Genomic DNA, 106,736 nt, shown 5'->3' with positions numbered 1-106,736 from the left:
GTCACCATCGTGCGGATCTCGACCGCCGAGCAACTCGCCGACGAGATGACCAAGCGCGCCGCCGACGCCGATGTCGTGATCATGGCCGCCGCGGTCGCCGACTTCCGACCGGTTGCGGTCGCCGAGTCGAAGATCAAGAAGGGCGACGAGGGGCCGGCGCCGATCCACCTCACCACCAATCCCGACATCCTGCGCGGACTCGTCACCGCACGCGACGAGGGCCGCATTCCCACTGCCACCGTGATCGTCGGGTTCGCCGCCGAGACCGGCGACGAGACCGGCGGTGTCCTCGACCACGGCCGCGCCAAGCTCGCCCGCAAGGGCTGCGACCTCCTCGTCGTCAACGCCGTCGGCGACGGCAAGGCCTTCGGGACCGAGGACAACACCGGCTGGTTGCTCGCCGCCAACGGCGACGAGACCGCCTTGCCCTTCGGGTCGAAAACACTCATGTCGAGTCGGATACTTGACGAAGTGCGGCAACTGGTGCCTGATGGTCGAGGAGCTCGACCGACCGATTAGGTTGGAAACATCCCCGGCCAGTCGGACTGGCCGACACCGCCAGCGGCGCGGCGACCATCGACGCGCGTAGATCTCGAGAGGATCTGATGACCACCTCGTCACGCCTGTTCACGAGCGAATCCGTCACCGAGGGACACCCCGACAAGATCTGTGACGCGATCAGCGACTCGATTCTCGACGCCATCCTCACCGACGATCCGAAGGCGCGTGTCGCAGTCGAGACCCTCGTGACCACCGGACAGGTGCACGTCGCCGGCGAGGTCACGACCACCGCCTACGCCGACATCCCCAAGATCGTTCGCGACAAGGTCCTGGAGATCGGGTACGACTCGTCGACGAAGGGCTTCGACGGCGCATCGTGCGGCGTGAACGTCGCCATCGGTGCGCAGTCCCCGGACATCGCGGGTGGCGTCTTCAACTCGCACGAGAGCCGCAGCGGCATCTCGGAGGACGAGATCGACAGCCAGGGTGCCGGCGATCAGGGCCTCATGTTCGGCTACGCCACAAACGAGACCCCGGAACTCATGCCGGTTCCCATCGCGCTGGCCCACCGCCTGTCGCGGCGCCTCACCGAGGTGCGCAAGAACGGCACGCTCCCGTACCTGCGCCCCGACGGCAAGACGCAGGTCACCATCGAATACGACGGTGACACCCCGGTCCGCCTCGACACCGTGGTCCTGTCGACGCAGCATGCCGCCGACATCGACCTCGACAATCTCCTCGCGCCGGACATCAAGAAGCAGGTCGTCGACGCGGTGCTCGCCGAGATCGATCTGCCGACCCTCGACACCACCGACTACCGTCTGCTGGTCAACCCGACCGGCAAGTTCGTCCTCGGCGGCCCGATGGGTGACGCCGGCCTGACCGGCCGCAAGATCATCGTCGACACCTACGGCGGCATGGCCCGTCACGGCGGCGGCGCGTTCTCCGGCAAGGACCCGTCGAAGGTCGACCGCAGCGCGGCCTACGCGATGCGCTGGGTGGCCAAGAACGCCGTGGCCGCGGGACTGGCGAACCGCATCGAGGTCCAGGTCGCCTACGCGATCGGCAAGGCCGCACCGGTCGGCCTGTTCGTCGAGACGTTCGGCACCGAGAACGTCGATCCGACTGTCATCGAGCGGGTCATCACCGAGAACTTCGACCTGCGTCCGCTCGCGATCATCCGCGACCTCGACCTGCTGCGCCCGATCTACGCACCGACCGCCGCGTACGGCCACTTCGGTCGCACCGACGTCGACCTGCCGTGGGAGCGGACCGACCGCGCGGAGAAGCTGCGGGCCGCCGCGGGTCTGTAGACCCTCTGCGGAAGTACTCTCACTGACACCCAAAGGAGCACGGGTCCCGGCCGCCGAGCTGCCGGTGGCCCGTGTTCTTCCTGTTCTGGGGCTCGCTCACCTCGACCGTCCCTTCGATTACCTGATCGACGTCGACCAGGACGAGGACGCGCAGCCCGGTGTTCGTGTCCGCGTGCGATTCTCGGGTCGGCTCGTCGACGGCTACCTCCTCGAGCGCATCGAGAAGAGCGATCATCCCGGCAAGCTGGGCTGGCTCGACCGGGTCGTGTCCGCCGAGCCGGTACTGACCCGGCAGCTGGCGACGCTGTGCCGTGCGGTGGCCGATCGGTACGCGGGCACGATGGGCGACGTCGTGCGCCTGGCCATACCGCCGCGGCATGCGCGCACCGAGAAGGAGACGACGCCCGACCCGGCCGCTGTCGTCGAATCGCCCGGCCTCGCCGACTGGCATCGGTATGCCCTGGCCGACTCCTACGTGGAGAACCTGGCCGACAGTCATCCGCGGGCCGTCTGGCAGGCCCTACCGGGGGAGGACTGGCCGCGCCGTCTCGCCGAACTCGCCGCGGCGACCCTCGCAGGGGGACGCGGGTGCATCCTCGTCGTTCCCGATCAGCGTGATCTCGATCGGGTGTGGGCCGAGTGTGAGCCGTTGATCGGCGACCGTGGGGTCGCGCTGTCCGCCGGACTCGGACCCACCGCGCGCTACCGCCGATGGCTGGCCGTGCGCCGCGGTGCCGCGCAGCTGGTGATCGGTACCCGAAGCGCGGTGTTCGCGCCGGTCAAGGACCTGGGCCTGGTCGTCGTGTGGGATGACGGCGACGACAGCATGGCCGACCCACGGGCGCCCTACCCGCATCCCCGCGAGGTGGCGGTGCTGCGGTCGCACCACGAGCGGTGCGGCCTGCTGCTCGGCGGGTTCGCCCGGACCGCCGAGGCGCAGGCGCTGGTGGTCTCGGGCTGGGCGCACGACCTCGTCGCCGACCGCACGACGGTCCGCACCCGCAGCCCCCGTGTCCAGGCGATCTCCGACGACGACCGGCAGATCGCACGCGACCCCATGGCCCGGTCGGCGCGCATCCCCGAAGTCGCGTTCGACGCGGCGCGGTCGGCGTTCGCCGCCGATCGTCCGGTGATCTTCAGCGTCCCGCGCCGGGGTTACGTGCCGTCGCTCGCATGCACCCGCTGCCGCGAACACGCGCGGTGCCGGGCCTGTCACGGACCGTTGCAGCTCGATGCCGACCTAAGACTGAGCTGCCGCTGGTGCGGACGGCCCGAACGGTCCTTCCGGTGCCCGGAGTGCGGCAACACCTCGGTGCGCGCGACGGTGACCGGTGCACGCCGGACCGCCGAGGAGCTGGGACGAGCCTTCGCCGGCGTGCCGGTGCTGACCAGCGGCGGCAATACGATCCTCGACGAGATCGAACCCGGCGCACGGCTCGTCGTCGCGACGCCCGGCGCGGAACCGGTGGCCCCGGGCGGATACGGCGCCGCGATCGTCGTCGACACTTGGGCACAGCTCGACCGGGCCGACCTGCGTGCCGAAGAGCACGCGGTCCGGCGGTGGATGGCGCTCGCCGCGATGGTGACCCCGCACGGTGACGGTGGGCGAGTGGTGATCGTCGCCGATTCGGCGCTCGCACCCGTGCAAGCCCTGATCCGTTGGGACCCGGTGGGTTTCGCCTCGATCCAGTTGCAACAGCGCGTGGAACTCGGATTCCCCCCGGCGGTGACGATGGCCTCGGTCGACGGGCCGACCGGGGTGATCACCGACTTCGTCGAGCACCTCGAGTTACCCTCCGACGCCGATGTTCTCGGCCCGGTGCCGTTGCCGCCCGGCGTCCGCCCACCGGCCGGCAGTGCCGAGTGGGAGGCCGCCGCGGACGACGAGATGGATCGCATCCTGGTGCGGTTGCCGCGCAAGCACGGACGGCTCCTCGCCGAGGCGCTCGTCGCGGGCCAGGTGCGCCGCAACACACATCGACAGACCGGGCCGATCCGGGTGCAGATCGACCCGCCTACGATCGGATGAATGCGCATCGTTTTCGCCGGGACCCCCGAGGTCGCCGTGCCGTCGTTGCAGGCCCTCATCGACTCGCCATCGCATGAGGTGGTCGGGGTCATCACCCGGCCCGACGCCGTGTCCGGCCGCGGCCGCAAGGTGATGCGGTCACCGGTCGGACAACTCGCCGACGAGCGTGCGCTCGAGGTGATCACCCCGCGCCGGTTGTCGGAGCCGGAGGTCGACGACGTGCTCCGGCGCTGGGCTCCCGACTGCGGTGCCGTCGTGGCCTACGGCGGGCTCGTACCGCCCGGACTGCTGGACCTGCCATCCCACGGTTGGATCAATCTGCACTTCTCGGTGCTGCCCGCCTGGCGGGGTGCCGCTCCGGTCCAGGCCGCCATCGCCGCCGGCGACGAGGTGACCGGGGCCAGCACGTTCCGGCTCGAGAAGGGTCTCGACACCGGTCCGGTCTTCGGGGTGCTCACCGAGACCATCCGACCCACCGACACCAGCGGTGATCTACTCGGGCGTCTTGCCGATGCCGGGTCGGGACTGTTGCTGTCCACGCTCGACGGCCTCGAGGCCGGTGAACTCGCCCCCGAACCGCAGCCGACCACGGGGGTGAGCCACGCGCCCAAGGTCGAGGTCGAGGACGCGCGGATCCGCTGGGAACTGCCGGCACACATCATCGATCGCCTGGTTCGCGCGTACACACCAGCACCCGGACCGTGGACCAGCCTCGACGACGCGCGGATCAAGGTCGGGCCGGTGTCGGTCGCGTCGGCCGACGATCCCGGTCTGCCCGATGCGGCGCGGGACGGCGGCCTGGCGCCCGGTGCACTCGCCGTCACGAAGAAGGCGGTGTTCGTCGGAACCGGTTCGCAGCCGGTCAAACTCGGCACCGTACAGCCGCCGGGGAAGAAGCCCATGCCCGCCGCCGACTGGGCTCGTGGCGCGCGCCTGACCGACGGGACGGTCCTGGGATGAGCGGCAAGTTCCGGCAGAAGGACCTCGATCCCGCGCGCGTGGCCGCCCGCGACACCCTCCGCGCAGTGCGCGAACGCGACGCGTATGCCAACCTCGTCCTGCCGAAGATGCTGCGCGACAGAAAGATCGAGGGACGAGACGCTGCCTTCGCCACCGAGCTGGCCTACGGGGCCGCGCGGGCCCAGGGTCTACTCGACGCGGTGATCTCCTCCGCCGCGAAACGGCCGGTCGCCGACATCGACGGCACGGTGCTCGACGTCCTGCGGCTCGGCACCTATCAGCTGTTGCGGACGAGGGTCGGCGCACATGCGGCGGTCTCCACGTCGGTTGACCTGGTGCGCGCCGAGAACGGGATGGGGCCTTCGGGTTTCGTGAACGCGGTGCTGCGCAAGGTCTCCCAGAAGGACGAGGACATGTGGGTGGAGGAGCTCGCACCGTCGCCCGCGGACGATCTCGTCGGCTATCTCGCCTTCCAGTACGCACATCCGCGCTGGATCGCGGAGGTGTTCCGCGACGCTCTCGGTGGTTCGGCGGGACAGCTGCAGGCGGCACTCGCCGCCGACGACGAGCGGCCGCCTGTGCATGTCGTCGCTCGTCCGGGGTTCATGACCGCCGAGGAACTCGCCCTCACCAGCGAGGGGGAGGTCGGCGACTACTCCCCGTACTGCGTGTACCTGCCTGGTGGCGATCCCGGCGACGTCGCCGCAATCCGTGAGGGGTACGCGGGTGTCCAGGACGAGGGCAGTCAGCTGATCGCCCGTGCGGTGACCGTGGCCGAGGTCGCCGACGACGGTGGGCGGTGGCTCGACATGTGCGCCGGCCCCGGCGGGAAGGCCGCCCTCATCGGTTCGCTCGCCGAGATCGACGGTGCCCGACTCGATGCGATCGAGGTGTCCGAGCATCGCGCCGGCCTGATCCGCAAGGTCGTGTCCGACCTCCCGGTCACCATCCATGTCGCCGACGCCCGGTCGAGTGGGCTCGACGCCGGTTATGACCGCATCCTGCTCGACGCCCCGTGCTCGGGGCTGGGCTCGCTGCGCCGACGTCCCGAATCCCGCTGGCGCCGGACCACTGCCGACGTCGACGAACTCGTCGTCCTGCAGAAGGAGCTCCTCGCCGAAGCGCTGCGCCTGGTGAAACCCGGTGGCATCGTGGTCTATTCGACGTGTTCACCGCACCCGGCGGAGACGACGGCGGTGGTGGCCGACGTCCTGGCGTCGACGGACGGTGTGCGCCAACTCGATGCCCGCCCCTTGGTGACGGTGGGCAAGCTCGGCCCGGACCTGTTGGGCGACGGACCCCACGTTCAACTCTGGCCGCATGTCCACGGCACCGACGCCATGTTCCTGGCGGCGTTGACGCGGGACTAGTTCCGGGTCAGGACGTTCTGCTTTCCACGAGGGTGGCGAGCGCAGCGGTGACCGAACCCCAGCCGTCGTAGAACCCGAGCTCCTCATGGCGGTCACGATCGGACGGACTCCGATGGCGCACGACGACGCTGTACTCGGTTCCGTCTGCGTGCTCGGCCAGAGAGATCTCGGCGGTCATGGGGACCGGAGCCGGTTCGGCAGGGCGCCACGAACTGTCGACGGCATTCGTGAACACCAGGCGCTCGTGGAGATCGACGACGAGGAAGACGGCATCCATGTGTGGTACGAAAGTGGTTCCGTCGTCGCTCATCCGGGTCACGAGCCCACCGCCCGGTTCGGGCTCGAGGCGGTCGACGCGGGTGACCGTCGGAGCCGGCGTCCACCATTTGGCGAATTTCTCCGGCTGGGTCCACGCCTCCCAGATGCGTTGTCGCGGAGCACCGATCACCCGGTGCAGGGTCAGGTCGAGTTCTGGGTCGATCATGGTGTCTCCTCGGTGTCGGTCACGAAGTCTTCGAGACGGTCGGTGCGTTCGGTCCACACGGTGCGCTGATGTTCGAGCCACGTCGACAGACGGCGCATACGGCGCCTGTCGAGGGTGCACATCCGTGTGCGTCCGACCTTTCTGGTCAAGACGAGCCCGCTGTCCTCGAGCACGCGCAGGTGCTTCATGAACGACGGCAGGGTGATGGGGAAGGGTTCGGCGAGCTCGCCGACGCTGGCCGGCCCACGCCCCAGGCGTTCGACGACGGCGCGACGCGTGGGATCGGCGAGCGCGCCGAAGATCTCGTCGAGTGCGACCGAACTGTATGCCATGTGGCTAAGTGTTGCAGGTCCCATCGCTTAACTCAATGGCTAAGTGCAAATCTGGCGTCCGCCTTGTGGAAAGTGCACCATCATGTGCTGCTTTTCCGGTACCATCGAATGTATGTACGACGTCGCTTCAGACGCAACTGGCCTCTTGGCTACCGAGCATCTACGGTCCATCGTGGGTGGGCTGTCGGCAATGCCCGTGGGTCTCGAGGAGGCGGAGTCGGTGGATCGGCTCACTCTGCTCGAGGAGATCAAGTCGGCATGCACGGCGGCCCAGGTGCGTGAGACCGCGAATCTCGACGCGCTGCGCGCAGCCGACGAAGCAGCACGGAACGTACCGGAGCGCCGGCGCGGTCGCGGACTCGCCGCCGAGATCGGTCTGGCGCGCAAGGTCTCGCCCCGAAAGGGAAGCCAGTGCCTCGGATTCGCCCGCGCCCTGGCGCACGAGATGCCCCATACGATGGCGGCACTGACTTCCGGTGTGCTCACCGAGTGGCGGGCCACGATCCTGGTACGCGAAACCGCTTATCTGACACGTGAAGCGCGTGAGGAGATCGACCGCCGGATCTGCGCCGATCCCGCAGCTCTGGTGGGGGTGTCCGACCGCGAGATCGAAGCATCGGCCAAGCGCCATGCGTACGAACTCGATTCCGAAGCGGTGGTGGCACGTAAATCGAAGGCCGAGAAGGACCGCCGCGTCAGTGTGCGACCCGCGCCGGATCTGATGACGAAACTGTCGGTGCTGCTGCCGATGGCGGACGGGATCGCGGTGTACGCCGCGTTGAAGAAGCACGCCGACTCAGTTGTCGGACAGGACGACCGAAATCATGCACAGGTCATGACCGACACCCTGGTCGAACGTGTCACCGGACGCGCTGTCGCAGAGCCGACACCGATCGCGCTCAATGTCGTTCTGTCCGACCGGTCCTTGTTCGGCCTAGACGATTCGGCCGCCGACGTCCACGGATACGGACCGATCCCGGCGACGATCGCGCGGCTGCTGGTGGCCGATTCGGTGTCGCCCGAGGGGGAGACCGCCTCGACGATGCGGAAGTTGTACGCGAGACCGTCCGATGGCGCGCTGGTGGCGATGGAGTCACGGGCACGAGCTTTCCCAACCGCTCTCGCCCACTTCATCCGGATGCGTGACCAACGGTGTCGGACTCCCTACTGCGGTGCACCGATCGTCGAGATCGACCACGCCACACCGCATCGGCGCCACGGCCCGACGAGCGCGGTAAACGCTGATGGAACCTGCGTCCTGCACAACCGCGCCAAGGAGGCCCCCGGTTGGTTCTACGACGTGAAGATGGTCGACGGCGTCCGCGTCATCGACGTGATCACCCCGACCGCGCTACGACACCGCAGTGTCGCTCCACCCGCGATGGGGCATCAACCGCCAGGACGCAGCGGCGTCGAAACCAGCCTGATCCAGATACTCGCAGCGTCGTGATTGTGGATGGCGAACGCATAGTCCGGTGATGCTGTACTAGGTTGTTCGTCGTGGCGGTCCGCCACGTCGTTGTCGGTGCAAACTCGGGGGTTTGTATGGCTGAGCGGTTCGGTGTCGAGGAGCTGGGTGTCATCACCGGCGTGGGCGATGCGCTGGCTCGATGCTCATCGGAGACACGAGCTCTGTGGACCGGGAAGTCCGCCTTCGACGATGCGTCGGCCGCGATGCCGGCGTCGGCGATCGGCGCTGCGTGCGCCGGCAAAGACGGCACCGTCCGTTCACTGCTGGGCCGCGCGGCGGCGAGGATGGACCAGGTGTCGCAGACCTGCTACCAGGCCGCCGGTGACGTCGCTGATACCGAGGAGTCCCTGGCCAGCGGCTTCCGTGCCATCAGCGAGTTCTGATGTCGCGACCATCGCGGTCTGTCGTCAACGGCTGGGACCTGATGTCTCTGGATGCGGCCGCGTCTGCGCTCGACGCGGCCGTGGATGACCTGAGGGATCTCACCCAGAGGATGGCCGAAGCGCCGATGAAAGCGGGTGACTCCAAAGGGTGGGTGGGGGACTCCCAGCGGGGTTGTGAGACGCGCACCGACTCCGATCGAACCGAGATCAACAAACTCGGGGCCGACATCACCCGCGCCGCCACTGCGCTCCGGGATACGTCGTCTGCGATCAGTCCGAATCGCACCACCGCACTGGTTCGAGCGCTCGGGCTGGAACGGGACGAGTTCAGCGTTGCCGACGACTGGACGGTACGAGACACCCGAGACTATGCGGCCGAGCTCAAGGGCGTGGAGGCGGGAAGTGCGACCGAGCGCTCGATTCTCGACGCTCAGGCCGCCCGAGCGGAGGAGGCGAAGACGGCGACCCTCTCGTTGCATTCCCTGGCCGATCAGATGGGCGAGGACGATCGCAACGGGGCGAGAGTTCTCGCGGCAGCCTTTGGCGATGCCGAAGGTAATGCGCCACTCGCGTCGAGCTACTCGCCCGGCCAGGCGAGCATCGATGTCCAGGCCATCATGAGTGGTAGTGCCACGAAGGAGCAGAAAGATCGGTTCTTCCGTGCGACCAGCCTGACCGCGGAACAGCGGGCCGCGTTGGCCCGCGGGGACTTCGCGGAGATTTCGAAGGAGCAGTTCGATTACCTGAAAGCGATCTACACACCGAGTTGGGGTGGCGGACCCGAGGGGCAGCCGCTGTCTCTTGATGCGCTGAAGTCGTTCGGCGACAGATACATCGGCGCAGAGCGAGAGAACCTGAAACGAGGTCTCGGCGACGGCGTCTATCTGCTGGGGAACCCGAACTTGCGGACCAGACAGACCGATTCGAATTCGATCGCCGAGGTCTTGGGGACAAATACGCCACTCGTGGCAGGAGGATTGAACCAACTCCCAGCGCCGATACGGGACCTTCTGAGTGGTCCGGCAGCGTCGAAGGCGAGCATCTCCAACGATCCGTCTGGCGTAGACGGTAGCCGGATGATCGAGGTCACCCGGCTCGGCTCTGTTGACGACTTCAACGACCTCATGGATGTCCTGGAGCACCGGTCAGAGGACTCGGGTCTCGCCTCGTACGGGTCGCAATCTGTCCAGCTCGGGAGCGACGTCGACAGGGCGATCATTGCTCGTGCGAGCGAGATTGCCGGCGGGGACGTAAACGAGCGTTACATCACCGACCGGAACGAAACCATCTCGCACCCGTCCGTCGAGAGGCTGCTCGACAGAATGCTGGGAGTCGCTGGGTCCGACCACATTGCCGTCCACGATGCGGTGGTGGGGGCCACAGGCGGCTCGCACTCGTCGATGCCGGCAGTTCACAGTCTTGATGGGGGCGAGAAGCCCTACGACCCATCGCTGGCAATGAAAGAGCTATTCCAGTTCGACTGGGCAGACAAGGCAGGACGTGAACACGACGGGATCAACCGGTTGTTCAATTGGATGCCCGAGGTCGCCAGCACCCCAGATGGTGTGTCTGCCGAGCGCATGGCCGACGGCGTCAGATCCGGTCAGATCGCGAGCGAGCTGGCAAGGATCATCGCCGAGAACAAGAGTGACTTCGAAGACATGAACGGCGGGTCCGCTTCATTGGGTGAGGTCAACCCCGAACTGACGAGAACGCTTGCGCGAGCAGTCAGTCCGTTTCTGGCCGAACTGGCCGAGGTGGACCCGACGCTGTTCGACACTCGCGGTGTAACCGCCCTCGGCGAGGCGAATCAGTTCAAGTCGTTGTTCCAAATCCTCACCTCGGACCCGGAAGCCGGGCGCGTGATGAACACAAGCGCGCTCTGGCAAGCCAATGTGCTTGAACAGGTGTTCGGTAGCGACCCAGAGCGCACTGATCTCGGGGAAAAGGTGGCTCGACTACACGGTGGAATGACCGCCGGTATGAACGCGATGCTAGACGAAGATACTGCCGACCGGCGTTATGACGCGGCGCGCGACTACGCCCTGCACGGCGCCGCGTTCGATTCCGTGAAGTCGCTCGCAACAGGTATTCCCGGGTTGAGCCCGGCTATCAAGGGTGCGATTGACATAGCGGCTCCCTCGCTTAAGCTCGATGTCACCGGCTTACCGCCGAATCCTGAGGATGTTGGTTCAGCGACTGAATTCGCTTCTTTGCGCGCTAGCTTGTACAAGAACACAGACCTGGACCTGGTGTACCGAGAGATGCTCGAGGGCTACATATCCAGTCATCCGGAGTTTCTCGAGACGGATTCGTTCCGGTCCATCTATGGATCTCAAGCCTATGATCAGGATTTTCTGGACTCAGTTGCAAAGGACGGCCTACCGCCAGGCTGGGACGGAATCGCTCTCAAATCGGTTGTTCAGGAGCTTGTCGGAGCCCGCGGCAGCTATTTCTTCACCGACTACAACAACCAACTGGCAAGGATGAACGATAAAAACTTCGCGGACGGCGCGGGCTGGTGAGGCGATCCGCGCCACCCGCTGCAGTTGGCATGGCCGTGATGATGGCCCTCGCAATCTCGTCTTGCGGTTCGAGCGACAGTCCGGATGTGGGCGTGACCACGCCCGCGCATAGCGCTGTTCGGCCACCCGGATTCGATGTCACCTTCCGCTGGGTGGGGAACGACGAGTTCGATCCACTCTCTGCTGAAGGAACCTTCGTGCGCGCGTACGTGGAGTCGTTCTACCTTGCGCGAGAGGGGCAGTCCACGAAGTGGGCGTATCCGGGGTTCGTGAACGCATCGGCACCGGGGATTGAGCAACGAGTTCGCGCGATCCCGAGCGAAAGCGCTGAGGGCGGTCTCGTGGGGACGTCCGTATTCGTCGCGTCCAGGCGGGAGCGACTGGGTCCGCAAGACGAGATCGTTCTGTGCGAGTACGGTTACGCCTCTAGTGACAACTCAGGCGGGGCGGGAGCCTGGACCACTTACCCAAAAAGTGCAGTCCCATCCGTGATCACCTTCACTCGGTCGGGACAGGCGCCGCCCGCTCGGCAACGTGGCGCCGCTCGTGAGGCACGACTGGACGTATTCGGGGGGTGGCGAGCCGACCACTTCGAATTCGCAGCCGTCGGGCGCGACAACTCTGCGGAACTGGAGATCTGTCGAACGCACCCGGTCCCCGAAGGTGTGCTGCCTGAAGACGCGGTTAGGGGAACCGGCCCAACCCCGCGCCCGCCTGAGCCCCCGTCCCCCGGCTGGCCGGCGAACGGCGTCTGAGACGCCGGCACGCTTTCGTCCGTAGCGAAACCCGCGTCCTACACTTGTCGACCATGTGCACCGCCGGTACCGCGCCCATGATCGCCCCGTCCATCCTGTCCGCGGACTTCGCGAATCTCGCGGCCGAGGCCGCTGCGGTGGCGCAGCCGGGGGAGACCCGCGCCGACTGGCTGCACGTCGACGTGATGGACGCGCACTTCGTGCCGAACCTGACCCTCGGACTCCCGATTGTCGAGAGCCTGTTGAAGGCCACCGACATCCCGCTCGACTGCCACCTGATGATCGAGAACCCGGAGCGGTGGGCGCCGCCGTACGCCGAGGCCGGAGCGCACAACGTCACCTTCCACGCCGAGGCCACCGAGAACCCGATCGGTGTCGCCCGTGACATCCGCGCCGCCGGGGCCAAGGCGGGCCTGTCGATCAAGCCCGGTACCGCGCTCGAGCCCTACCTCGAGATCCTGCGCGACTTCGACACCTTGCTGATCATGAGCGTCGAGCCGGGCTTCGGCGGTCAGAAGTTCATCCCCGAGGTCCTCGACAAGGCCCGCGCCATCCGGAAGTTCATCGACGCCGAAGACCTGCGGCTCCTCGTCGAGATCGACGGCGGCATCAACGCCGACACCATCGAGGAGGCCGCCGAGGCCGGCATCGACTGCTTCGTCGCCGGTTCGGCCGTCTACGGCGCGGACGATCCCGGACAGGCCGTCGCCGCACTCCGCGAGTCGGCCGCCGCCGCGCGGGCACAGACCCAGGCCTGAGCCGATGGACATCGCCGTCGCCATGGGACGCGCCATCAGCGCGTCCCGGGAGGCGATGGGGATCAGTTCGCCCAACCCGCCCGTCGGCGCGGTCATCCTCGCGGCCGACGGCACCGTCGCCGGCGTCGGGGCGACCCAACCACCCGGCGGGCCGCACGCCGAAGTCATGGCGCTCCGAGCCGCAGGCGAGGCCGCGCGAGGCGGCACCGCGATCGTCACCCTCGAACCGTGCAACCACATCGGCCGGACCGGCCCGTGCGCGCAGGCACTCATCGAGGCCGGGATCGCCGAAGTCCAGTACGCGGTGAGTGACCCGAACCCGGTCGCCGCCGGTGGTGCCGAGACGCTACAGGCCGCCGGGGTGCGCGTCACCGGGGGAGTTGCCGCAGAAGACGTCGAGAACGGACCACTCCGTCCGTGGCTCACCCGGCAGGATCTGGGCCGTCCGCACGTCACCGCGAAGATCGCGTCTGGTGTCGACGGCCGGATCGCAGCGCCCGACGGCACCAGCCAGTGGATCACCGGCCCGCAGGCTCGCGACCACGCGCACACACAGCGCGCCCGGATCGACGCCATCGTGATCGGTACCGGCACCGCGCTGGCCGACAACCCCACGCTCACCGCGCGCACCGCCGACGGCGCACTGCACCCGCACCAGCCCGCGCGCGTGGTCCTCGGCCACCGCGACATCCCGGCCGACGCCCGGCTCCGGGATCCGGCCGGCGGACCGCTGGTCCGCATCGACTCCCACGACCCCGCCGACGTCCTCGCCGCGCTGCCCGACGCGCTGTGGGTGCTGGTCGAAGGCGGGCCACACATCCTCGGCGCGTTCTTCGCGGCGGGCCTCGTCGACGAGGTGCACGCCTACGTCGCCCCGCTGGTGCTGGGTGCCGGTCGCAGTTCGGTCGAGATCCCGGGCGTGACCACCCTCGACGACGGCCATCGGTTCAGCACGAGATCGGTGACCCGACTCGGAGAGGACGTCCTCGTCACACTGTCGCGGCCGTCGACCACCCCGCGCGACAGCTGAGCGAGACGACATGCCCGAGACGCATTTCGCTCACCGGAATCGCAATGCGACTGACATCGCCGACCGTGCTAGCGTCGATGTCACCAGTTCTCGGGGCGGGGTGGAAATCCCCACCGGCGGTGATGAGGGTGCGGTGGATCCGCATCGTCCAGCCCGCGAGCGCCTGCCACCAGGCAGGGACAGCAGATTCGGTGCGAATCCGAAGCCGACGGTCATAGTCCGGATGCGAGAGAACAGGCGACACGAGGCCGCCCTGTCTGCTCCGAGCGAGCAGGAGGAGTGCGTGTTCACCGGAATCGTGGAAGAACTCGGCGTCATCGCCGACCGCGAGGATCTCTCCGACGCCGCCCGATTCACCGTCCGCGGGCCCGTGGTCACCGCCGACGCCGGTCACGGCGACTCCATCGCCGTCAACGGTGTGTGTCTGACGGTCGTCGACCTCCGTCCCGGTGAGTTCACCGTCGACGTGATGGGCGAGACCCTGCGCCGGAGTTCGCTGTCCGACCTCGCCGCCGGAAGCACCGTCAACCTCGAACGCGCTATGCCCGCGAACGGCCGCTTCGGCGGCCACATCGTGCAGGGGCACGTCGACGGCACCGGCACGATCGCCGCGGTCAACCCGTCGGAGAACTGGACGGTCGTACGGATCGCCGTGCCCGCGGCGCTCACCCGGTATCTCGTCGAGAAGGGTTCCATCACCGTGGACGGGGTGTCCCTCACCGTGTCCGCGGTCGGCGGGTCCGGCGACGACTCCTGGTTCGAGATCTCCCTGATCCCGACGACCCTCAACGAGACCAACCTCGGCGCCGCCCGACCCGGCACCGTGGTCAACCTCGAAGTCGACGTCATCGCCAAATACGTCGAGCGCCTTCACCTGGGTTCGGACACGACTGGTACTCCTGATGTAGCGGGGGCGAAATGAGGACAACGAGTGAGGTTCTGATGAGCGAGTCACCGCGCGAGGGGAACGACGCGACGGCAACCGAGGGTGGCGGCGCCGTCGCCTTCGACACGATCGAGCGCGCCATCGCCGACATCGCCGCCGGCAAGGCGGTCGTCGTGGTCGACGACGAGGATCGTGAGAACGAGGGTGACCTGATCTTCGCGGCGGAGAAGGCGACCCCCGAACTGGTGGCGTTCATGGTGCGCTACACCTCCGGCTACCTGTGTGTCCCGCTCGACGGCGACGCCTGCGACCGGCTCGGCCTGCCGCCGATGTACTCGATGAACCAGGACAAGCACGGCACCGCCTACACCGTGACCGTCGATGCCCGGGAGGGCATCGGTACCGGTATCAGCGCCGCCGACCGCGCCACCACCATGCGTCTGCTGGCCGACCCCGACGCCGCGGCCGCCGACTTCACCCGGCCCGGCCACGTCGTCCCGCTGCGAGCCAAGGAGGGCGGCGTGCTGCGTCGTCCCGGGCACACCGAGGCCGCGGTCGACCTCGCCCGCCTGGCCGGCCTCGCCCCGGCCGGCGTGATCTGCGAGATCGTCAGCCAGAAGGACGTCGGCTCGATGGCGCAGACCGACGAGTTGCGTGTGTTCGCCGACGAGCACGATCTCGCACTGATCTCGATCGCCGACCTCATCGCGTGGCGACGCCGTCACGAGAAGCACGTGGTCCGCGTCGCCGACGCCCGGATCCCCACCCGGCACGGCGACTTCCGTGCCGTCGGCTACTCCAGCGTCTACGACGACGTCGAACACGTCGCGCTCGTCAAGGGAGACGTCACCGGCGAGGACGGCGAGGGTCACGACGTCCTGGTCCGGGTGCACTCGGAGTGCCTGACGGGCGACGTCTTCGGGTCGCTGCGCTGCGACTGCGGCCCGCAGTTGGACGCCGCGATGGAGATGGTGGCCGACGAGGGCCGCGGGATCATCCTGTACATGCGCGGGCACGAGGGTCGCGGGATCGGGCTGTTGCACAAACTGCAGGCCTACCAGCTGCAGGACGCGGGGTCCGACACCGTCGACGCCAACCTGGAACTGGGCCTGCCCGCCGATTCGCGGGACTACGGACTCGGTGCCCAGATCCTCGTCGACCTCGGCGTACGGTCGATGCGTCTGCTGACCAACAACCCCGCCAAGCGTGTGGGGCTCGACGGATACGGTCTGCACATCGTCGACCGGGTCCCGATGCCGGTGCGCGCCAACGCCGAGAACCTGCGGTACCTGCGTACCAAGCGCGACCGGATGGGCCACGATCTGATCGGGCTCGACGATCACGTCCAGCCCACCGACGGCGCGTCCGAAGGAGCACCTGCATGAGCGGCCACGGAGAGCCGACCCTCGAACTGGCCGACGCCGGCTCGCTGCGCCTGGCGATCGTCTCGTCGCAGTGGCACGAGGTCGTCTGCGGCGCGCTCCTCGACGGCGCCATCCGGGCCGCGCGGGACAACGGCGTCGTCGACCCGACCATCGTGCAGGTGGCCGGCGCCATCGAGCTGCCCGTCATCGTGCAGGCACTGGCGCGCACGCACGACGCCGTCGTGGCGCTGGGCGTCGTGATCAAGGGTGAGACACCGCATTTCGAGTATGTGTGTGACGCGGTGACCGCCGGCCTGACACGGGTGTCGCTCGACGAGTCGACCCCGGTCGGCAACGGAGTCCTGACCGTGCTCACCGAGGACCAGGCGATCGCACGGGCCGGACTCCCGGGCTCGACGGAGGACAAGGGCGCACAGGCGACGGTCGCCGCGCTGGCGTCGGCGCTGACCCTGCGCGCGCTCGCGCGTGGCGAAACCCTCCCGGTGGCGGTCGGAGGAGCATCGGCGTGAGTCCCGCGGACACCCCGCCGACCGACTCCGCCGGCTGGGACCTGGTCTACCGGCCCCGCAACCTACCGCGGTGGGCCATCGCCGCCGCGGTCGTGGTGATGGCCATCCACATCACGTTCGGTCTACTGCTCACGATCGACGACGTCGGAGTCCGCAATCTCGGCGGTTCCGACCAGATCGCGATCATCCTCATCGGCGTGCTCATCTCGGCAGCCATCCTGCTGTTCACCCGCCCGCGACTGCGCGTTGGAGCCGCCGGCGTCGAGGTGCGCAACCTGGTGTCGGCGCGGCTCTTCGAATGGGACCGTGTTCTCGGTCTCACCTACCCGGAGCAGGGTTTCGGGGCGTGGCTGCTCTTCCCGGCCGACGAACACATCACCGTCCTGGCGGTTCAGGCCGGTGACGGTCAGCGCGCCATCGACGCGATGGGTCGATTCCGCGAGCTCGAGGAGCGCTACCGCGGGACTGTCCGGCCCGGACACTAGCCTGGAACACGTGGCCGACCCGACTACCTACCGACCCGCCCCGGGGTCCATCCCGACCGATCCCGGGGTGTACAAGTTCCGCGACGAGCATCGTCGTGTCATCTACGTGGGCAAGGCCAAGAACCTCCGGTCGAGGCTGACGTCGTACTTCGCCGACATCGCCTCGCTGCACCCCCGCACCCGTCAGATGGTGACGACGGCCGCCTCCGTCGAGTGGACGGTGGTCGGCACCGAGGTCGAGGCGCTGCAGCTCGAATACAACTGGATCAAGGAATTCGACCCGCGCTTCAACGTCCGCTACCGCGACGACAAGAGCTACCCGATGCTCGCGGTCACCCTGAACGAGGAGTACCCGCGCCTGTTCGTGTACCGGGGTCCGCGGCGGCGCGGCGTGCGCTACTTCGGTCCGTACGCGCATGCGTGGGCGATCCGCGAGACGGTCGACCTGCTGACCCGGGTCTTCCCGGCCCGGACCTGCTCGGCCGGTGTGTTCAAACGGCATCGGCAGATCGACCGCCCGTGTCTGCTCGGCTACATCGACAAGTGCTCCGCCCCCTGCGTGGGGCGGGTGGACGCCGAGGAACACCGGGAGATCGTCGAGGACTTCTGCGATTTCCTCGCCGGCCGCACCGACCTGATGATCCGCAAGATGGAACGGGACATGAACGTCGCGGCCGAGGAGCTCGACTTCGAGCGTGCCGCGCGGTTGCGTGACGACATCGGTGCGATGCGACGCGCCATGGAGAAGCAGGCGGTCGTGCTCGGCGACGGCACCACCGCCGACGTGATCGCGCTCGCCGGCGATCAGCTCGAGGTGTCGGTCCAGGTCTTCCACGTCCGCGACGGACGGGTGCGCGGCCAGCGCGGATGGGTGGTCGAACGCAGCGACAACGGCACCGACGGCGATGTGGTGGGGGAGTTCATCACCCAGTTCTACGGCGCCCAGGTCGATTTCGACGCCACCGTCGACGTCGGGACCGATCGGGCACACGGGGAGTCGATCCCTCGTGAGGTGCTGGTGCCGGAGTTGCCGTCCGACGCCGAGGAGCTCGAGGAGTGGCTGTCCGGTCTCCGCGGCAGCCGGGTGCGGTTGCGGGTGCCGCAGCGCGGCGACAAGAAGGCGCTGTTCGAGACCGTCGCCCGCAACGCCGGCGAAGCTCTTGCGCAGCACAAACTCCGTCGCGCGGGCGATCTCACGACCCGATCGGCGGCGCTCACCGAGCTGCAGGAGTCGCTACTGCTCGATCAGGCGCCCCTGCGCATCGAGTGCGTCGACATCTCGCACGTGCAGGGCACCGATGTGGTCGCCTCCCTCGTGGTCTTCGAAGACGGTCTGCCGCGCAAGTCCGACTATCGGCACTACTCGATCCGGCACGCCGCCGGCGAGGGCCGATCCGACGACGTCGCGTCCATCGCCGAGGTCACCCGACGCCGGTTCCTGCGCCACCGCACCGACCGCGATGCGCCGCCACCGGTGTCCGGCGAGATCAGCGCGGCGGCCGACACAGCGGCGCAACCGCGGAAGTTCGCCTACCCGCCGAACCTCTTCGTCGTCGACGGCGGTGCGCCCCAGGTGCACGCCGCCGCGGCGGTCCTCGACGAACTCGGCATCACCGACGTCTCGGTGATCGGGCTCGCCAAACGCCTCGAGGAGGTGTGGGTGCCCGGTGACGACGACCCGATGATCCTGCCGCGCAACAGCCAGGCACTGTTCCTGCTGCAACGGGTGCGCGACGAGGCCCATCGGTTCGCCATCACGTTCCACCGCAGCAAGCGCAGCAAGCGCATGACCGAGTCGGTGCTCGACGGGGTCCCCGGCCTCGGCCGAACCCGCCGCACCGCGCTGGTGACCCACTTCGGTTCGGTTGCGCGCATGCGCGAGGCATCGTTGGATGAGATATCCCAGGTGCCCGGGATCGGCCTCACCACGGCGCGTGCGGTCCAGACCGCGCTCTCCGGCGAGGTGGCGGCGCCCGACCAGACCCCGAACCCGGCCCCGATCCCGGAGCGGGCCGAGAAGGAGATGACGGTGGCGACCGGTGACGCGGGACGAGGTGCCGATGAGTGACCACACCGAAGTGCAGAGCGCGGCGATCGCCGAGGCGAACGACACCGACTTCACCGTCCTGTTCGTGACGGGGATGTCCGGCGCGGGACGCTCCACCGCGGCGAACGTGCTCGAGGACGACGGCTGGTACGTCGCCGACAACGTGCCTCCCTCGCTGATCTCGACGATGGTCGGGATGGTCCGCGAAGACGATCCGGCGATCACCCGGCTCGCCATGGTCTTGCGCGCGTCCGACGCCAACCTGGCCCATCAGCTCGAACAGCTGCGGGACCGTCTCGAAGAGTCCGGGATCCGGACCCGGCTCCTCTACCTCGACGCCAGCGACCAGGTGCTGGTTCGCCGTTTCGAGCAGGTTCGTCGCCGACATCCGTTGCAGGGCAAGGAAACCCTCGTCGAGGGGATCGCCCGCGAACGGGCGATCCTCGCCCCGATCAAGAACGTGGCCGATCTGGTGGTGGAGACGTCGGCGCTGACCGCGGCCAAACTGCGCGCGATCGTCGAGGGCGTCGCGCCGGGCGACACCGAACCGCGGCTGTCGATCGCGGTGCAGTCGTTCGGCTTCAAGTACGGTCTGCCCATCGATTCCGATCTCGTCGCCGACGTCCGCTTCCTGCCCAATCCGCACTGGATCGACGAACTGCGCGATCACAACGGCCGGGAGGCACCGGTCCGCGACTACGTCCTCGGCCAACCGGACGCCGACGGATTCCTCGACCTCTACACCGGCCTGGTCTCGATCGTCGGCCGCGGTTACCTGCGAGAAGGCAAGCGCTACATGACCATCAGCGTCGGCTGCACCGGCGGCAAGCACCGCAGTGTCGCCATCGCCGAGGAACTGTCGGCGCGGTTGCGCCGCGCCGTCGACGACGCCGGGCACGCGTCCTATGACGTCCGGGTCATGCATCGTGATCTGGGGCGCGAATGAGTTCCCGGGAACCCCGGATCGTCGCCCTCGGCGGCGGTCATGGCTTGTACGCGACGCTGACCGCGATGCGCTATCTGAGCGCCGACATCACCGCGGTGGTCACCGTCGCCGACGACGGGGGGTCGTCGGGACGGTTGCGCGCCGAACTCGGACTCATCCCGCCCGGTGACCTGCGAATGGCGCTCGCCGCCTTGATGAGTACGCCCGACGGGTTGCCGGACGCACAGGCCGTCGACGGCCCGGCGGCCCGCCGCCGGCACGAACTGTGGGCCGAGGTGCTCCAGCACCGCTTCGGCGGCCGTGGGGCGCTCGCCGGGCATCCGATCGGCAATCTGCTCCTCGCCGGACTCACCGAGGTGCTCGGCGACACCGTGGGGGCCCTCGCCGAGTTGCGGGAGATCTTCGGCATCACGGGGCACGTGCTGCCGATGTCGACCGTGCCCCTCGACATCGAGGCCGACGTCTCGGGACTCGAGGCCGATCCACGCATCAGTCGCGAGATCCGGGGACAGGTCGCGGTGGCCACCACGCCCGGCAAGGTGCGCCGCGTCCGGCTGTTGCCCGGCGACCCACCGGCCTGCGAATCGGCGCTGACCGCAATAGAATCGGCCGACCTGCTGATGCTGGGGCCGGGCTCCTGGTTCTCGAGCGTGATCCCGCACGTGCTCGTCCCCGAACAGTTGAAGGCCTTGCAGCGCAGCAGCGCTCGCAAGGTCCTCGTGGTCAATCTGGCCCCCGAGCCGGGGGAGACCCCGGGGTTCTCGGTCGAGCGCCACCTCCACGTCCTGCACGCCCATGCGAACACCTTCCGCGTCGACCACGTCCTCGTGGACGCGTCGTCGGTGCCCGCGGGACGGGAACGCGATCACCTCGTGCGTGCGGCCGGATTGTTCGGCGCGGAGCTGAATGTCGGAGACGTCGCGGTGCCGGGCCGGCAGGTCCATGACCCGGCGAAAGTCGCCGCCGTGGTGAACGAACTGTGCGAAGGTGAACTGACCCGTTACTCTGACCGAGCGGACGCCTGATTCGGGCGATGTCTCCGCGATTTTCACTCGAGGGACGTGTGGTCTGTTGACAGGAGGACAGGTACCGGTGGCGATGACGGCGGCGGTGAAGGACGAACTCAGTCGCCTGCCGGTGACTCAGGTGAGTTGCCGGAGAGCCGAGGTGTCCGCGCTGCTGCGTTTCGCCGGCGGTCTGCACATCGTCGCGGGTCGCGTGGTGGTCGAGGCCGAGGTGGACATGGGCAACGTGGCGCGCCGATTGCGCCGCGAGATCCACGACCTCTACGGCTACGCCTCGGACGTCCACGTCCTGCGCGGTGGCGGGCTGCGGAAGTCGGCGCGCTACATCGTGCGGATCACCAAGGACGGCGAAGGCCTGGCACGACAGACCGGGCTGCTCGACCTGCGCGGCCGCCCGGTGCGCGGCCTGCCCGCCCAGGTCGTCGGCGGTAGTGTCGCCGACGCCGAGGCCGCCTGGCGCGGAGCATTTCTCGCGCACGGCTCGCTCACCGAACCAGGCCGGTCGTCGGCCCTGGAGGTCAGCTGTCCCGGGCCGGAGGCGGCGCTCGCCCTCGTCGGCGCGGCCCGACGCCTCGGTGTCACGGCGAAGGCCCGCGAGGTCCGCGGAGCCGACCGCGTCGTCATCCGCGACGGCGAGGCCATCGGGGCGTTGCTGACCCGGATGGGGGCCCACGACACGAGGCTCGTGTGGGAGGAACGCCGGATGCGGCGCGAGGTGCGCGCCACCGCCAACCGCCTGGCCAACTTCGACGACGCCAATCTGCGTCGATCGGCGCGTGCGGCGGTCGCCGCCGCGGCCCGCGTGGAACGCGCGCTGGACATCCTCGGCGACGAGGTGCCCGACCATCTGATCGCGGCCGGACAGCTCCGGATCACCCACCGGCAGGCGTCGCTGGAGGAGCTCGGTCAGCTCGCCGACCCGCCGATGACCAAGGACGCCGTCGCCGGGCGCATCCGCCGCCTGCTGTCGATGGCCGACAAGAAGGCCCGCCAAGACGGCATCCCCGACACCGAATCCGCGGTGACCTCCGAGCTGCTCGACGAGGCCTGACACGGACCTGCGGTGTGCCGAGCAGAGGGTCGCCTACTAGGCTGGTGGCGACGTGGGCGGAGGCGTGACCACTCAGGTGTGCTTCGCTGACCGCTCACGCGCGGCCAGACCGGGCTTGACCACCAGGCCCGACCATGAATACCGCTAAGGAGCACAACTGTGACTGTTCGGGTAGGCGTCAACGGATTCGGCCGGATCGGCCGCAACTTCTTCCGTGCCGTCGAAGCGCAAAAAGCTTTGGGCACCACCGACATCGAGATCGTCGCGGTCAACGACCTGACCGACAACGCGACCCTCGCGCACCTGCTGAAGTTCGACTCCATCCTCGGTCGCCTGTCCGACGACGTCACCCTCGAGGGCGACGACACCATCGTCGTCGGTGAGCAGAAGATCAAGGCCCTCGAGGTCAAGGAAGGTCCGGCCGCCATCCCGTGGGGCGACCTGGGCGTCGACGTGGTCGTCGAGTCGACCGGCATCTTCACCGCCCGCGCCAAGGCTCAGGGACACCTCGATGCCGGCGCCAAGAAGGTCATCATCTCCGCCCCCGCCTCGGACGAGGACATCACCATCGTGATGGGCGTCAACGACGACAAGTACGACGGCAGCCAGAACATCATCTCGAACGCCTCGTGCACCACCAACTGCCTCGGCCCGCTGGCCAAGGTCCTCAACGACGAGTTCGGCATCGTCAAGGGCCTCATGACCACGATCCACGCCTACACCCAGGACCAGAACCTGCAGGACGGCCCGCACAAGGACCTGCGTCGCGCCCGCGCCGCCGCCATCAACATCGTGCCGACCTCGACCGGTGCCGCCAAGGCCATCGGCCTGGTGCTCCCGGAGCTGAAGGGCAAGCTCGACGGCTACGCGCTGCGTGTCCCGATCCCCACCGGTTCGGTCACCGACCTCACCGCCCAGCTGTCGAAGACCGCCACCGCCGAGCAGATCAACGCCGCGCTCGAGGCCGCTGCCGACGGTCCGCTCAAGGGCATCCTGAAGTACTACGACGCACCGATCGTCTCGTCCGACATCGTCACCGACCCGCACAGCTCGCTGTTCGACGCCGGCCTGACCAAGGTGATCGACGACCAGGCCAAGGTCGTGTCCTGGTACGACAACGAGTGGGGCTACTCCAACCGCCTCGTCGACCTCATCGGTCTCGTCGGCAAGTCGCTCTGACCCACCCCCAACGACCTTAGGAGTAAACGCCTCATGGGTGTTCCCACTCTGAAAGACCTTCTGGACGAAGGTGTTTCGGGCAGGGGTGTGCTGGTCCGGTCGGATTTCAACGTCCCGCTCGACGGGTCGACGATCACCGATCCGGGTCGCATCCTCGCGTCCCTGCCGACGCTCAACGCGCTCATCGACGCCGGTGCCAAGGTGATCATCACCGCGCACCTGGGTCGTCCGAAGGGCGAGCCGGATCCGAAGTTCTCGCTGGCACCGGTGGCCGCCCGCCTCGGTGAGGAACTCGGCCGCAACGTGCAGCTCGCCGGTGACGTTGTCGGCACCGACGCGCTGGCCCGCGCGGAAGGACTCACCGACGGCGACGTCCTGCTGCTGGAGAACATCCGCTTCGATCCGCGGGAGACCGCCAAGGACGACGCCGAGCGCGAGGCGCTCGCCAAGGCGCTGGTCGAGCTCGTCGGCGACGACGGCGCGTTCGTCTCCGACGGCTTCGGAGTGGTGCATCGCAAGCAGGCCTCGGTCTACGACGTCGCCAAGCTGCTCCCGCACTACGCGGGCGAGCTGGTGGCGGCCGAGGTCGACGTGCTGTCCAAGCTCACCGAAGAGGTGACGCGACCCTACGCCGTCGTCCTCGGCGGATCGAAGGTGTCGGACAAGCTCGGTGTCATCGAGGCGTTGGCCCCCAAGGTCGACACGCTGGTCATCGGCGGCGGTATGGCGTTCACCTTCCTTGCCGCACAAGGGCATTCGGTGGGGTCCTCGCTGCTGCAGGAAGATCAGATCGACGTCTGCAAGAGCCTGCTCGAGCGGTTCGGTGACGTCATCCACCTGCCGGTCGACGTCGTGGTGGCCGACAAGTTCGCCGCCGACGCCGAATCGGACACGGTGGCCTCGGACGCCATTCCCGACGGCTGGATGGGTCTGGACATCGGGCCGGAATCGGTGAAGCGGTTTGCCGCGGTCCTCTCCGGCGCCAAGACCATCTTCTGGAACGGCCCGTCGGGTGTGTTCGAGTTCGAGAAGTTCTCGGCGGGCACCCGCGGTGTCGCCGAGGCGATCGCCGGTGCGACGGGCAACGGTGCGTTCACCGTGGTCGGTGGCGGCGACTCGGCGGCCGCGGTCCGCACTCTGGGTCTGCCCGACTCCGATTTCTCGCACATCTCCACCGGAGGTGGCGCATCGCTGGAGTACCTCGAGGGCAAGGAACTCCCCGGACTGAAGGTTCTGGAGAGCTGATCCATGGCGACTCGTAAACCGCTCATCGCGGGCAACTGGAAGATGAATCTGAACCATCTCGAGGCCATCGCGCTGGTTCAGAAGATCGCCTTCGCCCTCCCGGCGAAGTACTTCGACAAGGTCGACGTGACGGTCATCCCGCCGTTCACCGACATCCGCAGCGTGCAGACGGTCGTCGACGGCGACAAGCTCCTGCTCACCTACGGTGCGCAAGACCTGTCGGCGCACGACTCGGGCGCCTACACCGGCGAGATCAGCGGTGCGTTCCTCGCGAAGCTCGGCTGCATCTTCGTGGTGGTCGGGCACTCCGAGCGGCGCACCCTGCACAACGAGACCGATGAGGTCGTGCTGGCCAAGACCAAGGCCGCGCTCAAGCACGAACTCACCCCGATCGTGTGCATCGGTGAGGGGCTCGACGTCCGCGAGGCCGACGACCACGTGGCCTACAACGTGGCGCAGCTCAAGGGATCGCTCGCCGGTCTGTCCGCGGCCGAGATCGCTCAGACCGTCATCGCGTACGAGCCGGTCTGGGCGATCGGCACCGGCCGGGTGGCGAGTGCGGACGACGCCCAGGAGGTGTGCAAGGCGATCCGTGAGGCGCTGGTCGAGATCGCCGACGCCGAGACCGCGGCATCGGTGCGGATCCTCTACGGCGGATCGGTCAACGCCAAGAACGTCGGCGACATCGTCGGACGTCCCGACGTCGACGGCGCCCTGGTCGGCGGCGCATCGCTGAAGTCCGACGAGTTCGCGACGCTGTCGGCGATCGCCGCGGGTGGCCCCTTGCCCTGACGGGTCGCACCCACGCGTACACTGTGGCAGGTTGGCCTCTTTTCGGGGGTTGACCTGCCACAGCTGTATGTAGGGGCTTTACGGAAGGGCGTTGCGACTCGTGACTGTGCAAGGTGCACTCGACATCGGATTGATCGTGACCAGCGTGTTGCTGATCGTGCTCATCCTGCTGCACCGCGGCAAGGGTGGCGGTCTGTCGTCGCTGTTCGGCGGCGGTGTCCAGTCCAGCCTCTCGGGCTCGAGCGTCGTCGAACGCAACCTGGACCGGTTGACGATCTTCGTCGGGCTCATCTGGGTGATCTTCATCGTCGGCGTGGGCGTCGACATCAAACTGTCCGGCTAGCCACCGTACGCGCCTCGGGATGCCGCGCCCGTGAGTTGCCGGGATACTTGACGGCATGAGTGAAACCGTCCCCGCGCGGGGAGTCCCGGACTGGCGCCCATCGATCTCCATCGTCGACCACATCGTCGTCGACGACGAGGGCCGAGCACTCACCGAACCCCTACGGGAGGACATCCGCCTTCTCGGCGGGATCCTGGGTGACGTCGTCCGCGAGCACTCCGGCAGCGACGTCTTCGATCTCGTCGAAGCCGCCCGCGTGGCCGCATTCCGGGTGCGCCGCAACGAGATCGACCGCACCGAGCTCGCCGACATGTTCGTCGATCTGGACATCTCCACCGCGGTCCCGGTCATCCGCGCGTTCAGCCACTTCGCCCTGCTGGCGAACCTGGCCGAGGACATCCACCGTGAGCGGCGCCGCGCCATCCACGTCCGGGCCGGAGACCCGCCCCAGGACAGCAGCCTCGCCGCCACCTACCGCAAGCTCGCCGAGGCGGGACTCGGCGACGACGAGGTCGGCCGGGCGCTGGCCGATGCCGCCGTGGTGCCGGTCATCACCGCTCACCCCACCGAGACCCGCCGACGCACCGTCTTCGAGGCCCAGAACCGCATCACCGAGCTGATGCGGTTCCGCGGCCGGACCGAGCTGATGCCGGACGAGGACGCGGCGGTCACCGAGTCGATCCGGCGGCAGATCCTGACGCTCTGGCAGACCGCCCTCATCCGGCTCGAACGTCTCACGATCCAGGACGAGATCCGTTCCGGGCTCCGCTATTACGACGCCTCGTTCTTCGAGGTCGTGCCCGCCATCAACACCGCGGTACGCACCGCGCTGCGCTCGGCGTACCCCGACGCCGGACTCGCCGACGAACCGATGATCCGGATGGGGTCCTGGATCGGCGGCGACCGCGACGGCAATCCGTTCGTGAACTCCGAGGTGGTGACCCTAGCCACCACGCTCGCCGCGCAGACCGCAGTCGGACATCACCTGGCCGAACTCGAGAGTCTCGCACAGGAACTCAGCATGTCGGCCCGGCTCATCGACGCCAGCGACACCCTGTTCGACCTCGCCGGGGCCGACGCCGACGACCCGGGGGCCGACGAACCCTTCCGGCTCGCCCTGCGCGCCATCCGGTCCCGTCTGGTGGCGACCGCCCGGGAGATGTTCGACGACGACTTCCTCACCTCGAGCGACCTCTTCCTCATCGACGGGAAACAGCCGTACGGCGACGCCGCCGAACTCCTCGCCGACCTCGATGTGATCGACGGCGCGCTGCGCGCGAACAACGACGACACGATCGCCGACGACCGGTTGCTCGCCCTGCGAGAAGCCGTGCGCACCTTCGGGTTCCACCTGTCCGGACTGGACATGCGGCAGAACTCCGACATGCACGAGGAAGTGGTCGCCGAGCTGCTCGCGTGGGCGGGTGTGCATCCGGACTATGCGTCGCTCGACGAGTCCGAGCGCGTCGAGATCCTCTCCGCGGAACTGCGTGCGCGTCGACCGTTGACCAGTCCCGACGCCGAGCTGAGCGAGCTGGCCACCAAGGAACTCGGAATCGTCCGGGCCGCCGCCAGGGCGGTCGCGACCTTCGGTCCCGCGGCCGTGCCCAACTATGTGATCAGCATGTGCACGTCGGTCAGTGACATGCTCGAGGCGCTGATCCTGCTCAAGGAGGCAGGCCTCTACGACGCGAATGACGGTTCTCCACGCTGTACGGTCCGCGTGGTTCCGCTGTTCGAGACGATCGAGGATCTCCAGCAGGGCGCAGCGACCCTCCTCGCCGTTCTCGACGTCCCGTTCTATCGGGCGATGGTCGAGTCCCAGAACGGGATTCAGGAGATCATGCTCGGCTACTCGGACTCGAACAAGGACGGCGGCTACATGGCCGCGAACTGGGCGCTCTACCGCGCCGAGCTCGATCTGGTCGACGTGGCGTCGCGGTCGGGCATCAGGTTGCGTCTGTTCCATGGGCGCGGCGGGACCGTCGGGCGCGGCGGTGGTCCCAGTTACGACGCCATCCTGGCCCAGCCGCCCGGCGCGGTTCAGGGCTCGCTGCGCATCACCGAGCAGGGCGAGATCATCGCCGCGAAGTACGCCGAACCGGTCACGGCGCGGCGCAACCTGGAGACGCTGCTCGCCGCGACCATCGAGTCCTCACTCCTGGACACCGAAGGCCTCGGCGACGAATCCGACTCGGCCTACGAAATCATGGACGACATCGCGGCGAAAGCGCGAGCCGCATACAGCCGGCTGGTTCACGAGACACCGGGATTCGTCGAGTACTTCACCACCTCGACGCCCCTGTCGGAGATCGGTGCCCTCAACATCGGCAGCCGGCCGGCGTCGCGCAAGCAGACCGAGAAGATCTCCGATCTGCGGGCGATCCCGTGGGTGCTCTCGTGGACGCAGTCGCGCGTGATGCTGCCCGGCTGGTACGGCACGGGCTCGGCGTTCGAGGAATGGGTCGGGGACGATCCGGAGCGGCTGGAGACGTTGCGGCGGTACTACGCCAAGTGGCCGTTCTTCCGCACCGTGATGTCGAACATGGCTCAGGTACTGGCGAAGTCGGACATGGGCCTGGCCCACCGGTACGCGCAGCTGGTGCCCGACGAGGAGCTGCGCGAGCGGGTGTTCGGCATGATCGTCGACGAACACGAGCGGACGATCGCGATGTGCGCGAAGATCACCGGCACCGACGACCTGCTCCACGACAACGCCGCGCTGAAGCGGTCGGTCTACAACCGCTTCCCGTATCTCGAGCCGCTCAACCTGCTGCAGGTCGAGCTGCTGCGGCGCTTCCGCGCGGGGGAGGACACCCCGATCGTGCGGCGCGGGATCCAGCTCACCATGAACGGCCTCGCCACCGCGCTGCGGAACTCGGGCTAGCGGACGGTCACCGGATGTCGGCGGCGGCCGCGTCGTCGAGGAACCAGATGGTCTCCTCGGTGCCGCGCGCCCCGGCGGCGGGCCAGTCGGCCGGGTCCGCGCCACCGTGTGCGGCACCGACCGCCTCGGCCTTGTCGGCGCCGGCGACCAGGAACCACACCTGCCGGGAACGGTTGACGACGGGCAGGGTCAGGGTGATCCGGCGCGGCGGCGGCTTCGGCGAATCCTCGACGGCGACCACCGACTTCGTGGTCTCCGCGGTGGCCGCAGTGTGCGGGAACAACGAGTTGATGTGTCCCTCACCGCCCATGCCGAGCAGATGGAGATCGAACTCCGGCGCCACGCCGTCGCTCGACCGGCCGGCGAGAATCGCGGCGTAATCCGCGGCGGCGGCCTCGATGTCGTCGCCGAGCGGTCCGTCCGACGGCGCCATCGGGAACACCCGCGACGGGTCGACGGGCACGGTGTCGAGCAGCGCCTCGCGCGCCTGACCCGAATTGCGTTCCGGATCGTCGGCGGGGACGAAACGGTCGTCGCCCCAGTAGATGTCGACCTTGGACCAGTCGATGGTGCCGCTGTCGGCGGCGAGCGCCGACAGCAGGCCGATCCCGTTGCTGCCGCCGGTCAGCACCACACTCGCGACGCCGCGTTCGGCTTGGGCTCGGGTCACGAGATCCACGAACCGGGTCGCGGCGGTCTCGACGAGTTCCTGCTTGGAGTCGAAGACGAGGGTCTCGGTGGTCATCGGGCGGCAACTCCTTCGGTGTCATCTGTGAACTCGACCTCGGGGACACCCTTGAGTGCTTCGAAGTACACCTCGTCGGTGTCGAGTCGTCGTAGCTCCTCCGCGATACACGCGGGAAGTTCACGCCGGCCCATGGCGACGCGTCCATCGGGTTTGCCGGGCATCGTCAGCACGGCGTTGTTCTCCTCGTCGACGGCGAGGATGGTCGGACCCTCGTCGCGGTGGAGTCGGATCTCGAAACTGCCGCGGCGGCGTCGCGTCGGGACGTTCAGGGTGGACCGCAGCCAACCGGCGATCAGGTCCACCGAGGGCGAGTTCTGCGACCCGGTGACCACGACCTCGGTGATCGGGGTGTGCGGCGGTCGGTCGACCGCGGACGCGAGGATCGCGCGCCAGTGGGTGATGTGGGTCCAGGCGAGGTCGGTGTCGCCGGGGGAGTAGGTCTCGAGGCGCTGCGCCAGCACCGTGAGCGAGTCGCCCGCCTTGCTCGCGTCGACGATGCGCCGGTGCCCGAGTTTGCCGAGCGGATCGTCGGCGGGGCGTCGTGGTCCCTTGCCCGGCCACCAGGTGACGACCGGGGTGTCGGGGAGGAGGAAGGGGGTCACCACGCTGTCCGGATGGTCGGCGAGTTCGCCCTGCAGCGACAGCACGACCACCTCGGAGGCGCCGGCATCGCCGCCCACGCGGATCTGCGCATCGAGCCGTGAGTCGCCTTCACGCACACCGCGATACACGACGATGACGCGGCTGGGGTGCTCGCGGCTCGCGCCGACCGCCGCCTCGATGGCCCCTTCCATCGGCTCACCGAGTTCGACGCACACGACCAGGGTGAGCACGCGACCCAGACTCAGCGCGCCGCCTGCGGCGCGCACCTCGATGATCTTCTTGGCGACCTTTCCGGTCGACGTGTCGGGCAGTTCGACGATCATCGGGAGGCCTCCTGAACGGATCGGACGGTGCGGGCGTACGGACGTCTCGTCACGGCCGGCGCCACGCGCGACCGGTGCGGGCCATCATCTCCTCGGCCGAACGCGGCCCCCACGTCCCGGACTCGTAGGTGTCGGGCGACCCCGACTCGGCCCAATGGTCGAGCACCGGATCGAGGATGCGCCACGACAATTCGACTTCCTCGTTGACGGGGAACAGCGAGGGTTCACCCAGCAGGACGTCGAGGATGAGACGCTCGTACGCCTCCGGCGAGGCCTCGGTGAAGGCGGTGCCGTAGCTGAAGTCCATGTTGACGTCCCGGACCTCCATGCTCGACCCGGGGACCTTCGACCCGAATCGGAGGGTGATGCCCTCGTCCGGCTGGACCCGGATCACGAGCGCGTTCTGGCTCAGTTCCTCGGTCATGGTCTGGTCGAACGGCAGGTGCGGAGCGCGCTTGAAGACGAGTGCGATCTCGGTGACGCGACGGCCCAGGCGCTTTCCGGTGCGCAGATAGAACGGGACCCCTGCCCAGCGGCGGGAGTCGACCTCGAGGGCGATGGCGGCGAAGGTCTCGGTCTTCGAGTCCTTCGCGAAACCCTCCTCCTCCTTGAGGCCCGGCACCTTCTCGCTGCCCTGCCAACCCGGTCCGTACTGACCGCGGGCGGTGTTCTCGTCGATCGGCAGGACGTTGCGCGTCGCGGCGAGGACCTTGATCTTCTCGGCCTGTAACTGCTTGGGCTCGAAGGAGATCGGCTCCTCCATCGCGACCAGGGCCATGAGCTGCAGCAGGTGGTTCTGGATGACGTCGCGCGCCGCGCCGATCCCGTCGTAGTAACCCGCCCGGCCGCCGAGTCCGATGTCCTCGGCCATGGTGATCTGGACGTGGTCGACGTAATGCGAGCTCCACAGCGGGTCGAAGAGCTGATTGGCGAACCGCAGGGCCAGGATGTTCTGGACGGTCTCCTTGCCCAGATAGTGGTCGATCCGGAACACCGACGACTCGGGGAAGACGTTGTTGACGATCGCGTTGAGTTCACGCGCGGACTCGAGATCGTGGCCGAACGGCTTCTCGATCACCACCCGTCGCCAGCTGTCGCCCGTCGGCGTGGCGAGACCGCTGCGCTCGAGCTGCTCGCAGACCGTCGGGAAGGCCCCCGGCGGAATCGACAGGTAGAACGCGTGATTGCCGTCGGTCCCGCGTTCGACGTCGAGTGACTTGAGCGTGTCGCGCAGCCTGTCGAAGGCGGCGTCGTCGTCGAATGCGCCCTGCACGAACCGGAATCCCTCGGCGAGGCGTTCCCACACCTCTTCGCGGAATCCGGTCCGTGCGTGTTCGCGGACGGCGTCGTGGACGATGGCGCCGAAGTCCTCGTCGGTCCAGTCGCGCCGAGCGAAGCCGACGAGGGCGAACGACGGTGGCAGGAGGCCGCGGTTGGCGAGGTCGTAGACCGCCGGCATCAACTTCTTGCGGGCGAGGTCGCCGGTGACCCCGAAGATGACCAGGCTGCACGGTCCCGCGATGCGCGGCAGCCGTTTGTCCTGCGGGTCACGGAGCGGATTGGTCCACGAACCGGTCCCGGTTGACTCCTCGCCTCCCGCCACCTGCGGTCAGCCCTTGTTCGCCGCGGACAGTTGCTCGGCGGTCGCGCTGAGCAAATCGTTCCACGCGTCCTCGAACTTGCTGACGCCCTCGTTCTCCAGGACCAGGAAGACGTCGGTCAGGTCGACGCCCACCGCGACGAGCTTGTCGAAGATCTCCTGCGACTCGGCCGCGAGACCGATGATCGACTCGGTGTTGACCCAGCCGTGGTCGGCGAAGGCGTCCATCGTCTTGCCCGGCATCGTGTTGACCGTGTTGGGCGCGACGAGCTCGCTCACATACAGGGTGTCCGGGTAGTCGGGGTTCTTGACGCCCGTCGACGCCCAGAGTGCGCGTTGCGGGCGGGCGCCCTTGGCGAGCAGCTCGGGGAACCGCGACTCGACCTCGAAGACCTGCTGGTAGGCCGAGTAGGCGAGACGTGCATTGGCCAGTGCGGCCTTGCCCTTGAGCTCGGTGGCCTCCGGGGTGCCGATGGCGTCGAGTCGCTTGTCGATCTCGGTGTCCACCCGCGACACGAAGAACGAGGCGACGGAGTGGATGCGGGAGAGGTCGTGGCCGGCCTGGGCGGCGGCGTCGAGGCCGTCGAGGTAGGCGGCGATGACCTTCTCGTAGCGCTCGACCGAGAAGATCAGCGTCACGTTCACGCTGATGCCCTCGGCGATGACCTTGCTGATCGCGGGGAGCCCGGCCTCGGTGGCCGGGATCTTGATGAGCAGGTTCGGCCGGTCGACGATCTTCCACAGCTCGACGGCCTGTGCCACCGTGGCGTCGGTGTCGTGGGCGAGGCGCGGATCGACCTCGATCGACACGCGTCCGTCGACGCCGTCGGTCGACTCGTAGGTCGCGGCGAGGACGTCACAGGCGTTGCGCACGTCGTCGGTGGTGACCGTCCGGATGGTGGCGTCGACGTCGGCGCCCCGTGCGGCCAGTTCGTTGACCTGGTCGTCGTAGGCATGGCCCGACGACAGCGCGGCCTGGAAGATCGACGGGTTGGTGGTCACCCCGACGACCGACTTGGTGCTGATGAGTTCGGCAAGGTCACCTGAGCTGATCAGGTCCCGGGACAGGTCGTCCAGCCACACCGAAACTCCGGCGGCGGACAGTTCGGCGAGCTTCTCGTTCTGGGTCACGATTCTCTCCTTGTGGGTTGTTGGCGCTCAGCCCGCGACGACGCGCTCGGCGGCCGCGGTCACGGCCTCGGCGGTGATGCCGAACTTGGTGAACAGCACCTTGTAGTCGGCGGAGGCCCCGAAGTGTTCGATCGACACGATCTCGCCACCGGCGCCGACGATGCGGTACCACGGCATGGCGATACCGGCTTCGACGGCGACGCGCGGAACCGACGGCGGCAGCACGTGGTCGCGGTACCCCTGCGGTTGCTCATCGAACCACTCGACACAGGGCATCGAAACGACTCGCGCCTTGATTCCCTTCTCCGCCAGCGCCTTCTGTGCATCGACGGCGAGGTACACCTCGGAGCCGGTGCCGATGAGCACGACGTGGGGATCACCCTCGGAGTCGCTCAGGACGTATCCGCCGTTGGCGACGCCCTGCGCCGAGGTGCCCTCCAGGATCGGGATGTTCTGGCGGGTGAGCGCCAGGCCGACCGGATGGTTCCGGCGGGTGAGCAGGTGCTGCCAGGCGTACGCGGTCTCGTTGGCGTCGGCCGGCCGGACGACGTCGAGGTTCGGGATCGCGCGCAGCGCGGCCAGGTGCTCGATCGGCTGATGGGTCGGGCCGTCCTCACCCAGACCGATCGAGTCGTGGGTCCAGACGTAGATCGGATCGATCTCCATCAGCGCCGCGAGGCGGACCGCGGGACGCATGTAGTCGGCGAACTGCAGGAACGTACCGCCGTAGGCGCGGGTCGGCCCGTGCAGCGCGATGCCCGACAGGATCGATCCCATGGCGTGCTCACGGACACCGAAGTGCAGGGTGCGGCCGTAGGGGTTGGCCGACCACTTCTTGGTGCTGATCGAGGTCGGTCCGAACGACGGCTCGCCGTCCATGGTGGTGTTGTTGGAGCCGGCCAGGTCGGCCGAACCGCCCCACAGCTCGGGCAGCACGGGCGCGAGCGCGCCGAGCACCTTGCCCGATGCGCTGCGGGTCGCGACATCCTTGTCGCCGACGTTCCAGCTGGGCAGCACGTCGGTCCAGCCCTCGGGCAGTTCGTGGGCGGTGAGCCGGTCGAACAGCTTCTTGGCGTCGGGGTTCTTCTCCGCCCAGGCATCGAACGACGACGTCCACGCCGTGCGTTCCTCGGCGCCGCGGTCGATGAGCTTGCGGGTGTGGCCGATCACCTCGTCGGTGACCTCGAAGTTCTTCTCCGGGTCGAAACCGAGGACCTTCTTCGTCGCCGCGACCTCGTCTTCGCCGAGCGCCGCGCCGTGGGCCATGCCGGTGTTCATCATGTTGGGGGCGGGGTAGCCGATGATGGTGCGCAGGCAGATGATCGACGGCCGGTCGATGACCTGCTGGGCCGCCTCGATCGCCGCCTCGATGGCGACGATGTCCTCGCCGCCCTCCACGGTCTGCACGTGCCAGCCGTAGGCCTCGTAGCGCTTCGCGACATCCTCCGACAGCGCGATGTCGGTGTCGTCCTCGATCGAGATCTGGTTCTGGTCGTAGAACACGATCAGGTTGCCGAGCTGCTGGGTGCCTGCCAGCGAGCTGGCCTCCGACGTCACGCCCTCTTCGATGTCGCCGTCGGAGGCGACGACGTAGATGTAGTGGTCGAACGGGCTCTGTCCGGGCGCCGCATCGGGGTCGAACAGGCCGCGTTCGCGTCGGGCGGCCATCGCCATGCCGACCGACGAGGCGAGACCCTGACCCAGCGGGCCGGTGGTGATCTCGACGCCGCGGGTGTGGCGGAACTCGGGGTGGCCCGGCGTGAGAGAGTCCCAGGTCCGCAGCGCCTCGATGTCGGACAGCTCGAGACCGAACCCGCCGAGGTAGAGCTGGATGTAGAGCGTCAGGCTCGAGTGTCCGCACGAGAGGACGAAGCGGTCGCGCCCGGCCCAGTCGGTGTCGGTCGGGTCGTGACGCATGACTCGCTGGAACAAGGTGTAGGCGAGCGGAGCGAGGCTCATCGCGGTACCGGGGTGCCCGCTTCCGCACTTCTGCACTGCGTCGGCCGCCAGGATCCGGGCCGTGTCGACGGCGCGGGTGTCGAGGTCGGTCCAGTCGTCCGGGTGGCGGTGGGTGGTCAAAGCGCGGATCTCGTCTGTGTCGGCCACGATGCTGAAGGTCTCCTGTGCCTGCTCGGTGCGATTCGTACTCGGTCGGAGGTCGTAGAAGGGGCGATGGGTACCAGGGCGACCGGTACCAGCGTGATCGGTGTAGGCGTTGATCGGTATCGGCGCTGACCGGTGTCGGCCACCGACGATCGTCGGCGCGTACGCGTCCAGAGTAATCGGCGCCGGCCGCGCGTTGCGCGCCGACCGATGGTTACCGGCGAGTTCTGGCGTCATCGCCGGTCGAGAGCTCGCGCATGGCGGTGCCATGCCTCGATTCACGGTTCGCAGAGGCAAACGTCTACCATGCTCCGTAGTAGCCCGCGGGCGTCTGTGCGGGCGGACGAGGAGTGTTCGTGAGGATAGGGGAGCGTGTGAGCGGGAACAGTTCCGCCGCATCTCACTCGACCGACACCGCATCGAATCCGCAGGTATCGACCGAAACGGTCGCACCGGCCGATCAATCGTGGGCCGGGCGTGTGCGTGCGACGGTGCTCGCCTACATCGCGCTGACCAAGCCGCGTGTCATCGAGTTGCTTCTCGTCGCGACGATCCCGGTGATGCTGCAGGCCGACCGCGGCCACGTCGACATCGCGGTCATCGCCTTCACCCTGATCGGTGGCTGGCTCGGCGCAGGCAGCGCCAACACCCTTAACATGGTGGCCGACGCCGACATCGACAAGAAGATGAAGCGCACGGCCCGGCGTCCGCTGGCCCGCCGCGCGGTCGCGCCGCGGAGCGCGCTCATCTTCGGTCTCGCGTTGTGGGCGGCGTCCTTCGCGGTCCTGTACTTCGCCGCCAACCTCCTCTCGGCGCTGCTCGTCTCGGCGACGATCCTCTTCTACGTCGGCGTCTACACGCTGATCCTCAAGCGTCGGACCTGGCAGAACGTGGTCTGGGGCGGCGCCGCGGGTTGTATGCCGACCCTGGTGGGTTGGGCCGCGGTCACCGGGTCGCTGAGCTGGCAGCCGATCGTCCTCTTCGCGGTCATCTTCTTCTGGACGCCGCCGCACACCTGGGCGCTGGCGATGCGCTACAAGGAGGACTACAAGGCGGCCGGTGTGCCGATGCTCCCGGTCATCGCGACCGAAGAACGCGTCACCCGCCAGATGCTGATCTACACGGTCCTCACCGTGGTGACCTCACTGCTGCTGATCCCGGCGACGAGCTGGATCTACACCGTGATCGCGCTGACCGCCGGTGGCTGGTTCCTGGAGCGGGTGACCAAGCTGTACCGCGACACCAAGCGCGGTGCCGAGGTGGCACCGCTGAAGGTGTTCCTGCAGTCCAACGAGTACCTCGCCATCGTGTTCTGCGGACTCGCGATCGACGCGGTCGTCGGACTGCAGACCATCTCGTCCTACTTCTGAGCGCGGCTCACGTCCCGGCCGGCAACAGCACCGTCGAACCCGTGGTGACACGTGCCTCCAGGTCGGTGTGTGCGGCAGCCGCATCGGCCAATCGGTAACGCTGGCCGACGCGCACCTCGACACTGCCGTCGACGATCGCCTCGAAGTACTCGCCGGCCCGGCGGTTCAGTTCCTCGGCCGTGTCGGTGAAGTGCGCCAGTGTCGGCCGCGTCACCGACAGCGATCCCGCCGCGTTCAAACGTTGGAGGTCGAACGGCGGAACCGGCCCGCTCGCCGCCCCGAAGAGCACGATGATCCCCCGGACCGCGGTCGAGGCCAGTGACTGCTCGAACGTGTCGGCGCCGACGCCGTCGTAGACCACCGGCACGCCGCGTCCGTCGGTGAGGTCACGGACGCGGGAACTCAGGTCCTCCCCGTAGCGCAGGACGTGATCCGCCCCCGCGGCGCGCGAGAGTTCCGCCTTCTCGTCGGACGAGACCGTCGTGATGACCGTCAGTCCGCGGCGCTTGGCGAGCTGGGTGAGGATCAGGCCGACACCACCGCCACCGGCGTGCACCAGGATCGTGTTGCCGGCTTGGGGATGAGCACTCCCGTCGAGGAGGTAGTGCGCGGTGAGACCGCGGAGAAGCGACGACCCGGCCACCGCGTCGTCGACCGCGTCGGGTACCGGGACCGCTTTCGAGGCCGGGACCGCGACAAGCTCCGCATACGAACCGGGGGCCGCACACCACGCCACCCGCTGACCTTCCTGCAGCGACGTCACATCCGAGCCGGTCGCGACGACGATGCCCGCGCCCTCGGTGCCGGGGATGTAGGGCGGTGTGGAGGGATAGAGGCCCCGGCGCAGATAGGTGTCGATGAAGTTCACACCCACCGCTGCGGTCCGGACGATCACCTCGTCGGAGGCGGGGATGGGATCGTCGACGCTGCCGAAGGTCAGGACGTCGGGTCCGCCGTGGCGGGTCACCTGGATAGCTCGCACGACACCGTTCTACACGCCGGAATCGCCCCGGTATGCTGACCCCCATGACGAACACCACCGACGGCGAGAACTCGGGCACGCAGCAGAAGGTCGAGGCACCCACCGAGGTCGTCGCCTCGGTACGCAAGTTCGTCGAGCGCGAAGGTGGCAGCGCGAAGGTCGTCCTCCAGGCGATCGGGGACGCCGGTGTGCGGATCACGCTCGTCGGCGACGCCAACGGCATCCTCGGGGACCGGGTTGTGCCCGATCTCGCGACCGCGCAGGCCGTGGTCGACGCCGTCGACGGTCTCGAGATCGCCGAATGGGACCGTGACCTCACCTCGGAGACCACGGTGTCGACGTCGCACTACCGCAAGATGGCGGGTTGGGTCGCGCGGCAGAAGCGCTTCCCGCGTGCGCGCAACCGCGCCATCCTCTGAGGCCGGAGTTCGATCAGGCAGACTCGCGCAGCGGGTCTGCCTTTTTCGTCGCCGGATCCTTGACGATCGGGTTCCGCGCGATCAGGAGCTGCCAGGTGGCGCCGATGAGCAGGACCGCACTGCCGAACATGTGCGCGATGACGAGGGCGATGGGCAGATCGGTGGCGAACTGCACGAACCCGATCAGGCCCTGGAGCAGCAGGAGCAGCATGAACACCACTGCCGAGCGCTGTTGCGGCCGCGCGAACACCCGTGCGTAGACGAGGGCCGCGATCGCGAGCCCGACGAGGGTGAAGACGGCGTCGGCGTGCAGCTGTGTCGCGTTGCCGGGGTCGAGACCGTTCCGCGGGGCGTCCACATCGCCGGCGTGCGGGCCGGAGCCGGTCACGACCGTGCCGAGGTAGATCGTGCCCCAGGTGACGAGATAGACCAGCCAGGCGAGGTAGATGCCGAGTCGGCGTGTGGCGGTCGAGGGAGCGTCGGCGTCGTGCGATCCGGGCGCGGTCGGCGTCGGATACGGACGCATCCGGTAGACGAGCACGGTGGATGCGGAGACCAATGCCATGGACAGCAGGAAATGCAGCGCGACGACCCACGGGTTGAGCTGGGTCAGGACCGTGATCCCGCCGATCACCCCCTGGAACGGGATGCCGAGCGCGATGAGGGTGACCAGCCACTTGTCCCGGCGCGCCGCTCCGGCCAACCGCAGGACGGCGACCCAGGTCGCGATGGCGATGACGATCAGCACGAAGGTGAGCAGACGGTTGCCGAACTCGATCGCGCCGTGCATGCCCAGTTCGCCGTGCGGCACGAACGACTCGTCGGTGCACCGCGGCCAGGTCGGGCAACCGAGGCCCGAGGCGGTCACGCGCACGGCGCCGCCGGTGGCCACGATGCCCACGTTCGAGACGAGCAGGGCGATGGCCCAGCGATGCACGAATCGTGCCGTCGGCCGGCCGAAGCCGGGGACGAACCGCCACGGACCGGTCAGCGGCCGGCGCGCGTCGCCGGCGGCCGCGGCATGATCGCCCGACCGGGCCGTGGCCGGGGCGTTCGAAGTATCGGATGTCATCGGAATCGGAACCACCTCACCGCCAAGGTGCCGGCCACCGCGGCCCACACCAGCAAGACACCCACCCCGAAGGCGTCGAACGAACCCTCCGAGGCCATCTCGAGCGCCTCGCTCAGTGCCCCCGACGGGATGCACCGCGCGATCCAGTGCATGGCGTCGGGGATGTTGGAGTCGACGACGACGAGACTGCCGAGGCCGATGAACGCGAACCACAGCAGGTTCGCCAGTGCCAGCACGACCTCGGCCTTCAAGGTGCCGCCGAGCAGCAGCCCGAGAGCCGCGAAGCACGCGGTGCCGACCGCGAGGACCACCGCACCGATGAGCAGACCGACGGGGCTCGGTCGCCAGCCGAACGCGGCGCCGATCCCACCGAGGATCACCGACTGCAGCGCGACCACCACGAGGACCGCGATCGACTTGCCGGCGATGATGCCCCAGCGCGGTATCGGCGTCGCGCCGAGGCGTTTCAGCGCGCCGTAGCGACGGTCGAACCCGACGGCGATCGCCTGTCCGGTGAACGCCGTCGACATCACCGCGACGGTCAGGATCGCCGGGACGAACAGCGCCGCCCGCTCGGCGGGGCCGTCGCCGAACCCGGTGTCGATCGGCAGCAGGCACAGACCGACGAGCAGCGTGATCGGGATGAACATCGTGAGGAGCAACTGCTCGCCGTTGCGGAGCAGGAGCTTGAGTTCCAGGCCGCTCTGCGCGGCGATCATCGCCGGCAGCGACGCCGCCCGGGGAGCGGGGCGGAACAGACCGTCGGGGAATGTTCCGGCAGCACGGTCGGCGGGGCGGGGGAGCCCGGTGGGTGCGGATGAGGTCACGGTCGAAGGGTCCGTCCGGTGAGATCGAGGAAGACGTCTTCGAGGCTGCGGGTCTCCACGCGCAGATCGGTCGCGAGGACGTTGATCTTGGCGCACCAGGCGGTCACCGTGGCCAGCACCTGCGGCGTCATCGGACCGATGACCAGATACGAGCCGGGGGTGGCCTCCGTGCAGTGGTAGTCCTCGGGCAGGGCCAGCACCAGCATCGACAGGTCGAGTCCACGTGGTGCGGTGAAGCGCAGTTCGTTCTCGGCGCCGGTGCTGGTGAGGTCGGCGGGTGTCCCGTCGGCGACGACGTGGCCGTGATCGATGATCGCGACGTGGTCGGCGAGTTCCTCGGCCTCGTCCATCAGATGCGTCGTGAGCAGGACGGATGCTCCGTCGGCCCGGAGCCGGTCGATGAGTTCCCACACGACGAGGCGGGCGTGGGCATCGAGTCCGGCGGTCGGTTCGTCGAGGAAGACCAGTTCGGGGCGGCTGACGACCGCGCAGGCGAGGGCGAGGCGCTGCTGCTGGCCACCGGACAGACGTCGGTAGGACGTTCGACGCACGTCGGTCAGGCCGAGTGCGTCGAGCAGGAACTCGGGATCGATGGGATCGGCCGAATACGCGGCCACCAGGCGCAGCATCTCCTCGGCCCGGGCTCCCGGGTAGGCGCCACCGCCTTGCAGCATGACGCCGATGCGGCGCCGGAGCGCGTCGTTGTCGGCGATGGGATCGAGACCCAGGACGCGGACGCTGCCGGCGTCGGGTGCGGTGAAGCCCTCGCAGATCTCGACAGTCGTGGTCTTGCCCGCGCCGTTGGGACCGAGCAGGGCGAGGATCTCGCCGCGTTCGAGGGTGAGATCGAGCCGATCGACCGCGGTGCGATCCCCGAAGCGCTTGACCAGACCACGAACCTCGACGGCCGCCGCAGTGGCGGCCGGGGTGCCGGCGGAGGCGGCTGACCCGGGATCGCGGAGCCGACGATCGTTCACCCGATCGTCGTCGTTGATCTGCCGAGAGGTCGTGCTGCGCACACTGGTCAGACTAGGCGCTCGGAGCCCAGGGACGAAAAGCGGTGACCGGGCACACGGCGCATGCGCTCATCGTCGTGCCGACGCCGACCCGGCCGTGGCCTCGTCGTCGTCCGACACGGGCCCGCGGCGGCGTCGACGACGGGGCGCGCGGTCCTCGAAGAACAGGGCGGTGAGAACCGCGACCATGATCATGCCGGCCAGAAGTCCTTGTGCCAGAACCACTCCGCTCGTGTTGGAACTCGTGGGCATCACCACGATGGCGATGATCGCCGACGCCGCGATCGTGGAGATCCGGAACCAGGCGCCGGTGGCCCACGCGGCCAGCGGGATCACGGCCCACAGGAGGTACCAGGCCTGCACGAACGGGAAGAACAGCACGACTGTGGCCATCGACACACCGAGTGCACCGAGTGGGTGGAGCCGGCCGCCGAGCGTGGCGAGCATCCACCGGACGATGAACAGGGCGGCGACGAGCTGGCCGATGGGCCGGGCCACCTCGAGGATCGCCTGCGTGTGCTCGCCGAGGCCGAGGGTGACGCCGATCCGGCCGGTGGTCACCGACAACAGGGTCGGCATCGACATCCACGAGCGGACGATCTCGCCCGTCGACAACGTGCCCGTCCAGCCGAAGCCGAGCCCGGTGCCGAGGGAGATCCCCATCATCACGATGCCCAGGACCACCACGTAGAAGGCCGCCGACGCGCTCAGCATGTACACCGACCACCGGGAGCGACCCCACCATTCCCGAATCGGCGTGTGGCGGAGCACGGGCAGGGTGGCGCCCCACCGCATGGCCAAGGCGATGCCGACGAAGCCCAGGGCGAGCATCGAGGTGACCTTGATCATCGCCGACGCCGCGAGCACCGCACCGCCGCCGATGAGCAACCAGCCCGCTCGGGTGGGGACGAGGGTCCCGGGTCGGCGGAGTCGTTCGGCGCCGTAGATGGCGCGGAAACTCAACTCGAGACCGACCAGCATCAGGCCGAGCATGAGGGCCTCGTTGTGGATGCCCCCGACGAGATGCAGGATGACCAGCGGGTTCATCGCGCCCAGCCAGAGTGCGGCCACCGACGAGACCCCGCAGCGGCGGGCCAGGCGGGGGAGTGCCCAGACGATGAGCGCGACGCCGATCAGTGCGACGACGCGGTGCAGGAAGATCGCGGCGGTGATGTTGTCGCCGGTGACCTTGGTGATGCCCTCGCCGATCCACAGGAAGAAGGGGCCGTAGGGCGCGGGGGTGTCGCGCCAGAGGTTGGGCACCGACCTGGTCAAAATGTGGTCCACGCCGAGTCCGCGGACCGGACTGACCGAGTACGGATCCATGCCCCGGAAGGCGATGGCGCTCTGCGCGAGATACGAGTAGATGTCCTTGCTCAGCAGCGGCGGCGCCACGATGATCGGGGCGATCCACAGCATGAGGGTCCGGTCGGCCTGGCGGCGGCTCATGCGGCGCTCCGGGCTCCGGCCGTGGCGGACCTCGACGCTGAACCGGCCGACTGCGAACCGGCCGAGCAACAACCACGCGACGACCAGGGTGATCGCGCCGCCGATGGACAGCGCGAGGGCGGTGCCGAACATGCGTGACGGCAACGACAGGACGCGCATCCCGGCAACGGGGTTCTGCAGTACGGGTACCGCACCGGTCCCGAGGGCGCCGATGAGGATCAGTACCGAGCCGGTGGCGCCGAAGAGCTTGATCCGGCGGAGCCGGCGGGTCTCCTCGGCGTTGAGCGGGCCGACCTCGCGCTCGTCGTCGTGTAGGCGGGCCACGGTCTTGCCGTAGTCGCCGGGTTCGGCGCCGGCAGCGGCAGGGCGCTGTTTGCGCAGTCCGAGATAGTCGAGCAGGGCGACCAACCGGGTCCAGACGAGTCCGAAGTAGTCCGGCACGCGGCGCGGAGCTGTGGTTTCGGGCACACGACGACTGTAATCGCCGGGCGTGGTGGCCTCTCGACCCCCTGCGATAAGGGCACCCTTGCTGGCAGCAGGGAAGTAATTACGTCACACTCGTGTTGTGAAAACCATGCGGAACGATGTTGTGCTGCCTTCTGGCAGTGCCGGCGCCGTGCCCTCCGCTGGTACGGGTGCCGGAGTGACCGGCGGTGTCGACGCGCACCATGACGGTCAGACCCGGGAGGCCGTGGTCACCCTGCTCGTCGAAGACGGCCCGCTCACCGCCGGCGATATCGGCGAGCGCCTCGGCATCTCGGCGGCCGGCGTGCGTCGCCATCTCGACGCCCTGACCGGCGCCGGGGACATCGAGGTCGCCTCGCCGGGGTTCGGTCAGCGAGGCCGGGGCCGACCCGCCAAGTACTTCCAGCTCACCGCTTCCGGACGCGGCAAGATGCGCCACGCCTACGACGACCTGGCCGGTGCGGCGATGCGTAAGCTTCGTGATCTCGGCGGCACCGACGCGGTCGCCGAGTTCGCCCGCGAGCGCGTCGAACGCATCGTGGCCGGCGTCCGTCCCAGCACCGGCCCGGTGACCGTCGCCGACACGGTCGACGAGATCGCCGACGCGCTCACCAGCGCGGGGTACTCGACCAACACGCGTCAGGTCGGCACCGGCATGCAGATCTGCCAGCACCATTGCCCGGTGGCGCACGTCGCGACCGAGTTCCCGGAGCTGTGTGAGGCGGAGACCGCGGTCTTCACCGAACTCCTCGGCACGCACGTGCAGCGACTGGCGACCATCGCCAACGGTGACTGCGCCTGCACCACCCATGTGCCGATCCACCCACCGCCGGGTGGGACCACCGAAGACCGACCCGGGGCCGTCGCGGACCCCGATACGCAGCCCGTATCGCCCCGCGCCACCCCGAACCAGACACCGACCGCCACGACAACCCGAAAGGCCACGCGATGACTGTCACCGATCCGGCCACCCCGACCCCAGCGACGCCCCTCACCCAGGAGGAGACGATCGCCGCCCTCGGCAAGTACGGCTACGGCTGGGCCGATTCCGACGTCGCGGGCGCGAGCGCCAAGCGCGGACTGTCCCCGGCGGTCGTCGCCGACATCTCGGCGAAGAAGAGCGAGCCCGAGTGGATGCTCGAGCAGCGCCTCAAGGCCCTCAAGATCTTCGACAAGAAGCCCATGCCCGGCTGGGGTGCGGGGCTCGAGGGCATCGACTTCGACAACATCAAGTACTTCGTGCGCTCCAGCGAGAAGCAGGCCGCCACGTGGGACGACCTGCCCGAGGACATCAAGAACACCTACGACAAGCTCGGCATCCCCGAGGCGGAGAAGCAGCGTCTCGTCTCCGGTGTAGCGGCGCAGTACGAGTCCGAGGTCGTCTACCACTCGATCCGCGAGGACCTCGAGAAGCAGGGCGTGATCTTCCTCGACACCGACACCGCGCTCAAGGAGCACCCGGAGATCTTCCAGCAGTACTTCGGGACCGTCATCCCGGCGGGCGACAACAAGTTCTCCGCGCTCAACACCGCGGTGTGGTCGGGTGGGTCCTTCATCTACGTGCCGCCGGGTGTCCACGTCGACATCCCGCTGCAGGCCTACTTCCGGATCAACACCGAGAACATGGGCCAGTTCGAGCGCACGCTGATCATCGTCGACGAGGGTGCCTATGTGCACTACGTCGAGGGCTGTACCGCGCCGATCTACAAGACGGACTCGCTGCATTCAGCGGTCGTCGAGATCATCGTGAAGAAGGGCGGCCGCTGCCGCTACACGACCATCCAGAACTGGTCGAACAACGTCTACAACCTGGTGACCAAGCGCGCGAAGGCCGAGGCCGGCGCGACCATGGAGTGGATCGACGGCAACATCGGTTCCAAGGTCACCATGAAGTACCCGGCGGTCTGGCTGACCGGCGAGCACGCCAAGGGCGAGGTCCTCTCGGTCGCGTTCGCGGGTGAGGGCCAGCACCAGGACACCGGTTCCAAGATGGTCCACCTCGCGCCGAACACCTCGAGCAACATCGTCTCCAAGTCGGTGGCCCGAGGCGGTGGCCGGGCGTCGTACCGCGGTCTGATCAAGATCAACAACGGTGCGCACGGCAGCCGGTCGACGGTGAAATGCGATGCGCTGCTGGTGGACACCATCTCGCGCAGCGACACCTACCCGTACGTCGACATCCGCGAGGACGACGTGACGATGGGTCACGAGGCGACCGTCTCGAAGGTCAGCGACGACCAGCTTTTCTACCTGATGAGTCGCGGTCTGACCGAGGACGAGGCGATGGCCATGGTGGTCCGCGGCTTCGTCGAGCCGATCGCCAAAGAACTGCCGATGGAATACGCGCTCGAGCTCAACCGCCTGATCGAGCTCCAGATGGAAGGAGCTGTCGGCTGATGGCCGATCCCACATTGCCCGTGACCACTCCCGGCTCGGCGGCGCCCGTCGTCAACAAGGGTGAGATGTTCACCTCGTTCGACGTCGACGCCTTCGAGGTGCCGAGTCCCCGCGAGGAGGCGTGGCGGTTCACCCCGTTCCGTCGTCTCCGCGGGTTGCACGACGGGTCCGCGCAGCGGTCCGGCGAGGCGACCGTGGAAGTGACCGGAGCGTCCGAGGGCGTCAAGGTCGAGACCATCGGTCGCGACGACAAGCGCCTCGGCGAGGGCGGCGTGCCGTTCGACCGTGTTGCCGCGCAGGCGTATTCATCGTTCACGCAGGCGACCGTGGTGACCGTCGGCCGCGAGGTCGAGCTCGCCGAGCCGGTCACCGTCACGGTCACCGGCCCCGGCGAGGGCGAGACCGCCTTCGGCCACACCCAGATCCGGCTCGAGGCGTTCGCGCGCGCCGTCGTCGTCCTCGATCAGAAGGGCAGCGGCACGTTCGCGGAGAACGTCGAATTCGTCGTCGGCGACAGTGCCGCACTGACCGTCGTGAACATCCACGACTGGGAGGACGACGCCGTCCACGTCGCGACGCATCACGTGCGCGCCGGCCGTGACTCCGTGGTCCGCCACTTCGCGATCAGCTTCGGCGGCAACCTGGTTCGACTGTCGCCGATCGTTCACTACGACGCGCCCGGTGGCGACGTCGAGATGTGGGGTCTGTACTTCGCCGACGCCGGTCAGCATCTCGAGCAGCGCCTCCTCGTCGACCACAGCCAGCCGCACTGCCGCTCGAACGTCGTCTACAAGGGCGCGCTGCAGGGCGACGTCTCCGGCGATCGCAGCCGTGAGGCCCACACCGTGTGGGTCGGCGACGTGCTGATCCGCGCCGAGGCCGAGGGCACCGACACCTTCGAGCTCAACCGCAACCTGGTGCTGACCGACAACGCACGTGCCGACTCGGTGCCGAACCTCGAGATCGAGACCGGCGAGATCGTCGGTGCCGGACATGCCAGCGCCACCGGTCGTTTCGACGACGAGCAACTGTTCTACCTGCAGGCCCGCGGCATCCCCGAGGACCAGGCCCGACGCCTCGTCATCCGCGGCTTCTTCGGCGAGGTGATCGCCAAGATCGGTGTGCCCGAGCTGCGCGAGCGTCTCTCGGCGGCGGTCGAGCAAGAACTCGAACTCGCCGGCGCCTGACCGCCGATCACCCTCGCCATCCGAACTTCCCAGCCCGGAGAAAGAAATTCTGAGACTATGACCACACTGGAAATCCGTGACCTGCACGTCGATGTCGCGCAGACCGACGCCGACGCCGAGCCCATCCACATCCTCAAGGGCGTCGACCTGACCGTGAAGTCGGGGGAGACGCACGCGATCATGGGCCCCAACGGTTCCGGCAAGTCGACGCTGTCCTACGCCATCGCCGGCCACCCCAAGTACGAGGTGACCTCGGGGTCGATCACCCTCGACGGTGAGGACGTCCTGGAGATGAGCGTCGACGAGCGCGCCCGCGCCGGGCTGTTCCTCGCCATGCAGTACCCCGTCGAGGTGCCCGGCGTCTCGATGTCGAACTTCCTGCGGACCGCCGCCACCGCCGTGCGCGGTGAGGCGCCGAAGCTGCGCCACTGGGTCAAGGAGACCAAGGAGGCGATGACCTCGCTCGACATCGATCCGTCGTTCTCCGAGCGCAGCGTCAACGAGGGTTTCTCCGGCGGTGAGAAGAAGCGTCACGAGATCCTCCAGCTCGACCTGCTCAAGCCGCGGATCGCGATCCTCGACGAGACCGACTCGGGACTCGACGTCGACGCCCTGCGGGTGGTCAGCGAGGGCGTGAACCGCTACAAGGAGCGCGACAACGGCGGGATCCTGCTGATCACGCACTACACGCGCATCCTCCGCTACATCAAGCCGGAGTTCGTGCACGTGTTCGTCAACGGTCGCGTCGTCGAATCCGCCGGTCCCGAACTCGCCGATGAGCTCGAGGAGAAGGGTTACGAGCGTTTCACCTCGGCTGCCAAGGCCGGCTGAGACCGCCCGACCGATCCGAGCCGACCAGCACAGGAGGTGTACCAGGTGACACTCTCGACAGAGGTTTCCACCGCCCTGGACGTCGATTCGCTGCGCGCCGACTTCCCGATCCTCTCGCGCACCGTGCGCGACGGAAAGCCGCTGGTGTACCTGGATTCCGGGGCGACCTCGCAGCGTCCGGTCCAGGTGCTCGACGCCGAACGGTACTTCCTCACGCACCACAACGCGGCGGTGCATCGCGGCGCGCATCAGCTCGCCGAAGAGGCGACCGATGCGTATGAGGACGCCCGGGAGGTCATCGCGGCGTTCGTGGGGGCGTCCGCCGACGAGCTCGTGTTCACCAAGAACGCGACCGAGGCACTCAACCTCGTGACCTACACCCTCGGCGACCCGCGGTCCGCGGACGTCCTCGGGGGTTCGGCGCTCGGGCCCGGCGACACCGTCGTCATCACCGAGCTGGAGCATCACGCCAATCTCGTTCCGTGGCAGGAGCTCTGCGGCCGCACGGGCGCGACGCTCCGCTGGTTCGGGGTCACCGACGAGGGCCGGATCGACCTGGATTCGCTGACCCTCGACGAGTCGGTGAAGGTAGTCTCGTTCACGCACCAGTCGAATGTGACCGGAGCGGTCGCCGATGTGGCCGAGTTGGTCTCGCGCGCACGGGCGGTCGGCGCACTCGTCGTGCTCGACGCCTGCCAGTCGGTGCCGCACATGCCGGTCGACTTCCGTGCACTCGACGTCGATTTCGCCGCCTTCTCCGGGCACAAGATGTTCGGGCCCAGCGGTGTCGGTGCCCTGTACGGCCGCGCTGAACTGCTGAATGCGTTGCCGCCGTTCGTCACCGGCGGATCGATGATCGAGACCGTGACGATGGAGGGGTCGACCTACGCCCCGCCGCCCCAACGTTTCGAGGCCGGCGTGCCGATGACCTCGCAGGTCGTCGGACTCGGTGCCGCGGTGCGTTACCTGACCGTTCTCGGCATGGACGCCGTCGCCGCGCATGAGCATGCGCTGACCGCGCGGGCGCTGGAGCAGCTCGGCGACATCGAGGGTGTGCGGATCATCGGGCCGTCGACCCCGGAGAACCGCGGCGGCGCCGTGGCCTTCCTCGTCGACGGCATCCACGCCCACGATCTCGGGCAGATCCTCGACGACGAGGGCGTGGCCATCCGGGTGGGTCACCACTGCACGTGGCCGCTGCACCGGCGCTTCGGCGTCGCCGCCACCGCACGTGCGTCGTTCGCCGCGTACAACACGTTCGCCGAGGTCGATGCGCTCGCCGCCGCGATCGTCACGGCGCAGAAGTTCTTCGGGACGGTCTGAGCCATGCGGATGGAACAGATGTACCAGGAAGTGATCCTGGACCACTACAAACACCCACACGGGCGCGGACTCCGTGAACCGTTCGGTGCCGAGGTCCACCACGTCAACCCGACCTGTGGTGACGAGGTCACCCTGCGCGTGGCGGTCTCCGACGACGGTTCGAGCATCGACGACGTGTCCTACGACGGGCAGGGATGCTCGATCTCGCAGGCGTCGACGTCGGTGTTGCACGACCTCATAGTCGGGCGGCCGGTCGGGGAAGCACTGGCCACCGTCGAGTCGTTCAACGCGATGATGACCTCCCGCGGCAAGGACGCCGGCGACGAGGACGTCATCGGCGACGGGATCGCCTTCGCCGGGGTGAGCAAATACCCGGCACGCGTCAAATGCGCGCTCCTGGGCTGGATGGCCTTCAAGGACGCACTCGCGCAGACGATGGACAGCCACGAGACACGAGCGGAGACAGCATGAGTGACGACACAGCCACCACGGACACACCGACGACCGCGGCCACCGACACCGGCGTGAGGGGGACACCCCCCGCGCCCGCGACGTCGCTGCCGGCCATCGAGGACGTCGAGGAGGCGATGCGCGACGTGGTCGACCCCGAACTGGGGATCAATGTCGTCGACCTCGGTCTGGTCTACGGCATCGAGGTGACCGACGACGCGGTCGCGAAGATCGACATGACCCTCACCTCGGCGGCCTGTCCGCTGACCGACGTGATCGAGGACCAGTCGCGCGGTGCGCTGGTCTCCAGCGGTCTGTGCACCGACATGGAGATCAACTGGGTCTGGCTGCCGCCGTGGGGCCCCGACAAGATCACCGACGACGGTCGCGAGCAGCTCCGCGCCCTCGGCTTCACGGTCTGACCGCCGGTCGGACACACCACTGCGCCGGCCCCGGTCATGATCGATGACCGGGTCCGGCGCTTGTTCGTGTAGGGCCCTTCCGTGCGAGGAGTTGATCGCATGAGGCGTTTCGAGTCGCGAGTCGAGCGGATGATCCGCGAGGCCACCGAACGCGGCGAATTCGACAACCTGCCGGGTGCGGGGAAGCCGTTGGATCTGACCGACAGCGACGATCCCGACTGGTGGGTCAAGCGCAAGATCCGCGAGGAGAACCTCGACTCGTCGGCGTTGCTCCCCGCGCCGCTGCTGTTGCGCCGGGAGGCACAGGATTTCCCGGAGTCGCTGCGCCACATCGCCGACGAGGGCGCGGTCCGCGACATCCTCGTCGAGTTCAATCGCCGTGTGCGAGAGGCACATCTCGCCTCCCGCCAGTTGGCGTTGCCGCACAGCGTCGTCGCGCACACCGTCGATGTCGACGACATGATCCGACGCTGGCGGGCTCTGCGGCGGTGATCAGCCGGCGTCGCCGGCCCACGCCGGGGTCGACATCGCACCCCGCGCCACCACGACGCGAGTACGCATGTCGACCGCGGCGATGACCCTGGTCATCGCGCTCATCGTGCCGGTGAGATCGTCCCGCTTGCTCAGGTAACTGCGTTGTGCGGCAAGGGGCATCGTGAAGAACGCCTCGAAGAACGCGACCGTTTGCGACGGACTGAGCCCCAGCAGGGCGCTGAGCCCACGGAGACGCAGGTTGTGTACCGCACGGGTGGACGGCGGCCACAGATCCGCGGCGGGGTCTCGACCCGCGGCGAGAGCGGCCACCACGGCGTCGGTGCACATCAACGATGTCGCGACGCTGTAGCCGGTCGTCGGGTTCTTGAAACCGCCCGCGGCGCCGAACCGGAAAACCGGATCGCGCCAGGGGTGTGGTGACGAGCCGGTCAGCGGGAAGTCGACGTGCTCGACCCGCCGGATCCCCGACGGCATCCCACCGAGCCGCGCGGCCAGGCGGCGTTCGAGTTCGTCGAGACCGAGGGCGGGATGCCCGGCGAGACAGGTCTCCTCGAGGAGGTACTCGCCCCCGCCGAGCGGCACGACATACAGAAAGGACGGCAGCGCCCGGCGGTCTGTCGCGCCACCCCGCCAGTCCATGAGCAGTGCCTCGTGTCCGTCCAGCACGGGTGCGGCCACCTCTGCGTCGACGACGATCCCGTACGCGGTCTGTCGAGGTGCGTCGTGGGGGAGCGCACCGCGACAGTCGACCACGGCATCGCCGGTCAGGACCGAACCGTCATCGAGATGCACACGCGCGCCGTCGATCTCGACCACCCGGGCGGAACGGGTCGGAACCCCGTCGAGGGTCAGTGACCGTTGCAGGCCGGGGGTGTCGAAGACGGTGTAGCCGCGGGCCACCTCCTCGAGTTCGCGGCCCGCGATCCCGATGCGCTCGGTCCGGGCGGCGACGGCGGACGGGTCGACCCACTCGGGCAACTCGTCGGACCAGCAGGCGAACGTGGACCGCCAGACCCGGTCGGGGGACGGATCGACCAGGGTGACCGGTACGCCGGCACGGGCCAGGCGGTGGACGAGGGCGCGGCCGGCCGGCCCGGCCCCCGCGACGATGACTCCGGAACTCACATCCTGTCCTTCGGCGCGGGCGGCGATCCGGACGGTGACGTGTCGTCGGGCAGGGACGTCACGAACCGCCGGTGGCGAGCATGCCACCGTCGACGGCCAGGGTCTCGCCGGTGATCCACGCCGACTCGTCGCTCGCGAGGAAGGCGACCGCCCGGGCGACGTCCTCGGGTTCCCCGATTCGCTTCATCGGGTACGAGTTCGCCGCGCGGGCCTCGTTGTCGCCCTCGGTGAACACGGATGCGAACTTGGTCCGGACGATCGAGGGGGCGATCGCGTTGACCCGGATGTTCGGTCCGAGTTCCCAGGCGAGTTCGGCGGTGAGACGGATCAGCGCCGCCTTCGACGTGCCGTACGCCGCGATCACGCCCGTCGACCGCAGGCCCGCGACCGAGGAGATGTTGACGACCGACCCGCCGGTGTCCTTCATGCCCGCCCGGTAGGCCTCCTGGACGAACCCGAGCGCGGCGACGACGTTGGTGTCGAACGTCTTGCGGTACGCGGCGAGGTCGGCCCCCATCAGTGGGCCGGCCAGCGGCGCGATCCCGGTGTTGTTGACCAGGATGTGGATGCCGCCGCCCTGTGCGACGGCCGCGGCCACGGCGGCCGCCCGGTCGTCGGCGTCGCCGGTGTTGCCCGCACACGCCGAGACCGTCGCTCCGGGCACCGCGTCCCGGATCCGGCCTGCGGCCTCCTCGAGTGGCTCGGCCTTCCGGCTCGTGATGACGACCGAAGCGCCGCGTCGGGCCAGTTCCGTCGCGATCGCCTCACCGATGCCGCGACTGGCACCGGTGACGAGCGCGGACCGGCCGGTCAGGTCGGAGGACTGCGGGAAGTTCTGCGGAATCGTTGTGGAGTGCGTCACGTCCCACACCGTATCGGTCCACCGTGACGGGGGTGGTCGACTCGGCCGCACGGCGCCGGGGTCCGCACGTGGAAAAAGCAGTGGCGCGGCACCGGTAGAATCGACCGTCGTGATCACCGCGACCGACCTGGAGGTACGAGCGGGCGCTCGGACCCTGTTGGCGGCGCCCGGCGACGCCTTACGCATCCAGCCCGGCGACCGGATCGGCCTTGTGGGCCGCAACGGTGCCGGCAAGACCACCACGCTGCGCATCCTGGCCGGCGAGACCGAACCCTACGCGGGATCGATCCGCCGGTCCGGTGAACTCGGTTACCTCCCGCAGGACCCCAAAGAGGGCGACCTCGACGTCCTGGCCAAGGACCGGGTGCTCTCCGCGCGCGGTCTCGACGAGATCCTGCGCGACATGGAGAAGCAGCAGGCGCAGATGGCCGAGGCCGCCGACGACAAGCTGCGGGACAAGGCCGTGGCGCGGTACGGACGCCTCGAAGAGCGCTTCGCCGCCCTCGGCGGATACGTCGCCGAATCCGAGGCCGCGCGGATCTGCAACAGCCTGGGTCTGCCCGATCGGGTTCTCGAGCAGCCGCTGCGGACACTCTCCGGCGGTCAGCGCCGACGGATCGAACTCGCACGCATCCTGTTCGCGGCGTCCGACGGCTCGGGGAAATCCGACACCACCCTCCTGCTCGACGAACCGACCAACCACCTCGACGCCGACTCGATCGCCTGGCTCCGTAGCTTCCTGCAGAACCACGAGGGGGGTCTCGTCGTGATCAGTCACGATGTCGACCTGCTGGCCGACGTGGTGAACCGGGTGTGGTTCCTCGACGCGGTGCGCGGTGAGGCCGACATCTACAACATGAGCTGGAAGCGGTACCTCGATGCCCGGGCGACCGACGAGCAGCGCCGTCGTCGCGAACGGGCCAATGCCGAGAAGAAGGCGTCCGCCCTGCGCGCGCAGGCCGCGAAGCTCGGTGCCAAGGCCACCAAGGCGACCGCCGCGCAGAACATGCTCAAGCGCGCGGAGCGGATGATCGACGCCCTCGACGAGGAGCGGGTGGCCGACCGCACCGCGCGGATCCGGTTCCCCGAACCGGCCGCATGCGGCAAGACACCGTTGATGACGTCCGGACTCTCGAAGAGCTACGGCTCGCTGGAGATCTTCACCGGGGTGGACCTCGCGATCGACAAGGGCAGTCGCGTAGTCGTCCTCGGCCTCAACGGCGCGGGCAAGACGACGCTGCTGAGAATGCTTGCCGGAGTGGAGAAGCCGGACACAGGGTCGATCGAGCCGGGATTCGGTCTGAAGATCGGCTACTTCGCGCAGGAACACGACACCCTCGACGACCGGGCGTCGGTGTGGGAGAACATCCGGCACGCGGCACCCGACGCGGGCGAGCAGGACCTCCGAGGCCTGTTGGGCGCGTTCATGTTCAGCGGCGCCCAGCTCGATCAGCCGGCCGGCACGCTGTCCGGCGGTGAGAAGACCCGGCTCACGCTGGCCGGGCTGGTGTCCTCGGCGGCGAACGTCTTGCTCCTCGACGAGCCGACCAACAACCTCGACCCGATCTCGCGCGAACAGGTCCTCGACGCCCTGCGCAGCTACACCGGGGCCGTCGTCTTGGTGACGCACGATCCGGGCGCCGCCGCCGCGCTCGATCCGCAGCGTGTGATCCTGTTGCCCGACGGCACCGAGGACCACTGGAGCGAGGAGTATCAGGAGCTCATCGAGCTCGCCTGATCGCCTCGATGACCCGATCGGTCCCGGCGCGGTCGGGCACCGTCAGTCGGTGACCGTGTCCGGCGAACTCCCGGCCGACGACCCCCGCGTCCCGCAGTCGCCGCCCGAACTCGATGCCGTCGGGGCCCGGCACGAACACGAAATTCGCCTCGCTCGGCAGCGCCGGGTGGCCCGAGTCGCGCAGCGCGTCGGCGATTCGATCGCGTTCGCGGCGCATCGCCGTGACCCGTCCGGCCAGCTCGTCGGACGCGGCAAGTGCCACTGGCGCAGCGTGTTCGGCGGCCGCGGTGATCGAGAAGGGGACCTCGTGACGGCGGGCACCGCCGACGGACGTCGCCGACCCGATCGCATATCCGACCCGCAGTCCCGCGAGACCGTGGGCCTTGGAGAGGCTTCGCACCGCGATCAGGTTGGGGTACTCGTCGACCAGCGTCCGGACATCGGGTGCGATCCGGCAGTACTCGACGTACGCCTGGTCGAGGATCACCGGGATCGCCGGGTCGACAGCCATGAGCAGATCACGGATCTCCGTGTCGGAGAGGACCGATCCGGTCGGGTTGTGCGGGCTGCAGACGATGACGGCCGCGGTGTCCGGACGCGCGGCCGCGGCGAGCGCACCGATATCGGGACGCCCGTCGTCGAACAGCGGGGTCGTGTCGATCCCGAGCCCGATCATCTCGGCGAGCAGCGCGAAACCCTCGAATGTCGGTGCGGGGGTGACAATCCGAGGTTCGGAGCGACCCCTGGCCCGGGCCCGTGCAGCCGAGTCCTGCAGGATCGCGGAGAGTACGGCCGTCGCCCCGGCGCCGACGCTGATGTGCGCTGCCTCGACACCGGTGTGCTCGGCGATCGTCGCGCGCAGACCGTCGGGACGAAACGACGGGTAGCGGTGGGCCGATGCCGCCGTGTCGCGCAGCGCGGACACGACCGCGGGCAACGGGGGATAGGCGGACTCGTTCCGGTCGCATCGCACGACGACGTCGGTGCGCACGCCGGCGAGGTCCGTGGCGCGCTCGGAGACCGGAGCCGGCAGCAGAACCGTCACGAACGCCCACTCCACCGGATCGCTCCGGCAGCGGCGAAGTCGCCGGCATGGGCAAAGGCCGACATCATCACGATGTCACCGGGACGCACGCGTCCGTCGTCGATCGCCGCGTCCAGAGTCATCGGAATCCCGACCGCGAACAGGTTCCCGCAGTCGTCGAACGTGTCCGGGTGTCGCGACTCGGGCAGTTCGAGGGCCTCGCGCCAGTTGCGCAGGAAGATCCGGTTGGGCTGGTTGGTGACGAGCAGGTCCAGGTCGGACGGACGTACCCCGATTCGATGTGCAAGCGCCGCAGCCACTTCCGGGACCATCCGGTTCCCGCGGGCGAGTACTTTCGCGATCTTGGCCTCGGTGAAGCCGACATGGATCTGACCCGGGCCCGCCTCCCAGTACTTGCGTTCCGGCTGTGCGACGGCGGTCATGTCCGCCGAGAACTGGCCGAAGGACCGGCATTCGGTCCCCAGCACCGGGTTACCCGCGTCGCCGAGGGTCAGGATCGCCACGGCCGCGCCGTCACCGGGTATCGCGGCCTGCGCCTTCACCCGTACCTGCTCCTGGGTGAAGATCTGTCCGGCGCTGTTCTGCGCCAGCGCGATCAGGGCCTTGCGGCCTCCGTTCGCGCGCAGGAGCGCACCGGCGATCTCGATGAGGTGGAAGAAGGCCGCACAGCCGCCGTTGTGCACGTCGAGCACGGTTCGCGGGGCGAGGCCGAGGCGGTATGCGACCTCGCCGACACACCCGCGGACCGGGACCTCCGGCAGCTGGCTGTGGGTGAGCACGACGTCGACATCGTCGAGATATCCGTCGCCGTGACGCTCGACGAGACGCCGTGCGGCGGCGGCGATCATGTCCGCCGACGTCTCACCGTCGGTCGCGTGGTGGCGGAAGGACGGTGCCCGGAACATGACGTTGCCGGCGAGTTCGTCGTCCTCGGCGTACTGCGCGAAGAACTCCGCCGGCACCCGGGCGGTAGGTGGCGAGGTCGGCGAGCGAGACGGCGGGGGCGTCGGCGGTCATGAGCGCATCCATTCGGGGGTCAGCGGAAGTCCATGGCGATGGCGGTGTTCGGCGATGGCGGCGAGGTTGTCGAGTTCGATCTGATGTCCGGCATCGAACATGTCCCACAGGTCGCCGACCCACTCCTCCCGGCCGGCCGGAGCGGTCTCGGGAAAGGGGTTCTCGTCGTAGAACGGGTGGTGGCAGTTGTTCCACAGGACCACCGAACCCGGACGGTCGAGAACGAGTTGCGCGTCGACGACGCGCATCAGGTAGATCATCCAGAGGTGCTTTCCCTGATCCCAGGCACAGTGGTAGTCGACGGTCATCGCGTCGGCGTTCGCCACGGTCCGGACGTACATCTTGGTGTCCTCGTTCAGGCGGTCGTATCCGACCCACAGGTCCGGCTCCCCGGTCGGCTCGAAACCTCGTGTGCTGTAGGTCCATTCCTCGAGCGAGCGCGTGTCGGCCAGCCATTCGTACAGTTCGCGCGGCGGTGCGTCGACGTAGCCCTGCACGGGGCAGAAGTCGCCGAACACCTGGTGATGGGGATACACCGAGCGGACCTTGTCGACGACGAGTGCCGTGTTGGCGGAACGGGGGTGGGTCTCCACCCGGACCACGCCGTCGAGCGTGGCCGCGGTGTCCCCGAGATCGGACAGCGCGGAGGAGTGCGTGGTCATGGGGTACCTCTCGAGATCAGTGGGGCGAACGGGGGTTCTTCGTCGGGATCCACATCCACGACGAGGCAATTCGGTCCGGTGTGCGAGAACAGTTCGTCGCATGCCGAGCGCAGGGTGAGGAGATCGCCGGCGGTGCGCACCGGGAGGCCGGCGAACATGGCGGCCAGCCCACCCGCGATGTCGGTGTGGCGGAACCGGTTGACGCTCGGCGCGCCGGGGAAGAATCGTGCCTCCCGCGTGACGCACATGCCGTGTGCGTCGTTGTTGAGCACGATGAGGGTGATCGGCGCATCGTGTTCGATCGCGGTGTGGATCTCCATGCCGTGCATGAGGAACGAGCCGTCACCGGCGATGACGACGACCCGACCGTCCGGACGGATGTCCCGCGCGGCGATCGCGGACCCGATCCCCGCCGCGATGCCCCATCCCATCCCGCCCATGCCCAATGCGGCGACGAACCGCCCGTCGCCGAACGGGAGATGGTGGATCGCCGCCGCGCCGGTGTTCCCGGCGTCGGCCAACACCGCGCACCCCGCGGGCAGGGCGGCGCCGATGGTGCCGAGCACGTCGCGCATCCCGAGGGCGTGAGCCGAGGGTGCGACGGACAGGTGGTCGAGCGGGTGGACCCGGGGTGGGCGGCGTCCGGGGAGCCGGTCGGCGAGCGACCGCTGGAGCGCACCGATGGTCTCGGTGAGACGTGCCGTCCCGATGTGCTCGACGTCGGCCGGGGTGCGCGGCGGCGCGCTGCCGAGATGCACGACCGGGATCGCCGCGAGGGCGTCGTCGAGGCCGGCGCGATCGGTCATCGACATGCGGCAGCCGATCACCAGGATCAGCTGTGATTCCCGCACGGCCCGATGGGCCGACGGGTGCCCCATCACCCCGGTGACGCCGGAGCAGGACCCGCGCCCGATGTCGCGACCGCCCGGTGAGACCACGACGCCGGCGCCGAGGAGTTCCGCGAGATCCTCGACGGCACTGTGCAATCCGAGCCGCGATGCCTCCTCGCCCGCCCAGATGCACACCGACCCGCCGTCGCGCGCCACCCCGACGAGTCGGTCGGCGAGTTCGTCGACGACCGACGGGGGCATCGACCGGAGTTCGGTCGGTGCGCCCGAACGCGACGGTGTGGCGTACCCGGGTGAGGACTGCACGTCTTTGGGCAGGATCACCGCGGCCGGCAGACCTCGTGCGAGGGTGGCGAACGCCTCGTCGAGGACCTGATCGAGACGAGCCGACTCGTCGACGAAGCCGCAGAATCCGACGACGCCGGACACCACGGCACGCAGGTCCACGGTGTCCGGCGGGTCGAGCATGTCTTGAAAGCCACCGCGCCCCACCGCGGCGGTCGACGCCGAACCGATCACGGCGAGCAGGGGTACGCGGCTGTCATAGGCCTCGCCCAGCGCCGGGATGACGTTCAGCGCACCGCCACCCGACGTCGTCAGGACCGCGGTCGGCTCGGCGGTGAGCCGTGCGTGCCCATCGGCCATCGCGCCGGCACCGAACTCGTGTTTCGCGACGACCGGGGTGAGCAGCGGGTGCCGCACCGCCGCATCGAAGACGTCTTCGATGTTGGCGCCGTGAACGCCGAAGACGGTCCGCACCCCGGCGTCGACGAGTCGCGCGACGAGGAGGTCGGCCACCGGCACGGCCGCCCGTCCCGGATCGTCATCGGGCACAAGCCCGCCTACCGCGTCCAAACCCTGCATTCCCCAGCTCCGAACAGCGTTGCGGCACCGGCCGATTCGCCGGTGTCCGTAACCGGACCAACTCAGTGTGAGTTAGCTTAGCGTAAGCTAACGTTCGGCGGCAGGGGGTGGTGGTCTGGGCAAGCGGTCGGGTCACCAGGTGGCTTCGACTCGGCTCCTCGCTCCGCTCGGTGCCGGCTCAACCAGCGGTGGGGCGGCTCGACCAGCGGTGGGGCGGCTCAACCAGCTGACGGGCTCGGTGTCTCCGGCCAATACCGCTTGCGCAGATCGCCTTTCACGAGCTTCCCGGTGGGCGTGCGCGGCAGGTCGTCGACGAAGTCGACCGACCGGGGCGCCTTGTAGGCCGCGATGTTCTCGGTGGTGAACGCGATCAGCTGCTCGGCGAGCCGGTCGGTGGGTTCGTGGCCGTCGGCGAGCTGTACGCAGGCCTTCGCGACCTCGCCGAGGTCGGGGTCGGGGACACCGATCACCGCGACGTCGAACACCGCCGGGTGATTGATGAGGACGTTCTCGGCCTCCTGCGGGTAGATGTTGACGCCGCCGGAGATGATCATGAACGCCTTGCGGTCGGTCAGATACAGATATCCCTCGTCGTCGACGTACCCGACATCCCCTGTGGTGGACCAGTTCTCGTGTTCGGGGTGCTGGGCCTTGCGGGTCTTGTCCGGGTCGTTGTGGTACTGGAACGCCACGTCCTCGCGTTCGAAGAAGACCTGGCCGACCTCACCGATCGGGAGTTCCTTGCCGTCCTCGTCGCAGATGTGGACCACGCCGAGCAGCGGCTTGCCCACCGAGCCGGGATGATCGAGCGCCTCCTGCGGGCCGATGAACGTCGCGCCGGCGGCCTCGGTCGATGCGTAGTACTCGTGGATGACCGGGCCCCACCACTCGATCATCGCCCGCTTCACCTCGACGGGGCAGGGCGCGGCCGCGTGGACGGCGATCTTCATGCTGCCGACGTCGTACTTCGAGCGGACGTCGGCGGGCAGCTTGAGCATCCGGATGAACATGGTGGGCACCCACTGGCTGTGGGTCACGCGGTACTTCTCGATGGCGGCGAGGGCCGCTTCGGGATCGAACCGGTCCATCATGACCACGGTCCCGCCGACCGAGTTGGTCATCCCGCAATAGCGCAGCGGCGCTGCGTGATACAGCGGTGCGGGGGACAGGTAGACCGCGGAGTCGTCGTAGCCGTACATGGGCGCGAAGATCGCGGTGTAGGCGTCGGGCACCTCGTCGACCTGCCCTTCGGGCATCGGTGTCTTGATGCCCTTCGGACGGCCGGTGGTCCCGGAGGAGTAGAGCATGTCGGTGCCGCGCGGCTGGTCGGTGCGGGGCTCTGCCGACGCATTGGCCAGGACCTTGTCGTAACTCTCGAAGCCGTCGAGATCGCCACCCCACACGATGCGGCGACCCGGGCCGTCAAGGGCCTCGATCTCGCCGGCGGCCGACACGGCCTCGACGACCGAGGCGCCGGCGAACAGGACCTGCGCGTTGCAGTCGGAGAGGATGTAGTTGGTCTCCGCCGCGGTGAGGTGGTGGTTGACCGCGGTCACGTACAGACCGCTGCGCAGGGCCGCCCAGTACACCTCGAAGACGTGGAAGTCGTTGGCGGAGACCACGGCGATGTTGTCGCCGCGTCGGAGTCCGAGGGAGTCGAGGTAGTTGGCGAGCCGGGTCGAGTTCTCGTCCAGTTGTCGGTAGGTCAGTACCTCGCCGGTAGCGGCCCGGATGACGGCCGGCTTGTCGGGGGTGGATTTCGCGAAGACTCCAGGAAACAAGAGTGACGCTCCTCGTGACGAAGGGGATGGCCACCCCGAACGACCGTATCTAACGCTCGTTCGGGGTGTTGCGAGTCACAGTACCCCAGCGTCGTGTCCGATTTCGCAGTTCCTCAGTGCGTCGCGAGAAACCTGTCCATGGTTCGCTCCGCGAGCGCGGTGATGGTCAGCGCGGGATTCACCAGGCCGACTGCACCGGGGACGAAGGAACCGTCGACGACCCACAGGTTGTCGTAGCCCCGGATTCCGCCGTCAGCGTCGGCCGCGGCACCCATGACGACGCCGCCGAGCCCGTGATAGGTACTTGCGGAACCGAATCCGAGCGCGCGAGACGACACGTGGGTTCCGTTAAGGGCGAAGCCGAAACGGCCCTCGGTGCGTTCGTGGAAACGCTTGATGAAGGCGTTGCTCCGGCGGTCGAGATCGTTGCGGTCGGCGGGGTGGGGGTAGTTCAGCTGCGCCCGCCGGGTGCGATGGTCGTAGTCGATCGTGCCGCGTTCGTCGGTGTGGGCCTGCACGAGGTGGGTGGTCGCGGCCTTGCCGAGCGGTGTCGGCAGCGGGGTGGCCTGATAGACCATCGAGACCGGTCCGCCGGGCAGGTTGTCCTCGTAGATCCGTGCGTAACCCGGTCCGCCCTGGACGGCGCCGAAATCCTCGCGGGGGTTCGCCCGGATGGTGAGGAAGTCGCCGTTCACGCCGAAGCCGTCACCGATGCGCGGTGACAGTCGTGGCAGGCGCCCCTGCGCGCGCGCTTCGACGAGCAGGCGGGTGGTGTGGAAGGAGCCCGCGGCCATGAAGAGATGATCGGCCTCGGTGGTCACGGTGCGTACCGTGCGGCCCTGCTCGTCGAGAACCCGTGCAGTGACGACGAATCCGGCGCGGCGCGAGCGAGGCCGGATGTCGAAGACCTCGTGCATCGGCTTGACGGTGACGTTGCCGGTCCGTTCGGCGGCGAGGAGGTAGCTGCGGTCGAGAGACTTCTTGGCGCCGCTGTTGACGCCGTAGCTCAGTTCGCCCGCGGTCACCGACGGGGTGGCCCGGCCGGCCAGTTCGTCGCGGACGATGTCCCAGTCGATGGCGAAGTCGAAGAAGTGCGGTGACGCGCCGTAGCGCTCGATCACCTTCAGCCAGGACCGGGCCCCGACGTATTTGGGGTGCGCGAGGATGTCCGCGGGCAGCGGCGAGACGCCGAGCCCGGCCTTCGCGCGCGGGAAGTAGGTCTGGGCGAGCTGCGCGTAGTCGGCGGCCGCCGGGAAGATGTGCTCGAAGTCCTGTCGGCGGGGGACGGGCGTGAAGGAGCCGAACACGAGCGACCCACCGCCGACGCCCGCGCCGTACACGGCCTCGACGCCGTTGCCCATCACATGGTCGAGGACGCCGGGGTACGGCTCGACCGGGAGGCCGCTCGCTGCACTCGCCCCGGCGGGGCTGCCGAACCACGCGGCGCGCTTGTCCGGGGTGGTCGTCGTGGCGAAGGTGTTGCCGTCCGGCGCGGTGCGCGATCGGCGAGTCGGCCGGGGCCGCGGGACGTTAGGCTCCGGGGTGTGACGGCTGCGCTGCAGATCGAGGTGGACCGCGACAGCGTGGCGATGGGGGATGACGTCGCTTCCCACGCACACTCACTCCTTGTGGAGCCGGGTACGGCGCTGAGTGTCGTCCTCGCCGCGGCGGCGCCCGAGATCCGTTCTCGGGGCTGGTCCTGGGTGGCCGACGTCGACGGCCGGGTCGCCGCCGTCTGGTCGGCCGACCACGGTGTGCAGATGCTCGTCGGGGACGGACCGGTGACCGCGGACGACGTGCCGTGCCGGATTCATTACCGGTATTTCCTGCAGATCGACCCGGCGTGGCTGCATCGGCGCCTCGCCGAGGGGGCCGCGGCGGACCGGGGCGCCCTCGAACGCGAGTACCGCCCGATCGGTGATCGGCGACGCGAGGAGGACGAGCGTCGCCGCGAACGCGATTCGGCGACAAGGTATCTGACCGTCCAGTGCACCGCGGCGCTGCGCGGCTTCGGTGCGGAGTTCGATCTGCACAACGACCGGATGGCACGGTTCGACCTGGCCGGCTCGATGTGGCGGGTACAGCGTCCCGACACCATGACCATGACCTTCGACGGGGCGAATCAGGTCCTGTCGTCGATCCGACCCGTCGGCGTCGCCGAGTGCTGGCTGGTCGCGGCCGTCGGACTGCGGATGCGACAGGTCCGAGGGCTCACTCCGGTCCCGGACGACCCCCGTCTGCCGGTGCCGGAGCTGCGGCCGATGGGATCCGGGGTGGCCGGATCGCAACGCTGGACGACGAGAGGCACGAGAGGCGATCCCGTCGTCCAGCTGACCGGCGATGAGGCGGTGCGGGCCTACCGGTTGTCGGCGAATCGTTCGATCGACGAGGTCGTGTCCCTGCTGGCCCCGGACTGAGGTCAGTCGTGTGCGCGCACGGACTCCTCGACGAGGTCGAGCACCGCATGCAGATCGTCGGTGGGCTGGCCGGTGGCCAACCGCGTGATCAGGCCGTCGAGCACGAGGTCGAGGTAGTTGAGCAGAACGTCGGTCGGGACGTCGTCGCGCAGGCGCCCCGCTTGCCGACCCCGCTCCAGCCGGCTGAGGGTCGCCTGCTCGACCTCGGCCGCGTAGGACACCCATTCCGCACGGAATCCGTTGTCCGTCCGTAGTTTCCGCGCGATCTCCAGGCGCGTGCCGAGCCAGTCGAAATCCTGGGGCCGCGTGAGCATGTCACGCATGACCTGCACCAGGCCCTGCTCGGCGGCGACATCGGCCATCCGCTCGGCGTCCTCGCGCGCGAGGGCCAGGAACAGCGCCTCCTTGTCCCGGTAATGGTGGAAGATCGCACCCCGGGACAAGCCGGTGGACTCCTCGATCCGTTTGACGGTCGCGCCGTCGTATCCGTACTCCGCGAAGCAATGCCGCGCGCCGTCGAGAATCTCCCGACGACGCGCGGCAAGCCGGTCATCGCTGACCTTGGGCACGTCGAGTGCCTCCTGTCAGCTCTTGATCATGTTGCGCAGCACGTACTGCAGGATGCCTCCGTTGCGGTAGTAGTCGGCCTCACCCGGGGTGTCGATGCGGACCTTGGCATCGAACTCCACCGTCGAGCCGTCTTCCTTGGTGGCGGTGACGTGCACGGTCGACGGCGTCGTCCCGTTGTTGAGCTCCTCGATGCCCGCGATGTCGTAGGTCTCGGTGCCGTCGAGGCCCAGCGACTTGTGCGACTCGCCCTCGGGGAACTGCAGCGGGATGACGCCCATGCCGATGAGGTTCGAGCGGTGGATGCGCTCGAAGCTCTCGGTGATGACGGCCTTCACGCCGAGGAGGCTGGTGCCCTTGGCCGCCCAGTCACGCGACGATCCGGTGCCGTACTCCTTGCCGCCGAGCACGACGAGCGGGATGTTCTGCTCGGCGTAGTTCTGCGCGGCGTCGTAGATGAACGACTGCGGTGCACCCTCCTGGGTGAAGTCGCGGGTGTAACCGCCGGTCACACCGTCCAGCAGCTGGTTCTGCAGGCGGATGTTGCCGAAGGTCGACCGGATCATCACCTCGTGGTTGCCGCGGCGGGCGCCCAGCGAGTTGTAGTCCTTGCGGGCCACCCCGTTGGCGTCGAGGTACTGGGCCGCGGGAGTGCCCGGCTTGATCGTCGACGCGGGGGAGATGTGGTCGGTGGTCACCGAGTCGCCGAGCTTCGCGAGCACGCGTGCGCCCTTGATGTCGGACACGGGCGACGGCTCACGCTGCATGCCCTCGAAGTACGGAGGCTTGCGGACGTAGGTGGACTCGTCGTCCCACTCGAAGGTCTTGCCCGACGGGGTCGGCAGGTTCTGCCAGCGCTCGTCACCCTTGAAGACGTCGGCGTAGTCCGAGGCGTACTGCTCCGGCGAGATCGACGAGGCGATGGTCGCCTCGATCTCCTCGTTGGTCGGCCAGATGTCCTTGAGGAACACGTCGTTGCCGTCGGTGTCCTTGCCCAGCGCGTCGGTCTCGAAGTCGAAGTCCATCGTTCCGGCCAGGGCATAGGCGATGACCAGCGGCGGCGACGCGAGGTAGTTCATCTTCACGTCGGGGTTGATGCGACCCTCGAAGTTGCGGTTGCCCGAGAGCACCGCGGTGGCGGTCAGATCGTTGTCGTTGATCGCCTTGGAGATCTCCTCCGGCAGCGGGCCGGAGTTGCCGATGCAGGTGGTGCAGCCGTAGCCGACGAGGTAGAAGCCGAGCTTCTCCAGGTACGGCCACAGGCCGGACTTGTCGTAGTAGCCGGTGACGACCTGCGAACCGGGTGCCATCGAGGTCTTGACCCACGGCTTGGACGTCAGGCCCTTCTCGACGGCCTTCTTGGCGAGCAGCGCCGCACCGAGCATGACCGACGGGTTGGACGTGTTGGTGCAGCTGGTGATCGACGCGATGGTCACGATGCCGTGGTCGAGGATCATCGAGCCGCGCTCCTCGGAGTCGACCCGGACCGGCTTGGTCGGGCGGCCCTCGGCGTTGTTCGCGGCGGAGTGCAGCGGCTCGGCGCCATCGTCGGCGAAGGAGAGGGTCGCGGGATCGGAGGCCGGGAAGGTCTCCTCGACGGCCTCGTCGAGCTTCGTCTGCGGGGCCGAGTTGCCGTTCTCGACGTAGTTGTGGATGTCCTTGCGGAACGCGTTCTTGGCGTCCCACAGCTCGATGCGGTCCTGCGGACGCTTCGGGCCGGCGATCGAGGGCACCACGTCGGCGAGATCGAGTTCGAGGTACTCGGAGTAGACGGCCTCCTCGGCGTCCTTCTCCAGCCACATGCCCTGTTCCTTGGCATAGGCCTCGACGAGCGCGAGCGTCTCCTCGCTGCGGCCGGTGAGCCGCAGGTACTTCACGGTCTCCTCGTCGATGGGGAACATCGCACAGGTGGAACCGAACTCGGGGCTCATGTTGCCGATGGTGGCGCGGTTGGCCAGGGGGACCTCGCCGACGCCGTTGCCGTAGAACTCGACGAACTTGCCCACGACGCCGTGCTTGCGCAGCATCTCGGTGATGGTGAGGACCACGTCGGTGGCGGTCACGCCGGGCTTGGCCGCGCCGGTCAGCTTGAAGCCGACGACACGCGGGATGAGCATCGAGACCGGCTGACCGAGCATCGCGGCCTCGGCCTCGATACCGCCGACGCCCCAGCCCAGGACGCCGAGACCGTTCTCCATGGTGGTGTGCGAATCGGTGCCGATGCAGGTGTCGGGGTAGGCCACGCCGTCGCGGACCATGATCGAGCGCGCGAGGTGCTCGATGTTGACCTGGTGGACGATGCCGGTACCGGGCGGCACGACGCGGAAGTCGTCGAAGGCGCCCTGGCCCCAGCGGAGGAACTTGTAGCGCTCTTCGTTGCGCTGGTACTCGATCTCGACGTTGCGCTCGAAGGCCTGTGCGTTGCCGAAGGCCTCGATGATGACCGAGTGGTCGATGACCATCTCAGCGGGCGCGAGGGGGTTCACCTTGTCCGGGTCGCCGCCGAGTTCCTTGACCGCGTCACGCATCGTGGTGAGGTCGACGATGCAGGGCACGCCGGTGAAGTCCTGCATGATCACGCGGGCGGGGGTGAACTGGATCTCGATGCTCGGGTCCGCGTTCGGATCCCAGTTCGCGATCGCCTGGATGTGTTCCTTGGTGATGTTGGCGCCGTCTTCGGTGCGCAGCAGGTTCTCCGCCAGGACCTTCAACGAGTAGGGGAGTTTGCCGGTGCCCTCGACCGCGTTCAGACGGTAGATCTCGTAGCTGTTGTCGCCGACGTCCAGCGTGCCGCGGGCGTCGAAGGAATTGATACTCACGTCTAAATCCACTCTCCTCAGGTGCCGGCGGGCTGCGCCGGCGATTACTCGGTGATCCACTTGCGGTCGGGCGGGCTGGTCGATCGGAGCGGTCGGGCCGCGCCGTCTGACGTTCTGCGCCGGCGGGCTGCACCGGCACCATCGGATGTCCGCTAGGGCCACCCGCGACAACGTCGTCCAGTCTAACAGTACGGACGTACTGTTACCAAGCTCAGGCCGGGACACGCCGGATCGGACCTGCCGACACCGGAATACCCAGACGAGTCCATTGTGTCGTACGGTGCAGGGCGGGGTTCGGCGAGGAGACACTCGACGCCGGCGCGATACCGCCCGTCAACGTGCACGCAACCCCGGGTGATCTCGAGAGGCAGGGGTGGCGGATGGGTCCGCAGGCGACGACGCTGGTGCTGGCAGCTCCCGCGGAGAACAACGAACTCACCGGACTCGTCGGGGTCGACATGGGTGAGCTGTCGCGGGACATCGCCGACGACGGCGTGGCGGGGGCGACGCCCGAACAGTTGCCCGGCATGCTCGAGGTCGTCGAATACGCCCAGTCGAAGGGCCATGACGTCAGCTTCGTGGTCATCGACCAGGTCCAGCCCCGGTTCACTCTCTACCGCGACGTCGCGAACCAGTTGCAGGAACAGGTCGGCGGCACCGTCATCGTGCTCGGCCCCAACTCGGTCGGCAGTTCGTCGCCGGAGTTCAGCCGGGTGGTGCAGGAACAGGCCACCGACGGCCTGACCCTCACCGACCCCGCGGGTGCGGCGCGACAGATGATCGACACGATGACCGGTCCCAACGTGGACTGGACGATCGTGGGCCTCCTGCTGATCCTGGTCGTCGCGGGCGGAGCCGTGCTCGCCCGGCTGCGGCAGGTCCGCACCCGCAAGAACCTGACCGCCGGTCCGCTGGGACCCGTGCAGGCCACCGCCGCGGAGTCGGACGACTCGTCGGCGTCACGCCACGAGCCGACCGCTTCCGGCCGGTAGCAGACAGGCCAGGGCCGCCTCGGCCGGCCGGCGACGCGGCGGGTGGACCCGGCTCCTGGCACCTTGTTCTCGCGCGGCGGGGACCCTTCTCGGCGTGTCTTCCGGTCTGTTGCCAATTCGAGACCTTGACGACCGTTCGATCTTTCGCCAGTTCACGGCATTTTCGCAGGTAATCACGCCTTTGTAATTCACGAACACGGTTTTCTCGTGTGGTTGATGTGACGTACGGTTCTGATGTCGCGTGTGATGCCTGTGTTCTCTACAGGGTCCGATGTGGCGGAAGTGCAGTGCGTGATCGCCGCGGGTTCAGACACCCCGACGGTCGCCGGACCGGGGATCGGAAGATCCCCGCGAATCGCGAGGAGTTCCAGGTGAGGCGAGGAAGAACTGGTGCGTCATGGCCGGCGCGCGTCTCGGCGGCCCTTGCTGTCGCACTCGTCTGCGCGGTCGGCGCGGGTCATGCCGACGCGGCACCCAAGAAGACGCCCGAGTCGCCCATCTCCGGTCTGATCAATCGGATCGCGACGGTCAACCAGGACATCGCCGACCTCGACCAGGCGCTCGCGTCCCGCCAGGAGAACGTGAACCGATCGATCGTCGACTTCCAGAACTCGCTCGCGCAGCAGCGCCTCGCCACGGTGGCCGCGCGTGGAGCACGCACCGAACTCGACCGATCGAGCAAGGCCGTCGTCGACGCGCAGAAGGAGTTCGACCGGTTCGCCCGCCTGGCGTACCAGCAGGGGCCCGAGCAGGGTTCGATGTCGAACTACGTTGCCTCCAAGGACCCGCAGGGCGTCCTCGACCGCATGAAACTGCTCGATCAGGTCGGCAAGAAGCAGCAGGAGATGATCCGGCGGCTGCAGGTGGCCCGCAACCAGAAGGCCAACCGACTCGCCGCCGTCGAGGCCACCCGCCGGCAGGCGTCCTTCGCGGCCAAGAGTGCCGAACAGCGCAAGACCGACGCCATGGCGGCGGTCACCGAGGCGAAGGCCGCCATCGCCTCGCAGCAGAAGCGGAAGGCCACCCTGATCGGGGAACGCGACCGGGTTCAGAAGCGCCTCAACACGGTTCGCGGATACGTGCCGAAGAAGACGGTCGAGGGACCGTCGGCGAGCGATCTGCTGTCGAACCTGTTCCCGACGGATCCGTCGGCCGAGGGGGCGCTCAAGGCGCTGCCGGCCACGCCCGCCACCGACAACCAGGCACTGGCCGTTGCGGCGGAGGCCGCTGCGCGCCTCGCCATCGACGTCGGTTCGTCGATCCTCGCCGGTCTGGTCGGGCAGCAGCAGTTGCCCCAGTCCGAGTTGCTGAACGAACTCGGCATCGGCGGTGCGGACATCACCGGCAGCAGCGGTGGCGACACCCTCAGTGCCCGGCTCGGTTCGGGGAGCCTCGGCTCATTGTTCGGCAGTTCCTCCGGCGGCGGCGGGGGCGGGGGCGGCGTCGTCCGACCCGGGCTGCGCGGTCCGCAAGCCGTCGAGATCGCCGTCAATCGCGCGCTCTCGCAGCTGAACGTGCCCTACGCATGGGGCGGTGGCGACGCGAACGGCCCGACGCAGGGAATCCGCGACGGCGGTGTGGCCGACAGCTACGGCGACTACAACAAGATCGGTTTCGACTGCTCCGGCCTGATGATCTACGCGTTCGCCGGCGTCGGGATCGAACTGCCGCACTACACCGGTTACCAGTACACCTCGGGGCCGCAGTTCCCGCTGTCACAGATGCGACGCGGCGACATGATCTTCTACGGCCCCAACGCGAGTGCGCACGTCGCGCTGTACCTCGGCGACAACAAGATGGTCGAGGCACCGCAGTCGGGTGACGTGGTCAAGGTGTCCCCGCTGCGCACCAACGGTGCGATGCCGAACGTGGTCCGTCTGCTCTGAGGCGTGGTGGTTCCGGCGGCGCTGTGAACGACCGACACCCGCCGAGTCTTCTTGGCACCTTTTCAGCCGGCACGGCTAGGCTGGCACAGACACGCGGGGTCGACGCCTGCGCGCTGCGCGTTCGCGCCGCCCGTGGGCCCTCGCGGTTCGACGGAACAGCAGTTCAGAGGAACAGGAGCACGGGTTGACCGAATCGCACTCCCTCGGCAAGGCGGCCACGGGGGATCCCGCGGCGGCAGGAGCGGACGGCTCGGTGCTGAGCGACGCCGACGTCGCCCTGCTCGAGCGGGCCATCTACGAGGTCAAGCGCGTCATCGTCGGCCAGGATCAGCTCGTCGAGCGCATTCTCGTCGGTCTCCTCGCGCGCGGACACATCTTGCTCGAGGGCGTGCCGGGTGTCGCGAAGACGCTCGCTGTCGAGACGTTCGCCCGCGTCGTCGGCGGGTCGTTCTCGCGAGTGCAGTTCACCCCTGACCTCGTGCCCACCGACCTGATCGGTACGCGTATCTACCGTCAGGGCCGCGAGGAGTTCGACACCGAGCTCGGCCCGGTGGTCGCGAACTTCCTGCTCGCCGACGAGATCAACCGCGCACCCGCGAAGGTGCAGTCGGCACTGCTCGAGGTGATGGCCGAGCGGCACGTCTCGCTCGGCGGCAAGACGTACTCGATGCCGGATCCGTTCCTGGTCATGGCGACGCAGAACCCGATCGAGAACGAGGGTGTCTACCCGCTGCCCGAGGCGCAGCGGGACCGCTTCCTGTTCAAGGTCCTCGTCGACTACCCGTCGGTGGAGGAGGAGCGCGAGATCGTCTATCGGATGGGCAACGTCCCGCCGACCGCCTCCCAGGTCCTCGACCCCGCCGCGATGCTGCGCCTGCAGCGGACCGCGGCGAACGTCTTCGTCCACCACGCGCTCGTCGACTACGTCGTCCGGGTCATCAACGCCACCCGCCGGCCGGCCGAGCTGGGCCTGAACGACGTCGCGTCGTGGCTGTCCTACGGCGCGTCGCCTCGTGCGACGCTGGGCATCGTGGCCGCGGCCCGCGCCCTGGCGCTGGTCCGCGGACGCGACTACGTGATCCCGCAGGACGTCGTCGAGATCATGCCCGACGTGCTGCGGCACCGCCTCGTGCTGTCCTACGACGCACTGGCCGACGAGATCGATGCCGACCAGGTCATCGCCCGCGTCCTGCAGACCGTCGGACTGCCGCAGGTCGGCGCGCAGCCGGTGCCGCAGGGGCAGTACCCGGCCGGACAGCAGCAGGCGCCCAATCCCGGACACGGGCCGAATGGGTATGCGGGACAGCAGGTCCCGCAGTCCGCCGGTCCGATGGACCCGAATTCGGCCCCGGCGAACCGGAATTCACCTCAGTATGGCGGCTAATCGGGACCTACCGCGTCTCGGCGCCGGGCTGCTCGACGAGGCGCAGCTGACGGCGGCGCTGAAGATGCTCGAGCTCACCGTGCGGCGCAAACTCGACGGCGTGCTCCAGGGCGAGCACTTGGGTCTGATCCCCGGGCCGGGTTCGGAACCAGGGGAGGCGCGGGCCTATCAGCCGGGCGACGACGTCCGGCGGATGGAGTGGTCGGTCACCGCACGCACGACCCAGCCGCATGTCCGGCAGATGATCGCCGACCGGGAACTCGAGACCTGGCTCGTCGTCGACGCCTCGGCCAGCCTCGACTTCGGCACCGTCGACTGCACCAAGCGCGACCTGGCCGTCGCCGCGGCCGCGGCTCTGGTCCACCTCACGACCGGCGGTGGCAACCGGCACGGCGCGCTGGTGGTGACCGGTGACGACGTGGTGCGGGTACCGGCCCGTGCCGGGCGCGCGCACGCCCAGAACCTCCTCAAGACCATCGCCACCACGCGACGCAGCTCGCCCGGCGTCCGGGGTGACCTGAAGGCGGGGATCGAGGCGCTCCGACGGCCCCAGCGCCGTCGCGGCCTCGCCGTCGTCATCAGCGACTTCCTCGGCCCCATCGACTGGGAGCGCTCGCTGCGCGCCATCGGCGCACACCACGAACTCCTCGCGGTCGAGGTCCTCGACCCCCGCGATCTCGACCTCCCGGCGATCGGGGAGGTCACCCTGGCCGACGCGGAGTCCGGGGAGATCCACGACGTGACGATCACCGACGACCTCCGGCGCGACTTCGCGGCCGCGGCGCGCGCACACCAGCAGCGGGTCCACCGCACCCTGCGCAGCTGTGGCGGCGCGATCCTGACGTTGCGCACGGATCGGGAGTGGATCGCCGACACCGTCAAGTTCGTCGCGCAACGCCGCCGCGGCCTCGCGGCGGGGGTGGGGTAGGTCGATGCTGTCCAGTCCCTGGTGGTTGCTCCTGCTCCTGGTCGTGGCGCTGCTCGGCGCCGCGTACGTCTACATGCTGCGCCGGCGGCGGCAGCGTGCGCTGACCTTCGCGAACCTGGACCTGCTGAAGTCGGTCGCGCCCGCGGACCGTAGTCGTCTGCGGCACCTGCCGATCGCACTGCTGATCGTCTCGCTGATCCTGTTGACGGTCGCGCTGTCCGGGCCGCAGGCCGATCGCAAGGTGCCGCGCAACAAGGCGACCGTCGTCCTGGTGATGGACGTGTCGCGGTCGATGAACGCCACCGACGTGTCGCCGTCGCGGATCCGCGCGGCGCAGGAGGCGGCGAAGAAGTTCGCCGACGAGCTGACCGAGGGCATCAACCTCGGACTGATCTCCTTCGCCGGTACCGCCGCCAGCCTCGTGTCGCCGACGCCGGATCACAACGCCACCAAGGTCGCGGTGGACAAACTGCGGCTCGACGACAAGACGGCAACCGGGGAGGGCATCTTCGCGGCCCTGCAGCAGATCAGCACGTTGAACGCGGTGCTCGGCGGGACCGAGGGCGCACCACCTGCGCGGATCGTACTGCTCTCCGATGGTAAGGAGACCGTCCCGGACGACCCCGACGACCCGCGGGGTGCCTTCACCGCGGCCCGGAAGGCCAAGGAGGAGAAGATCCCGGTCTCCACGATCTCCTTCGGTACCCGGACCGGCACCGTCGAACTCGAGGGCGACCGGGTGCCGGTGCCGGTCGACGACGACTCGCTGCGCAAGATCGCCAACCTGTCCGGTGGCGACTTCTTCACCGCGGCCAGCCTCGACGAGTTGAACAAGGTCTACGAGCAGCTCCAGGACGAGATCGGTTACGAGACCCGTCGAGGGGACAATTCGAAGCCGTGGCTGATCGCCGGTACGTTGTTCGCGCTGGTGTCGGCGTTCGCCGCGCTGGCCATCAACCGCCGGCTGCCCTGACGCGGACGTGTCCGGGGTGTGCCGCCGTGCGCCCCGCCCACCGACCGCGTGTCACCCCCGCAACGAGAACGGATAAGTTGAACACCCATGACGGCAGCTAGCAACGAAGCGCAGAATCCCTCCCGCTCGGTCCTGGTGACCGGCGGCAACCGCGGAATCGGCCTGGCCGTGGCCCAGCGACTGGCAGCCGACGGTCACCGGGTGGCGGTGACGCACCGCGGTTCCGGAGCCCCGGACGGACTGTTCGGCGTCAAGTGCGATGTCACCGACTCGGAGTCGGTCGACCGCGCCTTCGCCGAGGTCGAGGCGCATCAGGGTCCCGTCGAGATCCTCGTCGCCAACGCGGGGATCACCGAGAACATGCTCCTTATGCGACTGTCCGAGGAATCCTTCGAGAAGGTCCTCGACGCGAACCTCACCGGCGCGTTCCGATGCGCCAAACGCGCCACCAAGGGGATGCAGCGCGCCAAGTGGGGCCGGATGATCTTCCTCGGCTCGGTGGTCGCGATGTCCGGCATCCCCGGCCAGGTGAACTACGCGGCCTCGAAGGCGGGCCTGATCGGGATGGCGCGCTCGATCGCGCGTGAGATCGGCTCGCGCAACATCACCGCGAACGTCGTGGCGCCCGGGTTCATCGAGACGGACATGACCGCGTCGATGGAGGACCGCTACATCGACATGGCCAAGCAGGCGATCCCGCTCGGCCGAACCGGCAAGCCCGAGGACGTCGCGGCGGCCATCAGCTTCCTCGCCTCCGACGAGGGCGGTTACATCTCCGGTGCGGTCCTGCCCGTCGACGGCGGAATGGGCATGGGGCACTGAAACTGCCGAGCGCGGTCGCACGGCTACTGACCCGCACAGCGCGGTCGTAAGGCACGTCAATCAACGTCGAACTCAGGAGCACATCTTCGTGAGCGGAATCCTGGACGGGAAGACCGTCCTCATCACGGGCATCATCACCGATGCGTCGATCGCCTTCCACGCCGCCGCCATGGCGCAGGAGCAGGGCGCCACGGTCCTCATCACCGGCATCCCGGAACGGCTCCGGTTGATCGACCGGATCGCCAAGCGGTTGCCGAAGGAGGTGCCGCATGCCATCGGGCTCGACGTCACCAACGAGGACGATCTCGGCGCGCTCGCCGGGAAGCTCGCCGAGCTGGCGCCGCAGGGCATCGACGGCGTGATGCACTCGATCGCTTTCGCACCGCGCACCCTGATGGGTCCGGAAGCCAAGCCGTTCCTGGAGGGGCCGGGCCCCGACGCCGCCAAGGCCTTCGAGATCTCGGCGTGGAGCTACGCCTCGCTCGCCCGCGCCGTGCTCCCCGCCATGAACGAGGGCGGCTCCATCGTGGGCATGGACTTCGATCCCCGCACCGCGATGCCGTACTACAACTGGATGGGTGTGGCGAAGGCCGCGCTCGAGTCGGTGAACCGGTACGTGGCGCGCGAAGTGGGCAACGCGAAGAACATCCGGTCGAACCTGGTGGCCGCCGGCCCGATCAAGACCCTGGCCGCGAAGGCGATCGCGGGTACCGCGACCGATGACGCCAAGCAGCTCAACATGCTCAACGAGTACTGGGACGGCGCGTCCCCGATCGGCTGGGACGTCGACGATCCCACCGTCGTCGCGAAGTCGGTGTGTGCCCTCCTCAGTGACTGGCTGCCGGCGACCACCGGTTCCATCGTCTACGTCGACGGTGGCGCCAGCCACAACACCTGGTTCCCGGAGGGCATGACCACCGGCTCATGAGTTCGCCAGCACCGGGGGACACCGCGCCCGTGGATCCCGCTCCGTTCGATCCCGCTCCGTTCGATGCCGTCCTGTTCCTGTCGTTCGGCGGACCGGACGGGCCCGAGGACGTGATGCCGTTCCTGGAGAACGTCACTCGCGGCCGGGGGATCCCGCGCGAACGGCTCGAGTCGGTGGCCGAGCACTACCTGCACTACGGCGGCGTCTCACCGATCAACCGGCTCAACCTCGAGATGATCGATGCCCTGCGTGCCGAGCTCGACCGACGTGGTGTCGACCTCCCGGTGTATTTCGGCAACCGCAACTGGCACCCGATGGTCGAGGACACCCTGGCCGAGATGTACCGCGCCGGTCATCGCCGGATCCTCGTGTTCCCGACCTCGGCGTGGGGCGGCTACTCGGGGTGCCGGCAGTATCACGAGGACATCGACCGGGCGGTGACGGCGCTTGCCGACCGTGAACCGACGAGCCGCGAACCCGACGGTGCGGTGGTGCTCCGCAAGCTCCCGCAGTACTGGTCGCATCCGGCGTTCGTCGCGGCCGGGGCCGACGCGGTGAGCCGCGCTCTGGACGCACTCGGGCCCGGCGAGGAGCCGCCACGGCTGGTGTTCACCGCCCATTCGGTCCCGACCTCGGCCGATGAGGCGTCGGGTCCGGCGGCCGACGGCGGGAAGCTGTACTCGCGCCAGGTGCTGGCGGCGTCGCAGGCGGTCGCCGACGAGCTCGGCGTCGCCGACTTCGATCAGGTCTGGCAGTCACGGTCGGGTCCACCGCAGATCCCGTGGCTGGAGCCGGACATCTGTGACCATCTGGAGATCCTTGCCGCGGAGGGTGTTCGACGGGTGGTCGTCTACCCGGTCGGATTCATCTCCGACCATCTCGAGGTGATCTGGGATCTCGACAACGAGGCCGCGGAGGTCGCCGAGCGCCTCGGCATGGACTATGTCCGCGCCGACACCGTGGGTCCCGATCCGCGGTTCATCTCGATGATCGGCGAATTCGTGGAGGCCTACGCCGGGGGCTTCGGCGACCTGTCGGCGATGGGATGCGGAGACAACGGCAGCACTTGTCGAGACCGGTGCTGTGTGCCCGCGGCGCGGCCTAGATCTGCGGCGAGGCCATCTGACCGTGCGTAGACCTTCGCTGGCTTTGTGTGCCTTCATAAGGATTTGATATAGGAACGATCCATAATGTGATCTACGCCTCAATCGAAATGAAACTCTCGTGGTACGCGCATCTGAATCGGGGTGCGAACGTGAGAGAGGAATTCCCATGGCAGAAGGACCACTGAGGCTCGAGATCGATTTCCTCGGACCGATTCTGGAGACACTTTCGACCGGCTCCGCGGACGGTAGCAGCGAGCCCGTCAACTGACATCCGTTTCCGCTGTGGGCTGCGTTGACGACGTAGCCCACAGCGGCGTGATCTCTCCTTTTGCGCATGTATCAACAGTGTTGACCGCAGAACGACTACTCATCCCAGTTGATCTCCGACCTGCCACGCAGCTACTCGCACGCGCGGTCGAGGACATTCCGTTGTATCGATGGGTGTTGGGTGACCACCTCCCGGATCTCACGCTGCGGGAATGGTTGGCCGAGATCTTGGTGCGGCCTTATCTCAAAGCCGGCTGCGTATTGGGTTCCTTCCAGAACGAGCATCTCGTCGGAATTCTGCTCTGGCATCCCCACGATGTCGAATTGTCGCCCGACGGCGAACCGCCGCTCGGCCCGGCTGATTTCGTCCGGGTCGCGGCCATTCCCGGACTCCGCGAACGGCTGATCGAGTTCCTCACCAGCCCACAATTGCCCTCCCCGGCATCGGATGCCGTCGATGTGCGGATCGCGGCGATTGTTCCCGAAGCTCGTGGTGGCGACGCTCTCGTTCGCATGATGCGCGAAGTGGAACGGTTCTGTGTCTCTGCGGCCCGGCCGTACTACGCCTGGACCGGCTCCGCTCGGCTGCGGGACTGGTTCGTCCACGAATGGGGGGCGACGGTGTTCGCCACCGAACAGCGGAACGGACTCGATCTGTACGGCGTCGTGTCCGACCGTCCGCCGCGGCTCCGGGAGTGACCTTCCGGCGGTGGCGGCCCGGGTCCTAGCGTCGCAGCAGCTCGAGGATCGTGTGATTGACCGCCGCCGCCCGTGCGGTCCGCGTCAGCGCCTGGAGTCCCCGGAGCGTCGCGTCGCCGGAATCCCATTGTCCGGCACTGTCTCCGATCTCCACGTTGCGCGCTCCGGCGAGGTCGACGATCGCCTCGACCTGTGCCGCCGTGTCGATCAGGCGGGTGGAGCGCGCGTCGAGGAGATGTGGGGGCAGGGCGACCCGATGCCTCGAGGTGAGCGCCGCGAGTTGCGCACGGAGGTCGCTCGCGTCGGCCGACCGGCGTCCGCCGAGCCCGCCGATGATCGTGGTCGCCTCTCGAACTGCTTGCCGCAGCTCGTATTCCAGATCACCGGCGCTGGGTCCCGCGGTTACGAGATGACCGAGGTCGAGGGTCGCGTCGTAGCGGTAGGCCGACCACGTGCACGTGACGAACGGTGGATCGGCGGTGTCGGCGGCGAACTCCGGTACGAGCGCGAGCGTGCCGGCGCCCGCCGCGTCGTCGACGAGCAGCACCTCGCCCGCGCCGAGTGCGGCCGACGTCGCGACATGCGGTGGGAGTCCCTGCGGATCACCCGTGGAGGGCAGGCGGACGACGAGGCGTCGAGCGGGTCGCAGGAGCGCGAGTAGATCGAGCACACCGTTCGCCGAACCCGTTTCGGGCGAAGCCTGTTCGACACCGCCGCCGGGCCAGTGCGGGAGGTGCCGGTCGGCGGATTCCGCCAGGGCTTCGATCACGTCGTCGGGGGAGCACCGGCCGGTGAGCCAGGCGGCCGACCACGCGCCGAGGGCGCACGTCGGCCACGCGACGGTGGCGGAGAGCAGGCGGCTGCGTTTCATCAAGAAGCCAGGATACCGGCGAGGCCGGTGAGAGCCGGGCGTGGCAACCCCGCGGGCGGGCCCGCGGGGCATACGGTGTGTGCGCCGCCCGACCTGTCCATCGCGGCGGCGTGATCACGAGATGACCGATCGAGAGATGGTGGTGTGCGATGGATGACCGCTACGGACGCGATGTGCTCTCCCAGCCCCGTCGGGCGAAGCCGCGTCCCGCGGAGGTCGCCGCGGAGCGCGATCTGGTCGTCGAGGACGCCGCCACCGGCTTCTGCGGTGCGGTCGTCGGGCTCGAGAAGAGCTACGCCGGCGATATCGTCCGGCTGGAGGACCGGCGAGGTCAGACGCGGGTGTTCCTGATGCACCCCGGCGCGTTCCTCATCGACGGTCGGCCGGTGACGCTCGTTCGGCCGCGCACCAGAGGTCCGCAGCAGCCGGCCATGACGGCGTCGGGATCGCGAGCCGCCCCTCGCGCCCGCGCGCGGACCGCGCGCGCCAGCCGGCTCTTCGTCGAGGGCGTGCACGACGCGACACTCCTCGAGCGCGTGTGGGGTGACGACCTCCGCGCGGAGGGCGTGGTCGTCGTCAGCCTCGACGGCCTCGACAACCTCGAGGCGGCACTCGACGAATTCCAGCCGGCACCGCATCGCCGGGCCGGTGTCCTCGTCGACCATCTGGTGGCCGGATCCAAGGAGGCACACCTCACGGCCGAGGTCGGGGAGCACGTCCTCGTGTGCGGGCATCCCTACATCGACGTCTGGGAGGCGGTGAAGCCGGCGTCGGTGAAGATCGCGGCGTGGCCGCACATCCCGCGGGGCACCGACTGGAAGACCGGGGTGTGTGCCGAGCTCGGCTGGGGGGACCCTCGTGACGGCTGGCGCCGGGTGCTGGGCGGGGTGAGCAGTTTCCGGGATCTCGAGGTCGATCTGCTGCGGTCGGTGGAAGAACTCATCGACTTCGTGACCGCGGCCGAAGAGCCCAGGTGACGCACACGGCCTGAGCCCACCGGGGCCCACCCGCGTCGTGAGCGCCGAAGGCGGTTCGGACATCTCTGGCAGACTGGACCCATGAGCGCCCTGCTGTGGTTGGCGGCCGCGATCGTCCTGGTGGTCGCGGAGATGTTCGGTGGCGAACTCGTCCTGCTCATGCTCGCCGGGGGCGCATTCGCGGCCGCCGGTGTCGATTTCGCGTTCGAGACGCCGCTGTGGGTCGAGGGTCTGGTCTTCGCGCTCGTCTCGGTGCTGCTGCTGGTTGCGGTCCGTCCGATCGCCCGTAAGCACATGCTGAACCGTCCGGCGGTCCTGATGAACACCGAGGCGCTCGAGGGCCGGCCGGCGGTGGTGACCGAACAGGTCGACGCCCATGACGGACGCGTCAAGATCGGCGGCGACGTGTGGTCGGCCCGCACGATGGACCCGACCCAGGTGCTCGAACCCGGAACCCACGTGACCGTCGTGGAGATCGACGGCGCGACCGCGGTGGTGTGGCGCGCCTGAGCGGCCGCCGCGACACCGCCGAACGACAACGCTGGAAGGTGACCATGGAGTACGAGATCTTCGGCCTGACCGTCATCGTTTTGCTCGTGTTGCTCGTGGTGGTGATGCTGGTCAAGTCCGTCGCGCTCATCCCGCAGGCGGAGGCCGCGGTCATCGAGCGACTGGGCCGCTACACCCGCACCGTCTCCGGCCAGCTCACCCTGCTGTTGCCGTTCATCGACCGCATCCGCGCCCGCGTCGACGTCCGTGAACGAGTGGTGTCGTTCCCGCCCCAGCCGGTCATCACCGAGGACAACCTGACGCTGTCCATCGACACCGTCGTCTACTTCCAGGTCACCAATCCCCGGGCCGCCGTGTACGAGATCGACGACTACATCGCCGGCGTCGAGCAGCTGACGATCACGACGCTGCGCAACGTGGTCGGCGGGATGACGCTCGAGGAGACCCTGACCTCCCGCGATTCCATCAACGGCCAGCTGCGCGGAGTCCTCGACGAGGCGACCGGCCGCTGGGGCCTCCGGGTCGCGCGCGTCGAGCTGAAGTCGATCATGCCGCCGCCGTCGATCCAGGAGTCGATGGAGAAGCAGATGAAGGCCGACCGTGAGAAGCGGGCGACGATCCTCTCGGCCGAGGGCCAGCGCGAGTCGGCGATCAAGACCGCCGAGGGAAACAAGCAGTCGCAGATCCTCGCCGCCGAGGGTGCCAAGCAGGCCGCGATCCTCGCGGCCGAGGCGGAGCGGCAGTCGCGCATCCTGCGGGCGCAGGGCGACCGCGCCGCGTCATACCTCAACGCCCAGGGTGAGGCGAAGGCGATCGAGAAGACCTTCGCGGCCATCAAGGCGGCCAAGCCGACCCCGGAACTCCTGGCCTACCAGTATCTGCAGCAGTTGCCCGAGATGGCCAAGGGCGAGGGCAGCAAGGTGTGGGTGGTGCCGTCCGACTTCGGTTCGGCCCTCCAGGGTTTCGCGAAATCCTTCGGTGTGCAGGGAGACGATGGCGTGTTCCGGTACGAGCCGGCCGACTCGCCGCCCTCGCCGATCGACGACTCGGAGACCGAGGACTGGTTCTCGATGGCCTCCGATCCCAAGGTCGCCCAGGCCGTCGCCGAGGCGGAGGCGGTGGCCCGCACCCCGGTCGCGCCCGAGATCACCGCTCGTGCGGCGCGCGCGTCGCGCCATGCGTCGCCGGTGGGGTCCGAGCCGCCCGAGCTCACCGATGGCGCGTGGTCCCAGCCCGTACAGCCCGAGGAGCCGGGGCCGGCCGAGCCCACGACCTGAGTACGGCTCAGCGGATGAGGTGCTCGACGCCCGCCATGCCGACCGCCCACAGCACCGAGGCGAAGGTGCCCATGATGAACTGCTCGGCCGCATGCGGGGCGCGCAACTCGGGGTAGCGGGCGAGGCTCTTCACGGCCAGGATGATCGCGAGGCCTTCGGGCCACCCCGCCATCAACGTGGTGACGACCGCGAGGCGTTCGAGATAACCGATCACCCGGCCGCCGCGCAACGGCCCGGCTTCGGCCGGGTCGGTCGGGGCGGGCGCCGGGGAGTCGGGCGTGTCGGTGTCGTCCCCGGTTCCGTCATCCGGCGACCCCTCCGGATCGGGCCCGGGCCCCGTGCGCTGGCCGACCCCGCCGGCGACGAGGACCGTCCGGACCACGGGTCCGCCGCCGGTGACCGCCGCGAGCGCGGCGACGACCGGGACGGCCGAGGCGAGGAAGCCGCTGGCGGGCGCGGCCACGGCGGCGAGGACGGCGGTCACCCCGGCCAGGACCAGCAGGACGACGGCTCCGATGACGTCGAGTCTGCGTACGACGGACACCGGCGCGTGGTTGCGCTTCTTCCGCGTCGCGAGCACCCAGGTCGGCGTCGCCAGTGCGGTCAGGAGAAGAAGGGTGATCGCTGCGGTGGTCATTCCGATCCTCCGGACGGGCTGTGTCGGTCGGCCTCGGCGAGCGCGTCGGCGACGAGGCCGAGGGAATCGGATTCCAGATCCCACGCCGCGGTCCGCAGCCGTTGACTCATGGCCTGTGGCGTGATGTCGAGTGCGGCGGCGGCCTCGACCTGGGTGAGGCCGCGGCGCATCAGCTCCACCGCCTCCCGGCCGGCGGCACTGCGCGCGGTGATCACGTCGGCGATGAGACGGCCGGCCGTCTGGGCGTGACGGGACCAGCGAGTCTCCGGGCCGCGGACACAGAGGGGGACGCGCTGCCGCTTGGCGGCCTCGACGGCGTCGCGAGCGTGGACGAAGGCGGGCCCGCGCCCGGCCCGGGTGGACCGGGGGAGAGGTTCGTCGACCGGTCCGGCGCCGATGCCGACACTCCAGTGACCCTCGGCGGTGAGTTCGACGGCCAGTCGGGCGGCCGTCACCGGATCGGCGAGGACTCCCTGGATCTCGTCGCCCGCGGTACGTTCGAAGGCCCGTACGGTCTGGACCGTTGCGAGAGCGGTGAGGATGGCGTCCACCCGGTCGATGTCGCGGCGACTTCCGCGTTGGTCGACGGTGAGTACGAACATCACTCAAGGCTATGCACTTGATCGCGGTGAATCAAGCCCCCTGGCTGGATGGGATCGCGCTGGGTGACTTGATCCTCGGGGATCAAGTCGCTGCGCTTGTCGCGTTCGACGACGAGACAGGCAGGCGGGAGTCGAGCACCAGACCGGCGATGCCGATCGCAAAGAGGCCACCGGTGACCGCGAGCTGGAGGGGATGCGTGTCACCGGTCAGGGAATCGCCCAGCATGACCACCGCCGCGGTGCCGGGGGCCATACCGAGGATGCTGGCAATCGCGTACGGCACGAGACGCACCGAGGACAATGCCGAGCAGTAGTTCGCCACCGAGAACGGGCATGCCGCGATGAACCGCAGCGACCCGACCGCCAACCAGCCACGACGCTCGAGCCGGTACTCGACGGCACGGACCACCGGTGCCTTCAGGTACGGCTGCACGCGGTCGCGTCCGACCCTGCGGACCAGGACGAAGGCTGCCACCGCCGCCACCGACGAGGCGATCATCGCCCCCGCGAAACCGACCAGCGGTCCGAAGAAGATCCCGGACATGACCGTGAACGTCGACCGCGGGATCGGGGCGATGGTGACGACCGCGTAGGCGAGGAAGAACAACCACACGAAGGCCGGTCCCAGATCCGCGCCCCAGTCGCGGACGCTCGAGATCGAGGGCAGCGGGACGAAGTAGGACGCGGCCAGGACGGCGGCGAGGAGCACGGCGGCGACGAGAGCCCGGCGCAGGATCCGTCGATCGGCCCGACAACGGCCCGACGTCGGCGGGTGACCGTCTCCGGCGCTCGCCGCGTCCGCGATCTCCGCGTCGGCCGCGGTCGGGCCGGCGACATCCTCGCTGACAGTGGATCGATCGGGCACCCGGACACTCTACGCTGGGCCCAGCGGTGTACCGGGTCCCCGAGTGCGCCACGTCACGCCAACCTCGACGCCGAGCCGAGCGAGCGATCGGCTAGTGTCGTGTACGCGCTCATCACAGTGCATTCACGGAGGTGTGCTTCCCCACATGCCACAGCAAACTGACCAGCCCAAACCCGAGTCAGAACTCGACGACGCCTACCAGGCGTGGTCGACGGCCGCCGCGGCCGTTCTGGCGAAGTCGCGACGCGTCGACGTCGACGAGCTGCCTGACACACCCGAGGCGCTGCTCTCGACCGACACCGCCGACGGGCTGACCATCCGGCCGCTCTACACACGTCGCGACGAACTCGCCGAGCCCGGTGTCCCCGGTCGCTTCCCGTTCGTCCGCGGCGCCGACCCCGCGCGTGACGTCACCACCGGCTGGCGCGTCACGGAACGGTTCGGCGACGACGCGACGCCGGCGGCGGACCTCAATGAGCTCATCCTGGAGGCGATGGCCAACGGGACGAGCGGTCTCTGGCTCTCGGTGAGCAGGCCCGGTGACGGGCTGGGGGTCGCCGACCTCGCGACGGCGCTGCGCGGCGTCTACCTCGATCTGGTGCCGGTGACGCTCGATGCGGGCACCGAGGGCATCGCGGCGGCTCGCGAACTGCTCGGCCTGAAGGAAAAGGCCCAGGCCGCTCCGGTCGCCGCCGCTCCGACGGCGGCCACCGTCCACTCCTTCGGCCTGTCGCCGCTGACGGCCGCGTTCTCGGGCCGGGCGACCGTCGATCCCGATGAGGCCACGGCCCTCGCCGCATCCGGGCTGCCCGACGGGGTCCGTACCTTCCGGGTGGACGGCAGCGACTTCGCCACCGCCGGTGCCGACAACGGCCTCGAACTCGCACTCACGGTGGCGGCCGCGGTCGCCCACCTCCGTGATCTCACCGCGGCCGGCCTCTCACCCGAGGCCGCGCTGCGTCAGATCACCTTCGGCGTCTCCGCCGACGACGACCAATTCGCCACGATCGCGAAATTCCGTGCGCTGCGCAAGATCTGGGCTCGGGTGGCCGAAGTCGTCGGCGCACCCGAGGTCGGCGGAGCGCTGACCCACGGCGTGACCGATCTGTCGATGTACTCCCAGCGGGACCCGTGGGTCAACATGCTGCGCAGCACCATCGCGGCATTCGGCGCCGGGGTCGGCGGCGCCGATCAGCTGACCGTCCTGGGCTACGACGCGACCATCCCGGCGGACAAGCGCACCTCGAGCGCGTCCTTCTCGCGACGCATCGCCCGTAACACCCAGCTGCTGCTGCTCGAGGAGTCCAACATCGGACGCGTCCTCGATCCGGCCGGCGGCTCGTGGTTCGTCGAATCCCTGACCGACGATCTCGCCACGAACGCCTGGACGGTGTTCACCGAGGTCGAGGCCGCCGGCGGTTACCGTGTCGCGCTCGACACGGGCTGGATCGCCGAGAAGGTCGACGCCTCCCTCGCTCGCCGCGACACCGAGGTCGCGCATCGCCGCATCTCGGTCACCGGCGTCAACGAGTTCCCCAACATCGACGAGCGCGCACTGTCGGAGACGACGGGGGCCCCGGCTTCCGCGGTCACCGACGTCGTCACCGGTACGCCGCGCCTCGCGCGGATCGGACGCGCCTTCGAGGAACTGCGGGACCGGTCCGACGTCGTGCTCGCCGAGCACGGTGCACGGCCGTCGATCCTGCTCATCCCGCTCGGCAGCGTCGCCGAACACAACGGCCGCACCACGTTCGTCGCGAACTTCCTGGGTGCCGGCGGCATCACCGTCGTCAACCCCGGTCCGCTGACCGCGGACAAGGTCGGCGACGCGGTGGCCGGGGCGAACACCCCGATCGCGGTCCTCTGCGGAACCAAGGCGCGCTATGCCGAAGAGGGGCCCGCCGCACTCGCGGCCGCTCGCGCGGCCGGTCTGTCGACAGTGCTCCTCGCCGGACCGGACAAGGAATGGCCCGAGGGCGACGATCGTCCCGACGGTTCGCTGCGCGTCGGCATCGATGCGGTGAGCACCCTCGGCGACCTTCTCGACCAGCTGGTCTCGACATCCCTGAAGACGGCGGGAGCAACGGCATGACCCAGACCGAACCCGATCTGACACAGACGATTCCGAACTTCGCCGGAATCGGTCTGACATCGGACGACACCGGTGCGACGACCGCCGATGGTGCCGCGGCCGCGGTCGCCGAGGAACTCGCCTCGGCGCACGGCTACTCGGTGGACCAGGTCACCTGGAGCACCCCGGAGCAGATCGACGTCACGCCGGTGTACACGCGCGCCGAGCGCGACGCCGTCCTCGACGATGCCGAACATCCGTACCCGCTCGACTCCGTTCCCGGTGCCGCACCGTTCATCCGGGGCCCGTACCCGACGATGTACGTCAACCAGCCGTGGACCATCCGCCAGTACGCCGGCTTCTCGACCGCGGCCGAATCCAACGCCTTCTACCGTCGCAACCTCGCGGCCGGCCAGAAGGGACTGTCGGTCGCATTCGACCTCGCGACCCACCGCGGCTACGACTCCGACCATCCGCGCGTCGCCGGTGACGTCGGCATGGCCGGTGTGGCGATCGACTCGATCCTCGACATGCGTCAGCTCTTCGACGGGATCGACCTCGGCAGCGTGTCGGTGTCGATGACGATGAACGGTGCGGTGCTGCCGATCCTCGCGCTCTACGTCGTGGCCGCCGAGGAGCAGGGTGTGCCGCCGGAGAAGCTGGCCGGGACCATCCAGAACGACATCCTCAAAGAGTTCATGGTCCGCAACACCTACATCTATCCGCCGAAGCCGTCGATGCGGATCATCTCCAACATCTTCGAGTACACCAGCCAGAAGATGCCGAAGTTCAACTCGATCTCGATCTCCGGCTATCACATCCAGGAGGCCGGAGCGACGGCCGATCTGGAGCTGGCCTACACGCTCGCCGACGGCGTCGAGTACATCCGCGCCGGACTCGAGGCCGGCCTGGACATCGACAAGTTCGCCCCGCGACTGTCGTTCTTCTGGGGCATCGGCATGAACTTCTTCATGGAGGTCGCGAAGCTGCGTGCGGCGCGTCTGCTGTGGAGTGAGCTCGTCGCCGAGTTCGATCCGAAGAACGCGAAATCGCTGTCGCTGCGCACACATTCGCAGACCTCGGGCTGGTCGCTGACCGCCCAGGACGTGTTCAACAACGTGGCCCGCACCTGCGTCGAGGCGATGGCCGCCACGCAGGGTCACACCCAGTCGCTGCACACCAACGCCCTCGACGAGGCCATCGCGCTGCCGACCGACTTCTCGGCCCGCATCGCGCGAAACACCCAGCTGCTCCTGCAGCAGGAGTCGGGCACCACTCGTCCGATCGATCCGTGGGCCGGTTCGAACTACGTCGAGTGGCTCACGCATCAGCTGGCGCAGAAGGCGCGCAAGCACATCCGCGAGGTCGAAGAGGCCGGCGGCATGACGCAGGCCATCAACGAGGGCCTGCCGAAGCTGCGCATCGAGGAGGCCGCGGCGCGCACCCAGGCGCGTATCGACTCCGGCCAGCAGCCGTTGGTGGGCGTGAACAAGTACCAGGTCGCCGACGACGAGGAGATCGAGGTCCTCAAGGTCGAGAACTCGAAGGTGCGCGCCGAGCAGCTCGAGAAGCTGGACCGACTTCGCGGACAACGCGATTCGGCCGCGGTCGAGGCGGCCCTGGCCGACCTCACCCGTGCGGCCGCGTCGTCGGAGGGCGGCCTGGAGAACAACCTGATGGCCCTGGCCATCGAGGCAGCACGGCACCAGGCGACGGTCGGTGAGATCTCCGAGGCACTCGAGAAGGTCTATGGTCGCCATCAGGCGGAGATCAAGACGATCAGCGGGGTGTACCGACATGAGGCGGGCGAGGTGAGCAACATCGACGCGGCCATCGAGGCCGTGCGCCAGTTCGCCGAGGCGGAGGGCCGCCAGCCGCGCGTCCTGGTCGCGAAGATGGGCCAGGACGGTCACGACCGCGGCCAGAAGGTGATCGCGACCGCGTTCGCGGACCTCGGCTTCGACGTCGACGTGGGCCCGCTGTTCGCCACCCCGGAGGAGGTGGCCGCCCAGGCCGCCGACAACGACGTGCACGTGGTGGGTGTGTCGTCGCTGGCGGCCGGGCACCTGACGCTGGTCCCGGCCCTGCGGGAGGCGCTGCGCGAGGTCGGCCGCGAGGACATCATGGTGGTCGTCGGCGGCGTGATCCCGCCCGGCGACTTCGCCGAACTGTACGAGGCCGGCGCCGCCGCGATCTTCCCGCCCGGATCGGTCATCGCCGACTCGGCCGTGGAACTCATCGGCAAGCTCGCCGACACCCTCGGCCTGGAACTGCCCGGGGCGACCGCGAACTGATGGCGGTCCAACCGCGACGTCCCATCGACGTCGACGCGATGGCCGACGCTGTCCTGGCCGATCGCCGTGCCGATCTGGCGCGCGCGATCACACTCGTCGAGTCCAAGCGCGCCGATCACCGGGCCGCCGCCCAGGAGCTGTTGCTGAAGCTGACGCCGCACGCGGGCAAGTCGTTCCGCGTCGGCATCACCGGCGTCCCCGGGGTGGGCAAGTCGACGACGATCGAGGCGCTCGGCATGCACCTGCTGGAGCTGGGCCACAAGGTGGCGGTGCTCGCCGTCGACCCCAGTTCGACGCGCACGCGGGGCTCGATACTGGGCGACAAGACCCGAATGGGCCGGCTGTCGACGGCCGAGAACGCCTACATCCGGCCGTCGCCGACGTCGGGCACGCTCGGCGGCGTGGCCAAGGCCACCCGCGAGAGCATCGTGCTCGTCGAGGCGGCCGGGTTCGACGTCGTGCTGGTCGAGACGGTGGGAGTCGGGCAGTCCGAGGTGACGGTCGCGAACATGGTCGACACGTTCACGTTCCTCACCCTGGCCCGCACCGGGGATTCGTTGCAGGGCATCAAGAAGGGTGTCCTCGAACTCGCCGACGTGGTCGTGGTGAACAAGGCCGACGGCAAACACCTCAACGAGGCGAAGAGCGCGGCACGCGAGTTGAAGAACGCGCTGAAGCTGATCTATCCGCACGACGCGCTGTGGATGCCGCCGGTGCTGACCATGAGCGCGATCGAGAACACCGGCGTCGACGAGTTCTGGAAGACCGTGGTACGCCACAACGAGACCCTCACCGCGGCAGGAGAGTTCACCGCCCGCCGCAACCAGCAACAGATCGACTGGACCTGGGCGATGGTCAACGACATCGTGTTGTCCCGGCTCGGTGACTCACCCGCCGTGCGCGGGATCCGCGGCGACGTGGAGCAGCAGCTCCGGGACGGGTCGCTGACCCCGGCCCTCGCCGCGCAACGGATCGTGGACGCGTTCGACGAGCGCTGAGTGCACCGATCGAGGTCGCATGCGATCTCGATCCGTCCGTGCGACCTCGATCGAGGTCGCGTCAACGGACTGAGGTCGCATGCGACGTCAATCCCGGCGGCGGCGCGGACATCTGGTGCGGCCCGGCGCCCCGGGGTTAGAGCATCAGGCCTACAGCGGTGCCAGCGTCTCGCCGAGTAGCGAGACCCGCCCCGGCACATGGCCGTTGGCGGGAGCGTTCACCGTGACACCGTCGACACCGGTCGCGAGCAGCTCGGCGTAGCGGGCGGCCACCTCGTCGGGATCCCCGACGATCGTCGATCCGCGGCGTGACTCGGCCGCCGGTGTGCGCTCCAGGTAGGCCTCCAGCTCCGCGGTCGCCTCGGCGGCGGTCGGCGCCACGCAGGCCGACGTCTGGACGGTCACGGTGATCTCCGAGCGGTCCCGGCCGAGTCGTTCGCAGTGTTCGGCGAGGGCGTCGAGTTTGCGGGGGATGTCGGCGGGTGTGCACAGCAGGTTCGATTCGTCGGCGTACTGCGCGACCATCCGCAACGTCTTGCGCTCGCCGCCGCCGCCGATCATCACCGGGATCTTCGACAGCGGCGCAGGCACATTGAGAGCGTTGGTGACCCGATAGCGGTCACCGTCGAGGCTGGGTGCCTCCCCGGCGAGCATGCCGAGGATGATCTGCAGCGCCTCCTCGAGGCGCTCGAACCGGTCGGTGAACGTCCCGAACTCATACCCGAGCGAATCATGTTCCAGCTCATACCATCCCGCCCCGATGCCGAGCTGGGACCGACCACCCGACACCACGTCGAGCGCCGTGACCGTCTTCGCGAGCAGCGTCGGGTTGCGGTAGGTGTTGCCGGTGACGAGCGACGACAGACGGACCTTCGAGGTGTGCTGGGCGAGTGCCGCGAGCAGGGTGTAGCACTCGATCATCGGGTCGTCGGGCTCACCGAGCATCGGCAACTGATAGAAGTGATCCATCACGAAGACGGTGTCGAAACCGGAGTTCTCGGCCTCTTGCGCCTGCGCGACCACGGTGGGGAACAACTGGTCGGCGGCGACGCCGGGGTAGGTGAAGTTCGGGATCTGGTAACCGAGTCGAGTCACCCGTTCAGAGTAGTCCGGTGGACTCCTCCGGCGCGGTGCCGACGATTTCGGGTGCGCGACTGCGCGCGAACGCGCCGATCGTCTCGATCAATTCGTCGAACACGGCGTCGATGTCGGTGGAGGTCGCGATGCGGGCGTTGGGTCCGGGCGCGGTCATCGCGCGTTCGTCGGCCACGGTCATGCCCCGCGTCAGCGTCCCGGCGAGTTCGACGTCGACGCGCGCCGGGCGGGTCTCGACCGTGTCGGGGGCCAGCGCGACCAGTGCGGCGAACGGGTCGTGCAGGTGGGCGATGTAACCCTCGTCGTGATCGTCGTGGAACTCGAAATAGAACCGCAGGGCGTCGACGAGATGCCGGATGATCTCGTTGTCGGCGACCGAACGGAGTCCGCGTTCGTCGGTCGGGTCCGGGCACTCGACGGGCGTGCTGCCGGCCGCGGCGGCGAGTCGGACCACGTGATCGGGTGTCAGGACGACCGACTCGGTGAGGTCGAGCGCGCAGACGATCGGTTCCGGGGCGCCCGCGGTGCCGAAGGCGGTGAACACCTCGGCCGCTGCTTCCGGGTCGACGGCCACATTCCACTCCGAGGTGGGCGTCGTGTTGCCGTGGGTGTGGAAGGCGCCGCCCATGATGACCAGGCGCCGCAGGCGCGCCGGCAGGTCCGGGTCGCGTCGGATCGCGGTCGCCAGGGACGTGAGGGGGCCGGTCACCAGGCCGACGAGTTCGCCGGAGTGCGCCTGCGACGCCTCGATCCAGGCGTCGGCGGCGTCGAGATGGCTCGGCGTCGTGGTCGGGGCCGGCAGTTCGGCGTGTCCGACGCCCAGCGGACCGTGGGTGTCCTCGGTGGTCATCAGCGCGGCGACGAGGGGAGTGGCCGGGCCGGTGTGGACGGGCACCTCGGGGCGTCCGCACAACTCCAGCCACGAAAGATTGTTGGCCGTGACGACATCGACGGGCACATTGCCGGCCGTGGAGGCCACTCCGACGAGGTCGACGTCGGTGCGCGCGAGCAGATAGATCAGCGCGAGTGAGTCGTCGATGCCGGTGTCGCAGTCGAAGAACAGGCGCTGGGTCACCGCACAATTGTGCCGGGTCCGCTGCGAACGCGGGTCCACCACCCCGTCGGGACCCTAGGCTCACGGCAGCCGGGGCGGACCGTCGTCGGCCCGATGAGCCCCGGAGGAACCGATGGCCCCGACACGACACACGCTGGCCGCCCTGGGTGCCGGTGCGGTCCTCCTGGTGAGCGCGTGCGGCGCGAACAGCGCCGAGCCCGAGGCTTCCTCGACGAGTGGTTCGGCCGGCGCTAGCGGTACGCCGTCGGCTCCCGTCGTCACACCGGTGGTCGGGTCGGTGATGTTCGCGCCGACACCGTTCGCCGGTTCCGACGGCGACAACCACCTCGTCTATGAGATCTCGCTGACCAACTACATGCGCACACCGGTGACGGTCGCCGGAGTCGAGGTGCTCGACGCCACCACCGACCGCGAACCGCTGCTCACACTCGACGACAACGGGGTCCGCGGTCGGCTCAAGCCCACCGGCGCCCCGTCGGTGCCGCCCGGTCCGGGCGCACCCGAGGGGTACTCCGACGTGCTGGCGCCGGGACAGAACGGCGTCCTCTTCCTCCACGTGACCTTCTCCGGGAATGCGCCGAAGCAGCTGATCCACGAGATCTCCGTGCGTGCCGACGCGGCGCCACCGGGTATGCGGGATGTCGACGAACGCCTCGCGCCCGTCACGGTGGGCGATTCGACCGTCCCGGTCCTGGGACCACCACTGCTCGGTGAGCACTACATCGCCGCCGACGCGTGCTGCGACGCCGTCCGGCACACACGCGCGCTTCTCCCACTGAACGGATCACCGGTCCTCGCCCAGCGGTACGCGGTGGACTGGGAGCAGGCCGGTGCCGATGGTCGGATCTTCGTCGGCGACGCGAAGAATCCGGCGAGCTACCGGATCTTCGGCGATGACGTGCTCGCCGTCGCCGACGGCACGGTGGTCGCCAGCCGCAACGACCTGCCGGAGCAGACACCGGGGACGTTCCCGCCGGATCTGGCCATTGGCGACGCCGACGGCAACAACCTCGTCCTCGACATCGGCGACGGCTTCTACGTGAACTATGCGCACATGCAACCCGGGTCGGTCCGCTTCGCCCCTGGCGACCGGGTGCGCCGGGGTGAGGTCATCGGCAAGGTCGGCAACACCGGGAACTCGGTGGCGCCGCACCTGCACGTCCACGTCATGAACGGGCCGGAGTTCCTCGGCTCGCAGGGTGTGCCCAGCGTGACCGAGGAGTTCACGATCACCGGCCGGGTGGTCGACACCGCGGCGTTCGACGCCTCGGAGGCCACCGGGGTGCCGTTGCGGCTCGCCCCCGGCGTGACGGAGAGCACACACGAGAAGCAGATGATCCTCGATCAGAACATCGTCACGTTCACCACAGGCTGACAACGGTTTCCGGCGTCACCGCCTCTCCCCGCCACCCAACACGGGGTCGGTCACGACTGGACAACGATCTCATCATCCGTACGGTCGGACCCATGTCGATTCAGGACTCTGCCTTCGAATGGACGGAAACGAACCGCGAATGGCTGATCGAGAATCCCGCTCGCATCGTCGCCTACGTGGCCGTGGCGTTGATCGTCCGCTTCGTGATCCACCGTGCCATCGACCGCGCCACCCGGCCACGGACCGCCGGCGGGGAGCCGGGCCGCGGCACCGCTCTCATGCGCGGACTGCGGTCGAAGTCGGCCTCCACCGAGCGCAACGCCCAGATCGCCGCACGCCGTGCACAGCGGGCCGCGACGATCGGGTCGGTGCTCAAGTCGACGGTGTCGATCGTGCTGCTCGTCTGGGTGGTGCTGTCGGTCCTGAGCGTTCTCGGCGTCAACATCGCGCCGTTCATCGCCTCGGCCGGCATCGTCGGCCTCGCCATCGGTTTCGGTGCGCAGAACCTGGTGCGCGACTTCGTGACCGGCGTCTTCATGCTGCTCGAGGACCAGTACGGCGTGGGTGACATCGTCGATCTCGGCGAGGCCGTGGGCGAGGTCGAATCGGTGGGGCTGCGCGTCACCACCCTGCGCGACATCGACGGCACTCTCTGGTACGTCCGCAACGGCGAGATCGCCCGCGTGGGCAACATGAGCCAGGAGTTCGCGGTCGCGCGCGTCGACGTCCCGGTGGCGCCCGGCGCCGACATCGACAAGGCGCAGCAGGTGGCCGACGAGGCGGCCCGCACCGCGGTGGAGGAGGACTCGACCGACATCCTCGGCCAGATCGAGATGCTCGGCGTCCAGGAGGTGTCGTCGGATCAGGTCGTCCTGCGTCTGACGGTGAAGACCAAACCGAACGGCCAGTGGGCGGTGCAGCGGCGACTGCGTCGGGCGATCCTGCGGGCCTTCGTGGAGAACTCGATCGATCTGCCGTACTCGCGGGCGTGGGCGGCGCTCGCGGATTCGGTCGCACCCTGACGCGGAGATCGCCTGCGGCACAACGAGAAGAACCCCGGCGGTGAGCCGGGGTTCTTCTCGTTGTTCTGGTGTCCGAGGGGGGACTTGAACCCCCACGTCCGTTAATAGGACACTAGCACCTCAAGCTAGCGCGTCTGCCATTCCGCCACTCGGACCTGCGTGCCGCGGTGAGCGTCCGGCGATCTCCCGCCGGTGGTCTCTCGACTCCGTCTCGCTGCAGCGGGATAACCCTAACCGAGGTTGCCCGTGTATCCCAAATCCCGTAGGAGTGAGGGGTGTCTTCACAGTCTGCGACCGACGAAGTGGTCGATCTGGTCAGCCAATTGATCCGTTTCGACACCTCCAACACGGGCGAGCCCGAGACCACCAAGGGCGAGGAGGAGTGCGCCAAGTGGGTGGCCCAGCAGCTCGAGGAGGTGGGCTACACCACGCAGTACGTCGAGTCCGGCCGTCCCGGCCGCGGCAACGTGTTCGCGCGCCTCGCCGGTCCGCCCGACTCCGATCGCGGCGCGCTGCTGATCCACGCCCACCTCGACGTCGTGCCCGCCGAACCGGCCGACTGGAGTGTTCACCCGTTCTCCGGTGCCATCAAGGACGGCTACATCTGGGGCCGCGGCGCGGTCGACATGAAGGACATGGCCGGAATGGCCCTGGCGCTCGCGCGTCAGTTCAAACGAGACGGCACCGTGCCGCCCCGGGAGCTGGTGTTCGCGTTCTTCGCCGACGAGGAGGCCGGCGGGGCGTGGGGCGCGCACTGGCTCGTCGAGAACCGGCCCGACCTGTTCGAGGGCATCACCGAGGCCGTCGGCGAGGTCGGCGGCTTCTCGCTCACCGTCGACCGGCCCGACGGCACGCAGAAACGTCTCTATCTGGTCGAGACGGCCGAGAAGGGGCTCGCGTGGATGCGGCTCACCGCCGAGGCGCGGGCCGGGCACGGATCGTTCCTGCACGACGAGAACGCCGTCACCGAGGTCGCCGAGGCGGTCGCCCGGATCGGTCGGCACACGTTCCCCCTGGTGATGACGGAATCGGTCAGCCAGTTCCTGGCCGAGGTCAGTGCGGAGACGGGCCTGGACCTGAGTCCCGAGGCCCCCGACCTGGAGACGTCGCTGTTCAAGCTGGGCAACCTCGCGCGGATCATCGGCGCGACCCTGCGTGACACCGCCAATCCCACGATGCTCAAGGCCGGCTACAAGGCCAACGTCATCCCGCAGAAGGCCGAGGCGGTCATCGACTGCCGCGTGCTCCCCGGGCGGCAGGCCGCGTTCGAGAAGGAGATCGACGAACTCATCGGCCCCAACGTGCGGCGGGAGTGGATCACCCATCTCGATTCCTACGAGACGACCTTCGACGGTGACCTGGTGGATGCGATGAACGCCGCCGTCCTCGAGCACGATCCGCAGGGAAAGACGGTGCCGTACATGCTCTCCGGCGGCACCGACGCCAAGGCGTTCGCGAAGCTGGGCATCCGGTGCTTCGGGTTCGCGCCGTTGCGGTTGCCGCCCGAACTCGACTTCGCGGCCCTGTTCCACGGCGTCGACGAGCGCGTGCCCGTCGATTCGGTTTTGTTCGGCACCAAGGTCTTCGAGCACTTTCTGCGGCACAGCTGAGCACACCACTACAGTGGGCGGCACGGCCTTCCCGCCGATCCGGGCGCACCGGTTCGGAGGGTGACCGGCACTCTTCCGACGCGCGAAACGTGAGAAAGGTGAACACATGTCGTCATTCGACCCGTACTCCCCGCTGCCGAGCCTTCCCGGTTTCACCCTGACCTCGGAGAGCTTCACCGACGGGGCCGCACTCGCCAACGGGCAGGTGAGCGGGATCATGGGTGCGGGTGGCGAGGACCTCTCCCCGCAGCTGAGCTGGTCCGGCTTCCCCGCCGAGACCAAGAGTTTCGCCGTCACCGTCTATGACCCCGACGCTCCGACCGCCGCCGGGTTCTGGCACTGGGCCGTCGCCGACATCCCCGCCTCGGTCACGAGCCTGCCCGAGGGCGCCGGCGACGACGACGGGTCCGGGCTCCCCGACGGCGCGGTCACCCTCACCAACGACGCTTCGCTACGCCGCTACATCGGTGCCGCACCGCCTCCCGGACACGGAGCGCACCGCTATTTCGTCGTCGTGCACGCCGTGGACACCGAATCGCTCGGGCTGCCGGAGAACGCGACACCGGCCTACCTGGGTTTCAACCTGTTCTCGCATGCGATCGCGCGTGCGACCCTCGTCGGCACCTACGAACAACCAGCCGAGAACGTCTGAGTTCTCGCACGGCCGATCGCCCGGTGCACCTGCGTACCGGGCGATCGGTGGCCGTCAGGGCTGGTTGCGGGCCGCGCAACCGACCGCGTCGGAGATCGAGGCGAAGCCACCGTCCCGGGCGCGCCGGGCGAGTCCGGCATGGAGTTCGGCGAGCCACACCGGGCCGCCGTAGATGAAGCCGGTGTAGACCTGCAACAGGTCGGCGCCGGCGCAGATCCGCTCCCAGGCCTGGTCGACGGTCTCGATGCCGCCCACGCTGACGAGCGCGACACGTCCGCCGACGCGGTCATAGAGGCGACGCAGCACCGTCAGCGACCGAGCGGCGACCGGCGGCCCGGACAGGCCACCGGCACCGATCTCGTCGACCTCGTGCGACGCGGTGCGCAGACCCTCGCGGCCGATCGTGGTGTTGGTGGCGACGATCCCGGCCAGTCCGAGCTCCACGGCCAGGTCCGCCACGGCGTCGATGTCGTCGTCGACGAGGTCGGGGGCGATCTTCACCAGCACCGGGACGTCCACGGCGGCGAGTACCGCGGCCAGGATGGGCCGCAGGGAGTCGACGGCCTGCAGATCGCGCAGTCCCGGGGTGTTCGGCGAACTCACGTTGACCACGACGAAATCCGCGAGCGGTCCGAGCAGTTCCGCCGAACGCCGGTAGTCGTCGATGGCGTCCTCGACCGGGACGACCTTGGTCTTGCCGATGTTGGCTCCGATGGGGACCGACACCGGCCCCCGTCGTACCTCGGTCAGGTGCTGTGCGGCCACCTCGGCACCGGGATTGTTGAAGCCCATCCGATTGATCAGCGCACGGTCCGCGGGTAGCCGGAACAATCGCGGCGTCGGGTTCCCGGGCTGCCCCTGACCGGTGATCGTGCCGATCTCGGCGAACCCGAAGCCGAGCTGACCCCAGGTGTTCACCGCGCCGGCCGTCTTGTCGAACCCGGCCGCCAGACCGATCGGGGCGGGGAAGTCGACGCCGAACACCCGCGTCCGCAGGATCGGATCATGCCGGGCCAACAGCCTCGCGGTCAGGAACGCCAACGGCGGAAACCGCCCGACGACGCGCAGCACCGAGAAGACGATGTGATGGATTCGCTCCGGATCGACGCGGAACATGATCGAGCGCAGCAGGGGATAGGACCACCGGTTGAGCACGGGAAGTACTCGGGTGGTGCTGCGGGACATCAGCATGCGCGGGCGCTCCGTGGGTCGTTGTCGGTCAATCCGGTGGACCGGTCGCCGGTCGGGTCGGCGGTGTCGGGCCCGCGTGAACCTCGCGGCGGCCGGCGCCGTTTGAGCAGCACCTTGCGGGTTCCGTCGGAGTAGAGCCGCACCCGGGACAGCTCCCAACCGCCGAACTCCGCCTCGAGGGCCAACCGCATCGAGGCGGTCACCCGGGTGACGTCAGGGGGAAGACGCAGCAGGATGCACTCGACATCCTCCGAGGTGACCTCCCACCCGTCGGGATAGCGCGAACCGTTTCGTTTCGACCGGTCAGGAATCACTCGGCCCGCCCGCGCTCGGGAACCACCTGGAGTCCGCCGTTCCGCGCCGAGAGCACGTAGACGGTGCCCGATCCGTCGACCACGATGCGGTCGGGCTGTACGACCGAAGCGAACCGCCGGACCTCGGTGGGTTCACCGTCTGCCAGGTCAAATGCCACCACCTCGTTGTCGCCGGTCGTCGAGACCCAGAGCAGGTCCCGGGTGTCGTCGTAGTCTACGGCGTACGGTCCGCCGGCCACCGGGTAGCGAAAGCGCATCACCAGCGGTGATCCGAAGAAGCCGAGGATCTCGCCGTCACGGGTGTTGGCGACCAGCACGCGTCCGAACTCGTCGACGGTCGAGTTGGTGGCCCCGTTGCCCGCACGCAGCGCCGGCCCCAGTTCACCGGATTCGGGGTCGACGGGGGTCACCGACGACTGCGCCCGATCCAGGACGACAACCTGGCCGTCGAGGCCTTCCGCAGACTCGGGCGCGGCCGTCACCGAGTCCACCCGTACGAAGCGATCGACGTCGTGCTTCTTCGCGAAATCGTTGTCGTACACGAGGACTCGTCCGTCGGCCGTGCCGACGACGAGGAGCCCGGCCGTGGTCCGGGCGATCGCCGTCGGCTGGTCGGACTCGAGGTCGCCCGTGCGGACACGCCCGTCGGCATCGACGACGACGAGCGCGCCCGGGCCCGCGCCGACGAACCCGCCGTCGTCGCCGGCGGCCAGGGTGGTGAGGCCCGGGACCGCGATCGTCTGCGGCAGGGTCGTCAGCGCCCCGGCGTCGTATCGGAGGATCTGGTTGCCGTCGGCCGAGAGGACGGCGACGCTGCCACCCGACGCGGCGAGCGCACGCGCCCCGGCCGGGGCGGGCACGACGGTGCCCGCGGGAGCCGTCGTCGAATTCGCGGGCGCCTCCGGCGCGGTCGCGGGCACGACGGTCGGTACGTCGGGGGTGCCGTCGTCGGAGCCGCACGCGGTGATCATGCCCACACCGATGACCAGTGCCGCCGTGGCCGCGATCGGACCCCGTAGCCGCGACATGCCCGTGTGGGACTGGTGACTTGGGCGTGAAGGTCGCGGGAAGAGCATGTCCCCATCTTGCGCGACCGCTTCCGCGCGCCGCTCAGGCGGGTCGGAGCCGTGTCGTCGTGTCGGGTCGGCTGCGGCGGTCCCAAGTAGCATCGGGCGCCGTGACCGACACCATGACGTGGACCCAGTCGATCGTCCTCGGGGCGTTGCAGGGCCTCACCGAGTTCCTGCCGATCTCGTCGTCCGGGCATCTCCGGATCGCCTCCGAACTGATGTTCGGCGAGGACGCCGGCGCCTCCTTCACCGCGGTCACGCAGCTCGGCACCGAGGCCGCGGTCCTCGTCTTCTTCGCCCGCGACATCGTCCGCATCATCACCGCGTGGTTCCGCGGGCTCCGCCATGCCGACGAGCGGAACGTCGACTACCGGATCGGCTGGTACGTGATCTTCGCGACCATCCCGATCGGCCTGATCGGCTTCCTGTTCAAGGACGAGATACGCACCACCGGACGCAATCTGTGGCTCGTCGCCATCATGCTGATCGTGTTCGCCGGCGTGTTCTGGCTGGCCGAGCGCTACGGGCAGAAGCAGCGGAACCTCGAACAGCTCACCCTGCGGGACGGCCTCGTGATGGGTGGCGCCCAATGCCTGGCGCTGATCCCGGGGGTGTCGCGCTCCGGTGCGACCGCGAGTGCCGGCCTGTTCCTCGGACTCGAACGCGAAGCCGCCTTCCGCTTCTCGTTCCTGCTGGCCATCCCCGCGGTCACCGCATCCGGCCTGTTCAGCCTCCCGGACGCGTTCAACCCGAGCGGGGAGGGCATGGAGGCCAGCGGGCCCCAGCTGCTCGTCGCGACGCTGGTCGCGTTCATCGTCGGTTATGCCGCGATCGCCTGGCTGCTCAAGTTCGTCAGCGCGCACTCCATGAACTGGTTCGGCGCCTATCGCATCGTGCTGGGCGTCACGCTGATCATCCTGCTGTCGACCGGCGTCGTCTCGGCGACCTGATGCCACGGCCACGGCCGCGGCGCCGGGCGGTCGCGCCGTGCGGTCCCGCCGGGCCGGTGCCTATGGTTGTGGGATGACCGTGATCCTTCTCCGGCACGGCCGTTCGACGGCGAACACCTCAGGGGTGCTCGCCGGTCGCAGCGCCGGCGTCCACCTCGACGACCGCGGGCGCGCCCAGGCCGATGATCTGGTTCGTCGCCTCGGCGACCATCTCGGGTCCATCCGCGCGGTGGCGCGTTCGCCGCTCGATCGGTGCGCCGAGACCGTCCAGCCACTACTGGCGGCGCTGGCCGCAGACGGGCAGGCGCCACCCGAGATCGTCGTGGACGATCTCGCCGAGGTCGACTACGGCGGGTGGACCGGGCGTCCGATCTCGGAATTGTTGACCGAACCGCTGTGGAAGGTCGTGCAGCGGCAGCCGTCGGCCGCGATCTTCCCCGACGGGGAGGGACTCGCCGACGTACAGGCACGGGCCGTACGCGCCATCCGCGAACTGGACCGCGTCCACGGCGGCCCGGACGGTTCCGGGGTGTGGATCGCCTGCTCGCACGGTGACGTGATCAAGTCGATCATCGCCGACGCCATGGGCAGCCACCTCGACGCCTTCCAGCGCATCGTCGTCGAACCGGCGTCGATCAGCGTGATCCGCTACACGCCGTCGCGGCCGTATGTCCATACGGTGAATGCGACCGAGTCGCTGTCCATCCCGAAGCCCCCGCCGGCGCAGGACGGGCAGCGACCGTCCGACGACGCGGTGGTGGGCGGCGACACGGGCGTGGATGTCGCGCCGTCCGCCAACGGTGCCGCGACGATCCCGGCGACATCGGGATAATGAACCAGACGACGAAGGAGGTGTGATGTCTCGAGCAATTCACGTGTTCCGGAGCCCGGACCGCTTCGTGGCGGGCACGATCGGGCAGCCCGGTGACCGCACGTTCTACCTCCAGGCGGTCCACGAGGCCCGCATCATCAGCGTGATGCTGGAGAAGCAGCAGGTCCAGATCCTCGCCGACCGGATCGGTGCCCTGCTCGACGAGATCCACCGGCGCTTCGGCACGCCGATCCCGCCGGAGACCGACCGGGTCGGTGACCTGAGTCCGCTGGTGATGCCGGTCGACGCCGAGTTCCGGGTCGGCACCATGGGTCTCGGCTGGGACGCCGAATCCGAGGCGGTCGTGGTCGAGTTGCTTGCCATCACCGAGGGGGAGTTCGACGAGAGCGTGGTCCTCGACGACACCGACGAGGGCCCGGACGCGGTGCGGGTCTTCCTGACGACCGCGGCGGCCCGTGAGTTCGCCGCCCGTTCGTCGAGGGTGATATCCGCGGGGCGTCAGCCGTGCCCGCTGTGCAGCGAACCGCTCGACCCCGAAGGTCACCTGTGTATCCGGACCAACGGGTACAAACGGGACGCGGAGTTGAGCAAATCCCTCGACTTCATCGACCCTGATGTCTTCAACAGCCTTGCCGCACAGAATGATCCGGGCCTGGCGGCTGATGACGACCCCTTCGGTCAGGCGGGGGACACCCCGCCGTCCGGTGACCCGGACGACCCCGACGAGCCCGGTGACGCCGGCTCTTCCGCACGTGACTGACGAGCCCGCGGTCGACCACGTCCTCCGCGACGGCGAACTCACCATCCTCGGCCGGATCCCGTCGGCCAGCAACGCGACGCTCGTGTGCGATGCGGTGCTCGACGACCGGACCTCGGTGCGCTGTGTGTACAAACCGGTGCGCGGTGAGGTGCCGCTGTGGGACTTCCCCGACGGCACGCTCGCCGGACGGGAAGTGGCGTCGTACCTGATCTCGGAGGCGCTGGGGTGGGACACGATCCCGACCACGGTGCACCGCGACGGGCCGCTCGGGCCCGGGATGGTGCAGCGCTGGGTCGAGACACCCGACAACACCGATCACCCGATCCCGGAGACCGAACCGCGGGTCGACCTGGTCGACCTGTGCCCGGTGGGCGTGGTACCCACCGGCTATCTCGCGGTCCTGCAGGCCTACGACCCGTACGGCGACCCCGTCGTGCTGGTGCACGCCGACGATCCTCGGTTGCAGCGCATGTCGGTGCTCGACGTCATTCTCAACAACGCCGACCGCAAGGGCGGTCACGTCCTGGAAGGTCTGGACGGCACCGTCTACGGGATCGACCACGGCATCTGCCTGCACGAGGAGGACAAGCTGCGCACGGTGCTGTGGGGCTGGGCGGGCGAACCGGTACCCGGGCACCTCGTCGCCGATGTCGCCGAACTGGCGGAGCGTTTGGAGACCGACGGCTCGGCCCTGCGCGCACAGCTCGCCGAACACATCACGCCCGACGAGATCGAGTCGCTCGCGATCCGCGCGATCGTGGTCGCGGAGAGCGCGACCATGCCGCACCCGCCCGGTCACCGGCCCATCCCGTGGCCGCCGTTCTGAGCGAGTGCGCTCCGTCCCGGACGAGGCCGTGAAGGGCCTGCGCGCGGTGGGCAATACAGTGGACACATGCAGTCGTGGCCCGATCTCGAACTCCCCGCCGTACCGGGCAGTGGACCCGCCCTCCGTCTCTACGACACCGCCGACCGTGCGGTCCGTCCCGTCGCCCCCGGGGCCACCGCGACCATGTACGTGTGCGGCATCACCCCCTACGACGCGACCCACCTGGGGCACGCCGCCACCTATGTGACCTTCGACCAGGTCAACCGGATCCTGCGCGATCAGGGTCACGAGGTCCATTACGTGCAGAACGTCACCGACGTCGACGACCCGCTGTTCGAACGGGCGGACCGGGACGGCGTCGACTGGCGTGATCTCGGGGCGCGGGAGACGCAGCTGTTCCGCGACGACATGACCGCCCTGCGCGTCCTGCCCCCGCGCGATTACATCGGCGCGGTCGAGTCGGTCAACGAGGTCGTCGAGGTCGTCGGCAAGCTGCTGGCCTCCGGGGCCGCCTACACCGTCGACGACGCGCAGTTCCCGGACGTCTATTTCCGCACCGATGCCACCGAACAGTTCGGCTACGAGTCGGGGTACGACCGCGAGACCATGGAGCGGTTCTTCGCCGAGCGCGGCGGCGATCCCGATCGTCCCGGCAAACGCGATCCGCTCGACGCGCTCCTGTGGCGCGCCGAACGTCCGGGCGAGCCGTCGTGGGAGTCGCCGTTCGGTCCGGGCCGGCCGGGCTGGCACATCGAGTGTTCGGCGATCGCGCTGAACCGGCTCGGGATCGAGTTCGACATCCAGGGCGGCGGTAACGATCTCATCTATCCGCACCACGAGTACTCGGCGGCCCACGGGGAGGCCCTCACCGGCTCGCGGCGGTTCGCCCGGCACTACGTGCACACCGGGATGGTCGGGCTCGACGGCGAGAAGATGTCGAAGAGTCGTGGCAATCTCGTGTTCGTGTCGGTCCTGCGTCGCGAGGGCGTGGACCCCGCGGCCATCCGACTCGCACTGCTCGCCGACCACTACCGCGGTGACCGGATGTGGACGGACGCGGTCCTGGACACGGCCGTCGAACGCCTCGGTCGCTGGCGTACGGCGCTCGGCGCCGGCGCCGGACCCGACGCCGAACCGGTCATCGCGCGGCTCCGCCAGCATCTCGCCGACGATCTCGACACCCCCAAAGCGCTTGCCGCAGTGGACGGTTGGTGCGCGGATGTGCGCAACGGAATCGGTTCGTCGACGACGGCGCCCGCCGAACTCGCGGCCGCGGTCGACGCGCTGCTGGGAATTCCGCTGGTCCCCGACGTCCGATAGGCGTTGTCCCCACGCCCGGATGTCCGCGCGCCGACGTCTGGGTAGAGTGCTGACGTGGCGCGCGTGCAAGAGATCCGACCCGAGACCGACGCCGGGGTGTACACCGTCGTCACCCGGACGTCGACCTACCTGCTGGATTTCACCGAGATGACGCTGCTCCGGGCCCCAGGGGTCGGCGGCACCGAGAACGAGGACTGGACGGTCAGCAGGCTCCGACGCGACTCCGAGGACATCCCGCTGCTCGGGGTGAAGTCCTGTCGCCTGGGGGAGTCCGCGCAGTTCTGGGTGCGCGCCGCCGACGATCCCGACGTCCGCACGTGGCGGATCACCACCCCCGTGGTGTCCATCGAGAAGATCGGCTGACGACCCGCCGATTTCGGCCGGACACCTGCTTCAGGGCCCGAACGGTCCCTGACCGCGACGCTTGAGATACCGCTCGAACTCCGCGGCCAGCGCGTCGCCGTCGATCTTCGCCATGACCTCGTCGGTGTCGACCTCGGCGTCCCCGCGCTCCTCGAGCCCGCGCACGTAGTCGGCGATCTCCTCGTCGTCCTCGGTCATCTCGGTGACCGCGCGTTCCCATTCCTCCGCCTGCTCGGGGAGGGTGCCGAGCGGCACCTCGATGTCGAGGACCTCCTCGACCCGGGTCAGCAGCGCCACCGTGGCCTTCGGGTTCGGCGGCGTCGACACGTAGTGGGGGACGGCCGCCCAGAACGAGACGGCCGGCAGACCCGCCTGGACGAAGAGATCCTGCAGCACGCCGGTGATGCCGGTCGGTCCCTCGTAGCGACTCTCCGCGAGGTTGTACCGGGCCGCGGACTCGCTGCTGTAGGCGGCGCCGGTCACCGGCACCGGGCGGGTGTGCGGGGTGTCGGCGAGCAACGCGCCCAGCATCACGGTGGTCTCGACACCGAGCTCCTGCGCGAGGTCGACGATCTCGGCGCAGAACGCCCGCCACCGCATGTTGGGTTCGATGCCGCGGACCAGCACGATGTCGCGGTCGGCGCCCCGCGGGCTGCAGTACGAGATCGACGTCGTCGGCCAGTCGATCCGGCGCGTGACCCCGTCGATCTGATTCACGGTGGGGCGATTGACCTGGAAGTCGTAGTATTCATCGGAGTCGATGTCGGCGAGGGGTCGGGCGTCCCATTCGAGTGCCAGGTGCTCGACAGCGCTGCTGGCGGCGTCCCCGGCGTCGTTCCACCCCTCGAAGGCCGCGAGCAGAATGGGTCTGCGCAGCTGGGGAAGGTTCGACGTCTGCTCAGCGTTCACCGATCCAGCCTACGACCGAACACGCAGAGAGGGCGAACTACGCTGTCAACCATGTCCCCTGACTTCTCCGGAACCGATCCACGCGATTTCGACACGACATTTCTGTCGGCGATGTCGCGGCGGGTACTGATCGGCGACGGGGCGATGGGCACCATGCTGCAGGCCGCGGATCTGACGCTCGACGACTTCCGTGGCCTGGAGGGTTGCAACGAGATCCTCAACGACACCCGGCCCGACGTCCTCGAGGGCATCCACCGTGCGTACTTCGAAGCCGGCGCCGACGCCGTGGAGACCAACACCTTCGGGTGCAACCTGTCGAACCTGGGCGATTACGACATCGCGGACCGGATCCGGGAGCTGTCGTACAAGGGAACGGCGATCGCGCGCGGCGTCGCCGACGAGATGGGTCCCTCGGCCGACGGCACCGACCGTTTCGTCCTGGGCTCGATCGGGCCGGGCACCAAGCTGCCCAGCCTCGGCCACACCACGTATGCGGCCATCCGCGACGCCTACCTGGAATGCGTCATCGGCATGCTCGAGGGCGGCGCCGACGCGATCCTGATCGAGACCTCGCAGGATCTGCTTCAGGTGAAATCGGCAGTCGTGGCCGCCCGCCGTGCGATGGAGCAGGTGGGCCGCAGGATCCCGATCATCTCCCACGTCACGGTCGAGACGACCGGCACGATGCTCCTCGGCTCGGAGATCGGTGCCGCGCTGACAGCGCTGGAGCCGCTCGGTATCGATTTGATCGGCCTGAACTGCGCCACCGGTCCCGCCGAGATGAGCGAGCACCTGCGGTACCTCTCCAAGCACGCGCGCATCCCGGTGTCGGTGATGCCCAATGCCGGTCTGCCGGTCCTCGGTGCCAACGGCGCCGAGTACCCGCTGACGCCCGAGGAACTCGCGCAGGCCATGTCGCAGTTCGTGGGCGAGTTCGGCCTGCAGTTCGTCGGTGGCTGTTGCGGCACGACACCCGAACACATCCGGCAGGTCGCGGACGCGGTGTCCGAGGTGACCCCGGCGACCCGGACCCCGGAACACGAGTCGGAGACGTCGTCGCTGTACTCCGCGGTGCCCTTCGACCAGGACGCCAGCTTCCTGGTGATCGGTGAGCGCACGAACACCAACGGCTCCAAGGCCTTCCGCGAGGCGATGATCGCCGAGGACTACCAGAAGTGCCTCGACATCGCGAAGGACCAGACCCGCGACGGCGCGCACATGCTCGACCTCAACGTCGACTACGTCGGTCGCGACGGCGCCGCCGACATGACGGCCCTCGCCAGCCGGTTCGCCACCTCGTCGACGCTGCCGATCATGCTCGACTCCACCGAGCCGGAGGTCATCCGAGCCGGTCTGGAGTCGCTGGGCGGGCGCTGCGCGGTGAACTCGGTCAACTACGAGGACGGCGACGGACCGGATTCGCGGTTCACCAAGATCATGCAGCTCGTCGTCGAGCACGGGGCGGCGGTCGTCGCGCTCACCATCGACGAGGAGGGGCAGGCGCGTACCGCGGACTGGAAGGTCCGGGTGGCCGAGCGGCTGATCGCCGACATCACCGGCAATTGGGGACTCGCCGAAGAGGACATCATCCTCGACACGCTGACCTTCCCGATCTCGACGGGTCAGGAAGAAGTCCGACGCGACGGCATCGAGACCATCGAGGCCATCCGCCGGCTGCACGAGGCCCACCCCGACGTGCACTTCACGCTGGGCATCTCGAACATCTCCTTCGGGCTCAATCCCGCTGCGCGACAGGTGCTCAACTCGGTCTTCCTGCACGAGTGCGTACAGGCCGGCCTCGACACCGCGATCGTGCACGCGTCGAAGATCCTGCCGATGGCCCGGATCCCGGAGGAGCACCGCGAGGTCGCCCTCGACCTCGTCTACGACCGGCGACGTGAGGGTTACGACCCGCTCCAGAAGCTCATGGAGCTGTTCGAGGGTGTCTCGGCCGCCTCGGCGCGTGAGTCGCGGGCCCAGGAACTGGCGAAGCTGCCGCTGTTCGAGCGCCTGGAGCGCCGGATCGTCGACGGTGAGCGCAACGGTCTGACCGACGACCTCGACGAGGCGATGACTCAGGTCCCGCCGCTGACGATCATCAACGACACGCTGCTGGCCGGGATGAAGACCGTCGGCGAACTCTTCGGTTCGGGCCAGATGCAGCTGCCGTTCGTGCTGCAGTCCGCCGAGGTGATGAAGACCGCGGTGGCGCATCTCGAGCCGCACATGGAGGCCACCGGCGAGGACGGCAAGGGACGCATCGTCCTCGCCACCGTCAAGGGCGATGTACACGACATCGGCAAGAACCTCGTCGACATCATCCTGTCCAACAACGGCTACGAGGTCGTCAACATCGGCATCAAACAGCCGATCGCGACCATCCTCGACGTCGCCGCGGACAAGCGGGCGGACGTCATCGGGATGTCCGGGCTGCTGGTCAAGTCGACCGTGGTGATGAAGGAGAATCTCGAGGAGATCAACTCCCGCGGGCTCGCCGACGAGTACCCGGTGCTGCTGGGCGGCGCCGCACTCACCCGCTCCTACGTCGAAAACGATCTCTCCGAGACCTACGAGGGCGACGTGCACTACGCGCGTGACGCTTTCGAGGGTCTGCGCCTGATGGACGACATCATGGCGACCAAGCGCGGCGGGGGACCCGACCCGGACAGCGACGAGGCGAAGGCCGCGGCGGAGAAGGCCGCCGAACGCAAGGCCCGCCATGAGCGATCGAAGCGCATCGCGGCCAAGCGCAAGGCCGCCGAGGAGCCCGTCGAGGTGCCGGCCCGCTCGGATGTGGCCGCCGACAACGAGATCCCGACCCCGCCGTTCTGGGGGTCGCGGATCGTCAAGGGCGTCCCGATCGCGGACTACATGCAGCTCCTCGACGAGCGCGCGCTGTTCCTGGGTCAGTGGGGACTTCGGGGCGCCCGCGGTGGTGACGGGCCGTCGTATGAGGACCTCGTCGAGACCGAGGGCCGTCCGCGACTGCGGTACTGGATCGATCGCCTGTCGACCGAGAACATCCTGCAGCACGCCGCGGTGGTCTACGGGTACTACCCGGCGGTCAGCGACGGCGACACCGTCCACGTGCTCACCGAGCCGGAACCCGATGCGCCGGTGCGGTTCAGCTTCACGTTCCCGCGTCAGCAGCGGTCGCGGTTCCTGTGCATCGCGGACTTCATCCGGTCCCGCGCCGACGCGAAGGCGGCCGGCAAGGTCGACGTGCTGCCGTTCCAGCTCGTCACCATGGGACAGCCGATCGCCGACTTCGCCAACAAGCTGTTCGCCGACAACGCCTACCGCGACTACCTCGAGGTGCACGGCATCGGCGTGCAGCTGACCGAGGCGCTCGCCGAATACTGGCACCAGCGGGTGCGCAGCGAACTCGCGTTCGGCGACCGCACGATGGCCAGCGAGGACCCGGAGAACGCCCAGGGCTTCTTCGACCTCGAATACCGCGGCGCGCGTTTCTCGTTCGGTTACGGCGCCTGCCCCGACCTCGAGGACCGGGCGAAGATGATGGAGTTGCTCGAGCCAGGGCGGATCGGCGTCGAACTGTCCGAGGAGTTGCAGTTGCATCCCGAGCAGTCGACCGACGCGTTCGTGTTGCACCATCCGGAGGCGAAGTACTTCAACACCTGACGTACTTCGCCACCGGATCGAGGGACGGGGGACAGGCGATGACGGTTCTGGAGCGGTCCGAGGGACCGGTGCGGATCATCGGGATCGACCGGCCGGATCGGCGCAACGCCGTCGACCGGGCGACGGCCGATGCGCTGGCGGATGCCTTCCGGCGGTTCGACGCCGACGACTCGGTGTCGGTCGCGGTGCTCTACGGCGAAGGCGGGACCTTTTGCGCCGGAGCCGATCTCAAGGCCATCTCGGACGGTGACCCGAATCGGGTGGCACCCGACGGTGACGGTCCGATGGGCCCGACGCGGATGACGTTGTCCAAGCCGGTCATCGCGGCGATCTCCGGGCACGCCGTGGCCGGCGGACTGGAGCTGGCGCTGTGGGCGGACCTGCGTGTGGTCGACGACGACGCCGTCTTCGGGGTGTTCTGCCGGCGCTGGGGCGTCCCGCTGATCGACGGTGGGACCGTTCGACTTCCGCGCCTGATCGGCGAGAGCCGGGCCATGGATCTCGTGCTGACCGGCCGGGCGGTACCCGCCGATGAGGCCCTGTCGATCGGGCTCGCCAATCGCGTCGTGCCGTCGGGGACTGCGCTACCGGCCGCGATCGCACTGGCCACCGAGATCGCGGGTTTTCCGCAGACGTGTGTGCGGCAGGACCGGTTGTCGGTCCTCGAGCAGGACGGCCTGAGCGCGGATGCGGCCATCGCCAACGAACTCCGACACGGCATGGTCTCGCTGGCGTCCGACACCCTGGCCGGCGCAAGCAGATTCGCCGGCGGCGCGGGCCGGCACGGGGAGGGCGTGGGCAGTTAGACGATCCGACAAATGCGGAACGTCTCGACGCGCCAAGCTACTCACCAGCCCTGCTCCCGGATCCGAAAGAACGCCCTGCCCCTGCTCCCTGAGGAGCGCCCGGAGCTTGCGGAGGGCGACGGCCGACCAAACCCGCTCCCTGAGGAGCGCCCGGAGCTTGCGGAGGGTGCGTCACGAAGGGTCTTCGC

Annotated in this window: 93 protein-coding genes, 1 tRNA gene, 1 pseudogene and 1 riboswitch; of the genes and pseudogenes, 62 read left to right on the top strand and 33 right to left on the bottom strand. The window is 68.6% G+C overall.

Going from position 1 to position 106,736, the window contains the following annotated elements; translation table 11 throughout:
• The 5 genes from M4D77_RS02520 to M4D77_RS02500 form a co-directional block, all read left to right on the top strand.
• A partial coding sequence (locus tag M4D77_RS02520) for a phosphopantothenoylcysteine decarboxylase (protein WP_311199289.1) occupies positions 1-519 on the top strand: 519 nt, incomplete at its 5' end.
• Between the two features lie 86 nt (positions 520-605).
• Positions 606-1,814 (top strand): methionine adenosyltransferase, encoded by a 1,209-nt coding sequence (metK, locus tag M4D77_RS02515; RefSeq protein WP_159370733.1) that lies wholly within the window; start codon positions 606-608, stop codon positions 1,812-1,814.
• A 64-nt stretch (positions 1,815-1,878) separates the two neighbouring features.
• On the top strand, positions 1,879-3,843 hold the full coding sequence (locus M4D77_RS02510) for a primosomal protein N' (protein WP_259935454.1): 1,965 nt from the start codon (positions 1,879-1,881) through the stop codon (positions 3,841-3,843).
• Positions 3,844-4,803, top strand: coding sequence for a methionyl-tRNA formyltransferase (gene fmt / locus M4D77_RS02505; RefSeq protein WP_159370735.1), 960 nt, complete (start codon positions 3,844-3,846; stop codon positions 4,801-4,803). It abuts the gene before it with no gap.
• Positions 4,800-6,173 carry an RsmB/NOP family class I SAM-dependent RNA methyltransferase gene (locus M4D77_RS02500; RefSeq protein ID WP_159370736.1) on the top strand — a complete coding sequence of 458 codons (1,374 nt, stop codon included), beginning with the start codon at positions 4,800-4,802 and terminating at the stop codon, positions 6,171-6,173. The genes fmt and M4D77_RS02500 overlap by 4 nt, the downstream gene beginning before the upstream one ends.
• Before the next feature lie 7 nt (positions 6,174-6,180).
• On the opposite strand, the gene M4D77_RS02495 is transcribed toward M4D77_RS02500, so the two are convergent.
• A complete protein-coding gene (locus tag M4D77_RS02495) occupies positions 6,181-6,657 on the bottom strand; it encodes an SRPBCC domain-containing protein (RefSeq protein WP_259935453.1) in 477 nt (158 codons plus the stop codon).
• Complete coding sequence (locus tag M4D77_RS02490; RefSeq protein ID WP_159370738.1) at positions 6,654-6,989, bottom strand: helix-turn-helix transcriptional regulator; 336 nt, start codon at positions 6,987-6,989, stop codon at positions 6,654-6,656. The genes M4D77_RS02495 and M4D77_RS02490 overlap by 4 nt, the downstream gene beginning before the upstream one ends.
• A gap of 190 nt (positions 6,990-7,179) precedes the next feature.
• On the opposite strand from M4D77_RS02490, the gene M4D77_RS02485 reads away from it, so the two are divergent.
• The 18 genes from M4D77_RS02485 (at position 7,180) to ppc (ending at position 28,691) form a co-directional block, all read left to right on the top strand.
• Entirely contained in the window at positions 7,180-8,439 is a 1,260-nt protein-coding gene (locus tag M4D77_RS02485; RefSeq protein WP_238995088.1) for a DUF222 domain-containing protein, read from the top strand.
• A 95-nt stretch (positions 8,440-8,534) separates the two neighbouring features.
• Positions 8,535-8,843: a hypothetical protein gene (locus tag M4D77_RS02480; protein ID WP_159370739.1), complete on the top strand. Its 309-nt coding sequence runs from the start codon at positions 8,535-8,537 to the stop codon at positions 8,841-8,843.
• Positions 8,843-11,368, top strand: a complete 2,526-nt coding sequence (locus tag M4D77_RS02475) for a hypothetical protein (protein WP_259935452.1) — start codon at positions 8,843-8,845, stop codon at positions 11,366-11,368. Before M4D77_RS02480 ends, M4D77_RS02475 begins: the two co-directional genes overlap by 1 nt.
• Positions 11,369-12,176: 808 nt before the next feature.
• Entirely contained in the window at positions 12,177-12,881 is a 705-nt protein-coding gene (rpe, locus tag M4D77_RS02470) for a ribulose-phosphate 3-epimerase (protein WP_058250359.1), read from the top strand.
• A 4-nt stretch (positions 12,882-12,885) separates the two neighbouring features.
• Positions 12,886-13,911, top strand: a complete 1,026-nt coding sequence (ribD, locus tag M4D77_RS02465) for a bifunctional diaminohydroxyphosphoribosylaminopyrimidine deaminase/5-amino-6-(5-phosphoribosylamino)uracil reductase RibD (RefSeq protein WP_137808808.1) — start codon at positions 12,886-12,888, stop codon at positions 13,909-13,911.
• Positions 13,912-13,993: 82 nt separating this feature from the next.
• Positions 13,994-14,150, top strand: a riboswitch (FMN riboswitch).
• A gap of 44 nt (positions 14,151-14,194) precedes the next feature.
• Positions 14,195-14,833: a riboflavin synthase gene (locus M4D77_RS02460; RefSeq protein ID WP_058250564.1), complete on the top strand. Its 639-nt coding sequence runs from the start codon at positions 14,195-14,197 to the stop codon at positions 14,831-14,833.
• A gap of 20 nt (positions 14,834-14,853) precedes the next feature.
• On the top strand, positions 14,854-16,182 hold the full coding sequence (locus M4D77_RS02455) for a bifunctional 3,4-dihydroxy-2-butanone-4-phosphate synthase/GTP cyclohydrolase II (RefSeq protein ID WP_137808809.1): 1,329 nt from the start codon (positions 14,854-14,856) through the stop codon (positions 16,180-16,182).
• The gene (gene ribH / locus M4D77_RS02450; protein ID WP_058250361.1) at positions 16,179-16,691 is read left to right on the top strand and encodes a 6,7-dimethyl-8-ribityllumazine synthase; all 513 of its coding nucleotides are present in this window, start codon (positions 16,179-16,181) and stop codon (positions 16,689-16,691) included. Before M4D77_RS02455 ends, ribH begins: the two co-directional genes overlap by 4 nt.
• The gene (locus tag M4D77_RS02445; RefSeq protein WP_068971584.1) at positions 16,688-17,176 is read left to right on the top strand and encodes a PH domain-containing protein; all 489 of its coding nucleotides are present in this window, start codon (positions 16,688-16,690) and stop codon (positions 17,174-17,176) included. Before ribH ends, M4D77_RS02445 begins: the two co-directional genes overlap by 4 nt.
• Positions 17,177-17,186: 10 nt before the next feature.
• On the top strand, positions 17,187-19,244 hold the full coding sequence (gene uvrC, locus M4D77_RS02440) for an excinuclease ABC subunit UvrC (RefSeq protein WP_259935451.1): 2,058 nt from the start codon (positions 17,187-17,189) through the stop codon (positions 19,242-19,244).
• Complete coding sequence (rapZ, locus tag M4D77_RS02435; RefSeq protein ID WP_065632222.1) at positions 19,237-20,169, top strand: RNase adapter RapZ; 933 nt, start codon at positions 19,237-19,239, stop codon at positions 20,167-20,169. The genes uvrC and rapZ overlap by 8 nt, the downstream gene beginning before the upstream one ends.
• Entirely contained in the window at positions 20,166-21,194 is a 1,029-nt protein-coding gene (gene yvcK, locus M4D77_RS02430; RefSeq protein WP_259935450.1) for a uridine diphosphate-N-acetylglucosamine-binding protein YvcK, read from the top strand. Before rapZ ends, yvcK begins: the two co-directional genes overlap by 4 nt.
• 73 nt (positions 21,195-21,267) lie before the next feature.
• Complete coding sequence (gene whiA / locus M4D77_RS02425; protein WP_259935458.1) at positions 21,268-22,245, top strand: DNA-binding protein WhiA; 978 nt, start codon at positions 21,268-21,270, stop codon at positions 22,243-22,245.
• A 159-nt stretch (positions 22,246-22,404) separates the two neighbouring features.
• Positions 22,405-23,424, top strand: coding sequence for a type I glyceraldehyde-3-phosphate dehydrogenase (gene gap / locus M4D77_RS02420; protein ID WP_259935449.1), 1,020 nt, complete (start codon positions 22,405-22,407; stop codon positions 23,422-23,424).
• 33 nt (positions 23,425-23,457) lie between these two features.
• Positions 23,458-24,669, top strand: coding sequence for a phosphoglycerate kinase (locus M4D77_RS02415; RefSeq protein WP_058250366.1), 1,212 nt, complete (start codon positions 23,458-23,460; stop codon positions 24,667-24,669).
• Positions 24,670-24,672: 3 nt separating this feature from the next.
• The gene (gene tpiA / locus M4D77_RS02410; protein WP_259935448.1) at positions 24,673-25,461 is read left to right on the top strand and encodes a triose-phosphate isomerase; all 789 of its coding nucleotides are present in this window, start codon (positions 24,673-24,675) and stop codon (positions 25,459-25,461) included.
• 106 nt (positions 25,462-25,567) lie between these two features.
• Positions 25,568-25,804: a preprotein translocase subunit SecG gene (gene secG, locus M4D77_RS02405; protein WP_010841002.1), complete on the top strand. Its 237-nt coding sequence runs from the start codon at positions 25,568-25,570 to the stop codon at positions 25,802-25,804.
• Between the two features lie 55 nt (positions 25,805-25,859).
• A complete protein-coding gene (ppc, locus tag M4D77_RS02400; RefSeq protein WP_065632153.1) occupies positions 25,860-28,691 on the top strand; it encodes a phosphoenolpyruvate carboxylase in 2,832 nt (943 codons plus the stop codon).
• A gap of 7 nt (positions 28,692-28,698) precedes the next feature.
• On the opposite strand, the gene pgl is transcribed toward ppc, so the two are convergent.
• The 5 genes from pgl to tkt are packed head-to-tail and all read right to left on the bottom strand — an operon-like array spanning position 28,699 to position 35,202.
• A complete protein-coding gene (gene pgl, locus M4D77_RS02395; protein WP_058250369.1) occupies positions 28,699-29,436 on the bottom strand; it encodes a 6-phosphogluconolactonase in 738 nt (245 codons plus the stop codon).
• A complete protein-coding gene (locus M4D77_RS02390) occupies positions 29,433-30,365 on the bottom strand; it encodes a glucose-6-phosphate dehydrogenase assembly protein OpcA (protein WP_065632154.1) in 933 nt (310 codons plus the stop codon). The genes pgl and M4D77_RS02390 overlap by 4 nt, the downstream gene beginning before the upstream one ends.
• 49 nt (positions 30,366-30,414) lie before the next feature.
• Entirely contained in the window at positions 30,415-31,968 is a 1,554-nt protein-coding gene (zwf, locus tag M4D77_RS02385; RefSeq protein ID WP_065632155.1) for a glucose-6-phosphate dehydrogenase, read from the bottom strand.
• A gap of 6 nt (positions 31,969-31,974) precedes the next feature.
• Positions 31,975-33,096: a transaldolase gene (gene tal / locus M4D77_RS02380; RefSeq protein WP_065632156.1), complete on the bottom strand. Its 1,122-nt coding sequence runs from the start codon at positions 33,094-33,096 to the stop codon at positions 31,975-31,977.
• A gap of 27 nt (positions 33,097-33,123) precedes the next feature.
• Positions 33,124-35,202, bottom strand: a complete 2,079-nt coding sequence (tkt, locus tag M4D77_RS02375; protein WP_065632223.1) for a transketolase — start codon at positions 35,200-35,202, stop codon at positions 33,124-33,126.
• Positions 35,203-35,573: 371 nt separating this feature from the next.
• Here tkt and M4D77_RS02370 point away from each other — a divergent pair, with 371 nt between their 5' ends.
• Complete coding sequence (locus M4D77_RS02370) at positions 35,574-36,569, top strand: heme o synthase (RefSeq protein WP_065632157.1); 996 nt, start codon at positions 35,574-35,576, stop codon at positions 36,567-36,569.
• 7 nt (positions 36,570-36,576) lie between these two features.
• On the opposite strand, the gene M4D77_RS02365 is transcribed toward M4D77_RS02370, so the two are convergent.
• Positions 36,577-37,551, bottom strand: a complete 975-nt coding sequence (locus M4D77_RS02365) for a quinone oxidoreductase (protein WP_159370742.1) — start codon at positions 37,549-37,551, stop codon at positions 36,577-36,579.
• A gap of 32 nt (positions 37,552-37,583) precedes the next feature.
• On the opposite strand from M4D77_RS02365, the gene M4D77_RS02360 reads away from it, so the two are divergent.
• Positions 37,584-37,970: a hypothetical protein gene (locus M4D77_RS02360; protein ID WP_065632159.1), complete on the top strand. Its 387-nt coding sequence runs from the start codon at positions 37,584-37,586 to the stop codon at positions 37,968-37,970.
• 13 nt (positions 37,971-37,983) lie between these two features.
• On the opposite strand, the gene M4D77_RS02355 is transcribed toward M4D77_RS02360, so the two are convergent.
• The 4 genes from M4D77_RS02355 to mptB form a co-directional block, all read right to left on the bottom strand.
• Positions 37,984-39,042: a heme A synthase gene (locus M4D77_RS02355; protein WP_259935447.1), complete on the bottom strand. Its 1,059-nt coding sequence runs from the start codon at positions 39,040-39,042 to the stop codon at positions 37,984-37,986.
• On the bottom strand, positions 39,039-39,869 hold the full coding sequence (locus M4D77_RS02350; RefSeq protein ID WP_396266484.1) for an ABC transporter permease: 831 nt from the start codon (positions 39,867-39,869) through the stop codon (positions 39,039-39,041). The genes M4D77_RS02355 and M4D77_RS02350 overlap by 4 nt, the downstream gene beginning before the upstream one ends.
• Positions 39,866-40,846, bottom strand: coding sequence for an ABC transporter ATP-binding protein (locus tag M4D77_RS02345; protein WP_083229431.1), 981 nt, complete (start codon positions 40,844-40,846; stop codon positions 39,866-39,868). Before M4D77_RS02345 ends, M4D77_RS02350 begins: the two co-directional genes overlap by 4 nt.
• A gap of 108 nt (positions 40,847-40,954) precedes the next feature.
• Positions 40,955-42,775, bottom strand: coding sequence for a polyprenol phosphomannose-dependent alpha 1,6 mannosyltransferase MptB (gene mptB / locus M4D77_RS02340; protein WP_259935456.1), 1,821 nt, complete (start codon positions 42,773-42,775; stop codon positions 40,955-40,957).
• Positions 42,776-42,908: 133 nt separating this feature from the next.
• On the opposite strand from mptB, the gene M4D77_RS02335 reads away from it, so the two are divergent.
• The 8 genes from M4D77_RS02335 to M4D77_RS02300 all read left to right on the top strand — a co-directional run bounded on the left by M4D77_RS02335 (position 42,909) and on the right by M4D77_RS02300 (position 49,901).
• A complete protein-coding gene (locus M4D77_RS02335; RefSeq protein WP_058250378.1) occupies positions 42,909-43,751 on the top strand; it encodes a metalloregulator ArsR/SmtB family transcription factor in 843 nt (280 codons plus the stop codon).
• Positions 43,748-45,196: a Fe-S cluster assembly protein SufB gene (sufB, locus tag M4D77_RS02330; RefSeq protein ID WP_259935445.1), complete on the top strand. Its 1,449-nt coding sequence runs from the start codon at positions 43,748-43,750 to the stop codon at positions 45,194-45,196. Before M4D77_RS02335 ends, sufB begins: the two co-directional genes overlap by 4 nt.
• Positions 45,196-46,383: a Fe-S cluster assembly protein SufD gene (gene sufD, locus M4D77_RS02325; protein WP_068971577.1), complete on the top strand. Its 1,188-nt coding sequence runs from the start codon at positions 45,196-45,198 to the stop codon at positions 46,381-46,383. Before sufB ends, sufD begins: the two co-directional genes overlap by 1 nt.
• Positions 46,384-46,440: 57 nt before the next feature.
• Positions 46,441-47,214, top strand: a complete 774-nt coding sequence (sufC, locus tag M4D77_RS02320; RefSeq protein ID WP_058250381.1) for a Fe-S cluster assembly ATPase SufC — start codon at positions 46,441-46,443, stop codon at positions 47,212-47,214.
• 45 nt (positions 47,215-47,259) lie between these two features.
• A complete protein-coding gene (locus tag M4D77_RS02315) occupies positions 47,260-48,537 on the top strand; it encodes a cysteine desulfurase (RefSeq protein WP_259935444.1) in 1,278 nt (425 codons plus the stop codon).
• Positions 48,538-48,540: 3 nt separating this feature from the next.
• Positions 48,541-49,008 (top strand): Fe-S cluster assembly sulfur transfer protein SufU, encoded by a 468-nt coding sequence (sufU, locus tag M4D77_RS02310; RefSeq protein ID WP_058250382.1) that lies wholly within the window; start codon positions 48,541-48,543, stop codon positions 49,006-49,008.
• The gene (locus M4D77_RS02305; RefSeq protein ID WP_259935443.1) at positions 49,005-49,409 is read left to right on the top strand and encodes a metal-sulfur cluster assembly factor; all 405 of its coding nucleotides are present in this window, start codon (positions 49,005-49,007) and stop codon (positions 49,407-49,409) included. The genes sufU and M4D77_RS02305 overlap by 4 nt, the downstream gene beginning before the upstream one ends.
• A gap of 99 nt (positions 49,410-49,508) precedes the next feature.
• The gene (locus tag M4D77_RS02300) at positions 49,509-49,901 is read left to right on the top strand and encodes a DUF1992 domain-containing protein (protein ID WP_165630111.1); all 393 of its coding nucleotides are present in this window, start codon (positions 49,509-49,511) and stop codon (positions 49,899-49,901) included.
• Here the strand turns inward: M4D77_RS02300 and M4D77_RS02295 are convergent, their stop codons facing one another.
• Complete coding sequence (locus M4D77_RS02295; protein ID WP_165630110.1) at positions 49,902-51,029, bottom strand: lycopene cyclase family protein; 1,128 nt, start codon at positions 51,027-51,029, stop codon at positions 49,902-49,904. It lies immediately after the preceding gene.
• Between the two features lie 58 nt (positions 51,030-51,087).
• Positions 51,088-51,900, bottom strand: a complete 813-nt coding sequence (locus tag M4D77_RS02290) for an SDR family oxidoreductase (protein ID WP_165630109.1) — start codon at positions 51,898-51,900, stop codon at positions 51,088-51,090.
• Between the two features lie 100 nt (positions 51,901-52,000).
• On the opposite strand from M4D77_RS02290, the gene M4D77_RS02285 reads away from it, so the two are divergent.
• On the top strand, positions 52,001-53,629 hold the full coding sequence (locus M4D77_RS02285) for an ABC-F family ATP-binding cassette domain-containing protein (RefSeq protein WP_065632168.1): 1,629 nt from the start codon (positions 52,001-52,003) through the stop codon (positions 53,627-53,629).
• Here the strand turns inward: M4D77_RS02285 and M4D77_RS02280 are convergent.
• The 6 genes and pseudogenes from M4D77_RS02280 to M4D77_RS02255 form a co-directional block, all read right to left on the bottom strand.
• Complete coding sequence (locus tag M4D77_RS02280; RefSeq protein WP_065632227.1) at positions 53,613-54,674, bottom strand: histidinol-phosphate transaminase; 1,062 nt, start codon at positions 54,672-54,674, stop codon at positions 53,613-53,615. The genes M4D77_RS02285 and M4D77_RS02280 overlap by 17 nt on opposite strands.
• Positions 54,671-55,691 (bottom strand): annotated as a pseudogene (locus tag M4D77_RS02275) (3-oxoacyl-ACP synthase III family protein). Before M4D77_RS02275 ends, M4D77_RS02280 begins: the two are co-directional and overlap by 4 nt.
• Positions 55,688-56,353 carry a hypothetical protein gene (locus tag M4D77_RS02270; RefSeq protein ID WP_065632169.1) on the bottom strand — a complete coding sequence of 222 codons (666 nt, stop codon included), beginning with the start codon at positions 56,351-56,353 and terminating at the stop codon, positions 55,688-55,690. Before M4D77_RS02270 ends, M4D77_RS02275 begins: the two are co-directional and overlap by 4 nt.
• Positions 56,350-58,065 carry a thiamine pyrophosphate-binding protein gene (locus M4D77_RS02265; RefSeq protein ID WP_396266483.1) on the bottom strand — a complete coding sequence of 572 codons (1,716 nt, stop codon included), beginning with the start codon at positions 58,063-58,065 and terminating at the stop codon, positions 56,350-56,352. Before M4D77_RS02265 ends, M4D77_RS02270 begins: the two co-directional genes overlap by 4 nt.
• 218 nt (positions 58,066-58,283) lie before the next feature.
• Positions 58,284-59,846, bottom strand: a complete 1,563-nt coding sequence (locus M4D77_RS02260) for an AMP-binding protein (protein ID WP_259935441.1) — start codon at positions 59,844-59,846, stop codon at positions 58,284-58,286.
• A 113-nt stretch (positions 59,847-59,959) separates the two neighbouring features.
• Positions 59,960-61,408 carry a GMC oxidoreductase gene (locus M4D77_RS02255; RefSeq protein WP_396266487.1) on the bottom strand — a complete coding sequence of 483 codons (1,449 nt, stop codon included), beginning with the start codon at positions 61,406-61,408 and terminating at the stop codon, positions 59,960-59,962.
• A 66-nt stretch (positions 61,409-61,474) separates the two neighbouring features.
• Between M4D77_RS02255 and M4D77_RS02250 the strand changes: the two genes are divergently transcribed.
• The gene (locus M4D77_RS02250; protein ID WP_259935439.1) at positions 61,475-62,263 is read left to right on the top strand and encodes a hypothetical protein; all 789 of its coding nucleotides are present in this window, start codon (positions 61,475-61,477) and stop codon (positions 62,261-62,263) included.
• A gap of 2 nt (positions 62,264-62,265) precedes the next feature.
• On the opposite strand, the gene M4D77_RS02245 is transcribed toward M4D77_RS02250, so the two are convergent.
• On the bottom strand, positions 62,266-62,832 hold the full coding sequence (locus M4D77_RS02245) for a TetR/AcrR family transcriptional regulator (protein WP_058250388.1): 567 nt from the start codon (positions 62,830-62,832) through the stop codon (positions 62,266-62,268).
• A 15-nt stretch (positions 62,833-62,847) separates the two neighbouring features.
• Entirely contained in the window at positions 62,848-65,649 is a 2,802-nt protein-coding gene (locus tag M4D77_RS02240; protein ID WP_259935438.1) for an aconitate hydratase, read from the bottom strand.
• 380 nt (positions 65,650-66,029) lie between these two features.
• Between M4D77_RS02240 and M4D77_RS02235 the strand changes: the two genes are divergently transcribed.
• The 9 genes from M4D77_RS02235 (at position 66,030) to M4D77_RS02195 (ending at position 75,634) form a co-directional block, all read left to right on the top strand.
• Positions 66,030-66,641 carry a DUF6676 family protein gene (locus M4D77_RS02235; protein ID WP_137810580.1) on the top strand — a complete coding sequence of 204 codons (612 nt, stop codon included), beginning with the start codon at positions 66,030-66,032 and terminating at the stop codon, positions 66,639-66,641.
• 371 nt (positions 66,642-67,012) lie between these two features.
• Positions 67,013-68,527: an NlpC/P60 family protein gene (locus M4D77_RS02230; protein WP_259935437.1), complete on the top strand. Its 1,515-nt coding sequence runs from the start codon at positions 67,013-67,015 to the stop codon at positions 68,525-68,527.
• Positions 68,528-68,711: 184 nt separating this feature from the next.
• A complete protein-coding gene (locus M4D77_RS02225; protein ID WP_259935436.1) occupies positions 68,712-69,911 on the top strand; it encodes a MoxR family ATPase in 1,200 nt (399 codons plus the stop codon).
• On the top strand, positions 69,901-70,839 hold the full coding sequence (locus tag M4D77_RS02220) for a DUF58 domain-containing protein (protein WP_058250392.1): 939 nt from the start codon (positions 69,901-69,903) through the stop codon (positions 70,837-70,839). The genes M4D77_RS02225 and M4D77_RS02220 overlap by 11 nt, the downstream gene beginning before the upstream one ends.
• 4 nt (positions 70,840-70,843) lie before the next feature.
• On the top strand, positions 70,844-71,812 hold the full coding sequence (locus M4D77_RS02215) for a VWA domain-containing protein (RefSeq protein ID WP_137810557.1): 969 nt from the start codon (positions 70,844-70,846) through the stop codon (positions 71,810-71,812).
• 87 nt (positions 71,813-71,899) lie between these two features.
• On the top strand, positions 71,900-72,634 hold the full coding sequence (fabG1, locus tag M4D77_RS02210) for a 3-oxoacyl-ACP reductase FabG1 (protein WP_058250394.1): 735 nt from the start codon (positions 71,900-71,902) through the stop codon (positions 72,632-72,634).
• A gap of 88 nt (positions 72,635-72,722) precedes the next feature.
• Positions 72,723-73,562, top strand: a complete 840-nt coding sequence (gene inhA / locus M4D77_RS02205) for an NADH-dependent enoyl-ACP reductase InhA (RefSeq protein ID WP_259935435.1) — start codon at positions 72,723-72,725, stop codon at positions 73,560-73,562.
• Positions 73,559-74,698 (top strand): ferrochelatase, encoded by a 1,140-nt coding sequence (locus tag M4D77_RS02200; protein ID WP_259935434.1) that lies wholly within the window; start codon positions 73,559-73,561, stop codon positions 74,696-74,698. Before inhA ends, M4D77_RS02200 begins: the two co-directional genes overlap by 4 nt.
• Positions 74,699-75,109: 411 nt before the next feature.
• Positions 75,110-75,634, top strand: a complete 525-nt coding sequence (locus M4D77_RS02195) for a hypothetical protein (protein WP_311199287.1) — start codon at positions 75,110-75,112, stop codon at positions 75,632-75,634.
• Between the two features lie 25 nt (positions 75,635-75,659).
• Here M4D77_RS02195 and M4D77_RS02190 read toward each other — a convergent pair whose 3' ends face one another.
• Complete coding sequence (locus tag M4D77_RS02190; protein WP_259935432.1) at positions 75,660-76,505, bottom strand: serine/threonine protein kinase; 846 nt, start codon at positions 76,503-76,505, stop codon at positions 75,660-75,662.
• Between the two features lie 149 nt (positions 76,506-76,654).
• Here M4D77_RS02190 and M4D77_RS02185 point away from each other — a divergent pair, with 149 nt between their 5' ends.
• The 3 genes from M4D77_RS02185 (at position 76,655) to M4D77_RS02175 (ending at position 79,269) form a co-directional block, all read left to right on the top strand.
• Positions 76,655-77,482, top strand: coding sequence for a DUF3097 domain-containing protein (locus tag M4D77_RS02185; RefSeq protein ID WP_259935431.1), 828 nt, complete (start codon positions 76,655-76,657; stop codon positions 77,480-77,482).
• 81 nt (positions 77,483-77,563) lie between these two features.
• Positions 77,564-77,992: an NfeD family protein gene (locus M4D77_RS02180; RefSeq protein ID WP_058250399.1), complete on the top strand. Its 429-nt coding sequence runs from the start codon at positions 77,564-77,566 to the stop codon at positions 77,990-77,992.
• 44 nt (positions 77,993-78,036) lie between these two features.
• Positions 78,037-79,269 (top strand): SPFH domain-containing protein, encoded by a 1,233-nt coding sequence (locus M4D77_RS02175; RefSeq protein WP_259935455.1) that lies wholly within the window; start codon positions 78,037-78,039, stop codon positions 79,267-79,269.
• 7 nt (positions 79,270-79,276) lie between these two features.
• Here M4D77_RS02175 and M4D77_RS02170 read toward each other — a convergent pair whose 3' ends face one another.
• From M4D77_RS02170 to M4D77_RS02160, 3 genes are all read right to left on the bottom strand, one after another.
• On the bottom strand, positions 79,277-79,906 hold the full coding sequence (locus M4D77_RS02170) for a hypothetical protein (protein ID WP_259935430.1): 630 nt from the start codon (positions 79,904-79,906) through the stop codon (positions 79,277-79,279).
• Positions 79,903-80,508: a hypothetical protein gene (locus tag M4D77_RS02165; protein ID WP_259935429.1), complete on the bottom strand. Its 606-nt coding sequence runs from the start codon at positions 80,506-80,508 to the stop codon at positions 79,903-79,905. Before M4D77_RS02165 ends, M4D77_RS02170 begins: the two co-directional genes overlap by 4 nt.
• A gap of 82 nt (positions 80,509-80,590) precedes the next feature.
• The gene (locus tag M4D77_RS02160) at positions 80,591-81,373 is read right to left on the bottom strand and encodes a TVP38/TMEM64 family protein (RefSeq protein WP_259935428.1); all 783 of its coding nucleotides are present in this window, start codon (positions 81,371-81,373) and stop codon (positions 80,591-80,593) included.
• Between the two features lie 145 nt (positions 81,374-81,518).
• On the opposite strand from M4D77_RS02160, the gene M4D77_RS02155 reads away from it, so the two are divergent.
• From M4D77_RS02155 to meaB, 3 genes are read left to right on the top strand one after another with little or no spacing between them, the layout of a single operon-like run.
• Entirely contained in the window at positions 81,519-83,465 is a 1,947-nt protein-coding gene (locus M4D77_RS02155; RefSeq protein WP_259935427.1) for a methylmalonyl-CoA mutase family protein, read from the top strand.
• Positions 83,462-85,738, top strand: a complete 2,277-nt coding sequence (gene scpA / locus M4D77_RS02150; protein WP_065632187.1) for a methylmalonyl-CoA mutase — start codon at positions 83,462-83,464, stop codon at positions 85,736-85,738. Before M4D77_RS02155 ends, scpA begins: the two co-directional genes overlap by 4 nt.
• The gene (gene meaB, locus M4D77_RS02145; RefSeq protein ID WP_259935426.1) at positions 85,738-86,736 is read left to right on the top strand and encodes a methylmalonyl Co-A mutase-associated GTPase MeaB; all 999 of its coding nucleotides are present in this window, start codon (positions 85,738-85,740) and stop codon (positions 86,734-86,736) included. Before scpA ends, meaB begins: the two co-directional genes overlap by 1 nt.
• 150 nt (positions 86,737-86,886) lie before the next feature.
• On the opposite strand, the gene M4D77_RS02140 is transcribed toward meaB, so the two are convergent.
• Both M4D77_RS02140 and M4D77_RS02135 read right to left on the bottom strand, forming a co-directional pair.
• Positions 86,887-87,831, bottom strand: coding sequence for an LLM class F420-dependent oxidoreductase (locus M4D77_RS02140; RefSeq protein WP_259935425.1), 945 nt, complete (start codon positions 87,829-87,831; stop codon positions 86,887-86,889).
• A 4-nt stretch (positions 87,832-87,835) separates the two neighbouring features.
• A complete protein-coding gene (locus M4D77_RS02135) occupies positions 87,836-88,906 on the bottom strand; it encodes a nucleoside hydrolase (protein WP_259935424.1) in 1,071 nt (356 codons plus the stop codon).
• A 112-nt stretch (positions 88,907-89,018) separates the two neighbouring features.
• Between M4D77_RS02135 and M4D77_RS02130 the strand changes: the two genes are divergently transcribed.
• Together M4D77_RS02130 and M4D77_RS02125 are read left to right on the top strand one after the other, a co-directional pair.
• Positions 89,019-90,281: a M23 family metallopeptidase gene (locus M4D77_RS02130; RefSeq protein ID WP_259935423.1), complete on the top strand. Its 1,263-nt coding sequence runs from the start codon at positions 89,019-89,021 to the stop codon at positions 90,279-90,281.
• 92 nt (positions 90,282-90,373) lie between these two features.
• A complete protein-coding gene (locus M4D77_RS02125) occupies positions 90,374-91,303 on the top strand; it encodes a mechanosensitive ion channel family protein (protein WP_058250577.1) in 930 nt (309 codons plus the stop codon).
• A gap of 66 nt (positions 91,304-91,369) precedes the next feature.
• Here the strand turns inward: M4D77_RS02125 and M4D77_RS02120 are convergent.
• Positions 91,370-91,458, bottom strand: a tRNA-Leu gene (locus M4D77_RS02120).
• Positions 91,459-91,578: 120 nt separating this feature from the next.
• On the opposite strand from M4D77_RS02120, the gene M4D77_RS02115 reads away from it, so the two are divergent.
• Both M4D77_RS02115 and M4D77_RS02110 read left to right on the top strand, forming a co-directional pair.
• Entirely contained in the window at positions 91,579-92,913 is a 1,335-nt protein-coding gene (locus M4D77_RS02115; protein WP_259935422.1) for a M20/M25/M40 family metallo-hydrolase, read from the top strand.
• A 106-nt stretch (positions 92,914-93,019) separates the two neighbouring features.
• Entirely contained in the window at positions 93,020-93,565 is a 546-nt protein-coding gene (locus M4D77_RS02110; protein ID WP_137810571.1) for a YbhB/YbcL family Raf kinase inhibitor-like protein, read from the top strand.
• A 54-nt stretch (positions 93,566-93,619) separates the two neighbouring features.
• Here M4D77_RS02110 and M4D77_RS02105 read toward each other — a convergent pair whose 3' ends face one another.
• Genes M4D77_RS02105 through M4D77_RS02095 form a run of 3 tightly spaced genes read right to left on the bottom strand, consistent with a single transcriptional unit; the run spans position 93,620 to position 96,098 of the window.
• Positions 93,620-94,756, bottom strand: coding sequence for a quinone-dependent dihydroorotate dehydrogenase (locus M4D77_RS02105; RefSeq protein WP_259935421.1), 1,137 nt, complete (start codon positions 94,754-94,756; stop codon positions 93,620-93,622).
• A complete protein-coding gene (locus M4D77_RS02100) occupies positions 94,750-95,070 on the bottom strand; it encodes a DUF5703 family protein (RefSeq protein ID WP_259935420.1) in 321 nt (106 codons plus the stop codon). The genes M4D77_RS02105 and M4D77_RS02100 overlap by 7 nt, the downstream gene beginning before the upstream one ends.
• Positions 95,067-96,098, bottom strand: a complete 1,032-nt coding sequence (locus tag M4D77_RS02095) for a hypothetical protein (RefSeq protein WP_259935419.1) — start codon at positions 96,096-96,098, stop codon at positions 95,067-95,069. The genes M4D77_RS02100 and M4D77_RS02095 overlap by 4 nt, the downstream gene beginning before the upstream one ends.
• Positions 96,099-96,247: 149 nt before the next feature.
• Here M4D77_RS02095 and M4D77_RS02090 point away from each other — a divergent pair, with 149 nt between their 5' ends.
• The 6 genes from M4D77_RS02090 to M4D77_RS02065 all read left to right on the top strand — a co-directional run bounded on the left by M4D77_RS02090 (position 96,248) and on the right by M4D77_RS02065 (position 101,191).
• Positions 96,248-97,090 (top strand): undecaprenyl-diphosphate phosphatase, encoded by an 843-nt coding sequence (locus M4D77_RS02090; RefSeq protein WP_259935418.1) that lies wholly within the window; start codon positions 96,248-96,250, stop codon positions 97,088-97,090.
• 73 nt (positions 97,091-97,163) lie between these two features.
• Positions 97,164-97,922 (top strand): MSMEG_4193 family putative phosphomutase, encoded by a 759-nt coding sequence (locus tag M4D77_RS02085; protein WP_259935417.1) that lies wholly within the window; start codon positions 97,164-97,166, stop codon positions 97,920-97,922.
• Between the two features lie 25 nt (positions 97,923-97,947).
• Positions 97,948-98,682: a DUF3090 domain-containing protein gene (locus tag M4D77_RS02080; RefSeq protein ID WP_226513263.1), complete on the top strand. Its 735-nt coding sequence runs from the start codon at positions 97,948-97,950 to the stop codon at positions 98,680-98,682.
• Positions 98,654-99,508, top strand: coding sequence for an SCO1664 family protein (locus tag M4D77_RS02075; RefSeq protein WP_259935416.1), 855 nt, complete (start codon positions 98,654-98,656; stop codon positions 99,506-99,508). Before M4D77_RS02080 ends, M4D77_RS02075 begins: the two co-directional genes overlap by 29 nt.
• A gap of 66 nt (positions 99,509-99,574) precedes the next feature.
• Complete coding sequence (gene mshC, locus M4D77_RS02070) at positions 99,575-100,828, top strand: cysteine--1-D-myo-inosityl 2-amino-2-deoxy-alpha-D-glucopyranoside ligase (RefSeq protein WP_259935415.1); 1,254 nt, start codon at positions 99,575-99,577, stop codon at positions 100,826-100,828.
• 54 nt (positions 100,829-100,882) lie between these two features.
• Positions 100,883-101,191 carry a hypothetical protein gene (locus M4D77_RS02065; protein ID WP_058250417.1) on the top strand — a complete coding sequence of 103 codons (309 nt, stop codon included), beginning with the start codon at positions 100,883-100,885 and terminating at the stop codon, positions 101,189-101,191.
• Positions 101,192-101,221: 30 nt separating this feature from the next.
• On the opposite strand, the gene M4D77_RS02060 is transcribed toward M4D77_RS02065, so the two are convergent.
• Positions 101,222-102,100 (bottom strand): PAC2 family protein, encoded by an 879-nt coding sequence (locus M4D77_RS02060; protein WP_058250418.1) that lies wholly within the window; start codon positions 102,098-102,100, stop codon positions 101,222-101,224.
• A gap of 51 nt (positions 102,101-102,151) precedes the next feature.
• Here M4D77_RS02060 and metH point away from each other — a divergent pair, with 51 nt between their 5' ends.
• Together metH and M4D77_RS02050 are read left to right on the top strand one after the other, a co-directional pair.
• Positions 102,152-105,742 carry a methionine synthase gene (gene metH, locus M4D77_RS02055; RefSeq protein ID WP_259935414.1) on the top strand — a complete coding sequence of 1,197 codons (3,591 nt, stop codon included), beginning with the start codon at positions 102,152-102,154 and terminating at the stop codon, positions 105,740-105,742.
• A gap of 38 nt (positions 105,743-105,780) precedes the next feature.
• On the top strand, positions 105,781-106,548 hold the full coding sequence (locus M4D77_RS02050; RefSeq protein ID WP_259935413.1) for a crotonase/enoyl-CoA hydratase family protein: 768 nt from the start codon (positions 105,781-105,783) through the stop codon (positions 106,546-106,548).
• The last annotated feature ends 188 nt before the right edge of the window (positions 106,549-106,736 follow it).

It is taken from the genome of Gordonia sp. p3-SID1431 (assembly GCF_025143765.1).
Lineage (GTDB): Bacteria > Actinomycetota > Actinomycetes > Mycobacteriales > Mycobacteriaceae > Gordonia > Gordonia hongkongensis.
Note: the sequence above shows the minus strand (reverse complement) of the source record. Positions and strands in the feature narration are given on the sequence as shown.

Coding starts and splice junctions, on each gene's coding strand:
- metK (WP_159370733.1), top strand. CDS start 606: ATGACCACCTCGTCACGCCTGTTCACGAGCGAATCCGTCACCGAGGGA.
- fmt (WP_159370735.1), top strand. CDS start 3,844: ATGCGCATCGTTTTCGCCGGGACCCCCGAGGTCGCCGTGCCGTCGTTG.
- M4D77_RS02500 (WP_159370736.1), top strand. CDS start 4,800: ATGAGCGGCAAGTTCCGGCAGAAGGACCTCGATCCCGCGCGCGTGGCC.
- M4D77_RS02495 (WP_259935453.1), bottom strand. CDS start 6,657: ATGATCGACCCAGAACTCGACCTGACCCTGCACCGGGTGATCGGTGCT.
- M4D77_RS02490 (WP_159370738.1), bottom strand. CDS start 6,989: ATGGCATACAGTTCGGTCGCACTCGACGAGATCTTCGGCGCGCTCGCC.
- M4D77_RS02485 (WP_238995088.1), top strand. CDS start 7,180: ATGCCCGTGGGTCTCGAGGAGGCGGAGTCGGTGGATCGGCTCACTCTG.
- M4D77_RS02480 (WP_159370739.1), top strand. CDS start 8,535: ATGGCTGAGCGGTTCGGTGTCGAGGAGCTGGGTGTCATCACCGGCGTG.
- M4D77_RS02475 (WP_259935452.1), top strand. CDS start 8,843: ATGTCGCGACCATCGCGGTCTGTCGTCAACGGCTGGGACCTGATGTCT.
- rpe (WP_058250359.1), top strand. CDS start 12,177: ATGTGCACCGCCGGTACCGCGCCCATGATCGCCCCGTCCATCCTGTCC.
- ribD (WP_137808808.1), top strand. CDS start 12,886: ATGGACATCGCCGTCGCCATGGGACGCGCCATCAGCGCGTCCCGGGAG.
- M4D77_RS02455 (WP_137808809.1), top strand. CDS start 14,854: ATGAGCGAGTCACCGCGCGAGGGGAACGACGCGACGGCAACCGAGGGT.
- ribH (WP_058250361.1), top strand. CDS start 16,179: ATGAGCGGCCACGGAGAGCCGACCCTCGAACTGGCCGACGCCGGCTCG.
- rapZ (WP_065632222.1), top strand. CDS start 19,237: ATGAGTGACCACACCGAAGTGCAGAGCGCGGCGATCGCCGAGGCGAAC.
- yvcK (WP_259935450.1), top strand. CDS start 20,166: ATGAGTTCCCGGGAACCCCGGATCGTCGCCCTCGGCGGCGGTCATGGC.
- whiA (WP_259935458.1), top strand. CDS start 21,268: ATGACGGCGGCGGTGAAGGACGAACTCAGTCGCCTGCCGGTGACTCAG.
- M4D77_RS02415 (WP_058250366.1), top strand. CDS start 23,458: ATGGGTGTTCCCACTCTGAAAGACCTTCTGGACGAAGGTGTTTCGGGC.
- tpiA (WP_259935448.1), top strand. CDS start 24,673: ATGGCGACTCGTAAACCGCTCATCGCGGGCAACTGGAAGATGAATCTG.
- ppc (WP_065632153.1), top strand. CDS start 25,860: ATGAGTGAAACCGTCCCCGCGCGGGGAGTCCCGGACTGGCGCCCATCG.
- pgl (WP_058250369.1), bottom strand. CDS start 29,436: ATGACCACCGAGACCCTCGTCTTCGACTCCAAGCAGGAACTCGTCGAG.
- M4D77_RS02390 (WP_065632154.1), bottom strand. CDS start 30,365: ATGATCGTCGAACTGCCCGACACGTCGACCGGAAAGGTCGCCAAGAAG.
- M4D77_RS02360 (WP_065632159.1), top strand. CDS start 37,584: ATGCTGACCCCCATGACGAACACCACCGACGGCGAGAACTCGGGCACG.
- M4D77_RS02355 (WP_259935447.1), bottom strand. CDS start 39,042: ATGACATCCGATACTTCGAACGCCCCGGCCACGGCCCGGTCGGGCGAT.
- M4D77_RS02335 (WP_058250378.1), top strand. CDS start 42,909: ATGCGGAACGATGTTGTGCTGCCTTCTGGCAGTGCCGGCGCCGTGCCC.
- sufB (WP_259935445.1), top strand. CDS start 43,748: ATGACTGTCACCGATCCGGCCACCCCGACCCCAGCGACGCCCCTCACC.
- sufD (WP_068971577.1), top strand. CDS start 45,196: ATGGCCGATCCCACATTGCCCGTGACCACTCCCGGCTCGGCGGCGCCC.
- sufC (WP_058250381.1), top strand. CDS start 46,441: ATGACCACACTGGAAATCCGTGACCTGCACGTCGATGTCGCGCAGACC.
- sufU (WP_058250382.1), top strand. CDS start 48,541: ATGCGGATGGAACAGATGTACCAGGAAGTGATCCTGGACCACTACAAA.
- M4D77_RS02305 (WP_259935443.1), top strand. CDS start 49,005: ATGAGTGACGACACAGCCACCACGGACACACCGACGACCGCGGCCACC.
- M4D77_RS02300 (WP_165630111.1), top strand. CDS start 49,509: ATGAGGCGTTTCGAGTCGCGAGTCGAGCGGATGATCCGCGAGGCCACC.
- M4D77_RS02270 (WP_065632169.1), bottom strand. CDS start 56,353: ATGACCACGCACTCCTCCGCGCTGTCCGATCTCGGGGACACCGCGGCC.
- M4D77_RS02265 (WP_396266483.1), bottom strand. CDS start 58,065: ATGCAGGGTTTGGACGCGGTAGGCGGGCTTGTGCCCGATGACGATCCG.
- M4D77_RS02235 (WP_137810580.1), top strand. CDS start 66,030: ATGGGTCCGCAGGCGACGACGCTGGTGCTGGCAGCTCCCGCGGAGAAC.
- M4D77_RS02220 (WP_058250392.1), top strand. CDS start 69,901: ATGGCGGCTAATCGGGACCTACCGCGTCTCGGCGCCGGGCTGCTCGAC.
- M4D77_RS02215 (WP_137810557.1), top strand. CDS start 70,844: ATGCTGTCCAGTCCCTGGTGGTTGCTCCTGCTCCTGGTCGTGGCGCTG.
- fabG1 (WP_058250394.1), top strand. CDS start 71,900: ATGACGGCAGCTAGCAACGAAGCGCAGAATCCCTCCCGCTCGGTCCTG.
- M4D77_RS02200 (WP_259935434.1), top strand. CDS start 73,559: ATGAGTTCGCCAGCACCGGGGGACACCGCGCCCGTGGATCCCGCTCCG.
- M4D77_RS02190 (WP_259935432.1), bottom strand. CDS start 76,505: ATGAAACGCAGCCGCCTGCTCTCCGCCACCGTCGCGTGGCCGACGTGC.
- M4D77_RS02185 (WP_259935431.1), top strand. CDS start 76,655: ATGGATGACCGCTACGGACGCGATGTGCTCTCCCAGCCCCGTCGGGCG.
- M4D77_RS02180 (WP_058250399.1), top strand. CDS start 77,564: ATGAGCGCCCTGCTGTGGTTGGCGGCCGCGATCGTCCTGGTGGTCGCG.
- M4D77_RS02175 (WP_259935455.1), top strand. CDS start 78,037: ATGGAGTACGAGATCTTCGGCCTGACCGTCATCGTTTTGCTCGTGTTG.
- M4D77_RS02170 (WP_259935430.1), bottom strand. CDS start 79,906: ATGACCACCGCAGCGATCACCCTTCTTCTCCTGACCGCACTGGCGACG.
- M4D77_RS02165 (WP_259935429.1), bottom strand. CDS start 80,508: ATGTTCGTACTCACCGTCGACCAACGCGGAAGTCGCCGCGACATCGAC.
- M4D77_RS02155 (WP_259935427.1), top strand. CDS start 81,519: ATGCCACAGCAAACTGACCAGCCCAAACCCGAGTCAGAACTCGACGAC.
- scpA (WP_065632187.1), top strand. CDS start 83,462: ATGACCCAGACCGAACCCGATCTGACACAGACGATTCCGAACTTCGCC.
- meaB (WP_259935426.1), top strand. CDS start 85,738: ATGGCGGTCCAACCGCGACGTCCCATCGACGTCGACGCGATGGCCGAC.
- M4D77_RS02130 (WP_259935423.1), top strand. CDS start 89,019: ATGGCCCCGACACGACACACGCTGGCCGCCCTGGGTGCCGGTGCGGTC.
- M4D77_RS02125 (WP_058250577.1), top strand. CDS start 90,374: ATGTCGATTCAGGACTCTGCCTTCGAATGGACGGAAACGAACCGCGAA.
- M4D77_RS02110 (WP_137810571.1), top strand. CDS start 93,020: ATGTCGTCATTCGACCCGTACTCCCCGCTGCCGAGCCTTCCCGGTTTC.
- M4D77_RS02105 (WP_259935421.1), bottom strand. CDS start 94,756: ATGCTGATGTCCCGCAGCACCACCCGAGTACTTCCCGTGCTCAACCGG.
- M4D77_RS02095 (WP_259935419.1), bottom strand. CDS start 96,098: ATGTCGCGGCTACGGGGTCCGATCGCGGCCACGGCGGCACTGGTCATC.
- M4D77_RS02085 (WP_259935417.1), top strand. CDS start 97,164: ATGACCGTGATCCTTCTCCGGCACGGCCGTTCGACGGCGAACACCTCA.
- M4D77_RS02080 (WP_226513263.1), top strand. CDS start 97,948: ATGTCTCGAGCAATTCACGTGTTCCGGAGCCCGGACCGCTTCGTGGCG.
- mshC (WP_259935415.1), top strand. CDS start 99,575: ATGCAGTCGTGGCCCGATCTCGAACTCCCCGCCGTACCGGGCAGTGGA.
- metH (WP_259935414.1), top strand. CDS start 102,152: ATGTCCCCTGACTTCTCCGGAACCGATCCACGCGATTTCGACACGACA.
- M4D77_RS02050 (WP_259935413.1), top strand. CDS start 105,781: ATGACGGTTCTGGAGCGGTCCGAGGGACCGGTGCGGATCATCGGGATC.